The following is a 113,294-nucleotide window of genomic DNA, read 5'->3' on the forward strand; positions in this document are numbered from 1 at the left end:
GCAGACTATTCAGGAGTGAAGGACGTGCGCAACCCCGTTCTCGCGGCAATACCGACCGGCATCATGGAAGGCCGGTGCCGGCAAAGCGCTCAAGGCAAACACGCGATCCTGCATGCTGTGATCTGCGCGGTCCTCGCCAGCTCTCCTTTCCTGCAGATCGAAGCCGCCCATGCCGCCGGCTTCGACTGCAAGGCCGCGAAAACCCATGTCGAACATCTAATCTGCGCCGAACCTTCGCTGTCCAAGCTGGACGATCAGGTGAAGGAGCTTTACGAAAAGATTCAGGCTGAAACCGCTGGCCGTGACGGTGAAACCGGTGAATGGCGCGATCCTGTAGCGAAAGAGCAGACGCAATGGCGCACCACCGTGCGCGACCGTTGCCCCGACGCCGCCTGCCTGAAATCCGCCTACGTGGACCGCATCGCTGCCATGAAAAAGAACTGGGCAGAGGCGCTGGGCCCCGCAGGCAAGTAATACGCGAAGCCCTCCGGGGTGGTCGAATTTTGCTATTTAAAAGCATCCTGTCGGCGCTGAAGTAAAAGTGAGCCACCATGTGTCCGATCGCCGGTTCGATGGCGCTGCAGTGATCTCACCAGGCCGAGAGCGAAGCTGCAGCGCGGCTTGCCGATATCGCAAATTCCCAATTCAGATGACGCTTTTCTCCCAGAATCCCAACTTGAGTGACGCAACGGGACCCACGTCAAGCGCCTGACGGGTACTCAACGCCCGTCTGCGCGCCCTGGCGGGCTTCCTGCTAGTGCCGCGGCGGCCGCCTGCGTCGCCTCGCAAATTCACGCATCTTCTTTCGACAAGAATTGGGTCGAGCAATTGGCGACGACCGCGGCCGCCGAATCCGGCGAAGAGTTCCGCACCGTGGCCACATCCGCGGAGGCCGTCACCTCGAGCGCCCGCATTTGGCTATATACCCCAGCCCAAATGGGCGCGAGATGGATGATGGTGTTGACTGCGTGCCTCTGCTGCGGGTCCTCCAGCCGGTCCTTCAAGTGCACCAGGTCCTCCTTGTCGAACACCATGAATTCCTGAAAGGGGTGCCAGGTCAGAACCAGTTCATCAGACGGTCGACGGTACTGAAAAATTCGGCGCACGTCCAAGTTCGAGGCAATTCTGTTCGCCGAGGCAAAGTCCAAGCCCGCGTCTGTTGGCTTGCTGTCGTCACCGGCGTCATCACGCACAAGAAAATCTTCAGCGACTTCTTCACGTTTCGGCCAGGCAAGGGGCAGCGTTCATGGCTAGACGCGCATAACGTCGTCAGCGTCTTGTCCTTGCCGTTTTTCTTGATGATCATCTACACCGGGCTGGTCTTCTTCGCCGTGACCTACCTGCCTGCGGCGCGCGACGCGCTGTATGGCACGTCGGCCGCTCAGCGTCAGGAATTCGCGAAAGAACTGCGGGGGCCGGCGCGCAGCGATCAACCGGTCACAGCACCTAACGTGTCGCTGCCTGCGCTTGCGCAGAGGCTGGAATCCGAATGGGGCGCGGGACATGTCGCGTCGATGCAGATCATTCACCCTGCGGGTGAATCCCCATACATTGATGTGCGCAGGGCCAGCACGTCCACGCTAAGCGTGCATGAACTGGCTGCGCGCTTCAGCGCCATCGACGGCGAGCGATTGCCGCTGCCCGAGGCCGCTCCGGCGACGATGCGCGTGCGCAGTACGTTATTCGCGTTGCACGAAGGGCTTTTCGCCGATTGGTGGCTCCGCTGGCTGTATGTGATTTCGGGGCTGCTCGGCTGTGCCGTGATCGGGACTGGTCTGGTGCTGTGGACCGTCAAGCGGGGGCAGCAGCATCAACGCCTGCAACCATTTGCTGTCCAGACCGTGTACAGGCACTCCTCGCATGTTTCATAGATTTGCACCTACGCCGCCACATTCTGGCTTGAATCGCAAAACTTGCTTGCACTTACGCGGCACGGCTCAGAACGAAAAACGGATAATCCCCGCCTCTCACACAGAGGATATTGTTTTGAAGTTGAAAGCTGCACTCCTGATTTCCGCCCTCAGCGCCCTGGCCTTCGCACCTGCCCACGCGGCATCGCAACGCTCGGTTGACGCGCGCGCCTTCGACATTGCTGGCGTCAAGCCCGGCATGGACTACGACGAAGCCCTGGCCGCGGCGGCCAAGAACTTCAACGTTGCCAAGAACCAGATCCGCACCGGCTACGCGACCAACAACGTAGTCACCGGCACCAAGATGCCGATGAACTTCAGCTACAGCAAAGACGGTGTCGAGCTGTCCGTGCACTTCGAGCCGCGCCTGCCGGTCGACAAGAATCGCCCGCTGGTGGTGTCGCAGATCAACTATGAACTGCCCTGGAGCCCTGCCAACCGCGACGCCATGGCCGAGGCCGCGCTGCAGAAGTACGGCAAGCAGTCCAACTTCCCCAGCACGCTGCCCATGCAGTGGTGCGAAAAGCCCAGCTCCAATCCAGGCATGGGCTGCTCGAGCGACATGTCGCAGGCCGTGCTGAACTACTCGGGCGTCAGCCTCAAGCTGTACGACCCCGCGCCGACCAATGCACGCATCCAGTTCATGGATAACTCACAGACGCGCAAACCCAGCTTCTGATCTCACCCCAGGTTCTGAAACCGGGAAGAAGTGATCGTGCCTGGTGTTGGTTTGCACTGAAAACTGATGTCGAAGTTCAGGGGCCTCAGGATTGTTCGCCGCGCGCGGTCCCTTCCCAGAACACCACTCGGCGATGCAGCCGGCGCATGAACAGCGAGCCGGTGAGCCCGATGGCGGCAAGCAGCGCCACGCCGGCGAACATGGTGGCCAGGCTCATGCTGACCGACGCCGAGGCGATGAGATAGCCCAGGCCGCGCTGCGCCGAGAGGAATTCGCCGACCACGGCGCCGATCAGGGCGAGAGAGACGCCGATCTGCAGCCCGGAAAAGATGTCGCCAGCGGCGGCGGGAAGCTTCACGTGCAGGAGGAGGTAGCGGCGGCTGGCGCAGAAGGCGCGGCAGGCGTCCAGCAATTCCGGATCGGTACGCTTGATGCCATTGACCGTGTTCACGAACAGCGGAAAGAAGCAGACGAGCGCGACCAGCACGACCTTCGACGCCATGCCGAAACCGAACCACACGAGGATGATAGGACCCAACGCCACCTTCGGCATTGCCTGCAAGCCCAGGAATACCGGATAGCAGAAGCGCTCGAAGGTGCGCGATTCGGCCAGCAACGCGCCGAACACGATCGCCAGGCCGCATCCGAGGGCATAGCCGCTGACGGCCTCGGCAAGGGTGGCGCCGATGTGCGGCCAGAGGGAGCCGGTGGCAAACCCTTGCGCCAGGGCGTCGAACACGGCGCCAGGCCGGGGCAGCAGATAGTCCGGGATGGCGAAGATCTCGATCGCTGCGTGCCAGAGGCCGATCAGGACCGCGAGGCTGATGAGGGGGTAGATCGGGGCGGGCAGGCGCGGGGCCCGCGCCGGCCGGGAGGCGGAAGCGGAGGTATCAGGCATGGCTCGTGAAGTGGCGGCGCAGGTGATGGCAGGCGGTGTTGAAGTCGGCGTGACCTAGGGTGTCGGGCGTCCGGGGACGGGTGAGACCGGGCCGGTAGTCTTCCACGATGCGTCCGGGGCGGGGCGACAACACCAGGATGCGGTCGGCCAGGAAGACGGCTTCGGGGATGCTGTGGGTGATGAAAAGCACCGATTTGCGCTGCTGGCTCCAGATCCGCTGCAGCTCGAGCGTCAATGCCTCGCGCGTGAGCGCGTCCAGTGCGGCGAAGGGCTCGTCCATCAGGAGCAGGGCCGGGTCGGCCAGCAGCATGCGGGCGATACCCACGCGCTGCTGCATGCCGCCGGACAACTCGTGCGGATAGTTCGCGGCGTAGCGTTCCAGGCCAACGAGCGTCAGCAGTTCCTGGGCGCGCACGCGCGCCGCTTGTGCCGGCAGCCCAAGCGTGGCCGCGGGCAGCAGCACGTTCTGCGCCACCGTGCGCCAGGGCAGCAGGTTGGGCTTCTGGAACACCACCCCGGTGCGGCGGCTGGGGCCGGCGATCTCTTCGCCCGCCAGCGTGAGCTGGCCGGCGGTGGGCCGGATCAGCCCCGCCGCGAGCTTGGCCAGCGTCGACTTGCCGCATCCGGACGGTCCCAGCACCGCCACGAACTCGCCCTCGGCAAGCGTCAGGTCGATGGGACCCAGCGCGTCGAGGGTGCCACGGCGGGTGCGGTAGGAGAGGCTCACACCCTCCAGCTTGAGGTCCTGCGTCATGCGGCGGCCTCGCGCAGAAAGCGTTGCACGGCGGCCCAGGCGGCACGGCTGGCCTGGGCATTGGCCAGCGCCGTTCCGCCGCCGTCGAGGACGATGCCGGCCACCGGGTGCGGTTTCGCGATGAGCGTGGCGGGCACGTGCGGCACGCCCAGCGCGTGGCCCGCGCCCACACACCGGACGTGCTCGACCGGCCAGCGGTGTTCATGGCGGTAGAGGGTCTGGGCGATCTCCTCGGCATAGGCGGACGAGGGCCAGAAGCCGTCGTCCGTGCCCGACACCAGCATCACGGGGCCGGCGATGCGCTCGACGGGGATGCGCGCGGCCGCGACGCTAGTCGCATCGCGGTGAGCGCTCACGAACGCGGGCGCCTGCCGCACGGGCGCGGTGCCGGCGTCGCGGGCTTCGAACGCTGCCCAGTCCGCTTGGGGATTGCTGTCCCACACACTGCGCAGCGGTTCGCCGCGCCAGGTCCAGGCGGGCTCGCCCGGGAGCTGGCCGGGACGGCCGGCCCGCAGCGTGCCGTGCACCACCGAGCTCGGCACGTAGGCGATGACCGCGGAGACAAGATCTGGGAACCGCGCGCCGAGCAGCAACGACAGCTCCCCGCCGCGCGACTGGCCGGTCAGCGCCAAGAAACCCCTGGCGGGTTTCAGGTGGGCATGGACCCAGCGCAGCGCCGTTTCGAAGTACTCCAGCGGGGTGTCGGAGATGTGATCCGGACGGCCTGGGGATTTGAAGTAGCCGAGCGCAATGGCCTCGTAGCCGTGCGCGGCGTACAGGGCCGCACGTTGACGGGCCACGCCGCCGCCTGATCCGTTGAACACGACGATCACCGGGTGCGGTCCGGGGCTGGCGGGCACGTAGCGGGTGCCGGACAGGCCGCCGCCCAGCTCGATCTGTGTGACGCCATCCGCCTCGAAGCGCTGTACCAATTGCGCCTGCAAGGATATCGGGCCGGCGCGCAGCGTCAACGCGAGCGTGACCGCCGTTGTCGCGTCGCTGTGCTGCGGCGCCGTGGGCGCCTCCACCCGCCGCAGCGCCCACGCCACGGCCATGGCGTCCGGCACCGTCCAGTCACCGGCGCGCGGCGCCTGGGCATCCAGGTCCAGCACGCCGTTGGCGCCGACCTCGAATTCGGCGGCCGCTTGCCACAGGCTGCCGTCCGGATGCCTCATGCGGGCCTCCAGGCGCGCCGGGCCGGCCGGCAGGCCACGGGCCACGATGGTCCGCGGCACGTCGATCAGGGCGTCCTCGGGAGTGACGCGCAGGGTGGGCGCCGCGGGGGCGCCGCTCGCCAGCTCGCGGCTCATGGCTGGGCCTTTGCCTTGGCGCGCACGGCATCGGCGTCGAACGCGTTGATGCGGGGCAGCAGATCGTTGGTGAAGAGTTTGTCGATAGGCACGTCCGCGCTCGGATATTCGCCCGCGTCGGCCATCGCCTTGATGCCGGCTCGGATCGCGGCGAGATCGTACTGACCTGGCACGCGGGGAGCGCCCGCGGGCGTGTACAGCACGCGCCGCAGGCGGCGGGAGAGGAGCGTGGTCGCGTCCTTGAGCGCGCGGGCTTCGTCGCCCTCCGGCTTGGCCTGCGGATTGGCTTTCCAGAACGCGCGCACGCAGAACGTCGGATTGGCCTCGCAGGCGATCTGGCCTTTTGTGTAGGCGCGCGCGAAGCGTTCCAGTAGTTGCGGGTTGTCCCGTAGCGTGTCCAGGTGCGCGATGAAGCCGTTGCCCGCCGTTTCCCCGAACACGGCCGGGTACGCGACGCGGCGGATCGGCGTGCCCGACATCTCCAGCATGTCGTTCCAGCTGCTGTTGAAGTTCAGTGCGTCGACCTGATGGTTGCGCAGCGCGTGGAAGCCGGCAGCCAGGGCACCCACGGCCACGAACTCGACGTCCTTGCCGGGAGTCAGGCCGGCCGTGCGCAGCGCGGCGCGTCCTCCGGGGATCGTGCCCCAGGTGAGCGCGCCCACGCCGATCTTCTTGTTGCGCAGGTCGGCGAGTGTCTTGATGGGACCGTCCGCGAGCACGGCGAACTCCATGGTCGTGGCCGGCACGCCGTTATAGAAGTACTTGAGCGGCAGGGGATCCTTGCCGCCGAAGGTGCTGGATATGACCGGCTCCGAGGTCGGGTAACCGACCGTCACCCGCTTGTTCGCGACCTGCGGAAGCAGGGCGCCGGCGCCCTGGAACACGATGGTCTTGACCTCCAGGTTCTCTTCCTTGAAGAAGCCCAGCGCTTCGGCGGCCGCGTAGGGCGCGCCATCGTGCACCGCGGGCGGGATGGCCAGCGCCACCGTGAATTCGTCGGCCGCCTGCGCGGACAGGCCCGCGCACGACAGGGCCAGCGCCGCGGCCAGACGGGCGTGGCGGGGAACCGCGTGGAGGCGGTGTTGCGTGGAATGAGGCATGGGGAGAATCCTGTGTGTGTCTTGTTCGGGGGGGCGCGTCAGTGCGCGGCGGGGGCAGCGACGCGCGCCGCGGCGTCGCGCAGCAATGCGGCCCGATCGATCTTGTTCGTGCCGGCCAGGGGCAATGTCGGCAGGAACCAGATATGGCGGGGATGCTGATACGCCGGGGCGTGTGTCAGTGCGTATTGCTTCAGGGCGCCGGCATCGGCACGGGCGCCTTCGCGCAGGACGACATAGGCAACCGGCTTGGCGCCCTTGATGTCGTCCTCGACCGGCACGACGCAGGCCTGCTGCACGTCGGGGTGGCCCTCGAGCATGCGTTCGACCTCGCCGGGGAAGATGTTCTCGCCGCCGCAGACGAACATGTCGTCGCGCCGGCCCACGAAAGTGTAGAAACCCTGCGCGTCGCGGCTGAAGACGTCGCCCGTGCGGTAGTAGCCATCGGAGGTGATCGGCGAGGGCAGGTCGGGCCGCGCGTGATAGCCCAGCATCAGGCCCGGACTGCGCAGTTCGAGCATGCCGGTGTTCTCGGCCTCTTCCGGCCCGCGCGTGAGCCGCACATCCACGGCCGGATGCGGATAGCCGACCGACAGCGGCGGGGTGGGGATCCCCTCGGGGTGCGGCCCGAACACGACCGGGCCGCCCTCCGTGGTGCCATAGGCGTTGATGACGCGGGCATTCGGGAACAACGCGCGAATCAGGGCGAGCAGGCTCGCGCTCACCGGGGCGGAGCCCATACGGATCGCGCGTACCGATGAGAGATCCGTGGCCGCCAGCAGCGCATGCTCGCGCAGCATCATCGCGATCATGGGCGGCACCGCGGTGAGCCAGGTGGCGCGCCAGCGGGAGATCGCCTCGATGTACAGGCGAGCGTCGAACTGCGGCAGGAGGACCGCGGTGGCGCGGCAGGCGAGCGCCAGGAATGCGAGCGCGAGCGCATTCATGTGATAGAGCGGCGCGGCGATCAGGGTGCGCTCGCGATCGAGCGGCGTGGCCGCCTGGCGCGTGCGCACGGTCCAGCGCTGGCCGGCGTGCGACAGCCGCACACCCTTGGGCTTGCCCGTGGAGCCGGAGGTGTACAGCATCAGGGCGACGTCATCCGCCTGGGGTTGCCACGCCGGCTGGCCGCCGGGCGCGAGAAACGCCTCCCAGTCGTCGCCGTCGAGCGCGACGCCGGCCACGCCCTCGGGCAGGACCGGGGCGCGCGCGGCATCGTGAAACACGAGGCGCGCGCCGCTGTCGGCGAGCACGTAGGCGATCATCGCCGGGGGAAACTTGAAGTTCACCGGCACCGCGACGAGGCCGGCGCGCATGATGCCGCACAGGACAGCGAGATAGCGGGGGGAATTGGCGGCCAGCACGGCGATCCGCTCTCCCGGCGCATAGCCGCGTCCGCGCAGGCCCTGGGCCACGCCCTCGGCCATGGCCGCGAACTCGTTGCGACTGACGGCCAGCGCGCCGCCCGTGTCGTCCAGGCCGATCAGCGCGATGTCGCTGCCGTCCGCCTGCCCGATCGGGCCGGAGAGCTCGCCGAGGTTGCGCAGGTCAACGCGGGCGATGTCCAGTGCGGTCATGCCGGCTCCTGTTTACGCACGCGGCGTGGCGTAGACGCCGCGGCCGCTGGCCACGAGCTTGCCGTCGGCATCGAACACCTGGGCTTCCGCCACCGAGATCTGGCCACCGAACTTGATCACCTTGCCATGGGCGCGCAGGTCGCCAGGGCCGGCGGGACGGTGATAGTCCACGCGCAGGTCAATGGTGGGCACGCCCCGGCCTGTCTGCGACACGAGCGCCCAGTCGGCCGTGAGGTCGACCAGCGCGGCGAGGATGCCGCCATGCGTGTAGCGCTTTTCGGCGTTCACGACCCATTCTTCGCGCCAGCGCGCGGTGAGTTCGACCTCACCTTCGCGCACGGCCTGGACTTCAAGGCCGAGCCATTGATGGTAAGGGCCGCGCAGCAGGCGTGCCTGAATGTCGGCGGCGGTGGGCAGGGTTGGGGTTTCGCTCATGATGGAACTCCTTGGATTCACGGATTGACGATGACTTTGCCCAGGACCTCGCGGTCGCGGATCAGCGCGAGGCCGTCGGCGGCCTGCTCGAGCGGCAGGCGCCGGTCGATGAGCGGGGAAATGCGGCCTTCGGCCACCAGGTCCAGCAGGGCCTTGAGGTTGTCGTCGTAGAAGCTGTTGGAGCCCTTGATGTTGAGCTCGAAGCTCCATACGTAGCGCAAGTCTTCCTTGGGATCGTGGCCCGCCGTCGCGCCGCATACGAGCAAGGTGCCGCCGCGCTTGAGGCACTTGAGCGACGGCACCCAGGTGTCGCCGCCGGTGAAGTTCACCACCACGTCCACGCCGCCTTCGTTGGTGCGGCGCTGCGGCTTGCCGTACTGCGCGATGGCCCACTTGGAGAAGTCCGTCTCGCGATAGTTGATGACGTGATCGGCGCCAAGCGCCTTCAGGGCCTCGGCCTTGGCGTCGGTGCCGGCGCAGGCGATGACCTCGGCGCCAAGCAGCTTGGCGAGGATCACACTGGCGGTGCCCACGCCGCCGCTGGCTCCCAGGATCAGCACGCGGTCGCCGGCGCGCACGGTCTGATGCGTGATCAGCATGCGGTGTGCCGTGCCGTAGGCAACCGGCAGCGCGGCCGCGTCGTCGAAGCTCACCGCATCGGGCAATGCGATCAGCTGTTCCTGCGACACCAGGCAGTACTCCGCCATGCCGCCGTCGAGCATTTCGCCCATCAGGCCGCGCGCGCGGTTCAGCGGGTTGACGAGCACGCGGTCGCCGGCCTTCCAGCCGCTCACGCCGGGGCCGACTTCACTGACTTCGCCGGCGAGGTCCAGGCCGATCACCACGGGCAGCGGCACCTTGATGCCCGGCATGCCCTGCACGGTGAACACATCGTGGTAATTGAAGGAAGAGGCGCGCACGCGGATGACGACGTGACCTTCGGTGGGGGCGGGTATGGCCTTGTCGGTCACGACGCGGAGTTGGTCGAGGCCGCCGTGTTCGGTCAGCAGTAGGGCTTTCATGGTCTTGCTCATCGGGATTCCTGTCGTTCTTGAGGTTCGGGAAGGCGGGGGCTCGCCCCCGCGGGTTACTTGAGTTTCTTGGCGGCTTCGTAGGGGCCGGTCACGAAGAGGTCGGCGGGCAGGCTGCCCTTGATGAGGCCGCCGGCGGCGAACACCTCGTGCTGACGCTTGAGCGTCTGGAGATCGGCCGGCTCGAAGGCCACGCGGTTCATGTCGTTCCACTGGGCCGCGTAGATGCGCGCGTCTTCTTCCGGGAGGTTCGCGGACTTCCGCAGGATGGCCACGACCTCATCGCGATGCGTGTCGCCCCAGGCCAGGGTGTTGCGCAGTCCGGCGATCACGCGGGCCACGGCCTCGGGGTGTTCAGCCACGAACTCGGCGCGCACCGCGCCGATGCCGATGTAAGGCACCGAGCTCGCGCCGGTCAGGCGCTGCCATTCCTGGGCGAACGATCCCAACTTGGTGACCTTGAGTTCCTTGAGCTGGGCCACCGTGACCGAGCGCAGCGCGGCGCCGTCCACCTGCTTCTGCGCGAGGAACTGCGCGAGCCGCGATTCGTTGCCGCCTACGAGCGAGAAGTCGTTCGCGCCAATGCCATGGTTGCCGGCCAGCACCGCCCCCGCGATGACGGCCACCGAGCTACCGGCGGGCGACATGCCGATCTTCTTGCCGCGGAACTGGTCCAGGCTCTTGATCGGCGAGCCTTCGGGCACGACGAACTGCACGTCGGCCGGCTGGGTGGCGGCGAACACCTTGATCGGCACGCCTTCGGCGGCGCTGCTGAACACGCCGGCGGCGGGGGCGCCGAAGGCCAGGTCGATGGAGTTCGAGGCCAGCGCACGCAGCGGCGCATTCACGTCGGGGAAGCGCACGAACTGCACGTCCAGACCTTGCTGCTTGAGGAAGTCCGTGGCCTCGAGCACCGAGCCGTAACCGAGGCTCACGCCGCTGCTCCAGTAGCCGATTCGGACCTTGTCGGCGGCGTGGGACACGGCCGGTCCGAGGGTGGCGGCGAAGGCGAGCGCGGCCGCGGCAGCGCGCAGGAAGGGTTTCACTTGCATGGGAGACTCCGTTGCTTCAGAGAGGTTTCCAGCGGAACAAATGGCGTTCCAGCGGTTTGAGGATGCCGCCCTCAAGCGCCAGCATCAGCGCGACGAGGAGCAGGGTCCAGGCGAAGACCTGGTCGGTCTGCACTAGATCGGCCGCCTGGCGCAGCCGGTAGCCGATGCCGTCCGAAGAGCCCAGGGTTTCGGCAACCAGCGAGACGCGCCAGCCAAAGCCGAACGCGAGGCGCGCGCCCGAGAAGAAGTAGGGCAGGATGGAAGGAAGGTGGATGCGAAACAGGATGCGCGCGCGGGAAAAACGCAGGCTGCGTGCGAGGTCTATCCACTGCTTGTCGACATTGCGCGCGCCCTGCCAGACGTTGGTCAGGATGAGCGGCATCGCGGTCATGAAGACCACGAAGATCGTCGTGGCGTTCGAGATACCGAACCATATGATCGCGAACACCGCCCAGATCGCGGACGAGACCGTGTTCATGACGGCGAGCAGCGGCTCGAAGACCTGGGCGAGCGCCCGGCTCGAGCCCAGGGCCAGGCCGAGCGGCGTGCCGACCAGCGTGGCGAGCAGGAATCCCGCGGCCACGCGGTATGTCGTCATGCCGACATCGTGCAAAAAGTTGGGCGTCTGGGTGAGCGCGACGAGGGCGTTCCAGACCTTTGCCGGCCCCGGTAGAACGAAGGTCGGCATGCGCGAGGCGGCAAACACCCACAGCGCCAGGAAAGCGAGGGCGAGCAGCACGCGCGTCAGTACGAGGCCGGTCCACGCGGGCGGACCCGCGCGGGGTACGGGGGCGGGGTTCGTGAGGGTGGTTCGAGTCATTGCTGGACTTTCAGGCGCAGGCGCCGCGTGGTTTCGCTGACGTCGGGATCGGTGGGGGCGCGCGGACGCGGCAGTTCGATCGGCACGATTTCGCGGATCCTTCCGGGCCGCGGCTTGAGCAGCACGACGCGGTCCGCCAGTACGACGGCCTCTTCGACGTCGTGCGTGACGAAGAGAATGGTGTTGCCGCTGCCGCTCTGGATGCGCATCAGTTCCTCGTGCATCTGGGTGCGGGTCTGGGGGTCAAGCTTGGAGAAGGGCTCGTCCATCAAGAGCAGGTCCGGACCGATCACCAGCGTGCGCGCGAGCGCGGCGCGGCTGCGCATGCCGCCGGACAATGCGTGGGGCCAGGCGTCGCCAAAGTCCGACAGGCCCACGGCCTTGAGCGCTGCGTTGGCGCGGCGGCGCCGCTCCTGGCGTGGAAGCGCATCGGGTTCCAGGCCGAGTGCGACGTTGTCGCGCACCGTGCGCCAGGGCAGCAGCCGGTCTTCCTGGAAAAGATAGCCGAGCCGGCTGTGGCGGTGAAAGTCGGCAGCGGGCTCGCCGGCCAGCGTGATCTCACCCTTGCCGGGAGATTGCAGGCCCGCGATCAGATCGAGCAGCGTGCTTTTCCCGCAGCCCGACGCACCGAGCAGCGCCACGATCTCGCCCGGGGCCACGTCGAAGGCGATGTCGCGCAGCACTTCCAGCGTGCCGAAGTGCTTGGACAGGCCCGCGACGCGCAGGGCGGGCATGAGGCAGGCTTGCGTCATCGCCAACTCCCCGGACCGGTCACCGGGATGGCCGCGCCGGTTTCGGCCAGGCTGGCGTAGAGCTTCTCCAGCGTCATGGCCTGGAAGGTCTCGATGTGACGGCGGGCGATGAGCTCCACGCGCCGCGCGTCGCCTTCCTCGAACGCAGCGATCATGGCGTTGTGGTCGTGCTTGATCTCCGGCTTGGTCTTCTGCACGCCAAAGCCGAGGGCGACCAGGCGCGACATCTCGTCCATCAGGCCGGCCAGCGTGTGATGCAGGCGCGCGTTGCCGCAGGCGGCGGCAATGGCCAGATGGAACGCCTTGTTGGCGTCCATGAACACATCGATCTGATCGTTCAGCTGCAATACCGGATGCTGAACACGGCAGGCCGCCTCGAGGTCGCGCAGCCGGTCCAGGTCCACCCGGCCCACGGCCAGGCGCGCGGCCAGCGGCTCGAGCTGAGCGCGTAGCGTGAAGACTTCTTCGACGTCGCGCAGCGTGATCGGCGCGATCTGATAGCCCTTGCGCGGGCGCGACCGCACGAAGCCCTCTTGCGTCAGCCGGGTCAGCGCGATGCGCAGACTGGTCTTGCGGATGTCATAGGCCGCCATCAGCGCAGGTTCGGTCACGATGGCGCCCGGCGAAAGACGGCAGGAGATGACGTCGCGCCGGATCCGCTGATAGGCTTCGTCGCCGCTGCTGAGCGCGGCGTCTTCGTTCACGGTGAGTCGGGAGGTGTCCATCGCGGCCTGTTTGGGTGAGTCTGGGCGGCTCACCGATGCATGCACATCGGCTTACCAAGGATTCTAGGGAGGCACAGTGCGACGACAAACGAAGAAAATCTCCTATCAATATGCGCTGGGGTGACCGGCCCACGTAGGCTGCTCACTGGGATGCTGACACCTGGGCAGGCATGGCGCTTGCGCAGCCCTCATGCGCATTTGATTGTTCGCGCAACCGTGAGGCCTCCCTACCATGCAGCCTGATTTGTCTGGTCAGGAGCAAGCCTCATGGGGGCAGTAGTGCAGCAAGGGTTGGAAAAAGGGCAGGCGCCGGCATTGCGCCGTCGCCGCACGCGCGGCGTGGCCGTGGGAATGCTGGTGGCAGCGTTGGCGACCGCGGGCCTGGCCCTCGGCGCGGCCGCGCGGGCGCAGGAAAGGCCGGCCGCCAAGGCCGGTGGAACGCTGATCGTCGGGCAATACCAGGAGGGCAGGTGCCCATGCCTCAAAACAGGTCGTCGCCTTGCGGCGGCGTCGTCGCCGGCGCCACCATAGCCATCGCCTGTAGCGCGGCCAGCGCGCGCCGCTTCATGTCGGCCACCTGGGGCCCGAACTCGTAGAGCGGCGCACCGAGCGCCGGCGCGTTAAGACGGGAAAGGGCTCTTGGGAATAAGCCCGGGCGCTTACCATCAACCGCCATAGCATTGCGCGTAAGTAAAGTCGACCAAGCGCTTGTCTGAGGCATCCTGCGGCGTGGACGGCTCTACTTGGAAATGCCCGAACATATCGTCGTTGCAGATCCTCACGTTCTTGCGCTGCGTACCTTCCTGCAATACGCAGGAGCCGCCAAAACTGTGATTACTCCCAGCGACGCCAACCGGTAGATCAATCAGCCGGCTACAACCGATGATTCGGCCGTTTTGCTTCTGATGCGCCAACGATTGGTTGAACGATTCAACACGGGAGTTGGGATCACGAATCGGCACAACATTAACGCATTCGCCACTGACGGTTCGGTTGCCCGGCAGCTTGCAGTCTGAGTACACCTCGCCATTGGCAATATGTTCCTCATTACGCGCCAGCATGGCGATGCGGGTTGTGTATGCTTGCTGCAGGCAGGCGCTGTCTTGACAAATGCCACGAGCGTATTTAATCCAGTTGCGCTGTTCTTTAGCCAACTCTTTCTTGCCATAGGCATCAGTTGCGGCTAGTGCTGTTTCATAGGCGCCTTGCAATTTTCCATCCAGCGCGGATGTCTCGGCATCGCTACAGATCAACCTTTCCGTAGTGCCCACGGCCTTGTTGCAATCAAAACTAGCGGCTTGGGCGCCAGTCCATAGCGTTGCAAGGCCCAACGCAAAGAGAAGCTTCATCGCAGGTGTATACCGTATCTTCAGTGCGTAAGCGGGTGGGCGTGTTGAATGCGGCAGGGTCATGATCCTATCTTCTCAAGTTGTATGTCGATGATGTCTTGCATACAGCACAACACATCTCCCTCGTGACACGTAAAATCAGCTTAACCGAGCTAATGCACGTCTCTGGTCTTGTGATCTTGTCGCAGGAGCATCAGAGGTATTCTTATTCCAATACCCGGCTCAGTTTTTACCAGATCTAAGCTGACGCCTGTGCCTTTATCAACTAAAGCGGCGGCTCCATCACAATCTTCTCGGATGATCGTTCATTAACGTCGCTGATGAAATTCATTCAACCTGAGAATTGGTTCATTGAAGTTGGCGTGGCCTGGAGCGTTCGTAGCCCCGCGTCAAACGCCTGAAGCGATTGTCTAACCGAAACTGCGCTCGACCACCCAACGGCGCGGTAGCAGCACAATACCTTTCTTGCAATCAACAACATGGGTATCAGTTTCGCCCCGCTAGCATCGGCTCAACTGCATTCCCGTTCTGCCCCCCGCATCCAAGATGGAAGCCGCCGTGACCGAACCGACCGCCATTGAAGTTTCAGCCGAAGCCGCGTCTCATAAGGGCGAATTTTTCCTGATCGACGCCAGCTTCTTGGAAAACGGCAGGGTCCCCGGCATAGAAATCGCCAACGAAGAGAAGCTGATCCATCCGGGGATGAATGTCGTCTCGCGTCCTAACGGAATGCCAAATCAGTATCCGGAGCGTCCCCACCTGGTTCATGTGCCGGAGAAGGGCGGAATGCCACGCGATCTGGAAGAGCTCGCTGGCATATGGATTGTGTCGGAGCCGTTGAAGCAATTGTTTGAGCAGTTGGACGCCGAGGCGTTTGCGTTTGTGGCATGCGACTTCAGCCTTGCTGACGGCAGCCCCGGTCCTCAGTACTACCTAGGCAATGTGCTGCGCAGACTCGATGCCCTGGATGAAGCCTCCTCTCGCGTGAGGATCAAGCTCGACCGCAATTATCAGACCGGCGAGGACGAGAAGCTTTATAGCCTCGTCGGCGGGGCCAGCTTGGTGTTCAAACAGGATGTTGTGGGAGATGCCCATATCTTCCGCCAGGATCGCATGGGAGCACCTCCCATCTGCGACCGCGCGATGTTTGATGCATTGTGTGCGGCCAACTTCTCCGGCGTACGGCTGCGCGATGTCGCCGATATTTAGAGAGTGTTATGAACGTTGGAGTAGGTTGGCAGCATTTCCCAGCCTCAGCATGCTGAAGACCACCTGGTGCGCGGCCGTCGGATTACCGTAGACAGAACGCTCGTGCCCGTCCGTTGGTTAGCGTGCGCGTCGTGGCGTACTCAGTGGCTGGCTACCTCAGCCATGGACCACCAGGTCCCGAATGTAAGCCTCCAGGGTGGTCGATCCGCGCAGCGGGGTGTCCGACAAGTCAAAGCCGCTGTCGACGCTCACCTCGGTCATACGGGCATAGGATTCAGCGGCGGCTTCAGAAAACCCCTGGCTGACGAACGTCTGCTGCCATTCCGCTCGCGGTACGACGTGGACCTCGACAGGCCGGCCCAAGGTCTCCGCGAACGCTCGCGCTACGTCGCCGGGTGTATACCGCCTCGGGCCTTCTACGTAGCGGACGCCGCGGTCGTCGAGAGACGTCATTAAACGGGCAGCTGCGACTTCGCCCAGATCTTTCGGCGCGACCATCGGAATGGCGAGATTCGCCGGGAAAAGACTGGGCAACACGCCGGTGTTGCGCACCGTTTCGAGTAACCCGTCCCAGTTGCTCATGTAGTAAGCAGCACGGTTCACGGCCGCCGGCAACGCCTGGGCCCGTAGCCCTTCTTCCAGTTCCCACAGCACGTTCAAATCGCCAATGCGGCTACCCGGCTGGGCGCCGCCTGTCGATTCGGCAACGACCTTTTCAAGCCCGGATCCCTCGAGCGCGGCGAGTATGTTCGCAACGGTATGTCTTTCGACGACGTCGGTGTCGGTGGTGGTGTCCGCCGGAGGATTCAGTAGAAAAGCGCGTCGGCCACGCCGGAACGCGGCGCGTAATGACGCCACGTCTTCCACATTGGCTTGGACAATGTCGGCGCCCCAAGCGCGCCAGTGCGCGGCGCGAGCCGCCGAGCGGGTAACTATGGTTACCTCCGCGCCAAGCGCGAGCAAAGCGCGCGCGGTAGCCGCTCCGACGTGGCCGGTGCCCCCCATGATGATGTACATGTGTATGTCCTCCGGTTGATGCGGGTTGCGAGCGTCCCGGCATCCGGGCCGCGCCTCATCGAGTCAAACTGAGTTCCCAGCTATCGCTGGCCACATTGTGTAACGGCGGAGCCCCTCGGAGTAAGGGGCGCCCGGACACTACCAGCCGGCGGGGCAAATGTAGGTACTCGCTAATATCGTAGATTATGGTATGTCCGTTCAGGAGGCCATCGAGCATCCGCGCATGTTGGCTCGTGGGAATTCGTTTGAGATGGGAAGTACGGTGCCGGAATCGATCTGGGCTGCGCTACGCGAGAAGGGACATTTTCCCACCGTCTCGCCCAATCCGCTGGGTACGTGCCACGCGATATGGGTTGACCATCGCCGTGGCGTCTACGTCGGCGGCTCCGAGTGGCGCGACCTGCATCCGGATTGCACCTCTGGAGGTTCGATTTCCTGTGTCAAGTCAGGGTGACGCGCCGTTCTCCCCCGAATGGAGCCGTTGCTTGCTTCTAGCGACGCAAGGCGCCCGACCGGCATACGACGCCGTCCTGGTTCGGCATTGGCCATGCCGGCCTAACGCTGCGGCTGCATCACCTGTAGCGCCACACCATCCCGCTGGGGATCGGCGCCGCCTTGAAACGCGTCGCCTGCCCGCAGCACCAGATGCGGTGCGGCGAAGGCATAGCTCAGATGCGATCGAGTCACGGTCTGGCCCTGGGCGGTGAGCGGGTCGGTCACATAACGCGGAATACGGTTGGAGACTTCAACCGCGTTGCTGGTCACCGAAATGCGCGGGCTGGCCACGGCTTCGAGCGCGGTCATGCCAAAGTCGACAAGATTGACCACGGTCTGGGTCAGGGCCGAGGGAATCGCTGTGCCGCCGGGTGCGCCCAAGGCGGCGTGTACCTGGCCATCTCGAAACAGCAGCACCGGGCACTGCGAGCTGGTGCGGCGCTTGCCCGGACCGATCGAGGCCGGCCGGCCCGGACGCGGATCGAAACCGCTGAGCAACCCGTTGTAGAGGAAACCCAACCCGTCGGTGATGATGCCCGAGCTGGTGCCCAGGCTATGGGTAAGCGTGGCGGCGTTGCCCTGGGCGTCGATGACGCAGACTTGGGTGGTGTCGCGAGGCTCGGGCGGCAGGCCGGGCGAAAGCCGCGTGACGTCGGCGCGGACCTGTGCGCGGATACGCCCGGCAAGGGCCGCCGCATGTTCTTGCGACAGCAGGTGGTCGAGCGGCACGGGCACGAAATCGGGATCGCCCACATGGGTGTCTTTGTCGATCGTGACCCATTTCAACGTTTCGGCCAGCAGCTGCAGATACTGCGCGCTGTTGTGGCCAAGGGCCGCCACGTCGAAGTTCGCCAGCACATGCAGCGCCTGGATCAATGTCACGCCGCCGGCCGGAGGCGGAAAGCCCGCGACGCGCCAGCCGCGGTAGTCGCCCCATATGGGCGCAACCTCGGTGACCTGATAGTTGTTCAGGTCTTCCGCCGATAGCAGGCCGCCGTGCGCACGCATGTCGGCGACGATGCGGTCGGCGATTTCGCCATGGTAGAAGTCGCCCGCGCCCGCCCGAGCCAGATGTTCGAGCGTCGCGGTCAGGTCCGGGTTGCGCAGCCGCTCGCCGGGTCGCTTGAATACGCCATCCTGCCCCAGGTAGACGGCGCGGCCGGTCGCCGTCAGCGCCAGCCTGCGGTTCGTTTCGAGCATGCCGCCCCGGGCGCGGTCCAGCGCTCCGTATTGGTACATGTGGGGCCGCACCACTACGCCGTCGCGGGCATGCGCCAGCGCAGGCTCCAGCGCGTCGGTGAATGACCAGGTGCCGTAGCGTGACAGGGCGTGCGCCAGTCCGGCCAGGGTTCCGGGCGTGCCGATGGACTGATAGCCCGCTTCGTTCACGTTGCCTGCGACTACGAAGGCATAGCCATCGGGTGTTTCGTTGACTTGCAGGCCGGCCCAGATGTCCGGCCGTGCGGCGGCTGGTGCGCGGGCGCAGAAATCAACGCAGGTATGGACGCCGCGGTCGGGCATGGCAATCTGCAACGTGCCGTAGCCGGCGATGCCCGCCATCAGCGGGTCGACCACGCATTGCGTGAACGCCGCGGCCACGGCCGCGTCCACGGCATTGCCGCCCTCCATCAGCACACGGGCGCCGGCTTCCGCGGCCTCGGGCTGTGCCGCGGAGATCATGGCGGCGCGCTTAGTCATGGCGGGTTCCCGTCGCCTGGCGCAGCGCGGCGAAGAAGGCGTTCAGCTCGGCGTCGCGGTCGGGCTCGTTGACGCTGGCATAGCGCGGCTCGGGGTAGGCCGCCAGCTGCACCACGGCAAGCTCTGCCGCGGCGTCGATGAAGATGCGCTGGCCGGAGTGTCCCATGGCCATCATGGCGCCATCGTTACGCAGCCACCAGCTGTATCCATAGGCCGACAGCCCCAACGCGCGCCGATGGGCCGCATGCTGATCGGACGGTATGGCGAACGCCGGCGCCGACGATTGCGCAACCCAGCCTTCCGGCAGGATGCGCCGGCCGTCGGCCATGCCGTCGTCCAGCACGAACTGGGCGAATCGGCCGATGTCCCGCAGCGCCATGCCCGCGCGGCTGCCGCCGATTTCCTGGCCATCGTCGGATTCCAGCGTGTAGTAGGCATCGAACTCCATGCCGCAGGGTTGCCAGATGCGTGCGGACATGTAGTCGGCCAGCGTACCGCCCGTCGCCGCGCTCAGCACGGCGCCCAGCAGATAGGTGTCTCCGGTGTTGTAGTGCCAGGCCGAACCGGCAGGATGGGCGCGGGGGCAGGCGCGCAACAGCGCCAGCACGCCGCCGGGCACCTTGTCGGCAAGCGACTTGCTGTAGCGGTTCACATCCGATAGCTTGTCGGTGTAGTTCTCTTCCCAGGCGATGCCGGACGACATCGTGAGTAGATGGCGGATCGTCACGGCATCGTAGGCGCATTGCGCCAGCGCCGGCACGTAACGCGTTACGGGATCGTCCAGGCTGGCGATCGCGCCGTCGTGCAGGGCGGCGCCGGCCAGCATTGCCGTCATCGACTTTACGGTGGACATGGTCGACCAGCGCTCGTGCGGCTGAAAGCCCAGCCCGTAGCGTTCCAGCACGATATGGCCGCGGTGGAGCACCAACAGGCCTGCCACGTTGTTTCGGTCCATCAGGTCGCTGACGCCTCGCGTCTCGCGGTCCAGGGTGTAGCGCACGTCGAGTTCAGGCGCGCGGGGCAGCGGTCGCGGATGCTCACCGCGGCGGATGGTACGGGTCGCGAACAGGCGGTCGACGATGCGGTAGCCATAAGACTGCAGGCAGGGCGGCCAGAGCAGAAAATCCTCGCCGCGCGGCAAGTGTTCGACGGCCTGCGCCAGTGGCGGAGTATGGATGTCGTTCATGGGTGTCTCGGAGAGGGCGCCGGGCATGCCGCCCGGCACGGATCAGTCGTTGCGTATGCCCAGTCGCTTGACGATCGGGCCCCAGACATCGGCTTCCGTCTTCATGGATTGCGCGACCGACTCGGGGCCCAGGGCCTTGGGCGGGGTCATGTAGATCTCGTCCATCTGCTTGCGCGCCGCTTCATCCGCCCAGAACTTGCGCGTGGCGTCGGTCAAGCGGGCGACAATTTCGGGCGGCGTGCCCTTGGGCGCCATCAGGCCATACCATGCGTCGCCCGGAAAGCCCGACACACCGACCTCGGCGATGGTGGGGACGTCCGGAAACTGCGCGACGCGGTCGGAGCCGAAGATCACCAGCGGCACGGCCTTGCCGGTCTTGACCTGCGGCACCGCGCCGGTGAGCGCATCGGAGGTCAGGTCGATCTGCCCGCCAATAAGATCCATCATGGCCGGCGCGGCACCCTTGTACGGCACGTGCGACATCTCGATCTTGAAATGTTCGGCCAGGAAGGCCACGTTCAGGTGGGTGGAATTGCCAATCCCCGCGGAGCCATAATTCAGGCGCCCGGGATTCGCTTTGGCCTGCTTGACCAGATCATTCACCGAACGTATGCCCGAAGCGGGGTTCGCCACCAGTACCTGGGAGGTTCCCGCGATCTTCGTGACGGGGTCGAAATCGCGAGTGGGGTTGTAGGTCAGGTGCGAATAGGTGAATGGGTTGACCGACATATTCGACGTGCTGCCGAACAGCAGCGCATAGCCGTCCGCAGGCTGCTTGGCCACATAGGCGGCCGCGATGCTGCCGTTGGCGCCCGGTTTGTTCTCCACGACTACCGTGCCGCCAATGGCCTTGGAGGCATAGGCGGCCCAAGCGCGCGCCAGCGCATCGGCTGCGCCGCCGGCTGCGACGGGAACGTACACCGACACGGGGCGGACCGGCCAGTCGGCGGCGGTGGCGGGCATGGCAAAGGTCAGCGCGATGGCGCTGGCGGCTGCCAGCCCCGGCAAGCGTCGTAGAAGGGTAAAAGCCAACTGCGGGAAAGGTGAAACAGAGGCCATGACGTAACGCTCCAGGAGAAGTCGGTCGGTTAAGTTCCCGAATTCTAGGTAGGCAGTTCCATGACGTCCAATGCATAATCTGTCATCTAGTCATAATCGCCGCGTCATAATGTTGAGATCGCGATGAACCTGCAACAGCTTGAGCATTTTCTCGTTTTGGTGGAAACGCGGTCTTTCAGCCGTGCAGCGGCCAAATTGCACCTGACGCAACCAGCGCTGAGTCGCAGCATCCATGCGCTGGAAGAAGCCGTGGGCGGGCGCTTGCTGGAGCGCGACAAAGGGAAAACACTGACGGCGCTGGGCGAACTGGCCCTTGTGCGGGCGCGCCGCATCCGGGTCGAGCTGGCGGAATTGTGCCGCAGCGCCACGCTGCTGGCCGACTATGCCGGCGGCTCGGTGCGGCTGGGCCTGGGCCCCACGCCGACCGCCATCCTGTCTTTGCCACTGCTGCGCGAAATGATGCAGCGTTATCCCGCGGTCAAGTTGTTGCTCAGCGGGGGCACGCCCGAGATGCAACTGCAGGAACTGCGGGATGGCGCCGTGGATGCCCTGGTGGTGCACCGTAATCACATTCCGGCGGATCCCGATCTGCACTTGCGCTTCTTTCCCCGCACGCCGCTCGGTTTCGTTGTTCGCGCCGGCCATCCCCTGGCCTCGGAAAGCGCGCTGCAATTCGAGGCCTTGCGCCGCTACGCGGTGGCGGCCAGTGGCCGCGCCATGAGCGACGAGGTGATGCATCGCCTGAACGCCTACTTCGGGCCTCCAGTGCATTTTGTCGAGGCTATCCAATATCAGTCGAACGATATCCGGGCGCTGGTCGATTTGGTCCGCACGAGCGATACGGTATTTTTTGGCGTGCTGCAGGTCGCGCAGCCCATGATCCAGCGTGGCGAGCTGGTGCATATCGACATGCGGCCGGCGCTGGAGCTGTCATCGCAATTCGTATTCGTGACACTGGAAGGCAAGACGCTGCCGCCGGCCTTGCTGGTGTTGCGCGAGCTGTGCACGGAATACATGTCCGGCCCAGCGGATTGACCTGCGCGGCGATCGCCTGTCGTCAATGCGCCGTCGGCGCAGGCGAGACGAGCCTGCCTTACGCCGTCGGCAAGAATGCCAACGCGGCAAGCACCGCCAGACCGGTACAGAGCGGTATATGCGAGGCCTTGAAGTAATTCGCCGCTGGGGACCGTGGCGCGCCGCTGTTGGCAAGGGCCATGGACGCGTCGGGCTGATAAGCAGAATCTTTCATTTCGTGGGGCATTTTTGATTACTGGCGGCTGCGAGCCACATGCTACTTTTTCCCGGCATTTCAAAGACTAATCGATAAATCAAGGGAACAAGGCATCATGAATGCGATACACGGAAAGCGCGCACCCGCGCGGCAGCCGCGCGCTACGCGCCGGGGCGTCCTGGCGGCGGCAATGGCGCTTTGCGCCAGCCTGCTGGCGGGCGGCCAGGCTTGGGCGGCGTCCGATTACCCGGCGGGCAAGCCGATCAACCTGGTCGTGCCGTTTCCGGCCGGCGGCGGCACCGACTTCATCGGCCGCCTGCTGGCGGCGGAATTGGGCAAGATCCTGCAGACCACCGTCGTGGTCGAGAACAAGGGCGGCGCCAACAGCAATATCGGCACGGCCTACGTAACGCAGGCCAAGCCGGACGGCTACACGCTCCTGCTGTCCGGGGTCGGCATGGCCACCAATCAGTCGCTGTACAGCCGGTTGCCGTATCGGCTAGAGCAGCTCGACCAGATCGCCATCCTGGCGTACGGGGTGGACGTGCTGGTGACGTCGCCCACTTTCCCCGCCAAGAGCTACGCGGAATTCGTGGAGATGGTGCGCAAGGAACCCGGAAAATATTCCTATGCCTCGTCGGGCAACGGCACCTCGGGCCATCTGGGCATGGAAATGTTGAAGATGCGGGCCAAGCTGGACATGATGCACGTGCCTTATAACGGCGGTTCGGCGGCCATCAACGACGTACTGGCCGGCCGCGTCGATACCCTGTTCTTGAACCAGGACACGGTGCTGCCGCATGTACGGGCAGGCAAGCTGCGGGCGTTGGCTATCGGCAGCGCCGAGCGCAATCCGGTGTATCCGGACACGCCCACGCTGGCCGAAAGCGGGCAGCCTGGCTTCTCATCGGAATACTGGTTCGGACTGAGCGCGCCGGCGGGCTTGCCCGACGAGGTGTTCCAGAAGCTGTTCGAGGCGACGGGCAAGGCCATGCAGTCGCCGCAGATCCGCGAGAAACTCGGTGCGGTGGGGCTGGTGATCCCGACCCTGACCGATAAGGACCAGTACGCCACGCTGGTCAAGCGCGAGGTCGAGAAATGGGGCGAGGTCGTGCGCGCCTCCGGCGCCAGGATCGATTGATCAGCATGATCCGGGGGCCGCGCGCGGCCCCTTCGCATTACGCCGGGCTTTGTGCCGGCACCAGGAAATTCAGCCGCGTCAGCGTGTCGCGGGTGATATCCACGATGGAATCGATGTGCGCGCCGTGGGCGGCCGTCAGATAGGAAATATAGAAGCCGGCGGGCGGAATCGGCGGATCGCTGGGTAATGCCTGCAGCACGCCCATGGCCAGCATGTCATGCAGCAGCGGCACCGGCAGGATGCCGATCGCGTGGCCCGCGCCAATCAGCCGCGAGATCAGCGCCAGCGAATTGGTGGTGCTGAGTCCGGTCATGTCTACCCCGCCGGTCGCCAGCCAGTCCTCCACCACGGTGTACAGCGTCGAGGGCGGCGAATGCGTGGCGATGTGATGGCCGCGGGCATGTTCCGGCTGGAACGGGTCGGCGTTGATGCGCAGAGAAGGCGAGGCGACCCAGTGAAAGGGCATCCAGCCGATGAACACATCGCTCACCGCCTCGCTGGTAGCGGGATTGGTCAGCAGCGCCATGTCCAGTTCGCCGGCATTGAGCATGCGGTTGAGCACGGAGCCCACATCCACCGTCATCTCCAGCGCCAGCGAAGGATAGTGTTCCTTGAGCTGCGCGATGACCGCCGTCAGGCCGACGTTGGCGGAACATTCGTCTGCCCCCAGCCTTAATTTCCCGCCAAGCTTTCTATCCTTGCCGAAGTGTTCGAGCTGCCGGCTGCTGTGCAACGCGGCTTCGGCGTGGCGCAGCGCCGCCTGGCCGGTATCGGTCAGCGAGATGCGTTGGCGCGAGCGGTCGAACAACTGCACGTCCAGCGTGTTTTCCAGTTCGCGGATGCGCGACGAAACGGCGGGTTGGGTGACGTGCAGATGGCGCGCGGCGGCGTGGATGCTGCCGAGCTTGGCAGCCCAGTAGTAGGCCTCAAGCTGGCTAAGGGTTATCCGCATGATAAGGAATGTCTTTCAAAGTGCCCGAAATTTTGATTATTTAGGCCGAATAGGTGCGTGCTACCTTTTTATTCACCGGGCCTTAGCCCTTTTCATTGTAGTGAAACCAGACGATGTATCAGATCAGTTCTTTGCCTCCGCAGGTGCCGCCTGATGATCTGGCGCTGTTGCAGCGGGCCGAGCCCGCGACAATCGGCCACTTCCAGGCCACCGGGTTCCTGCACGCGGATATCCTTGCCCACAGCCGTGACGTGCGCGTGGCCGGGACGGCCGTGACGGTGCGCATGCCGGGCGTGGATGGCGGCATCCTGCACTATGCGATGGGCTGCGTGCGTCCGGGCGACGTGTTGGTGATCGACCGTTGCGGCGAAGCCGTGACCGCGGCGCTGGGTGGCGCCATGGCGTATGCCGCGCGGCAGGCGGGCGTCGCGGCGATTATCGTCGATGGGCGGGTGACGGACCTGGGAGAGCTGCGCCAGCATGGCGTGCCGGTGTGGTCCAAAGGGCCTTCCCCGGTGACGACGCGGGTGCTGGGCCTGGAAGGCGAGTTTTGCGGCGACATCGTATGCGGCGGCGTGGCCGTGCGGGCAGGCGATGCCGTGCTGGCCGACGAGAACGGCGTGCTGATACTGCCTCGGCAGCACGTGCGCGCTGCGGCGCAACGCGCCATCGACTTCCAGACCCGGGAACAGACCACGCTGGCGCGCCTGCAAGGGGGCGAGAAGTTTCCGGACATCGTGGGTTCGCGCGCGATCATCGACCGGGCGATTGCCGCGGCGCGCGCGGCCGGTGCCGTGCAAGGAGTGGCGCAATGAGCATCGACCTGGATCTGGCCGCGCTGGCCGGCCAGCTTCGCCGCGGCGATGTTTCCGTGGAGACGGTGGTGGGCGATTACCTGGCGCGCATCGAGGCGCTGGACGGCTGGCTGCACGCGTACGTGGACGTATACGCCGAAGAGGCACTGGCGGCGGCGCGCGCCGCCGACTTGCAGTTGCGCGCCGGCATCGACCTGGGGCCGCTGCATGGCGTGCCCATTGCGCTCAAGGACATCATCGACATTGCCGGCCGTCCCACCACGATCGGTTCGCCCATCCACGCCCAACGCATGGCGGCGACGACGGCGCGACTGGTTAGGCAATTGCAGCAGGCGGGGGCCATCGTGCTGGGCAAGACGCACATGGTGCAGTTCGCCATGGGGGCCTGGGGCACCAACGAACATATGGGCACGCCGCGCAATCCGTGGGACGACGCCGTGCATCGCATTCCCGGCGGGTCCAGCAGCGGCTCGGCGGTGGCGGTGGCGGGCCGCCTGGCGCCGGTGTCCATCGGTACCGATACCGGCGGGTCGGTCCGGGTGCCGGCCAGCTATTGCGGCATTACCGGCTTCAAGCCCACCGTGGGCCGTATCGCGACCCACGGCGTGGCCACGCTGAGCCAGACGCTGGATAGCGTCGGTGTGTTCGCACACAGCGCCGCTGATGCGCGCGCGGTGTTCGATGCCCTGGCTCCGGTCCAGCCGGGCGAGTGGGCCGAGGCATCCGATGCGCCTCGATTCGACGTGCGCGGCATGACGCTGGGCCGTCTGCCCGATTCATTCCTGCGGGATGTGCAGCCCGCCGTACATGCGGCCTACGAGGAAGCGCTGGTCGAGTTCCGTGCGCTGGGCGCGAGCATCGTCACGGTCAAGCTCCCCGCCAGCCTGGCGCATTTCAAGGCGGTGACAGGCGACATCATGATGACGGAGGGCGCTTTTTCGTTCGAGCGCGAGATCACGGACCTGGCCTTGCCCGTGGATGATTCGGTGCGGCCGCGACTGCGCGTCGGCCTGGACGTGCCTGCCGTGCGCTATCTGGCGGCGCTGCGCGAGCGCGATCGCCTGCAAGCCGACATGCAGCACCGCATGCGGGGCATTGCGGCGCTGCTGACACCGACCACGCTGACGACGGCCCTGCCGCTGGCGCAGGTGGACCATGGCAACGCGCCGGTGCATTACACGCGCATCGGCAATCTGCTGCAGATGTGCGGCGTGTCGGTGCCCAATGGCCAGGATGCCGACGGCCTGCCGACCGGGTTGCAGATTCTGAGTCCTGGCGGGGAGGATCGCCTGGCACTGTTCCTGGCTGAGGTCTACCAGCGCCATACCGATTGGCATCGGGCACGCGCCGAACCGCGCGGGGAGGGTATCCGCGGGGCCGCGTGAGTTAGCCCGGGCAGGCCAGGCCGGGCCCAATAGCAAGGGGAAAAAATGAAACACAGGACCATGGCGACGCTGCTGGCGGCCGTCACGATGGCGGCCGTCCCGATGGCGGCGATGTCGCAGGAGATGCCGGACGTGCATTTCAAGGTGATTGGCGGCGGCAGCCACAACTACACGTTTTCGGCAGTGGAAAAGCCCTTCTGGGAAAAGACATTGCCCGAGGCCTCGGGCGGCCACGTCACGGCCGAACTGGCCGGCTTGTCCGAAGTCGGCTTGAAAGGCCCGGAAATCCTGCGCCTGATGCGTCGCAACGCGCTGGACGTGGGGATGGGCGTGTTCGCTTTTGTCAGCGGCGACGACGCGATGCTGGAGGGCGTGGACCTGCCCGGCATGGCGCCGGACATCGCGACGGCGCGCAGGATGGTGCGGTCGTACCGTCCCGCGCTGGCGGCCCGCATGCGCGACCACCACGGCGTTCACCTGCTGGCCACGGTGCCGTATACCGCCCAGGTGTTCTTTTGCCGGGAGCCCGTCAATCACCTTGAAGACCTGAAAGGCCGCAAGATCCGCACGCGCGGCCGCAACATGGCGGACTTCGTCAGTGCCCTGGGCGGTTCTCCCGTGACCATCGCCTTTGCCGAGGTGATCCCGGCCTTGCAGACGGGCGTGGTGGATTGCGCGGTATCCGGCATCGGTTCGGGCAACGCGGCCAAGTGGTACGACGTGGCCAAGCATCTGTACAACCTGCCCATCGACTGGTCCATCGGCTTTTACGCCATGGGCGAGCAACGCTGGCAACGGCTGGATCCTGAAGTGCAACGGCTGCTGCAGCAGCAGGCCGACGTGCTGGAGGCACGGTTGTGGGACGAAACGGCTCGCGAGAACGCCTATGCGCTGGCTTGCAACAGCGGGCAGGGCGAATGCCGTATCCATACGCCGGCGGACATGCGGGCCACGCAGCCCAATGATGCCGAGCGCGAACAACTGCGCGCCGTGGCGTCGCAAGTGGCGGGCCAGTGGGGCAAGCGCTGCGGTGCCGCGTGCGCCGGCGCGTGGAGCGAATCGGTGGGACAGGCCTTGAAGGTGACGCTGCCATGACCCCCCGCAAACAAGGAGATTCCATGGTATCGACTTCCCCCACCGCCGTGCGCGCGCTGGAACGCGTCGCCCGCGTCGGCGCCTGGATTGGCGGGCTGGGCCTGTTGGCCGCATCCTGGTTGATCGTCATCGACCTGGCCGCGCGCAAGCTGGCCGGCACGTCATTGGGCGGCGCCGACGAGATCGCCGGCTATGTGCTGGCCGTGGCCAGCGCCTGGGCGTTCCCGCTGACGCTGCTGCGCCGCTCGCATATCCGCGTGGACGTGTTGTACACGCGGTTGTCGCCGCGCGCCCGCGTGGCGCTGGACTGCTTTGCGCTGGCCTGCCTGGGCGTCTTCGTCGGCCTGTTGACGTTCCATGCGTGGGGCGTGCTGGCCGACTCCATCCATTTCGGGTCTGTGTCGAACACGCCTTTGCAGGTGCCGCAATGGATACCGCAATCGCTGTGGTTCGCCGGCTATGCGTTCTTCCTGCTTACGGTGGTGGTGTTGGGCGCCTGCGCACTGGGGCCGGTCGCGGCGGGACGCTGGCAGGCCGTGAGCGGGCTGATCGGCATTCATACGCTGGATGAAGAAATCCAGGCAGAAACGCAATCGGCCGATCCGTCGGCCCGCCCGAAAACCGGAAGCTAGGACGCCATATGCTTACCTTGACGATTTCCATGCTGCTCGGCCTCCTGGCGCTGAGCGTGACCGCCGCCGCCACCGTCGGCCTGCTTGGCGTGACTTTGGCCGAAGGCTATTCCCCGCTGTCGCTGGTCAACGCCATGGGCGAACTGGCTTGGGGTTCCAGTTCCGAGTTCCTGCTGGTCGCCATTCCCCTCTACGTGCTGATGGGCGAGTTGCTGGTCAGTTCGGGCGTGGCCGGCCAGATGTACGGCGCGGTGTCCAAGTGGGTCTCGTGGCTGCCGGGGGGGCTGATGAACGCCAACATCGGCGCATCGGCCTTGTTCTCGGCCACCAGCGGCTCCAGCGTCGCCACGGCGGCGACGATCTCCACGCTGGCCCTTCCCGAGCAGCGCAAGGCGGGTTACAACGCGCCGCTGTTCCTGGGGTCCATCGCCGCGGGCGGCACGCTGGGCATCCTGATTCCGCCCTCGATCAACATGATCGTCTATGCGCTCATCGCCAATGTGTCAGTGCCCAAGCTCTACCTGGCCGCGACCTTGCCCGGGCTGCTGCTGTTGGTGCTGTTCATCACCGTGATCGGGGGCCTGTGCCTGTGGCGGCCGGCCCTGGCGGGCGGCCGGCAGTCCGTGAGCTGGGCCGAACGCCTCGCTGTCTTGCCGCACCTGCTACCGCCGCTGGCGATCTTCGCGCTGGTCATCGGCGTCATCTATGGCGGAATCGCCACCGCCAGCGAATCCGCGGCGCTGGGCGTGGTCGCGGCCATGCTGCTGTGCCTGGCGAAGGGCGCGCTCAGCTGGGCCATGCTGGGGCGCGCATTTGAGGCGACGCTGCGCACGACGGGCATGATCATCCTGATCACGCTGTCGGCGTTCTTCCTGAACTTCGTGCTGTCGTCCATCGGCATGACCACGATGCTGGTGGACGCGGTGCAGGGGCTGGATCTGCCGCCGCTGGGCATGATGCTGGCGATCATCGCGTTCTACATCCTGCTCGGTTGCTTCATGGACACCTTGGCGATGCTGGTGACCACGGCGCCGCTGACCGTGCCGATCGTGGTGGCGCTGGGTTATGACCCGGTATGGTTCGGCATCATGCTCATCGTGCTGTGCGAAATGGGCCAGTTGACGCCACCCTTTGGCATGAACCTGTTCGTGGTGCACAGCGTGCGGGGCGAAGGCAGGTTCATGGACGTGGTGGTGGGAGTGCTGCCATTCCTGGTGGCGTTGTTGGCGATGATCGCGTTGCTGCTGGCCGTGCCCGGACTGGCGATGTGGTTGCCGGGCGCGATGTCGGGGAAGTGAGGCAGGGCGCTGCTTGCCTAGGCCGGGTCGGCTGAAAGCCGCTTGGGCAGTCCCCACGCGATCAATGCGAAGGCGATCACGCAGGCCGCCGATATTGCGTACAGCCCGAGCGTCGCGCTTCCCGTGGCGTCGCGGACTTTGCCGACCATGTACGGGCTGATGATGCCGCCCAATTGTCCGATCGAATTGATCAGCGCGATGCCTGCCGCCGCGGCCATGCCGGCCAGAAAGCGCTGCGGAAACACCCAGAAGAGCCCGATCGCGGAAATGATTCCGGTTGCGGCGACGGTCAGGCCGATCAGCAGCGCGACGGTGTTGTCGCTGTACAGGCCGCAGATGGCGTAGCCGGCGGCGCCGGCCAGCGTGGTCAGCGCAAGATGCCAGCGCCGTTCCCCCGTGCGGTCCGAGTTCTTGCCCAGCAGGATCATGACCACGCCCGCCACCATATAAGGCAGCGCGGAGATCAGGCCGATGGTGAAGGTGTCCTGGGTGCCCGCCGTCTTGATCAATTGCGGCATCCAGAAGACCAGACCATAGATGCCGGCGGCTAGGCACATGTAGATAAGCGACAGGGTGTAGGTGGCGGGTTCGCGCAAGGCGGCGCCGAAATGGTGGGTCTCGGCCGCCTTGGCGTCCTGGTCCACTTTGCGCGACCAGTACTGCTTTTCGGCCGGCGAAAGCCACTTGGCGTGGTCGATTTCGTCGTCCAGGTGGCGCCAAACGATCAGGCCCAGCACCACGGCCGGCAGGCCTTCGAGGATAAACAGCCATTGCCATCCGGGCAGACCGTGGGCGCCGTCCATGAATTTCATGATGCCGCCGGAGATGGGCCCGCCGATGATTCCGCAGAACGCGATGCCGGACATGAATATGGTGTTGATCCGGGCCCGGCGGTCCGCGGGAAACCATTTGGTGAAGAAGTACAGCGCCCCGGGGACGAAGCCGGCCTCCAGCGCGCCCACCAGGAAGCGAATCACGTAGAAGCCCATCTCGTTGGTCACGAAGACGGTGCAGGCCGACGCGATGCCCCACGTCACCATGATCCGCATGATCCAGAGGCGCGCGCCCACGCGGTGCAGGATCATGTTGCTGGGGACTTCGAACAACAGATAGCCGATGAAAAAGACGCTGGCACCCAGGCCGTAGACGGCGTCGCTGAAGCCCAGGTCGCTTTGCATCTGCAGCTTGGCGAAGCTGATGTTGACGCGGTCCAGGTAAGCGATGACCCAGCAGATCACCAGCAGCGGGATGAACCGCCAAAAGACCTTCGAGTAGATGGCGACGTCTTGCGCGGCGTTGGCCGCGCCGTCGCCAGGCGCCTTGTCGATCGACGCTGTATAGCTCATGCTTGTCTCCGTTATTTATGTTTATGCTGACGCTGCGAAACCAGCCGCCACCGGCTGCGGCTGGTTCGGTCCATCGGTGTCTAGTAGGTGGCGCGGCCTCCGGAAAGATCGAAGACCGCGCCAGTGGTGAACGAGTTCTCTTCCGATACCAGCCAGGCGACCATCGATGCGATTTCGGCGACATCGACGAAACGGCCGCGTGGAATCTTCGACAGCATGTAATCGATATGCTGTTGCGACATCTGGTCGAAGATCCGGGTCTTGGCGGCGGCCGGCGTGATCGCATTGACGGCGATGTTCTTGCCCGCCGTCTCTTTTCCCAGGCTCTTGGTGAAGGCGATGACCGCGGCTTTCGAGGCGCTGTAGGCGGCGGCATTGGGATTGCCTTCCTTGCCCGCAATGGACGCCACGTTGACGATGCGGCCATAGTTGCGCGCGATCATGCCTGCCACGATGACCTTGTTCACGTTGAACGTGCCATTCAGGTTGATGTCGATGACCTTGTTCCACTCGTCGGCGCCATAGTCCGTCACCGGCGCGTTGACGCCGGCGATGCCGGCGCTGTTGACCAGCACGGACACCGGGCCGGCCCGCTCCGCCGTTTGCGTCGCCGCGGCTTCGACCGATCGCAGGTCCGTGATGTCCGCCTGCACGCCGAAGACCGCTTTGCCGTTCAGTGCCTGCACCGCTTCCGCGAGCGCGGCGGGATCCTTGTCCCAGATCGCGACCTTCGCGCCGCCGGCCAAGAGCCGCTCGACGACGGCATAACCTATGCCTTGCGCGCCGCCCGTCACCACGGCCGACTGGCCGCTGAAGTCATAGTGGTTCATTCCGGTTTCCTTAGCCGCATCAAGCGGAAACGACGCGTTGTTGCTGCACGCCCAGGCCCTCGACGCCCAGGCGCATGGTCTGGCCGGCGCGCAGGTAGACCGGATGCGGTTTCTGGCCCATTCCCACCCCCGGCGGCGTGCCGGTCGAGATGACGTCGCCGGGGTGTAGCGTCATGAATCGGCTCAGGTAGGCGATGATGCTGGGGACGGAGAAAATCATGGTTTCCGTGCTGCCGTCCTGGTAGCGCTTGCCGTCCACTTCGAGCCAGAGGCGCAGTTTGTGGGGATCGGGCACCTCGTCCCGCGTCACCAGCCAGGGGCCGGTGGGGCCGAAGGTGTCGCATCCCTTGCCTTTGTCCCAGGTGCCGCCGCGCTCGATCTGGTAGGCCCTTTCAGAAACGTCGTTGATGACGCAATAGCCGGCGACATGCTCTAGCGCCTGTTCTTCGTCGATGTACGACGCGGTCTTCCCGATGACCACGCCCAGCTCCACTTCCCAATCGGTTTTTTCGGCGCCGCGCGGAATCCGCACGTCGTCATTCGGGCCGACAACGGCCGACAGCCATTTGCTGAAAACCACGGGCTCTTCCGGAATCGGCATGTTCGATTCCGCCGCATGGTCCGCGTAATTCAGCCCGATGCAGACGAACTTGCCTATGTTCGCGACGCAAGCGCCCAGCCGGACGCCGGCGTCAACGGCGGGCAGGCGCGTGATGTCGGCCGCTTTCAATTGTGCGAGGCCGTCGCCCGCGAGAAAGCGGCCATCGATATCGGACGTAATGCCGGAGAGGTCGCGGATAATGCCGTCGGCGTCCAGGACGCCGGGTTTCTCAAAGCCGATCGGACCGTAGCGAAGCAACTTCATAATGCAGATTCCAATAGAAGAATTTAGGCAGGACTCTCGTCAGGAGTGGCCCAGTCTACGTCCGCGAACGCTGCTATTCTCATGAGAGTTAAGACGAGGTCATCGACGCAATGTCATCTCCGGATTTACCCTCGATATCCACCCTGCACGCGTTCAGCTCGCGGCTCAAGTTCCGGCAACTTCGCCTATTGATCGCCATTGACGACCTGGGGTCCGTGCATCGGGCGGCGGAGATGCTGCACATGACCCAGCCCGGGGTCAGCAAGTCGCTGCGCGAGATCGAAGACATTTTCGGCACCAGCCTGTTCGTGCGCTCCACCCAGGGACTGGCCCCCAATGAGCTGGGGCGCAGCGCCATTCGCCATGCCCGGCTCATGCACGCCAGCCTTAGCCACATGCGTGACGAGCTGGACGCGATCAGCCGGGGCCAGGGCCGCCGGATCGCCGTCGGCACCATCGCGGGAGGCCTGGCGGCCGTGCTCGCCGATGCCCTGCTGGATTTCCGGCAAGCCATGCCCGAGGTCAATATCGATCTGTTCGAGGACACTAGCGCCAACCTGCTCGAACGCTTGCAGAGTGGCAGCATTGATCTGGCGGTGTGCCGCACGTCGGTCGCCGTCCAGCCTGAGCTGTTCGACTTTGAATGGTTGTGGGACGAGACGGTGGGCGTGGCCGTGGGCATACGCCATCCCCTGCTGCGGGAACGTGATATCACGTTGGAGCGGGCGGCGCGCTATCCGTGGGTTCTATTTCCCGGCCATATGCCGCTGCGCACCTTGCTCGAACGCGAACTCGACGCCAAGGGCGTGCAGCTGACCGAAGGCACGATCGAGACGTCCTCGACGTTCGCGACGGCGTTGCTGCTTGCGAAGAGCCAGCAGCTTGTTGCGCTGTTCTCTTCCGAAACCATCGATTATTTTGCCGGGCATGCGGCCCTGCGTCTGCTGCCGTTCAACGTGGAGTCGACCGCGGAGCCCTACGGCATCGTGACGCGCAAAGGCGCGCAGCTATCCCGTTCGCTGCAGGCGTTCAAGGAACACCTGCAGCGGTCCTCCCGGGAAAAGAATGCGCGGCGCGTGGACGCCCATCCGGCCGGATAGGCCGCGGGTGGCGTTTCCGTTCGAATGCCGCCACCTGCGTACTGGAGGCTACCGGATCAATAGTTGATCGAGGCCGAGAGCATATACGTCCTTCCCGCCGCGTTCGTCACGAACGATCCGGAAGCCAGCCAGTACTTCTTGTCGGCGACGTTCTCGACGTTGGCGCGGAAGACCACCTCCTTGCCGGCGATCGTGGTGACGTAACGGGCGCCGAGGTCGAAGCGGGTGTAGCCCGGCAGGCGCAGCGTATTGGTGTTGTTGAGGTAGACGGACGACGTGCGGATGGCGCGGCCGTTCAGGCTCAGCCCCTGCACCCACGGCGTGTCCCAATCCAGGCCCAGGTTATAGGTGCTGGCCGGCACGCCGGCGGGCCGGTTGCCCTGGCTTACGCCGCCCGGGGTCTTGGTGAGTTCGCTGTTGATGAAGGCCGCGCTTGCCATCAGGCGCAGGCCGGGAACGAGTTCGCCGTAGCCCGTCAGTTCCAGGCCGCGGTTGCGCTGTTCACCAAAGTAGCCGTAGACGTTGTTGTCGTCGGCCTGGCCGGCCGGGCGCGCAATCTGGAACAGCGCAAGCGTGGTGGTGATGTTGCCGTCCCAATCCACCTTGACGCCGGCTTCGTATTGCTTGGACTTGTACGGCGCCAGCACGGCGCCCCGGTTTTCGTAGGTGTCGCCCACGATCGTGCCGCGCGTCAGGCCTTGGGCCAGGTTGGCGTAGACCGACACATTTTGCAGCGGCTTGACGACGATGCCGCCGACGGGCGAGTTGGCGCTGGAACGGTAGCCGCTGGTGCGCGCGCCCGTGGTGGTGTTGAAGCTATCGACTTCAACCCGTTGGTGGCGGACGCCCGCCGTCAGCAGAATGCGATCGTCGATGAAAGACAGCGTGTCGACAATGGCGAAGCTGGTCAGCGTGGTGTCCGACGCCTTTTGCGGGGTGAGGCGCACGGCGGGGCCGTCGGGGATGTCGACCGGATCATAGATATTGGAAGCCACAATGGCCGACCCCGTCGAATAGGCGTTGCCCGCTTCTTGCTTCAGGTAGGTGGCGCCCAGTGCCAGGCGGTGCTTGATGCCGCCGGTGCTGAAGCGGGCCGTCAAGCCGGCGTCGCCGCTGCTCGTCTTCGAATACGAGTCGTAGTACGTCGTCATGACGTTGAAGTTGCCGTCCTGGTCCACCGACTGGCGCACGCCGGACGGGCTGACGGTAACCGGGAAGATCTGCCGCACCTTGCCGTCGCGATACCCCGCCGCGATGTGGCCGGTGAGGTTGTCGGTGAAGTCATATTCCAGGCGCGACATGATGGTGCTGTCGCGTTGCGACAGACGGGTGCCAGGGTAGAAGTTGATGTCGCCATCCGGCGGCGAGGGCAGTTCCGTCACGTTGGCCTGCCAGCCGATCTGCGAGCGGAAGTTCTCGATCACGTCTTCCTGGTGGATGGCGTCGGCCGACCAGCGCAGGCGCGCGCCGCGATAGTCGATACCCAAGGCGCCCATGTCCAGGCCTTGCTTACCGTCCTTCAACGTGGCTTCACCGCCGCGCTTGACGCCATTGAAGCGCAGGCCCCAGGCATTGTCTTCGCCAAAGCGGCGGCCCAGGTCAAGCTGGCCGGTGAAGTTGGCCTTGCTGGCATAGCCCAGCGTGGCGCGCGCCAGCGGTTCGTCGTCGGCGCGCTTGGTCACCACGTTGATGGCGCCGCCGATGCTGCCGTTGGGCGGAATGCCGCGCATGAAGGCGCCGGGGCCCTTCAGCACTTCCACCCGCTCCAGGATCTGCACCGGCACGCGGCTGGACGACACCAGGCCATACAGGCCGTTGACGCTGACGTCGCCGCTGCCCACGGCAAAGCCGCGGATCTGGAAGTCTTCACCAAAGCCACCGGCCGACGTCAGCGTGCGGACCGAGGCGTCGTTGACGACCACGTCCGCCAACGTGCGGGCCTGTTGGTCGTACAGCAATTCAGAGGTGTAGTTGACCGTGCTGAACGGCGAGTCCATCACGTCTTCAGAACCCAGCAGACCCAGGCTGCCGCCCGTGGCAAGCTGCCCGCCCGCGTAGGGCGGGGCAAGTTCGCCCAGAATGCCGGCGGTGACCGTCACGGCTTCCAGTTGCACCGTGCCGCCCGTGGGCTCGGCGCGCGACAAGGTCACGTTGTTGCCATTGCGCGAGTACTGGATGCCGGTGCCCTGCAGCAGTTGGCGCAGGGCTTCTTCGGGCGACAGGCTGCCGGAGATCGCACGCGCGTTTTGGCCGGCAAGCACGTCCTGGGAGTAGAAGATCTGCAAAGACGTCTGCGAGCCCAGCTGCAACAGCGCGTCGCCCAGCGGCTGCGCCGGGATGTTGACGCTGACTGGCGCCTCCTGGGCGTGGGCGGCGGGCGCCATGCCGAAGGTGAGCGACACCGAGAAGGCAAGCGCGCTGAGAACGGCGCGCGGCGGAACGCGCGAAGCAGGTCGGGCAGATGCGGTAGTCAAGATCGGTCGCTCAGTGGGCGGCGCATGCGAGGCGCACAGGTTTCGAAAGGAGGTGGGCGGGAATGCCCGGGGCGAGGCCGCCCCTTCCTTTCTAGACGCACGAGCAGGGTGATTCCCGGAATGGGAATCACTATTATTGTGTAACAGAATTGTTACGGTCCGCGTAACCCGCATCGGCGGGACGAGGGCACAAGCCGCTTAGCGCGCGACGACGCGTATCCGGCCGTCCTGCAGGCGATCCAGCGACACGGGCGCGATGGCGGGCAGGGCGTCGATCATGGCCTGCGGGTCGTCCACACTGAAAATGCCGGAAACGCGGTGCTGGCCGAGTTCGGGCGCGTCCAGGCTCGCGGGCCGCATCAGGTAGCGGTTCATCTCGCTGATGACCGTGGCCAAAGACACATTGTTGAAGATGATCTTGCCGCGCTGCCAGGCGGTCAGGTTCTCGATGTTGACCTGCGCGATCTCGCTCAATGTGCTGTCCGCGTAGGCAATGGCTTGTTGGCCCGCGGCCAGGTGGCGTGCGCTCTGATGCCACCAGGGGCCGGATTCCAGCCGCACGGAGCCCGATTCGACGCTAACCTGCAAGGCCTCGCTGTCGCGTCGCACGTTGAAGCGGGTGCCCGTCACGGTGACCTGTCCCAAGCCGCCCACCACCACGAAGGGCCGTGACGCATCGTGCCGGACTTCGAAGAAGGCCTCGCCGTGCGCCAGCTCCACTCGGCGTTCGCCGGCGCCGAAGTGGGTGGCCAGGCGGGTGTCGCCGTTCAGGTGCAGCGTGGATCCGTCCGGCAGGGCGACCTGCCGCCGTTCGCCCTTACGGGTGGAATAAGTGACCAGGTTTTCGTTGCCGTCGAAGACGTATGGCGCGGCCAGGATGGCCGCCATGACCGGCAGCGAACAGGCTGCCGCCATTCCGAGCCCGAAGCGCCGCCGCGACATCGGCGGCGGCCTGGACGCCGCCAGCGACTCATGCATCAGGTCGCGCAGGCGCGCCTGGGGTACGGACAGCACGGCCTCCCATTGGGAGGCCAGCCTGCGATACTCGTGCTCGTGGGCGGGATTGGCGCGGCACCAGGCTGCAAATGCCTGTTGGTCCGATTCCGTGGCTTCGCCGGAATGCAGGCGGGCGAACCAATGGGCCGCGTCGCGCGGAGGATCGAGCTCATCGGCGTCGCGGCTATGCGGGCGCTTGTCGGCAGGGCCGGAATTAGAGAGGGGCATGGTGATGCAGCCGATCGTTGATGTGACGCACGGAGCGAGTCATGTATTTTTCCACCATGCTGCGCGAGAGACCCATTTCCTGCGCGATCTCGGTGTGCGTCCAGCCTTCCAGCCGGCACCGGAGGTAGACGTGCCGGCACTTGGGCGGCAGGTCTTCAAGCGCGCGGACCAGTTCGTCGGCCAGTTGCTGGAATCGGATGCCATTATCGGCCGGGGGCGTCGCGGGATGGTCGCCGCTAGGCACGTCGTCCAGTGAAGTGATGTCCAGCGTGTTGACGTGCCGATGCCAGCTGACCAGGCGGTTGGAGGTGCCGCGGGACATATACGCGCGCGGGTCATAGATGGCGGTGACGTCGCCTTCCAGCATGCCGAGCACCGTGTCGTGCATGGCGTCTTGGCCATTCTCGTGCCCCCGCCCGCGCCATTTGCCTATCATCTCCACGTAATGGGCGAGCCAGTCTTTCCTGGCCTTGGGACGGTGGGGCATGAGAAAACGCTTGGTTAAGATAGAATAGTTATTGATTCTAATATGTATTCTCATAGCTGTGCGACAGCGGCAGTCTGAAGCGGTCATTTGCGCCGTTACGTTCAAGGTTCGCATCCGTGGCCGGAACCTGGCGTTCGCTATAACGCAGTCTGCCTGACAATGCACCGACCGCGCGTCGAATAAGCCTGCCCCGCCCGTCAGCGCCGCTCGAACTTCGGCGCGCGCTTTTCTTCGAACGCCTTCCGGCCTTCCTTGGCGTCGGCGGTGGCAAAGCAGATCGCCTGCAGATCGCGTTCGTATTCCACGGCCTTTTCCAGCGGCATCGACAGCGCGGCGCGCAGATTGACGCGTGCCGTTTCGGCCGCGATCGGCGCGCGCGAGGCGATGGTGGCGGCAAGCGCTTGCGCGCGTTCGCGCAACTGCTCCTGCGGCACCACCTCGCTTACCAGGCCCCAGGCCAGTGCCTGCTCGGCGCGGATGGGGTCGCCGGTCAGCACCATCAGTGCGGCGTTGCTCGGGCCGACCGCATGGACGAGCTGCGCCGTCATGCCGCCGCCGCCAATCCAGCCCAGCTTGATCTCGGGCGCGCCCAGGCGCGCGTTGTCGGAGGCGATGCGGATATCGCAGGCCAACGCCATTTCCAGGCCGCCGCCGAAGGTATAGCCGTTGATCGCCGCCACCGTGGGCTTCTTCAACATGCGCACGCAGTCGCAGTAGTCAAGCCGATTGCGAAAATCCCAGGGGGTGGCGTAGCGGTCAAGCTCGGTAATGTCCGAGCCAGCGCAGAAGGCCTTGGAGCCGGCGCCGGTCAGGATCACCGCGCGCACCTGCGAGTCGGTGTTGCATTGCTGCACCGCCGCGATCAGCAGGTCGGCCATCTCGGGCGTCATCGCGTTCAGCTTCTCGGGACGATTGAGTTCGATGATGGCGACATGGCCATCGATACTGAGATTGACGAGTGCGCTCACGTCGAAATCCTTATGTTGCGGTGTGCTTGGGGGCGCCGGTCAGGCTGGCCTGGAAACGCTGGGTCAGGCCGCGCGCCATGGAGTGGGAAGATGCGCGGGCGGCGACGCCGTCACGCAGGAATTGCGAGGCCTCGGCCTGGAAGGCGATGTAGCCATCGTGCCGGGGCCGGATCGAGGCAGCTTCAAGCGTGCGGGCCGTGTTGGCATAGAAGTTGCCGCTGGCCGCATTCACGGTCGCATCGGCCCAGCTGCCGCGATGGCTTGGCTGCCCTTCGTGCTGCGGGATGAAGCGGCTTTGGGTATCGGCCGCGAGCAACCACAGTAGATGCGCGCGCAGCTCCGGCCCCACGATGCAGCGCCGTGATATCGCAATGCCGGTGCCACCGAGGATCGAGCCGGGCCGGCCCGCTTCAGCCTCGGGCGCGTCGCGGAACGTAAGCGGTTTCGCCACCGCAGAGGTGGCGTAGTTCACATAGCCATAGACCAGCGGGCACAGCGCGATGTCGTCGCGCGCGCTCATGTGGCCAAGCAGCGCGATCGGGTTGTAGGCCAGGGCGTGCGCGGGCGTGAGCCGCGCCAATTCGCCAAGCACGTCGCACGCGTCGGCAAGCGTCGCCTCGTCGTGCCAGGCGCCATGTGGGCGCAGGTCGGTATCGGGCGCGATGGCCGCCGCGATTGACAGCAGCGACAGGAACGGGTGCGGACCGCCCCAACTGAGCGCGACCGCGCCGCTGCGTTGCGACAGCGTCAGCACCTCGCGCCAGGTGCGCGGCACGGGGCCGTCGAGCCGATCGGCGCGCGTGGCCATGACCTGCGTGGCGGCGTCCAGCGGCAGCGCCCATTGGCGGTCGGCCATGCGATAGCTGTCGTACGACAGCCCGATGCTATCCTGCGCGATCCGCGCCAGTTCGTCGGGCGCGAACACGGTATCGAGCGGCTGTAGGCAATCGTGCGCCAGGGCCTCCCCCAGATGGGGGTGATCCAGCACCACCAGGTCATAGCGGGCGCAGAGTTCGGCGATGGGCGCCGATTCGAAGCCTTCGAGCGACTGCTTGTCCCAGTGCACAAGCGGCGTGTGCGCGGTGGCGGCGTGCAAGGCGTTAAAGCCGCGCGGGTGGTCCCAGGTAAGGCCGCGGTAGGGCAGGGCGGGCTCGCTCATTCCGAGACGCCACGCAGCACTGCGCCCGAGGCCGCATGCGCGGCGATTTCGTCGGCGCTGAAGCCAAAATCACGCAGCACTTCGTCGGTGTGTTGGCCGGTGAGCGGTGCGCCGCGCACCACCTGGCTTGGTGTCTTGGAAAAGCGGATCGGAAAACCCGGTGTCTTGATCCGGCCTTCGGTCGGATGCTCGTATTCGACGAAGGTGCCGTTGTGGGCGATCTGTGGATCTTCGACCAGATCGGCGTATCCATAGACGGGGCTGCACCAGATGCCGGCGGCATCGAGCTTGGCGAACCAATCGGCCGTCGAGGCCTTGGCAAGCGTGTCGCGCACCAGCGCATAGATCTCGTCGCGCTTCTCCCAACCGTCGCGCTCGTCGGTGTACTCCGCCAGGCGCGGCTCTTCAGTCACGCGCGCCAGCACGTTCATGTCGGGCATGGCAAGCGCCAGATAGCCGTCGCTTGTCGCGAAGGTGCCATAGGGCGCGCGGATGTACACGTGGGCATGCGGCTCGGCACTGCGCACCTGCGGCTTGTGCCCCACGGTGTAGACCGAGAGCTCCTGCATCTGGATCGTGGTGATCGCATCCAGCATGTTGACCTCGACCTTCTGGCCTTCGCCGGTACGCTCGCGGTGCAGCAGGGCGGCCAGCACGCCTTCGAAGGCGCAGTACGCGGTGACGGCGTCGACCACATACTGGCCTGCCGCGCGTGGCGCTTCGCCCGCACGGCCCGACGACAGCATGGCGCCCGACATCGCCTGCAACAGCAGGTCCTGACCCGGGCGTGTGGCATAGGGGCCGTCTTCGCCGAAGCCCGACATCGATACATAGATCAGGCGCGGGTTCAGCGCCGACAGGGTCTCGTAGTCAACACCCAGACGGCCGGCGACACCTGGACGGTAGTTCTGGATAAACACGTCGGCCTGCGCCGCGAGCTTCTGGATGATCTCCTTGCCGCCGGCGCTCTTCAGATCGATCGCCAGCGAACGCTTGTTGCGGTTCAGCGAGAGAAAGGACACGTTGATCTTGTTGCCGGTGATGCCGCCGGCTGGCGCGTGCCGCTGCCATTCGCCGGTGGGCGGTTCGATCTTGATCACGTCGGCGCCCAGGTCGCCCAGGCGCTGCGCCGCGAAAGGCCCCGCCATGGCGATGGAGCAGTCCAGAACCTTGTAGCCAGAAAGAATACTCATGCTTCTACCCTTTGCGTGCGCCGATGCGCCTCAATGCATGACCCAGCCGCCGTCAACTGCCAGCGTCTGTCCGGAAATGAAACCCGCCTCGTCCGAGGCAAGGAAAACGATGGCCGCGGCGATGTCGCCTGCGTGCCCGCGGCGCTTCACCGACTGGCGTTCGAGCACCATGCGGTTGTAGCCCTCGGGATCGGGATGGATCTTCTCGGCGTCGGTGGGAAACGCGCCCGGCGAAATGGCGTTGACCGTGATGCCCCACTTGCCGAACTCGCGGGCGAATGCGCGCGTGGCGCCCACCATCGCGCCCTTGGATTGCACGTAGGGCAGCAGGTTTTCCCAGCCGCCGGACAGCGTGATCGACGAGATGTTGATCACCCGGCCCCATTGCTGTTCGCGCATGCCGGGCAGCGCCGCGCGGACGATCTGAATCGCCGCCTCGACGTTCACGCGGTGCACGCGCGCCAGCTCTGCGTCGCTGTATTCCTCGAACGGGCGCGAGGGGTAGATCGCCGCGTTGTTGATGACCACATCGATCGGGCCCTGGGCGGTTAGCTGCTCAAGGTGCGATTGCAGCGCGCTGGCGTCGGCCAGATCGACCTGCAAGATGTGAAGCTGGTCGGAAAACCGCGCGGGCACGGTGCTGCGCAAGCGATCGATATGCCCGGCGTGGTTGTCCAGCGCGATCACGCTTGCGCCCGCTTCCAGCAGCGCAAGCGTGGTGTCCACACCGAAGCCGCCCGCCGCGCCCGTGTACAAAACGCGGCGGCCTTGCAATGAGAAGCGCGCGTTCATGTGCGCCCCGCGATGGGCGCGAAGCGCCCCGACAACGGCGGATAATCGGCGTCGGGCTGCACCGCGATTGCGCGGATGCGTGCTTCGCATGCCGCGATATCGGCGGGCGAGCCCAGCACGCTGAACGTGGTGTCGTAGCGGCGCTCTTCCCCATGTTCCAGCCAGATGAGCTCGTTGCGCTCACGCGCCGCGCCCTGGCCCAGCACATGGTTGGTCGACGGCTCGATGCCCATCGCATACTGGCCCGATTGCAGGTTCTGCCATTGATACTGGCAAGGGAATTGATGCTTGAAGGTGCTGACTTGCATGCCCAGCCCCAGCTTATCGTTTACCAGGGCCACCGGGACGCTGCCGTCGGCGGCGGCGGCCATCTCGTGCTGCCACACCTGCTCATGAAAGCCCAACTGCGGGGCCGGCATGCGGCGGTAGCCCACGCCCTGCTTGCGGTAGTCTTGCTCGTGCGCGGCCCACACCACATCGCGGATCGGCGCCAGATAGCGCGAGTCGGCGTCCAGCACCGGATAGCCCAGGTTGATGTGATAGCAAAGCATGTGCGGCGTGCGGTAGAAGCCGCGATTCACCACGCGATCCGACAGTTTGATGTCGTTGGTGCCCACCTCGATCTCGATGCGGCGGTGCAGCTCCAGGTGTTCGCCGAACACGGTGCCCTGGCTTACGATTCCCTCTGCCCACAGCACGCAGCGATCGCCGTCCCAGCGTTCGCCGTAGCCGGTCAGGCGCGCCGGAATGGTGCCCACGCGGCCATGGATGGACTGCTTGGCGGTCTTGCGCGGGCCGTACACGTAGTTGTCGGCCGGTGCGTCGTACATGAACAGAATGTGGTCCAGTCCGCAGGTGATCATGAGGCCCGAGAACGAGCGCATCCAGCCCAGTCCGCCTTCACCTTCGTAGTCATGCAGGCCGGGATGGCGAAAGCCCGACGGCGACTGCCATCCCATGGCAAAACCGCGGTATTCGCAATCGGCGATGTCCATCGCGCGATCCACCAGCACCGTGAAACGCAGGCCCGTGCCGCTGCGGAACTCCAGCATGCGGATACCGCGCTCCAGCCCGTCGTCCAGCGTCATCAGGCGTACGCCGGCAAACTGCGCAAGCTGCCCGGTGCGCGCTTCCACGTCGCGGCGCGTCATCCAGGTTCCGTAAATGTCAGGCATGAATTCTCCCTGGCAAAGGCGCGGATGCGCGTTTGCCGGTGTCGGTGTTCAGAATCGTGTTCGCAGGCGCGCCGCAGGCCTTGTGCAATGTGCCTCGCGGTGCGCCTCTGTTGCGCCAGGCGGCCTACAGGCCGTTCGCGCGCAGCCGCTCGTCCAGGAATGTCTTGGCGCGCGGCACGTCGTCTTCGGTCAGGTGTTCGATGATGATGGGAATGTTGGGGTGCTTCTTCGCCAGGCGCTGCAGGTAAAGGTCGTAGTTCAGCGCGCCCAGGCCCGGTGCCGGCAGCTCGATCTCGCCCACGCCACGGAAGGTATGGCTCTCGGCCGCGCCATCGTCACCAATGTCGCTGTGCTTTTCCGACTTGTCATCGCCCGAACGCTTCACGTCCTTGGCATGCGCGATGCAGATCTTGTCGGAAAGCGCGTCGAACACCTGATTCAGCGTGCGGTCCATCTGGTCGATGTTGTGCGCTTCGAAGTAGTTCGTCGGGTCCATCAAGAGGCCCAGGCCAGGGTGATCCACCTCGGCGAACATGCGCAGCGTTTCCTCGACCGATCCCACCACGTTGTTCACGTAGGTCTCAAGCAGGAACACCGCGCCATGGTCATAGGCATGTTGCGACAGCTCGGCGATCACCGCGCGGCACTGGTCCCAGCCTTCCTCGGTCTTGTTCCTGGGGTGATGCACCCAGTCGCTGTCGGTGGCGAACGTGCCGGTTTCCGAGATGACGTAAGGCGAACCCAATTGGCGCGCGTGCGTGAGGATCTCTTTGAGATAGCCGTTGCGGCGTTGGCGCTCGGCGGGGTCGGGATGAACGATATTGGTATAGGCCGAGATGCAGGACACCGGCAGGTTGTAGTGGCGGAAGGTGTCGCGGATCTGTGTGCATTTCTGCGCGGTCAGCTGCCCCGGGCCGAGCTCCATGTCCTTGAAATGCAGGTCCAGCTGCACGGTGTTGAAGCCGTGTGAGCGGATCACCTTGGCGGTGCGCTCCAGCTCATAGGGAAAGTAGCCCGAGAAGATTCCGGTCTGGATCATGATGGTTGTCTCCGTCTGTTTTTCTGTCTGGTTATTCAACAGCCGGCAGCCGTACTGTGCGGCCTTCGGCGATGGACGTATACGCGGCCTCGACCAGCGCCATCGTGCGTACGTTGTCGGTCACGCTCAACGCAGGCTCGGTACCGCTGGCCAGCGCGTACTGCAACTGCTCCATTACGCCGATGAAGGCATGCGGAAACCACATCGTGTCCCACGTGGGAGTGACCCAGCGCCCGTCGGTATGGCCCTGGGCCGCGCGCGAGGCATAGCTCAGGGTCGACGGCTCGCCGGTGGGCCAGCCGATGGTGCCGCGCGCGACGCCATCGGTGCCTTCCACGCGCCAGCGGATGTGCTGGTCGTCGGGGTATCCCTCGGCCCGCGGGCCCGACCACACATCTTCGAGCGACAGCGCAAGCAGGCCGTTGCCAAAGCGCAGCGTGGTGCTGACCAGTCCATCCTGATGCGCGAACTCGGTGCGTGGATCGGGGCGGGTGATGCTGGTGATCTCGGTGGGCTCGCCAAACAGATAACGCAGGGCATCAAGGTGATGCACGCTCATGTTCGAGAGCGTCAGCCGGTCATAGCCGCGCAAAAAGTCCTGCCAGTGCGGGATCGCGTGCATGTCGATCTGCGCGAACACCGGTGTGCCCAGCACGCCCTGGTCCAGCAGCTGTTTGAGCGTGCGCATCGATTGGTCGTAGCGCATGTTCTGGTTTACCGACAGGATCTTGCCGGCGGCCCGCGCCTCGTCGCGCAAGGCGCGGGCTTCGTCCAGCGAGAGGGCAAGCGGCTTCTGCGCCAGCACGCCACGCACGTGCGGGGCGCGCAATGCGGCGCGTATCAGCTCGGGCTGCTGGTCGGGCGGATACGCGATGTCCACGATTTCGATCTGCGGATCGGCGATCAGGGCCAGGGGATCCTCATGCACCTGCGGGATGCCGTAGCGTTCGGCGATGGCGGCCGCTTTGCTGCGGGTACGCGACGCGATCGCCGCCACCGTGAAGCCGGCCTGCTGGTAAGCCGCCAGATGGCATTCGGCCATGATCATGCCGGCGCCGATGCAGCCGATGCGAAAGCGCCGTTCCCGAACGGGCGGGTCGGGCACCAGGGTAGGGTGCGACATGTGCTCCTCCTGCCGGCTGGGTATGCACTGTCGACTGCCTGGCATCCTGCCGTGCGGTGTTTGATGTTATTGAGCCGCGATAATCACATCAAAACAATCAGGGGTAAAGACGGATGGCGTTTCCAGGGCGGAAACGTTACTTTTTTGATCCTGAATGATTGCAAATGATGGGTTATGATGGTCTCGCTACCATCGTCCTGATGGTGTCTTGAGAGCCTTGTCCCGCATGCGCCCCACCATTTCCCTCATTGCCCGTGAAGCCGGCATGTCGACCGCCACCGTGGACCGGGTGCTGAACGACCGCGACGGCGTGCGCGGCAAGACACGCGACCGCGTGCTGGCAATCGCCAATCGCCTTGGCTACTTCGTCCATGGCGCCGATGCCGCAAGCCGGGACGTGCGGGTCGATTTCGTTTTACCCGCCGGCACCAACAGCTTCATGACCGCATTGGGCCAGCACCTGCTTGAAGAAGCCGCCACCCGCCCCGATGTGCGGGCACGCCTGCATCTGATCGAGGGATTCGACGCCAATAAGCTCGCGCAAAAGCTCTACGAGCTGCGCGACCAGACGCAGGCCGTTGGCCTGGTCGGGCTGGACCATCCACAAGTGCGCGACGCCATCATGGCGCTGCGCGACAGCGGCGTGCATGTGAGCACCCTGGTGTCGGACATCCCGATCTCGGCGCGCCTGGGTTACGTGGGTATCGACAACCGCGCCGCGGGCCGCCTGGCCGCGCTGTTGCTGGGCCGGTTTCTGCCACAGCACACGGAACGAAAGGTCGCGGTGTTCGTAGGGTCGCTGGCGTATCGGGGCCACGAAGAGCGCGAGATGGGCTTTCGCTCGCTGCTGAGCGAAGAGTTTCCGCACCTGCGCATCGCACACATTCTGGAAATCGGCGACGACCGCGACCGCGCCTTTGCCGTCACGCAGGATCTGCTGCGCAAAGAGCCGCCGCACGCGATTTACAACATCGGCGCCGGCAATCAAGGCATCGCGCGGGCGCTGAAAGAGGCGCGGCCGGCTGAGGCCTGGGCAAACGAGGCTCGGTCAAGCAAGGCCGCGTCCGCCCATCGCATTGTCTTCGTGGGCCACGACCTCACCGAAGCCACGCGCCGCCTGTTGCTCGATCGCACCATGGACGCCGTGATCGACCAGAACCCGCGCGTCGAGGCGCGCGAGATCGTCAAGCTGCTGGTGGCGGCCGTGAAGGGCGCGCCCGAACCCAGCTATCTGCCGCGGCTTCAGGTCATCTTTCGGGAAAATATTCCGGAGCCGTGATGGCATGGCGACGGCGCCCAAGCCAAGCACTTTGCGGCGCGCACCTTGGCCCAGAGGGCCGCGGCAACCTCCCAACCTCTAGCAGCGGCTCAAGCTTTGTCATTCAATGGCGCCTCTTGGCCGCTGGCAGTGGTTCGTCAACCGGTTTTAGCGCCGCCTTGCGCGGGATCGACTCACTACACTTCTTCTAGCGGGTCCATCTCGTGGGGGAAAAGCGATCCGCCATCAAAAGGCGGCCTCGGTCCAATGCCATGTCGGCAAGGGTCTCGCCCACTGCCGGCGCGATCTGGAAGCCTCCCCCAGAGAAGCCGAAGGCGTGTAGAAGGCGCGGCACCCTGGCGCTGAAACCGATGACGGGATTCTTGTCGGGAAAGTAGCCTTCGATGCCGGACCAGCAGCGGATGATGCTGGCGCGGGCAAGGACCGGCAGGATAGCGGGGGCGGTGCGGCCAAGCTCGGCCAGGGCTGCAGGGCCAGGGCGGCTGCGGTCGCCCGGCAGGGCGTGCCCGTAGCCGCCGCCCATGACGAAATTGCCGCGCGCCACTTGCCTTGCGTAAAAGCCCCCGCCCTCGACGCCCAGCGAAACGCCGATCTGTCGCGTTAGGGGTTCGGTGACGAGCATGGTGGGATATTTGACCTGCAACGGTAAGACGTCGCCGAACCAGCCGGCGACGACGGCGCCCCATGCGCCGGCGGCATTGATCACCGTGCCCGCCCGGATCTGGCGGCCATCCGCGGCAGTCAGCAGGAAGTCGCCGGCCTGGGTGTCGGCGTGGGCGATGGCGCAGTCCTCGAGCAGCAGGGCGCCAGCACGCGCGGCGGCGTGGGCGAAAGCCGGCGCGATCAGGCGGGGGTTGGCCTGGCCGTCCTCTGGGCAGAGCGAGCCGCCGACGATGTCGGGCGCAAGGGCCGGAAAACGCCGGCGCAGCGCCGCGCGATCCAGGATATCGAGGCCCAGGTCGAAGTCGCGGACCTTATCGCGATAGGCGACGAGCTTGTCCAGGTCCGCCTGCGAGCGGGCAAGCTTGAGGTGTCCGGTGCGCACATATTCCGCGTCGGTGCCGATCAATTCGGGAAGCCTTGCCCAGATGCCGTGCGCGCGCTGGGCAAGGTAGAGCTGTTCGATGTTGCGGCCCTGGCGGCGCACGCCGCCGAAGTTGACGCCACTGGCGCGCGCGCCGCACAGGCCGCGTTCGATCAGGACGGTGGCGATGCCGGCGCGCCGCAAGGCAAGTGCCGCGCTGGCCCCGACCAGGCCGGCGCCGATGACGGCGACGTCGGTGTGCAACAGGGTCATGACGGATCCTTGCCCAGGACGGCGAATGGCAGCGGTTTGACGGGCGCCTGTCCTCGCATCCGGCCAACGGCCGACAGTGGAATCCGCCGGCAGTCCGCCAGCAGTTCGGCGGCGCCACTCTGGCACATGCGGCCCTGGCACAAGCCCATGCCGATGCGGGTCAGAGCCTTGAGGCGGTTGAGGTCATCAACGGCGTATTGCCCTGCGGCGGCGCGCAGTTCGCCGGCGCGCACTTCCTCGCAGCGGCAGACCATGACGCTGTCATCGCAGCCGGCGTCCGTGCCCGGTAACGGGAAGGCGCGGTCCAGCCCTTGCCGGAAGCGTGCCAACGCGGCCTGCCTGCGCGCAAGCCAGCGCAGTCTGGCGGCATCGACGCGGATGCCGCTGTCGGCCAACATGGCAAGCGCGCCACGCTCGCCCGAAAGCTCGGCCAGCATGGCGCCGCCGATGCCCGCGCCGTCGCCGGCCAGGTAGACGCCGGCGACCGTGCTGCGGCCGTCGGCGTCGCGCCGAGGCAGCCAGGCGCGCTGGGCCGCGTCGAAGTCGAAGGCGCAGTCAAGCAGGTCCGCCAGCTGGGTTTCGGCGCGCAGGCCGTGGCCGACCGCCAGCGCGTCGCACGCGAAGTCGCGCTCGGCGCCGCCGATGCGCGCGCGCACGCCTTCGACGCGGGATGTGCCGTGCGTGGCGAGCAGGTTGGCCGAGTGATGCACGGGTACGCCGTGAGCGCGCAACCATCCCAGGTAGTACAGGCCCTTGGCCAGCGTGCCGGGCTGGTTCAGCAGCGCGGGCAACGCGCTTGCCTGCGCGGCCAGGGGCGCGCTGTCCAGCACGGCCTGCACCTGGCCGCCGGCGCGCGCGTACTGATAGGCAACGAGGTACAGCAGCGGGCCGGTGCCCGCGAACACAATGCGCGGCCCTAGCAGGCAATGCTGACCTTTAAGCGCGATCTGGGCGCCGCCCAGCGAGAAGACGCCGGGCAGGGTCCAGCCGGGAAAGGGCAGGACGCGGTCGGTGGCGCCGGTGGCGATCAGAAGGTGCGAGTAGCGCAGCCCATCAAGGTCGCCGTCACGCACCAGATCCAGATGCCCGGGCGTGGCGTTCCAGACGGCCGTCAGGGCGCGGTAATCGGCCTGCCCGCGCAGTTGGGCACCCGCCGCGTGGAGGGCGGCGGCGCGCTTGTGTTCAAAGCCATAGCGTTGGCGCGCGCTGCCGCGCGGCACCAGGCTCTGGCGATAGATCTGACCGCCCGGCAAGGGCGCCTCGTCGATGATGACGGGCCGCACGCCATGACGCAGAAGCGTTTGCGCGGCGCGCACGCCGGCCGGCCCGGCGCCCACCACCACCATCTGCGGCTGGGCGCTGGCCGAAGAGAGCACGTTCATGGGCATTCTCCGGGCAGGGTGTCGACCAGGGCCATACCATCCTCGGCCAAGGTGGAACAGGCGCGCACGCGCTGGCCGCCGGCGAGCTGTACCCAGCAGTCCTGGCAGGCGCCCATCAGGCAGAAGCCCGCGCGCGGCGCGCCCGCGCCCAAGGTGGTGCGCAGCCGGTCGCCGGCCAGCAGCAGCGCGGTCAGCACGGTGTCGCCGGGCTGTGCGGCAATCGGCTGGCCGTTCCAGGTCAGGCGCAGGGCGGGCCCCGCCAGCGGGGCGACGCGGCGCAGCAGGGCAGTCATGCGCGCGGCTCCGTGGCGCCGGCCTTCTCGGCCTGCATCTGCGACAGGGTGCGGTCGGGCAGGATGATGTCGGCGTCGTACACAAGATCCAGGATGGCGGGCAGCCGGCGCTCGCGGGTGTAGGCCAGCGCGGCGTCGTAGGCCGGTGCAAAATCCTCGGTGGACGCGACCCGGCGGCCGAAGGCGCCATAGCTTTGCGCCAGCAGGGCGAAGTCGGGATTGACCAGGGTCGTGGCCAATGCGCGGCCAGGGTAGGCCCGTTCCTGGTGCAACCGGATGGTGCCGTAGAGCCCGTTGTTGAACACCAGGATGACGATGCCCAGCTGATGCTGCACGGCAGTGGCCACTTCCTGCATGGTCATCTGGAAGCAGCCGTCGCCGGCAAAGCAGATGACCGCGGCGTCGCGGTCTTGCAGCTTGGCGGCAATGGCCGCTGGCAGGCCGTAGCCCATGGCGCCCACGGCTGGCGCCAACTGGCTGCCCAGCCCCTTGAAGGCGATGTGTCGATGGGCATAAAGCGCGTAGTTGCCCGCGCCCACGGTGACGCAGGCGCGGGCGGGCAGCGAGGCCGCCACATGGCGGGCGGCCGCGTTCAGGTCGAGCGGGCCGGGGGTGGGCGGCAGCGCCGGCGCCGGCGCCGCGGCATGCAAGCCGCTACGACGCGCCTGCCAGCCGGGCGTGGGCGCGAGTTCCGCAGCGGCCTGGGCAAAGCCGTCGATGCTGGAGGCAATGCCCAGCGCCGGCGTGCTAAGCCGCCCGATCTCGTTGGCGTCGGGGTGGATGTGCACCAGGGTCTGGCGCGGCGTGGGCGAGGCGATCCATTCGTAGTTCAGGGTGGTCGGTTCGCACAAGCGCGTACCCAGCGCGATGACAAGGTCGCTGTCCATGACCACCCGTTTCTGGTGTGCGGGCATGCTGGCGCTGACCTGTCCGACAAAGTTCGGATGGTCATTGTCGAAGAGTTCCAGCCGTCTCCAGGCGGTGGTGACCGGCAGGTCAAAGCGCAGGGCGAAGTCGCGTATCGCCGTGCGTGCGGCGTCCGACCAGCGCGAGCCGCCCAGCAGCAGCAACGGCTTGGCGGCGGTTTCGATCATCTGCCGCAGCCGCTGCATGTCGGTCGGCGTGGGGCAGGCCTGCGGCGTCGCGGGGTGCGCGGCCAGCGGCGCGCTGGTCAGGCAGGCCAGCATGTCCTCGGGCAGCGCCAGCACCACGGGGCCAGGGCGCCCACTGGTGGCAACGGTCCAGGCGCGCGCCACGTATTCCGGGATCCGGTCGGCGCGCTCGATCTGCGCCACCCATTTCGCCAGCGGCGCATACATGGCGCGATAGTCCACTTCCTGGAAGCACTGGCGGTCGGCGGTATCGCCGCCGACCTGGCCGATGAACAGGATCATGGGCGTGGAGTCTTCACGGGCGGTGTGCACGCCGATGGCTGCGTTGGTGGCGCCGGGCCCGCGCGAGACGAAGCAGATGCCGGGCTGGCCCGTCAGCTTGCCGTGCGCCTCGGCCATATAGGCCGCACCGCCCTCCTGGCGGCAGACAATGGATTCCATCGTGTCGCGCCGCGCGTACAGGGCGTCGATGCAGGGCAGGAAGCTCTCGCCGGGCACCATGAAGACCCGGCGCACGCCAAAGGCCTGCAACTGCGCAATCAAGGCTTCGCCGCCGCTGCGTGGCGCGGGCTGTGCGGCGCCGGTCATGCGTTTTCCTGTTGAAGGGCGCGGGCCACGCGCTCGGGCCCGTAGTCGCGCTCGGCGGCCGTGCGGCTTACCTTGCCACCCACGATATCGCGGCGAATATCCGCCAGGCTTCGCTCGGCTGGCACGCCATAACCGCCGCCGCCGGGCGTTTCCAGACGCACCGAGACCCCCGCCGGCAGGCCGTGGCCCGAGATCTTGTTTGGCAGGCGTTTTTCGTCGGCGCGGCCCGGGTTCTGGATCAGGCGCGATGTGCCGCCGGTCAGGCCGCCATCCAGCCCGGCGGCGCCGAACAGCGCCGCGTCGCAACGGATGGTGCAGGCCAGTTGGTCGTGCAGCGAGCGGATCTGGCGCGCGATGCCCATGCCGCCGCGGTACTTGCCCGCGCCGCCCGTGTCGTTGACCAGTGCGTATTCGTCGACCAGCAGGGGGTACTCGATCTCCAGGGCCTCGGCGGGCAGATTGGATGTATTGGTGACGTTGACCTGGATGCCGTCCATGCCGTCGCCACGGGCGCGCCCGCCCGCGCCGCCGCCCAGCGTTTCAAGATAGACGAAGGTGCCCTTGCCGTCGCGCATGGGGCCCGAAAACAGCATCGATGGCATGACGTCGTTGGACGAGGCCATGCCGCGGCCCGGCGGCAGCAACTGGCCAAGGGCGCCGATCACGGTGCCGGCCACGCGCTGCGCGGTGGTCACGCGCGCGCCCACCGCGGCGGGAAACACCGGATTGGTGATCGTGCCCTCGGGCGCGCTGATGGTGATGGGCTGGAACAGGCCGTTGTTGGGCATCAGCTCGGGGTCGAGCATGGCCTTGACGGCAAAGTACACGCTGGCGTTAAGCGCGCTGGCCGGCAGGTTGAAGGCGCCGCGCGCCTGCTTGCCGGTGCCGGTAAAGTCCACGTGCAACTGGCCGTCGCGCGCCTGTACGTTGGCCTGGATCACCACCGGGTCGCCGCCCATGCCGTCGTCGTCCATGCGTTCGGTGAAGGACGCGCTGCCTTCGGGCAACTGGGCGATGCGGTTGCGCAGCCGTCGCTCGGTGTAGCGCAGGATGCCATCGATGGCGGACAACACCGTCTCCAGTCCGGACTGCCGTACCAGTTCCAGCATCAGCCGGGCGCCCTTGTCATTGGTGGCGATCTGCGCCCGGATGTCGTGCATGCGGTTGTCCGGCTCGCGCGTGTTGTGCGCGATCATTTCCAGCAGATCCAGGTCCAGTTCGCCTTGCCGCACGATACGCATGGCCGGCAGGCGGATGCCTTCCTCCCACACGGTCTTCAGGTGATGCGAGGTCGAGCCGGGCACGGCCCCGCCCACGTCCGTGTGATGGCCGATGTTGGCGGCAAAGAAACGCAGCACGCCGTCGCAGAAGATGGGCGATACGACGGTGATGTCCGGCGCGTGGGTGCCTCCGGCCAGATAGGCGTCATTGCACAGGAAAGCGTCGCCGGGGCGGATGCCGGCGACGCCGTAGCGGCGCAGCACGGCGTCGATGCCGCCCGACAAAGAGCCCAGGTGCACCGGCACGTGGGCGGCCTGGGCCACCAGTCGGCCGGCGGCGTCGAACAGCGCCACGGAGCAGTCTTTGCGCTCTTTGATGTTGCTGGAAAAGGACGAGCGGATCAGCGTGTTGCCCATCTCTTCCGTGATGGACAGCAGGCGGTTGCTGAAGACCTCCATCTCGATGGGGTCGAAGGCGTCGGTATCGGCGGCAGTCGGTGCGGTGGTCATGTCGGTTTGCCTTAGGGGTTGAGAGTGACGACAAGGTTGCCGTAGTCGTCGGCGCGCGCTTGCTGGCCGGGCAGGATCACGGTGGTCGAACTCATTTCCTCGATGACGGCGGGGCCGTCGACTGGGGCGCCCGTCGGAAGCAGGGCGCGGCGATAGACGGGCGTGTCGGCCCAGCCGGCGTTTTCGAAGTAGACGGCGCGGCGCTCCTTGACCGCGCCTGCCAGGCTGGCGCCGCCCGCCACGTGGGCGATGGGCGCGCGCGGCACCAGGCCCACCGCGCGCACGCGGCAGTTGACGATTTCGACCGATCGGCCGGTGGCGTCGTAGCCATACTCGCGGATGTGGGCCGCGCTGAAGGCGGCCACGAAATCGGCCAGCGGCAACAGCCGCATGCCCTCCAGCGGTACCGGGATCTCAAAATTCTGGCCCTGGTAGCGCGCATCGATGACGGCCGTCAGGCGCTGGGCGGAATCGCCCACGCCTTCGTCCGCCAGCCACGCGCGCGCCTTGCCGGCCAAGGTGTCCAGCGCCTGCTGCACCGCCTGCCAGCCCGCGTCGTTGGCGCTGGCCATCAGCGTCTGGACGAAGTCCATGGAGATGTCCGACAGAAGAATGCCGCGCGCGCACATCGTGCCGGGCTCCTGCGGAATCAACAGGGTGCCGATGCCGCAGTCGCGCGCCAGCTCGGCCGCGTGCAGGCCGCCGGCGCCGCCGAAAGCGCACAGCGCGAACTTGCGGATGTCGTGGCCACGCTCGGTCGACACCGCGCGCACCGCCCGGGCCATGTTCGAGTTGGCGATCCGCAGGATGCCGTAGGCCGCTTCTTCGAGGCTGATGCCCAGCGGCCCGGCCACTTGTTCCTGAAGCGCGGCGCGCGCGCGTTCGGCATGCACGGCCATCCGGCCTTCAAGCAGCGCCACGGGATTCAGGCGCCCCAGCACGACGTGCGCATCCGTCAGCGTGACGGCCGTGCCCCCCCGGTTGTAGGCGATCGGCCCGGGCACGGCGCCTGCGCTTTGCGGGCCCACCTTCAGCGCGCCCGCATCGTCGATGCGCGCGATGCTGCCGCCGCCCGCGCCGATGACGTGCACGTCGACCATCAAGGTCTTCACCGGATAGTCCGCCACCAGGCGGCTGGAGGTGAACAGCGGCTGCAATTCGGCCACCAGCGACACGTCGGTGCTGGTGCCGCCTACGTCGAACGTGATCAGGTTGTGAAAACCGGCCGCCCGTCCAAGCTCGGCCGCGCCGATCACCCCGGCGGCGGGTCCGGACACGCAGGTCCGCACCGGCGCGGTCAGCACCGATTCCACCGACATCAAACCGCCGTTGGAATGCACCGTCGTGGGAGGCACCCGCACGCCCATGCCTTGCACCGAGTCAACCAGGTTGCGCATGTAGGCGGCCATGCGCGGGCCAACGTAGGCGTTCAGCGCCGTGGTCGACATGCGCTCATATTCCCGGAATTCCGGCAGGATTTCGCTGGATACGCTCAGGTACACGCCCGGCAGGTGTTCGGCCAGGATTTCACGCGTGCGGCGCTCGTGGGCATCGTTGCGGTAGCTGTGCATGAAACAGATGGCGACCGCTTCCACCTGCGCGGCGGCGAGCTGGCGCGCAACCGAGACGACCTCGTCCTCGTCCAGCGCCTGCAGCACGCTGCCGTCGGCGGCCATGCGCTCGCCGATCTCGAAGCGCCACTCGCGCGGCGCCAGCGGCTCGGGCTTGATGACGTTGTAGTCGTACAGGTGCGGACGGGTCTGCCGGCCGATCTCCAGCACGTCGCGAAAGCCGCGCGTGGTCACCAGCGCGCAGCGCGAGCCGCGGCGTTCGATCACCATATTGGTGGCCACGGTCGTGCCGTGGCCCACGTGCGCCAGCTCGTCGCCCGAGATCCCATGTTCGCGCATCAGGTGCGCCAGGCCGCTCTGGATGGCCTCGGATGGGTCATGCGGCGTCGAGGGCACCTTGAAGTACGAGAGTTCGCCGCTATGCTCGGCCAACAGGGTGAAATCAGTGAAGGTTCCGCCCACGTCGAAGCCGACGCGGAAACGGCGCTCGCCGGGGAGGGATGCAGTCTGGGTCAACGCTGGTCTCCAGGAAGCCGGCGCGGACGCGCGCCGATGCTAGGGTGACCCGCATCTTATCGACGCTGCATCATTCCTTCTAATCAAAGATTTGCATTGATAATCATCACATTCGTGAATGAGGCCGGCTCAATAAGCGTGCGACTCGGCCCCCTGCGCGGGATCGAACAACATGCCTTGCGCCTTGCATACCTTCAGGATTTCTTCACGCAGCCAGCGGTGCGAGGGCAGGTTGTCGGAACGCTCGTGCCAGATCAGGTTGACGGTGCGCGGAATGAACGGGAAGGGCGCTTCGATGGCTTCAAGCTGGTGGCTGTGCGGGCTGTTGCGCACCGCGTTGACCGGCACCACGCAAATCAGGTCGGTCTCGGCGAGCAGGCGCGGGGCCAGCGCGAATTGATTGATCGTCAGCACCGCATTGCGCTTGTAGCCGTGGGCGGCCAGTTCGTGGTCGACCAGCGCCGAGGTGCCCAGCAAGCTGACGACCAGGTGGCGAGCGCGCAGGAAGTCATCCAGCGTGAAACGCGGCAAGGACAACAGCGGGTGTCCCTTGCGCATCGCGCACACATAAGTCAGCGTCTCAAGGGGCAGGGTACGCAGCGACGAGCCGAAGTTCGAGTACACGCCCGCAGCCATATCGACCTCGCCCTTGTCCAGCAGCGTGGCGGTGTTGTCCAGCGAATAGGGGTGCAGGTGAATGCGGATGTTTGGCGCCACCATCTGTTGTTCTACGAACAGCGGCCGGATGACCTGGTCGGCCACGTAATCGGACATGGCCAGCCGAAACACGGCCTCGGAACTTGCAGGGTCGAATTCGTTGCGCTCCAGGGTCTCGGCGATGCGGGCGAGGGCGTCCCGTATGGGGGGCCAGAGCAATTCGGCGCGCTGCGTGGGCAGCACGCCGCCCTGCACCTTGATGAACAACGGGTCTTTCAATGTCAGGCGCAGCCGATTGATGGCGTTGCTTACCGCCGGCTGCGTCATGTGCAAGCTGAACGCCGCCCGCGTGACGTTGCGCTCGGTCATGACGGCGTCAAAAATGCGCAGCAGGTTCAGGTCGATGGCGTCGAGCACGATATCCCCACATCGTTATCAGTAATGTTGATGACGTTTTATTTTAATTGTTGATTGGTCATATAACATCGTACCGCTTAACCTTGCCCGAGTTCCTGCGCAGTTCACATGCAACTTGGGTAATCAATCGATGATAAAGAACCTGAAGTTTCTGGCCGCCGCCTGTGTCGCAGCCCTGGCTGCCTCGCCCGCGGCCGCTGCGGACAACTATCCCAGCAAGCCCATCACCATCATCCTGCCGTATGCCACGGGCGGATCCGCCGACATGCTGGCGCGTTTTGCCGCCCAGGCGGTGCAAAGCGAGCTGGGGCAGCCCGTCATCGTCGAAGCCAAGCCCGGTGCTGGCGGCGTGCTGGGCACCGAGCATGTGGCAAGGGCAGAGCCCGACGGCTACACATTGGCCCTGACCGCCAGCGGCACGATGGCAGTCAACCCCTACGTTTACAAGCTGCGCTACAAGCCCCTGGAGGATTTCAAGCAGATCACGGTGCTGGTGGACCTGCCTTTCGTCGTGGTGACGAACAACGCGTTTCCCGCGAAAACGCTGCAGGAATTCATCGATTACGGCCGCCGCAATCCCAACAAGATCACGTTCGGAAACGCCGGCCTGGGAACCCAGCAGCATCTGACGCAGCTGATGTTCGCCCGCGCGGCGGGCATCCAGATCAACATCGTGCCCTACAAGGGAAGCAGCCCGGCGATGAACGACCTGCTGGGCGGCCATATTGACGCCGTGCTGGACAACACCGGCGTGCAGACCCCGTTCATCAAGGCAGGCAAGGTGCGGCCGCTGTTCGTCACGAATCCCGAGCGCGTGGCGGCGCTGCCGGACGTGCCTACCGCGCCGGAAGCCGGGATGCCGGGATTTTCCGCCGTGGCCTGGTTCGGCCTGGCGGCGCCCAAGGGCACCCCGGACGCCATTGTTGAAAAGATCCAGGCGGCGATCGCTCGGGAGTTCGCCAAGCCCGAGATGAAGCAGCGCCTTTTGGACCTGGCCATGATCCCTCGCGCTTCCACGCCCGCCGATACGAGCCAACGCGTCAGGGCGGACCTTGAGGCATTCGGCAAGATTGCCAAGGAAGTGGATTTAAAGCCGATGTGAGTCCCGCGCAATCCGCGCTCGGGTTCGCGCTGGGGGGCGGGGATAGCCACTGTGCGTGGCAGGAACCGCTGTCCCGCTGCTATGCTTGCCTCGCTGGCCGCCACGCTGCAGCGCCGGGCCATGGCGGCACCCCAACCGCAACCCAGGAGCATCGACATGAAGCTATCCAAACGCGTGTTATTGGCAGGGCTGGCGCTATCCGCGCTGTCGGCAGTGCCTCCCGCGGCCATGGCGCATCACGGCTGGTCATGGGCGGAATCCGAACAGATGACCTTGCAAGGCACGGTCGAGCAGGTGCAGGTCGCGCCGCCTCATCCCACGTTGCGGGTGCGAGCCAATGACGGTGTCTGGGTGGTCGAACTGGGCAATCCCACCCAGACGAAGGAAGCGGGATTCGTCGAGGGTTCCGCCAAGCCGGGCGACACCATCACCGCCATTGGCAACCGCGACCAGGACGCCGGCGCCAAGCGCATGAAGGCCGTCCAGATCATGGTGGGCGGCAAGACGTACGACATCTACCCCAGCCGCATTAAGAAACCCTGACCCGCACGGCCTTCAGCCATGCCCGAACTGCTTCGGCTGGCCCTGGAACAGCTTACGGCGTTGCCGCCGGCGCTGTGGCTACGACGATCCGGAACGCTCTATCTTCTGGTCAACGCTGCCCATATCGGCGCCATCGGCCTGTTGATCGGTTCGATCGTTCCGCTGGACCTGCGGCTGCTCGGTGTCATTAAGCCCAATTCCTTGGCGGTCCTGGCGCCTGTGCTGGCGCGCACGGCCGCGGTTGGCCTTGCGCTGGCCGTACTGACCGGCGCCACGTTGTTCACCGTGCGTCCGCAGGAATATCTGGAGAATCCGGCATTCATAGTGAAGATGGGCTTGTTGGGCGCGGGCGCCATCAACGCCTGGCTCGTGCGCCGGGGCGGGGCATGGGGACAGGTATTGCAGGAGGGGGGGCGCCCATCCGGCGCGTTGCGCTGCCAGGCCGCGGTCTCGCTGCTGCTATGGACTGGCTGCCTGGTAGCGGGCAGATGGATCGGGTTCCTGTAGCCCGCCGCTCGCCTGATCTGGGCGGGCGGACAGCGTGCGGACGTTCAAATCGCGCAGGATGCTACCCAAAGGCGAAACTGCGAGAGCTCGGGCGATGGCTGCCTATAGTCCTCCGGCGGCAGGACGAAGTAATAGGTCTGCGCGTCCAGATCCACGCTTAGATCGAACGGTGCGACCAGACGCCCTTCGTCCAGTTCTTTCTGCACGAGGGTCTTTTGCGCGATGGCAACGCCAAACCCCTCCAGCGCGGCTTCATAGGCCAATGCCGACGATTCGTAGCGCAGGCCGCGCGAGACATCGATCTCTGCCAGGCCGGCCGCCCGTAGCCAGATCTCCCAATAGTCGGGGCGTGCCAGCGTATGCAGCAGGATTTCGCGCTTCAGATCGGCGGGCCTGCGCAGGCGAGCGCCCTTGTCGGGGATACATACCGGAAGCAACTCATTGACCATCAGCTTGTAGCTGAGCAGGCCGCGCCAGTGGCCGTCTCCCATGCAGATGCCGGCATCCACTTCCTCGCGCTCGAAGTCCGGTGGATCTACTGACGTATGGAGCTTGACATCGATGTCGGGATATTGGCGATGGAACCCCGAGAGGCGCGGCAGTAACCAGCGCATGGCGACGCTATGCGGCGCCTTGATGACGAACTGGCGTCGGCGCGAGCGCTCGCCCAGCGCCGACGTCGCGCGTTGCAACCCGCCAAAACAGCGCGCGATATCTGCGTGATACGCCGCGCCAATCGGCGTGAGCACGATGCGGCGGTGCTGGCGAAAGAACAGCCGCAGCCCCAGGTGTTCTTCAAGCAGGCGGATTTGGCGGCTTACGGCGGCGGGCGTCACGCTGAGTTCCGTCGCCGCGCCAGTGATGCTGCCCAGGCGGCCCACGACCTCAAAACAGCGCAGCGCGTTCAGCGGGGGCAGGGCAGTCATTTCAGAGTTTCGATTAACAATAAGTTAAGTGTGCCATAGATAAAGTCGTTTGAACCATGGCCCGCGAAAGCCCAAGATGGCACGGCCGCTTGTCTTCGCGGCCAAGAACAACCACAAGGGGAAATCCATGTCCAAAACGCTGGTTCGATTGATCGGAATCGCTGCCTTTTGCGGCGCCGCGGTGTTGGGCTGGCCTGCTTCCGCCGCCGACTATCCGCAGCGCCCCGTCAGCATCGTGGTGCCGACCACGCCAGGAGGCACTGCCGACATCCTGGCTCGACTGATCGGCCCCAGGCTCGCGCAACGCTGGGGCCAGGCCGTCGTGGTCGAAAACAAGCCCGGCGCGGGCACGCTCATCGGCTCCGACTATGTTGTCCGAGCGAAACCGGACGGCTACACCTTGATGCTGACTTTCAATGAACTGGCCACGCTGCCTGCCTTGAATCCCAACGCCAAGCTGGATGTAGAGAATGGGTTGGCGCGGATCGGCAAGATCGGCAGCCTGCCGGTGCTGATCCTGACCCGCCCTGGCATCGACGATCCCGATCTGCGCACGCTGATCGAACGTTTTCGCGCCAGTCCGGGTCGATACACCTATGCCTCCAATGGCTCAGGATCTTCGCTGCAGCTGTTCTCCGAGATATTCAAGCGCGAGGCCGGCGTAGACGTAATGCACGTGCCTTATCGGGGCGCGCTTGAGGCTTCGATGGCAGCCATCGGCGGCGAAGTCGACCTGTTGGTGCAATTCGCCTCGGGCAACGTCATCAACCATGTGAAGGGCGGCAAGCTCAGGGCCTATGCCGTGGCGTCTGCGCAGAGGCTGGATGCCTTGCCCGACGTCCCCACCGCCGCCGAGGCCGGTCTGCCCGAGCTTCGCTTGGAGGCCTGGTACGGCTTGTTCGCGCCCGCCGGCCTGCCGGACGATCTCAAGCAAAAAATCAACCGTGACTTGAACGACGTCCTGGCCGAACCGGGCATTCAGGAACGTTTGAAGGGCGTGAATCTGCTGGTGCAACCCAGTTCGCCTTCACAATTTGATGCGTTTTTCCGCGCTGAATACGCTCGATGGGGCGCATTGATCCGTACGCTCGGCATCAAGAGCAGTGAATAAGCCTATCCGGAGACACAACGTGACCTACGATCCCAACACCCATGCCGCGCTGACCTTTCATGATTCCCGCGCCAACTTTGTTGATCGCCGCGACAGTCCGCGGGAATATCTCGAACGCTGCCTGAACGTGATTGCCGAGCGCGAAGGCCAGCTCAAGGGCTGGGTGGTAATGAACCCGGCAGGCGCGCGCGCCGCGGCCGACGCCAGCGCCCGGCGGTACCGCGACGGCCGTCCGCTCTCGGCTATCGACGGCATGCCTGTCGGCATCAAGGATCTGATTGAAACTCGCGACATGCCCACGCAGATGGGCTGCGCTGCCTTTGACGGCAACTTTCCGAAGAATGACAGCGCCGTTGTGCGTGCGCTGCGCGATGCGGGCGCGATCATCCTGGGAAAGACCGTCACCACAGCGCTGGGCTTTCTCGATCCCGGTCCAACCACCAACGCGTTCGATCCGTTGCGCACGCCGGGCGGTTCGTCGAGCGGCTCGGCCGCCGTTGTGGGCGCCAACATGGTGCCCATGGCCATCGGCTCGCAACTCGTGGGTTCCGTCCTGCGACCTGCCAGCTTCAATGGCAATTGGGCATTGAAGCCGACGTTCGGAGCGCTCAATCGGGGCGAGCGACTCGGGCTGAGCCAGGCCCACCTCGGCGTCCATGCCAACTCCGTCGAGGATATGTGGGCAGCGGCTGCGGAAATTGCGCAGCGCTCGGGTGGGGATCCTGGCCACCCCGGCCTATACGGGCCGCTGCACCCTCCCGCCGCCCAGAAGCCCGGATGCTTGGTCGCGTTGGAAACCGAGGGTTGGGAGCGTGCGGAACCGGAAGCCCGCCAAGCATTCGAGGCCTGCCTGCAGACGCTGTCCGCGCAAGGCGTGACCATCATTCGGCGCGGCGACTCGGCGCTGGTCGAGGCGCTGGAGCGCGCTATCTCGCAAGCGGCGCCGCTATCGCTCAAGCTCATCGCCTGGGAGCAACGCTGGTCATTGGCCAACCTTGTTGAAAACCATCCCAATACGCTGGGTCCCAGCTTGTTGCGACAACTCGAAAGCGGCCGCGGCATGAGCTTGGCGGAGTACCGCGAATGCTTGCTGCTGCGGGAGCACGCTCGCCAGTGCCTGGCGGCTCTGGCCACACAATGCGACGCGTTGTTGAGCCTGAACGCCTGCGGGGCGGCGCCCTTGGCGGCAGACATCCGGGACAGCAAGTATCCGACCGGCGACGTCTCGTTTGCCTGCGCCTCATCGCTGCTCGGCGCGCCTGCGATCAACGTACCTGCCATGGCCGTGGATAGCCTGCCGCTCGGACTACAAGTGTTGGGAATGCCGCATGGGGATGCCAAGATCACCGCCATCGCGACTTGGCTATTTCGGTCCTTGCAACATCGTTTGTGATCCGCCGTCCGCCGGCAGAGCGGCGCGTGCAAGTCGAATCGGAGGAAGCGGCCGAATTTGCAACTCGGCCTGCTTTACTCTGCGCGACTGCCCCTGCGGTCTGCGGCAGCCCTGGCAGCGAAATTGAGCGAAGCCCGGTCGAGCCGTATGTTCACAGTCGCATGACAATTGAGATGTGAGGACGCTGAGCCTTTACCCGCACACCCTTCCTCGATGCCTGCTCCCGACCCGAAGCAGTCCTTCGACTCTCCCGAAAGCAGTCATTCGATTAGAGGCTCATCGAAAGGAAGAGACGCTTCCCTTGGCTCGTCGCTTCCCGAGCAAACTTAGTCAAAGCTTCAACAAGCGGCTCGATGGCCGGCCCATCGGCGCCCATGTGCACCATTTCGTCATGTTTGGCCCAGACAGCCGATATGCCTGGAATGGCTTCTGACTGCGCGGCTGAAAGCCTGCGCACAAAGTCCTCTGGGAACTCGAAGACCCATCGCTCTTGCGTGTGCGCACGAAGGTGCTTTTCGCCTTCAAATTCTGTCGCGGTCGTTCCGCCGAGCGCGGACCATAGTCCGGCCAGCACCATGTTGTCCAAAGCTTTGAACTTCAAGATTGGCCAGTTGGCCGACTCGCCAGAGAGAATCGCGGGGATGTCTTCAGTAGAGGCAACCAGGATATCTGTAAGCATGTTCAGTGAACCCTAATTTGTTTGGATGGTAGTGCCGTCGCATTTGACCCGAAGTGGGATGTGCTCGCACGCTGACTGTGTCTGAATGGCTTCTGCGTTTAGAGGGCAAGATAGCATCCGGCAAGCGACGGGCGTTATTCGCGCGACACGAGGGGTGTCAGATGCCCACAACGCAAGCCGGCATTGCGATCTTGGCGAATAGCAATGCCCTGCGCGCACCTAAATTCCGGTACTACCCCTCTGGCACAAATAGCTCTTGAATGCGTTTTACACACCATACGGACCCCGATCTCCTGCGACCGTGCCTGGCCGAAGGAGGCCATCGTGAACGTCCGCTCCGACCCGAAGCGGTCTCGCCCATCGGGGCAGATTCGCGGTTCTCCCGGCACTGCACCGGTGGTGCATGTTTGTGGTTCTGTGGTGATTATGTCAGCAGTAAGTCCGTGATCGGCACCGCAAACATGAGTGGACTAATCGAGCATTCCTTGGCTGCCAAGCTCAATCAGCTCGTCAACGACATAACGGATCTTGGGGCGAAGGTGAGAGGCAGCTGGCCATACGGCATAGACTTCGATCAGATCCTGGGTACAGTCATCAAGCACCGTCACCAACGAGCCAGCATCAAGGTGTTCCTGCAATAGCGACAATGGCATCTGGCATAAGCCCAGACCTGCAATGGCAGCATCAATGATCGCGATCCCGTCGTCAATCTGGTGTGTGGGCGGAGGCACGAAACGCGATGGAACGCCATGAATATTGACCCGCCAGGACAGCGGCTGTCCGGAGCGGTACCCGACGATGCCATGATGGTTCTGCACTTCATCAAGATGTTGGGGAGGTGGATTCTGTCGCAGGTAGGTCGGAGAAGCGCAGATCGCCCATCTTTGCGCCGTCAACCGTCGCGCTACCAATCCCGTGGAATCTTTGGGATCCCCGAAGCGGATGGCTAGATCGATACCCTCTTCGATAGGGTCGACAAGCCGGTCGGTGAAGGTGAGCGTGAACTCTAGCGCTGGGTACTTACGTCCGATCTTTAGCAGAATCGGCAACATGACCTTTCGGCCAAACGCCACCGGCATGTCGATTCGCAGTCGCCCCGAGGGGTTTTTACCCCCCGATGTGAGCGCAGCCTCGGCCGCAGTGATTTCGTTTAGAGCGGCGGAGCAGGCGGCGAAGTAAGCCTGCCCATCGGCTGACAAGGTGAGCTTGCGCGTGGTGCGATGGAAGAGCTTTACGCCCAGCCGCTCTTCCAGCCTGGCAATTGATTTACCCACTGCGGACTTGGAAATCCCGAGCCGCTCTGCGGCCTCAGTAAAGCTCACCGATTGAGCAGAAACCACGAATGTCGCGATGCCACTGAGTGGCTCCAGAGGAAGCATAAAAAAGCCCATATTGTTGACAAAAACTCTACAGACATACTCCATAGAAGGAGTTTATCAATCTATATGTCAACTTTAACATTCGCCCTGAGTTGCATAACAACTGCATCAGAGTGCCAGATTTTTGACGACCGACGTCACTGTTAAGTACTGGCTCGCTTCCGTTTCCTAGCTGGAGAACTTCATGCCCCTCGCTATTTGGGCCCTTGCCATTGGTGCCTTCGGCATCGGCACCACCGAGTTTGTGATCGCCGGGCTGCTGCCCTCGATCGCTGCTGAATTCGGCGTCTCTATTCCTCAAGCCGGACAACTGGCCACAGCCTACGCGCTGGGCGTGTTTTTCGGTGCTCCGCTGTTGATTGTCTTGGGCGGCAAGTTGCCGCGTAAAGCCATGATGATCAGCCTGATGGTGTTGTTCGTCGTAGGCAACCTGATCACCGCTGCGGCACCAAGCCTGGGTCTGGCGATGATTGGTCGGATCGTGACGTCCTTGACCCACGGTGCGTTCATCGGGGTGGGGTCGATCCTGGCAGCTGATCTCGTGGCTCCGAACAAGCGTGTGAGCGCCATTGCCTTCATGTTTTCGGGCATGGCTCTGGCGACCTTGATCGGCGTGCCTGCTGGCACGTGGTTGAGCCAATTCGTCTCGTGGCGGGCTACCTTCTATGCCATCACCGCCATCGGTATCGTCGCGCTACTGGCAGTGTGCTTCCTGGTTCCGAAAACCAAGGCTGTCAAGGCGCCGCCGGTCAAGAAGGAACTCGCAGCGTTCAAGAACAGCCGTGTGCTGCTCGCCATGGGCATCACAGTGTTCGGGCCTGCGGCATTCTTTACGTCCATCACTTACATCGCTCCGATGATGACCGGTGTCGCTGGCTTCTCGGAAAGTGCAGTGGTGTGGCTCATGGCCGCCTTCGGCGTGGGCTTGTTCCTGGGCAACTCGCTGGGCGGCAAGTTCGCGGACAAGGCGTTGATGCCACTTCTGTACATAACTCTCCTGGGCCAGTCCGTGGTGCTCTTCTTCTTCAGCTTCGCTGCGGTCAACCAGTGGCTCTCGGTCATCTGCATCACGCTGATGGCAGGGTTCGGCTTCGCGACGGTCTCGCCGATACAGAAGCTGGTCTTGGATAAAGCCAAAGCCGCCGGTGCGCCAACGCTGGCCGCCGCCGTCAACATCGGCCTTTTCAACCTTGGCAACGCCATTGGCGCTTGGGTTGGAGGATGGGTCATCAGTGCTGGCCTTGGCCTAGTCGCCCCGAACTGGGCAGGTGGTGTGCTGTCATTGATCGCACTGGGGTTCGCCGTAATCTCCGGAGCTCTGGATCGGCGCGACAGCAAGCGTGAATCCCGGGGGGCACTGGCGGCTGCGCGATGAGCTCTGCAGGTCATAGGTTGCTAGGAATCAAATTCACCACATGAGGAACGAAGGAAATGACAGCAATATCGGTACTTGACCTGATGATGATCGGCGAAGGTCGAACGTTCTCGGACACTATGGATGGCGCACTCGCACTGGCCCGCCACGTTGAGAAGCACGGCTTCAAACGTTACTGGGTCGCCGAGCATCACAACATGCCGGGTAGACTCACCGCTCTTCCATTCTGATATGTGGCCACTATGTTCTCCCAAATGAACGTCCGACCCGCCTCTCGTGAAGACATCGATTCGATCATTGAGCAGGATCCGATTGCCAAGCACGAACTGGGTAGGAGGGTGTTTATCGCCGATGCGGTGGCCGCTGGCCAATGCTGGGTCGCAGTAGAAGCGATGGGTGCTTCGGCGCTGATCGGTTACGGGGTACTAAACAAGTCCTTTTTCGAAAACAACTTCGTCCCGCTGATCGTCGTCAAGGTCTCGGCACGTCGCCGTGGGGTGGCTACAGCAATCATGACCGCGCTGGAGTCGCAATGCGCAGGAAAATTGTTCACGTCGACAAATACGTCGAACATCGCGATGCGCCAATTGCTCAAGCGGCTTGGCTTTGTCGAAAGCGGTTGGATTGAAAATCTGGATGACAACGACCCCGAACTTGTGTTTGTGAAGCGCAAGCCCGCTCCCGCCCCGAAGCGGTAATTTCGTCGAGGCGCAGAGAGGGCGTCCGGTTTTCGCCGAAAAAGCACTGACCCTATTTAGTCAGAAGCATTTAGGGGGACATCGTGCGACTGACGACGCTGAGCAACGTAAAATATCAGGCTTCCAGCCTCAACATGCTTCCCTTATGAACCTTGAACGACTGCGTCGCGAGTTTCCCGACTTCGACATAACAACCCTGCCCACCCTACCCGAAGGGTATTTCGACGCGTCGAGCTACATCGACGCAGCTCCCTCATTCGAGAACGAGGAGGGCACTTTGAAAGTGTATGTCGACTACGCCAACTATGCCGACCGCGCATCCGGCAGGAGCCAGCGCTACTGCGTTTCTCGCTACGACGAGGAAGCTGGCGACTTCGAGGACGTCGCCCTGTCGACGAACGATTGGGCCGAAGTCATTCGCTTCCTGAGCGCCTGAACGCCTTCGCCAGGGGCGATCGGTTTCCGCTCCGATCGTCGGATGATCGCCCCCAGCGCACGTCATTCAATACGGTACAGGCTACCGAAGCCTCCGCCTTGCGCTGGCGTGCTGTCGCTGCAGCCTGGCATTGGCAGACCCTGCCCCCATCCGGCGGTCAAGACCTGCACGTCACGCACGGGATCGGACGCCTTGGCCCGCTCGTTGCGCATGCGGCAGATTTCAGGATCGGTGGCGAATAGCCCGCGAGCGAAGACCCGACCTTGCTCCGCCAGCTTTGCAGTTTTGGGGCTGCGGATCTTCGTGAACGCCCGAAAGGCCTCATCCAGGTTGCCGCTTGCGCCATCCAGGCACCGGACCAAATGCCACGCATCCTCCAACGCCTGGCAGGCCCCTTGCCCCGACGTCGGCAACGGCGCGTGTGCGGCGTCCCCAACCAGAAGTACATTCGCCCGACTCCACGTATGCAGCGGCTCCAGGTCATGCACCGCAATCAGCCGGATGGCATTTGCGGGCGTGGCACGGATAATATGCGCGACCGGTTCGGGCCATCCCGCGAACAGATCTTCGACCTCCTTGCGTATATCTGCAGTCGGTATGGCTTCCGATAGGGGCCGAACCTGGGCTGCAGCCCAATACACCAGTTGGGGGCGAATCGCGACGCAACCAAAGCGCTCGCCAGCCCCCCAGAAATCCCGAATCGAAATGTCGTCCACCAGCGCATGCTGCCCCTGCGCTACGCCAATCCAGTTCACGAAGCCCTGATAGACAGGGGTGTTGTCACCCGCGACAAACTTGCGAGCCACGGAATCCATGCGGCCGTCGGCGCCAATGAGCAGATCCGGGCGGATGCTCGCACCATTCTCGAAATGGGCCACAGCCTTGCCATTGGCATCCAGCTCAATACCCGCCGCCCGGTGTCCGAACTCCACCGGTATCCCGGCCCGGGCTACATGATCTAGTAACACCTCCTGCAAGTGCCGGCGTAGCACCGTGTAGGTCGGGTATCCCATCGTCCGGTCCAGCAAGGCAATATCGAGGCCTCCCAGTGCATTGCCCGCAGCATCCTGGCGGCGCATTGTCAGCGGTCGACCGCCAATGGCGTCGATGTCTTGCAACAGCCCCAGTTCTTCCAGCACAAAGCTGGCATTCGGCCAAAGCGTCACGCCGGCCCCCATGGTTGCCGGCTCCGTCCGGCGCTCATAGACCCGAGGGCTGTAACCTCGCTTGCGCAAAGCCAATGCCACGCTCAGGCCCGCGATGCCGCCGCCAAGTATTCCAATTTCCACGCTGATTCTCTCCTGTCCATACGGTGCTCGATGGCGGGCTAATCACCTCGCATCGAACAAAATGGCATCTTAGATTTCGTCAAAACAGAGAACTAGCATGCAAAAATGGGACGATTTCATACCTTAATCGGGATAATCAATGCGCGATGCGCTCGATCTGAATACCGTCCGCGTCTATACAGCAGTTGTTGATGAGCAGAGCTTTGCCGGCGCATCGCGTCTTTTGGCTATCCCTTCATCCAACGTCAGCCGCCACGTTGCCAACCTGGAACGTAAACTCGGCACACGCTTGCTGGAACGAAGTACCCGCCATCTGCGTATGACGGAAGCCGGTCGGCTGCTCTACGAACGCGCCAAGCCCTTGCTCGACACTCTGCTCTCCACGCAGGAAGAGCTTGGTGCGGTACAGCGCGAACTGCGGGGTCCTTTGAAAATGTGCATGCCCGGCGAAGCGCCAAGGCTGCTGGCCCCCATCCTCGCCGAATTCTGTAGCCTCCATCCAGGCATCGAACTGGAATGCGATACCCGGATGACCGGACTGGATGTGCTTCGAGAGGACGTTGACCTTTCCATCGTCTTTCACCGGGGCCATCAAGAGGACAGTGCCTTCATCACCCGCGAACTCGCCACACTGCCCAGCATCGTGGTTGCCGCCCCCTCCTTGCTGGCCAGGACCGGCATGCCACGCCATGTTCGCGAGCTGAAGTCTCTACCCTGTATCACTACCCTCAGTGCGCTGAAGGGCCAGCCCTGGCAGTTTCAGGACGCCGCCGGCGAAATCGTCAAGGTGCCGGTACGCAGCCGGTACCGCGTCAACAGCGGAGAGTTGGCCGTGGCAGGCGCACGCCAAGGTATCGGCTTCGCGATTGTGGCGGCCTATCCCTGCCAGGAAGACCTTGCTACGGGTCGATTGCTCGAGGTACCACTGGACCTGTGTCCCGCCCCCCTGCAATTGCTAGGGGCATACAGCCATCGCCATTCCGTGACTGCGCGTGTTCGGGCGCTGCTGGAATTGATACAGGTACGGTTGGCGGGATCGGCATGACTTTTGCAGTCCTTCGTAGCTGCCGGTCGATAACAGGCAATGAATGGCCGACCAGAAGCTGTCGACCACATAGCCGGAGCCTTGAGGTGGATCGAAACGGCCGTCCAGTACGATCTTCAACTCAGCTTCTTCCGCCAGGCCGGCATAACGTCCCAGCAATTCATCTTCCGCCGCGCGAACGGCATCGGGCGCCGACTGCCCTTCCAGAATGCCCATGGCCGTCAGGCAACACAGCGCGCAGCACAATTGCGCGCGTAGGTGTCCGTGCGTGATCAAGCTCTGCTTCATGGACAGGCGAATCGCATTCTCCCGCGACGACGCCACCATCACCACTGACAAGCATCGCATCAACGACCCATTGCCATTGTCACGTTCATCCGCGGGACCGGCGACGGCAGGTGCGGTGCCCGAACCCAACGCTTGAAATGCCCGCTGGGTTTGCAATCCGATATCAAAGACGTTGCCGTCCGGGGTGAATTTCCCGTGCCGGGCCCAGTCAAGCAGATTGATTGCGAATGCGTCGAGATCGAGATCCCCATCCTGCAATAGCGCATCCAACAGAGCGAGCGCTTGCGCGCCGTCATCGCTCCATGTGCCCGCAGGGACGCCGCCATGGGCTCGATCGAAGCCAGCGGGCGGCACCATCTCGATGTCGGGGGGCGAAGGGATGGACTCCGGCCCGTGGAATTCGTACGGAACGCCTAGGGCGTCGCCCACCAACAGGCCAAAAAGGCATCCGCGCAGGCGGCCCTGGTTCGTGTTGATTGTCATTGGGAGATGCTGCTCATATCACTGCTATTGGCACGGGTGGTGTCAACGCTTTTACGCTTAATCAGTCGGCTGCGCCGGACCTTCTTCCAACATGCTTAGCAGGCCGATGATCAGCGCCTGCATGCCCTGGTCAAGCTCCACTTCCATCTCTGACTCTTCCGCGGCGCGCGCCTCGTCCACGACCGGCTCTTTCCCCGCGACCGTGTACACCGTATCGGCTACCGCCAGGCCGTGGAAGGCCACGGTTGCCAGCAGGATTCGGGACTGTTCCTTTGAAATGCCGTACGCGCTGGCGATATGGCGCTGGTGCCCGTCTATTTTCGCAAGCATGGCCGGCGTTGCCGCCAATCTGCGGATCACGTAGGGCGTCACGCCCGGGTGGGCTTTCACGAACTCTCTTGCCGACGTGGCGAACAGGGTCAGGTATTGCTTCAACCCGCCGGCGCCGTTGCTACAGGCCTGGGGGATCTCCCAGCGGCTGAAGATCTCATCGGCGACCAGGCGCTTGAGCTCCTGGAGGCTGGGCACGTGCTTGTAGAGCGCCATGTGGCTGACGCCCAGCGCCGCCGCAACGCCCACAAAGGTGATATTGGGCAGGCCCAACGCGATGCCGGCATCGGCGATCCGCTCGCGAGTGATGGTGGGAGGCCGTCCCCGCGTGGTGCGGCGCTCTGGCGGCTGCATGTCTGTTCCCTCTTCTTGATGACGTCTACCCAGCACTTTAACTTGCCCCATGAATATTTAGTTTATTGGCATGCAACTAAAGCGTGATTTAGTTTATAGTAATGCAAATAATTATCACCAACATCCCGGTATTTGTTCATGAAGACTTCTGGCGCCGAGCCGGCCAACCCCCGCCATGCCGGCCCGCTCGATCTGGTGTTGACCCCTATCCGGGGGCAACTCATCGTTGCATCCGTGCTGGCCGCGGTGGGCGCCATGCTGACGCTGGCGCCGCTGGCATCCATCGCGCATATTGCGCGACTGCTCCTTACCGGCGCCGGCAGCGAAGGCGCTCACCTGGCCGACGCCTGGCCCGAAATCTGGTGGACCGTCATCGGCGCGGTGGCGTGCATGTTCGCCGGCATGCTGATGGTCTCCGCGGGCGAATTGACCGCCCACCTGGCTGACAATCGCATCACCCATCGCCTTCGCCTCGCCGGTGCACGGCGGCTGGCACAGGTGCCGCTGGGCTGGTTCACAGGCAGGGCGTCGGGCGAGGTCAAGCAGGCGTTGCAGGACGACATGGCGACCCTGCACAGCCTGACCGCGCATTTCTTCACGGCGGTGGCGCGCGCGGCTGGCGTCATCGTGATCTCCGTCATCTACCTCTTCGCGCTGGACTGGCGCCTCGCCCTGGTGGCGCTGTTGCCGTTCTGCGGCTTCTTCCTGTTCCTGCGCCGGGCGATGAAGGCCAGCGGAAAGAACATGCAGGCGTTCGTCGCCCGGCTTGGGCGCATCAATGGCGCGACGGTCGAGTTCGTGAGCGGGATATCCGTGGCCAAGGCGTTCGGCGACGCCGGCAAGGCGCATCGCGGCTACCGGGACGCCGTGGACGGATTTGCCGACGCCTTCGTCGAATTCACGCGTCCGCTGGTCGCGGCGATGGCCCGTGCCCACGCACTGATCGCGCCGGTCGCGGTGCTGAGCGTGGTGCTGGGTTTTGGCGCGCTTTTTGTGGGGCTGGACTGGATGGCGCCGGTGGATGTGCTGGCATTCGCCTTGGTGGCGCCATGCATTTGCAGCCCGCTACTGTTGCTGCACACGCTGCTGCACGACCTAGGCAGCGCCACGGGTGCCGCGCAGCGCGTGCTGGCGTTGCTGAAGACCCCGGTGCTGGAAGCGCCCGCGCCGGGCCGCGAGCAGACTCCCGAGGGGCATGAAGTCCGATTCGAGGGCGTGGGCTATGCCTACGACGCCGGGGGCGCGGCGCTATCGAACATCAGCTTCACCCTGGAACCCGGGACGGTCACGGCCATCGTTGGCCCGTCGGGCGCGGGGAAGTCCACGCTGGCGCGACTGCTGCTGAGGTTCTTTGATCCCGCCGAAGGCCGCATTACGCTCGGCGGCGCCGACTTGCGGCAGATCGAAAGCACGCAGCTCTACCGGCGCGTGGGTTTCGTATTGCAGGAAGTGCGCCTGATTCATGCCAGCGTGCGCGACAACATCGCGCTAGGCAGGCCCGCCGCCAGCCAGCAGGAGATAGAAGCCGCCGCGCGTACTGCCAACATCCATGAGCGCATCCTGGCCCTGCCACGCGGCTACGACTCCATGGTCGGCGAAGACGCGCAGCTTTCCGGCGGTGAGCGTCAGCGCGTGAGCATCGCCCGCGCGGTGCTTCTCGATCCTCCCGTGCTGGTGCTCGACGAAGCCACGGCGGCGGCCGACGCCGGCAGCGAGGCGGCGATCCAGGCGGCGCTGTCGTGCTTCGCCCAGGGACGCACGCTGATGGTCATTGCGCACCGGCTGGACACGGTGAAGCACGCCGACCGCATCATCGTTTTGGAAGGCGGCGTCATTACAGAGCAAGGCCGGCATGACCAGTTGCTGGCCCAAGGTGGCAGCTACGCGCGGCTTTGGAAGCTGGGCGGTTACGAAACGGCCACGGCCCAAGAGGAACCGTCATGCTGAAGTCCTTGATGCAATTGCTGGGCAGGGACGCGCCCGTCCTGCGCCGCTACCTCTGGCTGGCCCTTGTCTACGGCGTTTTCTGCGGACTCACCATTGCGTCCATCGTGCCGATGCTTACCCACCTGCTGGGCGCAGAAGCCAGGCGGGCCGCGCCCTGGCTGATCGCGCTGCTCGGCGGGGCAGGGATCTGCTGGGCGCTGCGTGGCTACGTCGAGCGTGCCGGCGTGCGCGTGGGCGTCGCCATCTTGCAGGGCGGCCGCCACCGGCTTGGCGACCATGTGGCACGCCTGCCTGTCGGCTGGTTCACGCCGCAGAACACGGCGCGTCTTGGGCATGTCGTCACGCAGGGCATGATGTCCGTGGCCCAGCTTCCGGCGCACGTGTTTACGCCGGTCATCGCGGGCGTGGCGACGCCCGTGGTGCTCGTGTTCGCGTTGTTCGCACAGCATTGGCTGCTGGGCGTGATTGCCTTGACGGCGCTGCCATTGCTGGCGGGCGTGCTCTTTCTTACGGCGCGGCTTGCGCGGCGTGCCGACAATGCCTTTCACCAGCGTTTCGCCGACGCCAGCCAGCGCGTGGTGGAATTCGCCCAAGCCCAATCGGTGCTGCGCGCCTTCAGCGCGCAGGGAGGGGGCATGCGCCATTTCGAAGAGGCCGTGGAGCAGCAGCGCGCGTCGGGGGCGCGGTTGATCTGGCTGTCGGCCGGAGCCGCCGTGCTGAATGCATGGGCCGTCCAGGCCACGTTCGCCGCCTTGTTGATCGCGGGAGCCTGGTGGATCAACGCGTTGCTGGGCAGCCAGGCAGGGGCCGCGGAGCTCGTGGCGGCCATGGTCTCGATGTTGCTGGCCGCCCGCTACATCGATGCGCTGCTGGAGGTGGCCGGCTATGGCGAGATCCTGCGCGGCGCGCGCGCCCAGCTCGACGCCATCGAAGCACTGCTTGCGGTCGAATTCCTGCCGGAGCCCGACGCGCCGCAGGCGCCGCTGGACGCGTCGATCGAACTGCGCAATGTTCATTTTCGCTACGCCCAGGACGAACCCTATGTACTGCACGGCGTGAATTTGCGCGTCGAGCCTGGCAGCATGATCGCCTTGATCGGCGAATCAGGCTCCGGCAAGACCACGCTGGCGCGGCTGATCGCACGCTTCTTCGATGTGGATGAAGGCAGCGTGCTGCTCGGCGGCGCGGACGTGCGGAAGATCTCCAGCGGGCGGCTGGCGGGTCAGATCAGCCAGATCTTCCAGGACAACTATCTGTTCACGGGATCCATCGCCGACAACATCCGCGTTGGAAAGCCCGATTGCAGCGATGCCGAACTCCTGGACGCCGTGCGGCAGGCAGGCGTGACGGAAATCGTCTCGCGCCTGCCGCAGGGCCTGGAAACGCCCGTGGGCGAGGGGGGCACAAGCCTGTCCGGCGGCGAGCGGCAGCGCATCGCCATCGCACGGGCGCTGCTCAGCGACGCGCCTATCCTGTTGGTGGACGAGGCCACCGCGGCCCTGGACGCGGAGAACCAGGCCGTCATCGCCGAGACGCTGGCGCGGCTACGCGGCAAGCGCACGCTGGTGGTGATCGCGCATCAGCTTTCCACGGTGGCGATGGCCGACCGGATCGCGGTGCTGGAGGGCGGCCGGATCGTGGAAGAGGGGGCGCCCGCGGCGTTGCGCGAAAACCAGGGGCGGTATGCGCGGTTTCTCAGCCAGCGTCAGGCCGCCAAGGGATGGCGCATTGGCGGAGGAGACGCCTGATGCGTGCAGGGCTGTCAGCGCTGTTCGTCGTGCTCTGCGGCATATCGCTATTGATAGGCGCCCGGCAGATGGCGTGGTCGCAGCTGTTCTCGCTGTCCGGCGACGCGTGGCTGACGCTGACCGCGAGTCGGCTACCGAGGCTGGCGGCGCTGACGCTGACGGGAATCGGGCTGTCGGTCTGCGGCGTGATCCTGCAGCACATCGTCCGCAACAAGTTCGTCGAGCCGGCCACGTCGGGCGGGCTTGACGCCGCCAAGCTTGGCATCCTGGTGGCGATGACGCTGGCGCCGTCCATTGGGACGGTGGGGCGGATGCTGTTTGCGCTGGGCTTTTGTTTCGCGGCCAGCCTGGTCTTCGTGGCCATCGTGCGCCGCGTGAAGTTCAAGAACACGATCCTCGTCCCGGTTATCGGCCTGATGTACGGCGGCGTGCTGAGCGCGCTGGCGGAATTCCATGCTTATCGCAATAACATCCTGCAAAGCATGCAGGGCTGGCTGCTGGGCGACTTCTCCAAGATCGTGCAGGGCAACTACGAACTCGTCTATCTGATCCTGCCGATCGTCGCGCTGACCTATCTGTATGCGCACCGCTTCACGGTGGTGGGCATGGGCGAGGGCATGGCGTCCAGCCTGGGGCTGAACTATTCGGCCACCGTAACGTTGGGATTGATGCTGGTGGCGGTGACCGTGTCGGCCACCGTCATCACCGTCGGGGCGATTCCGTTTGTCGGGCTGGTCATCCCCAACCTGGTCGCGCTCCATTATGGCGACAACCTCAGCCGCACCTTGCCTGTCGTGGCCCTGGGCGGGGCGTCGCTGCTGCTGTTTTGCGACATCGTCGGCCGCCTGCTGATTTATCCGTTCGAAGTCCCCATCGGCCTGACCGCCGGGGGCATGGGCGGCGTCTTGTTCCTTGCGCTTATCCTGTGGAAGCATCGGTGATGCGCGCCGCTTCCCAAAGAATGATCTGGTTGACGGTCATCGCACTGGCCGTGGTCTTCCTGTTCTTCCGATCGGGGCTGGACTTCGATTACGTGATTCCGAAGCGGCTGGCCCGGCTGGCGGCCATGATCCTCGGCGGCATCTGCATTGCCTGGTCGTCGATCGCGTTCCAGACCCTTACCGGGAACCGGATCCTCACGCCGGCGATCATGGGCTATGAGGCGGTCTACCTCTTGCTGCAATCCCTGCTGGTGCTGGCCATGGGCACGCAGAGCCTGGTGGTGCTGGGCGCGAACGGCAACTTCTTCCTGTCGGTCCTGCTGATGCTGGGCTACTCGTGGATCCTTCATCGCTGGCTGTTCCGCAACGGCGGCCAGAACGTGTATTTCGTGCTGCTGGTGGGGCTGGTGCTGACGATGGTGATGGGTACCTTCACGCAGTTCGTGCAGCTGAAAACCAGTCCCGGCGAGTTCTCGATTCTGCTCGGATTCACCCAGGCGTCATTCGGCCGGGCGGAGCCGGGGCAGTTGCTTGTTTCCGCCGCCCTTGTCGCCGCGGTGTGCCTGGCAGGCTTCAGAAGCCTGCCGACGCTGGACGTGATCTTGCTGGGGCGCGATCAGGCCATTTCCCTCGGCGTGGACCATCGGCGCACCGTCCGGCTGCATCTTGCTTTGATCGCGGTGCTGGTCGCGGTGTCGACCAGCCTGCTCGGGCCCACGGCGTTCATGGGGATCTTCATCGCCAATACCGCCTATGCGCAGGCGCGCTCGCGCAGGCACCGAATCACTTTGCCCACCGGCTGCGCCATCGCCGTGGGCATCTTCATCCTGGCCCAGCTCGCGGTCGAGCACGTCTTCAACTACAAGACCACCGTTGGCATCCTGGTCAACCTGGTGTGCGGCGGGTGGTTTCTTGCGATGATGGCGCGCACGCGGGGCACTGCATGATCACCACCCGGAATCTCTTCAAAACGTACGGATCGAAGTCCGTCCTGCGCGATGTGAGCGTGCAATTTCCCACCGGAGCGCTGACCTCGCTCATTGGTCCGAACGGTGCGGGCAAGACCACGCTCCTGATGATGATCGCGCGGCTGCTGGACCCGACCCGCGGCGACATCCTGCTCGACGGTTCCAGCGTGGCCCACATGCGCAGCGCCGACTACGCGAAGCGTGTCGCCACCTTGCGCCAATCCCCGGAATTCAACCTGCGCCTGACGGTTGAAGAACTTGTCTCCTTTGGCCGGTTTCCGTACAGCCGCGGCGCATTGACGCCGCGCGACCTGCGGGCGATCGACGAGGCCATCGCGTTTCTCTCGCTGGACCGACTGCGCCGCGCCTATGTCGACGAGCTGAGCGGCGGCCAGCGCCAGATGGCGTTCCTGGCCATGACCATTGCCCAGCAGACGGATTGCCTGTTGCTGGACGAACCGCTGAACAACCTCGACATCAAGCACGCCGTTCAGATCATGCGAGCGCTACGCCGGCTGTGCGATGAACAAGGCCGAACCGTGATCCTGGTGGTGCACGACATTAATTTCGCGGCCTGCTACTCCGACCACATCGTTGCGATGAAGGACGGCGCGGTGCGTTGCGCCGGCGCCGTGTCCGAGGTGGTCACCGAAGACTGCCTGCGGGAGTTGTACGGATTGGATTTCGAGATCACGCACGGAGAACGGGGACGCCTGTGCAACTACTTCAACCCCCCGGGAGAATTGAAATGATTTTTACGCACAGGCCGCGGGCACTGGCCTTGTCGTTGGCGGTATCGCTGGGTGCGATGGCCGCGCTGCACGGATGCGGCCAGGAAGCCGCGGAATCACCCAAGACAGAGATGCCTGCGGCGGGCGCCAGCCCGGCTGCGTCACAGGCCTACGCCAGCATCACGGTTCAGCACAAATTGGGCACGACCGTCATTGAGAAGCTGCCGCAGCGTGTCGTGGCCCTGGATATGAACGAAGTCGACTTCCTGGACGAACTTGGCGTGCCGGTCGTCGGCATGCCCAAAGACTTCGTGCCGCACTTTCTTGCCCGCTACAAGGATGCGGCGCAGGTGCAGGACATGGGCGCTATCGTCCAGCCGAACCTGGAACGCGTGCATGCCGCCCGGCCCGACCTGATCCTGATCACGTCGCTGCAGGCGAACCACTACAAAGAGCTGAGCGAGATCGCGCCGACGATTCACTTCGACGTGGACTATCGCGACAGCCAGGCCAATCACGTCGAAATCGTCAAGGATCACCTCATGACGCTGGGGCGGATCTTCCAGAAGGAAGGCCTTGCCCGCCAGAAGGCGGCGGAACTTGACGCCAAGGTGAAAGAGGCACGGACCCTTATCCAGGACCGGCCCGAGACGGCGCTCATCGTGCTGCACAACAACGGCGCGTTCAGCTCGTTCGGGACGCAGTCGCGCTATGGCTTCATCTTCAAGGCGCTGGGCGTCAAGCCCGCTAGCCCGTCGGCCGAGGCCGGCCTGCACGGCCAGCCGATATCCAGCGAGTTCATCCAGCAGGCAAATCCCGACATCGTCTACGTGGTCGATCGCACCGCCGTGATGGAGCGCCGGCCGAGCCTGAACGCCGAGACGCTAAGCAATCCCCTTTTGCGCCAGACGTCCGCGTGGCGCCACGGCCGCGTGGTGTTTGCGGACGCCGAGGCCTGGTACGTCACCGCCGCCAGCGTGAAGTCGCTTGAACTCATGATCGACGACGTGACCAAGCCCTACCGGAACTGATTTGATCGACGCCAAGCGCGTCCTTGTCGATTCAAACGTAAATGATTCCCAGTCGCCTGAATTTCCGGGCGAACCAAAGCTCAACCCAACGGAGCCATTCCATGAGCAAACGCCGCCAGAGCGGACACGCCGCACGTCCCGCGCTACAAGCACGGCGGGCAAACGCCGTTTTCGCCCCCAACCACCTCGTCGCCGCCTTGTTCGGCCTGACCTTCGGCGCCGCCGCGCCGGCGACGTCGGCCCAGGAAGTCGCCGAGGCCGGGGTCAAGACGCTTCCGACGGTGACGGTCACGGGGCAGGCCGAGGTCCCCGCCACCCCCTACGCAGGTGAGCAGGTCACGTATGGTGGCCGCGTAGGCTTTCTTGGCGACAAGGATTTCATGGACACGCCGTTCTCCGTCATCAGCTATACGGACAAGTACATCCAGGACCTGCAGGCCAGGGACATCACCGACGTGATCGCCAGGACTGATCCATCGGTTTTCAGCAACGGCGTGACGGGCGCCTGGAGCGAGACCTATTCGATACGCGGTTTCGGTACCAGCACGACGGATACGGCGTTCAACGGGCTGTTCGGCATGGCGCCGTATTACCGGACGATGCCCGACATGTTCGAGCGCATCGAAGTGCTCAAGGGACCGTCCGCCTTGTTGAATGGCATGCCTCCCGGTGGGTCGGTGGGCGGGAGCATCAACCTGGTTCCCAAGCGTGCCGGCGCGGAGCCATTGACGCGCCTGACCACTACCTACATGTCGGATGCGCAGTTCGGAGGGCATGTGGACATGGGGCGACGCTTCGGCGAGAACCAGCAGTTCGGCCTGCGGTTCAATGGTGTGTATCGGGATGGAGACGGCCCCGTCGACCATCAGAAGCGGCGGGCGCAATTGGCGGCGGTAGGCCTGGACTGGCGTGGCGAGCGCGTGCGCATTTCCGCCGACCTGTACGACAGCGATGAGCGCATTGACGGCGTGACGCGCGGCATCAACCTGGCGCCCGGCATCGGCGTGCCCAGGCCGCCCAAGCCCGAAACCCTGCTGAACCCGGACTGGGCCTATGCGAAAAACCAGGACAGGGCGGCCATGATCCGTGGTGAATTCGACGTCAGCGACAGCCTGATGGCCTACGCGGCGATCGGGACCAGCAGAACCGAGTACACCTACAACGGCGCCATGTCGGCGCAGGTATTCAACGATGCTGGCGACTTTCGGACCTCGATGGGCCAGCTGAACATGAACTTGAAGAAGACGTCGGGCGAAGCCGGCTTCCGGGGCAAACTGCAAACGGGCGCCGTCAAGCACCAGTGGGTGCTCAATGCCACGTACTACTCGGACGATCAGCGGGACTACGGCCGTCGTTCGGTGCCCGGGGCGGATTGGGTCACCAACCTCTACAACCCGGCCTGGGGGCCGGCCCCTGCCGGTTTCTGGCCGCCGATATTGCGCTCCAAGACGCGCCTGGTCAGCTACGGCCTGGCGGACACCCTGTCCTTCGCCGAAGACCGCGTGCAACTGACCCTGGGCGCGCGCCGGCAGGAAGTCCGCACCGATACCCTGAACGCGACGACCGGGGCGCTGACCAGCCGCTATGACGCAAGCGCCACGTCGCCCGCCGCCGCGTTGCTGATCAAGGCGACGGACAATATTTCCGTCTATGCCAACTACATCGAGGGCCTGAGCAAAGGCCAGACCGCGCCGGTAACCGCCGCCAATGCCGGGCAGCTGTTTCCGCCGTTCAAGACCAAGCAGAAGGAAATCGGACTCAAGGTTGATCTGGGCGATTTCACCCATACGCTGGCGCTGTTCGAGATAAACAGGCCCAGCAGTTATACGGATCCCGTCACCAACGTCTTCTCGTTTGGCGGCGAACAGCGCAATCAAGGCGTGGAATGGGGCTTCTTCGGCGAGCCGATGCCCGGCGTGCGGCTCATGGGCGGCGTCGCGTATATCGACCCCAAGGTGACGAAAGCCGCCATTTCGGCCAACGAGGGCAAGCAGGCTACCGGCATCCCCAGGCTCCAGGGCAAGCTGGGCGTGGAATGGGATGTGCCGGCGCTGCAGGGCTTGACGTTGACCGCCAATGCGACCGCGGTATCCAAGCAATACATCAGCGCCGACAACTCGTTGTCAGTGGCGGGGCACACGACCTACGACGTGGGCGCGCGTTACGCGACCCGAGTGGCCGACCATGCCGTCACGCTGCGAGGCGGCATCACCAATCTGACAAACAAGGCTTACTGGGGAATGCCTCAGCTGTCTAGCCTGGCCCTCGGCGCGCCGCGAACTTTCATGCTCTCTGCTTCAATGGACTTTTGAAGCTGAGAGAGGGCCGTGCGCCGGCCCCCTAGAACCGATAAGCCGCCTTCAGCGATCCCGAATGGCTGTTGCCTCGGGACGCGAACTCGCCGTCGTACTGCAGCCTGAAGTCCAGCCTATTGGCGTGCGTAACCTGGATGCCCGCGCCGATGCGTCCCACCACATTGTCGGTGGGCATCGTGGTGGTGAAGCTTCCCACGCCATTAGAGGCGCCCGCGATCCTGGACTTGGTTTTCCAGCCATCCTCCGAAAGCAGCGACACGCCTGCGTAGGCGAAGGGCCGCAACATGGCGCCGCGCGGCAGTTCGCTGCGTCCGCCGATTTCCAACGTGGGGGCAAGGCCGAAGACCATCTGATCGCTGCTGGCGACCTTCAGATGCAGGGCGTCACCCGACTCTTCATAGCTGGACATTCGTGAGTAAGTCGCGTCCAGATCCACATAGGGTTTCATGTAGACGTTGCCGTCGGTAAAGGTCCTGGCCACGCGTATGCGCACGCCGAAGCTGTACACATCGGGCTTGCTCGTGGCTTGCGACTTGAAATTCGGGATCGCCAGATTGCGATTCAGGTCATACGACCCATAGCCTGCGCCCAGCGCGCCCGAAATCGTCCAGGGCCCGGCTTCACGCTTGAGCACCAGGCCGGCATACCCCGTGTCGCCGGAACCGGTGACACGATGGTCGTCGCCACTAAGATGCGAGTTCTGGTAGGCGAATGAGCCGCCCAGATACCAGTCCGGCGCAATCCGCCGCTGACCGCCCAGCTGGTACGTGACGCTGTCCAGCGAGAATCCCGATGAGCCGTTGCCGCCGTCCTGGTTCGTATTGCGCCCCGTGATCTGCCCCCAGACGCAATCTTGCTCCTTGGTCATGGGACCGTCCGCCACGAACGTCGGGCAGGACATCATCGCGCCGGTGAAGCGCGCCATGCCCAGCTGCATTTGCGCGGCGGGCGCCAGCGCGACGCCGGGCGACAGGTCCGACAGGCGGTTCTGGTACGAGCCGGCCCCTTGGCGCGAGGCCGCGTCCAGCACCGCGTACAGCTTGGCAAGCTCGGCGGATCCGCCTTGATCCCAGTCACGTTGCAAGTGGCTCGCCACGTTCGTCGCGTTGTGCTTCAACTGCATCGAATTCGCGTTGAAGTTGGCGCCGACAGCGCGCACGTGGGTGGTGGCGCCATCCTGGCGCGTTTCGTAGTCGACCACGGGGGAATCCGATGCGGCCAAGACGCCGGTGCGGACACCCTTGACGTTCATTACCGCCAGCTCCCGATTCGGCAACAGCGCGAGCGGCGCCACGAGCAACTTGCCATCCAGGGTGGCAGGCCCGTTGATGGTGAGGAAGTCGGATGCCATCTTGTCGAAGTCCGCCCCCACCTTGAGGGTGCCCTGCGCGGATTGCGTGTAAGTCGTGTCGAAGGTCGTCGCGACGAAACGGGTACGGTCATAACCCCAGTTGGTGCCTTCACGTCCGCCCAGCGCAACCAGGCCGTTGTTCTGCAGCGAGGCCCCGACGTATTCCGGGCCGGACGAAAAGGTGCCGGTATTTATCATCCCGCCGCCGTTCTGGTAGACGTTCCCCATCAACAAGCCGGCGTTGTTGATATTGAGCAGGCCGGTCGTGGCCCGGACCGCGGTGGCACCGGTTACCGAGCCAGTGCTCGCTATGGTCATCATGCTATGGGCCGCGCTGTCCGTCCATATGCCGGTTGCTTGCGCGGTGGCGGATCCGCCGGTGACGCTGCCGCCGATGGTGAGGGTGACACCGTTTCCATTCGCGTTCTGCGCGAAGATGCCGATGCCATTGACCGCCGTTGACGAGACGATCGCATTGGGGCCGACCGTGACATCGACCGTGGCTTCGCTGAGGAATTCCGAAACGCCTGATCCTGCGTAGACGGTATTTCCATCGTCCGCCAGCTTCAGGCCGCCGGCGCCGCTGACGCTTTGCGCCAGGATCCCGACCGCGCCGGCGCCCGTCACGGCGATGATGCCGTTGTTGGTCACCGAGACGTTGCCACCTTGCCCGTCGCCCCCGGATATGGACCCGGCCTGGCTCGCATCGACGCTGAGGGTGGGCGAAGTGCCTGGCAGGCCGATCAGGCCACCGCCTCCGCCCACCGATTGGGCGACCAGGCCATGGGAGCCGGTCCCGGTTGTCTTGATCCAGCTTTGCGTGCCCAGGCTTGCGGTCACCGTGCCGCCGTCAGCCTGCGCGCCGGGCTCCGGCGTGCTGCCGAAAATGCTGGTGTTGATCCCGGCGGTCGCTTGTTGATTTTGCGAGTTGATCACGATCCCGCCGCCGCCGCCCACGCTCTGCGCAAGCAACCCGAAGGCGTTATTGCCTTGCGTCGTGATGCGCAGCGTACCGTTGTCTTGCAGGGTGACGGCGCCACCGTTGCCTTCGCTTGTATTCTGGGTTTGGCCGGTCGACAGTTTGATGGCCGGTATGGGATCGTCGGCGACGGCAACCCGCACACTGGTTCCCGCACCCGCGAAGCCGCCGCCGCCGCCCACCGATTGCAGCACCGTGCCGAACGCCGCTTCGCCTTGGGTGCCGATGGTCGTGATATTGGCCGGGGCGCCGGCAGGGGTAAAGAGGGTGACCGCACCGCCATCGCCGGCGCCACCGCCCGATCCGCCGTAGCCGACGCCGACGGCGAGGGTGCCGAAAAAGCCGTCCGAGCCATCCGCGGCATGGCCGCCGCCACCGCCCACGCTCTGCGCGTAGATGCCGGCCGCGCCATACCCGCTGGTGGCAATCGATCCGCCATTGAGCACCGTCGTCACCCTGCCGCCGGTTGAGCCCTTGCCACCATCGCCGCCCAGGCTGTAGTTGGAGTTCACGTCGACTTTCGTCGGATCCACCCAGCCCGAGCCCGTTGCAAGGGCGCCGCCCCCTTTACCGCCGCCGCCGCCGATGCTCTGGGCAAATATCCCCGCAGACCAATCGCCCGCGGTGGTGATCGTGCCTGTGGGATCCAGATTCACCGTGACCGCGCCACCGGTATTGCCTGCGCCGCCCGCGCCGCCGATCGACACATCATGATTAAGGTTGAGCTGAAAGTTGGGCGGCGTCTCTTTCAAGAGCTTCTGGTACACATCCTGGAGCACGTTCTTGGCGTCGACGCGACCATCAAGAATGGACACGATGGGATTGTCCGCGGAACCATCCGACCCCGCCGATCCACCTTGCCCGCCACCACCGCCGATGGACTGCGCCTGCACGCCCGCGGCGTCACCGCCGTAGGTGGCGATGTTGCCGCCGACCGTCACCCCAACGGCGCCTCCCGCGCCGCCGGCCCCGCCCGTCTTGCCCACTTTGACGTCGAACGACGGTGACACGTGCATTGCCAGGCCAACGAAGTTATAGGAGCCGCCTTGTGACGCACCCCCGCCGCCGCCAATGCTCTGCGCCAGCACGCCCATGGCGCCGGATCCCGCGGTCTGGATCTGCCCCGTGGGCAAGACCTCCACCTGGACCAGGCCCCCATTGCCGCCGCCGGCGCCTGATCCGCCCAAGCCGATGCTGGCCGTCAGGACGGACCCGGTGCCGAAATCCTGCGTGTTTGCACTGCCGAAGCCGGCGTTGCCGCCCCCGCCACCAATCGATTGCGCGGTGATGCCGTTGGCATAATCGCCGTAGGTGGCGATAGTGCTGCTTGCAGTCCCGGCCGCATCGGGCGTGAACGTGGCTTGCCCGCCGGATACGTTGACCAGTCCCCCAAGGGCGGTCCAGACGGAATTGCCGCTGCCGCCGGCGCCGCCGTCCGCACCCACGGCCACGGCCACGTTCAGGGATAAGGAGAGCGCTTTTTCCGGCACCGTACCGCCGTAATCCAGCGCAGCGGCCAGCGACGACGAGTCGCCGCCCGCGCCGCCGCCGCCGCCGATGCTCTGGATCAATACACCGTGCGCGCCCTGGCCCCGGGTTTCGATCTGTGCCCCTTGCGCCGCAGCAAAGGTCACGTAGTTGCCATCACCCGCGATACCGCCCGTGCCGCCCACCGCCACCGAAACAGGAATCGAAACCTGGGTGCCGGCTTCAGTCACCGGGATCCCGATTGCCGCCGCCTTCGCCGTGGCATTACCGCCCAGGCCGCCGCCGCCACCTATGCTCTGAATGACGGCGCCGAACGAATCGATGGGCTGCGCGTTCGCCGTCAGGCACGGGTCGGCGCAGGTGCCGTTGACCAGCCGCGAGGTCTGGCCCGTCTTGATGCTGCCGCCCAACATTTGGGAATTGACAGCGCCGCTGTTGCCGCCGGCTCCGCCTTGCCCGCCCACCGCGACGGCGACTGTCGCCAGGGGGCCGACGCTGTAAGCGAACGCCTGCCCCCCGGTGCCGCCGCCACCCCCGATGGACTGGCCGACCAGGCCTGCCGCCTTGGTGCCCTGGGTGACGATATTGGAATTGTCCAGGTTCAGCTGGACGGATCCGCCCGTGCCACCGTCACCGCCCGATGCGCCAATGGCGACCGAATGGAAAATGCCAAAGCTGCTGGCATTGCCTCCATTGCCGCCACCACCGCCGATGGATTGGGCGACCAGGCCGTGCGCGTTGTCGCCGCCGGTAGTGAGTGTCAGGTTGGTGGGCGTGCCGATCACGTCGCCGCCCGAGCCGCCTTTACCGCCGCTGCTGCCCAGGCTGATCAGCCCCTGCGTCGCACCGCCCGCGCCACCGCCGCCGCCGATGGATTGCGCCAGGACACCTATCGCGGACAGCCCCGTGGTGGTGATGGTCCCGGACGCGTTGATGCTTACCTTGTTGGCGTTGGCCTGGAGCGGATTGGTGTTGGCATCGCCACCCAGCGAAACCCCCAGGCCGCTGGCGCTTCCCGCCGCGCCGCCGCTGCCGCCGATGGACTGTGCCAGGACGCCCATTGCCATGGTGCCGCTGGTGCGAATGGCGCCGGTGTTCGTCACGGCAATGGCGCCGGGCGAACCCGCGGCGCCACCCGTGCCGCCTTTGCTGTAGAAAATGCCGTAGTCGACCGACGCGGCGCCGCCCGCGCCCCCCAGGGACTGCGCGATGATGCCGATTGCGTCCGCGCCGGCGGTCGTTATCGTGCCGGCGTTGGCGACGGTTATCGCGCCTGCCGAGCCGCCGTTGCCACCACTGCCGTCAACGCCGCTCAACTGGCCGTTGCCGTTGCCGCCGTTAGCGCCGGCGCCGCTGGCGGTTTGTGCCAGGATGCCGGGCGAGCTTTGCCCCTGCGTCGATATGGTCGTGTTTGCATCCGTCGATATCGTCAACGTGCCCGTCGAGCCACCATTGCCGCCGTTGCCTCCCTGGACGTCAGTCCCGGTAGCGGACGCGGCGGTACCGCCAACATTGCCCAGGTTCTGCGCAAGGATGCCGAAGGCGTTTGCGCCCTGTGTGGAGATCGATGTTCCGGTCAGGGTCACGTTCATCGATCCGGTGGAGCCGCCGGCGCCGCCATCGCCCCCTGAACCGCCGCCGATCGTTCCGGTGAGCGTACCGCCGTTGCCCCCCACTCCGCCTTGCAACACCGCATAGATGCCATGGGAGTCGCTCGCCGTGGTGGTGATGGCGATGGGCAGGGCCTTGCTGCCCGCCAATTTGACCGTCAAGCTGCCGACATTGCCGCCGTTGCCGCCATTGCCCGCGTTGCTGCTGCCCAACCCCAACGCATCGCCGCTGTAGTAGCCGCCCGCGCCGCCGGCACCGCCCAGTTGCGAGGTCTGGATGCCCGACGCATGGTCGCCTGTGGTGGACAAGGTGATAGGGGCCGCGGCCGTGGTGACCCATACGCCCGCGTCGCCGGCCTGACCCCCAAGGCCACCATTACGGTCGTGATAGCTGCCGCTGTTGAAGTTGCCGCCGCCAGCGCCGCCGAGCGCCGAAACCAGCAACGCCGGCAACTGGCTTCCCGTCGTTGAAACACTGGCGTCCGTCACGTTGATCTGCAAGGGAACCTGCGAGCCGTTGATGGTGCCGGCGTTGCCGCCATTGCCACCCAAGGTGTCATCTTCGTCGGCCATGCCATTGCCGCCATTGCCCGCCAGGATGATGGCTGCGACGCCCGCTCCGGGGGCTGGCGGCGTGCCGGCCTGGGTGACGGTGACGTTGCCACCGCTCAGCAGGGTGACCCGGGCGCTGAGGTCGCTCGCCGCGCCGATGCCGGCCGCACCGCCATTGCCCAGGCCCTTGTCGGTCGAATCGCCGCCCTTGCCCGACGTGGATTGGGCCAGGACGCCATACAGCGCGGACGAGGCGCTCGAGTTGTTGGCCCAAACCCAATTCAAAGCGACGTTGCCGGAATTCGTGACCGAAGCGCTGCCGCCGCCGCCGCCCATGTTGGCGCCGCCGTCGTATTGGTCGGCGCCATTGCCGCCGTTGCTGGATGCCAGGATGCCTGCGTAGCGTCCCGTTCCCGCCAGGTTGACGTTGATGTTTCCGGTATTGACGATGGACGCGCCCGCCGACTGGCCGCCGGCCCCGCTGGGGTTATGGTCGTCCGTGGTGCCGCTACCGGCGCCGCCTTGGCTCAGCGCGGCCACGGCCGCGCCGCCCGCTACCGTGACGTTGGGCAGATTGATGCTGACGTCGCCGTGATTGGTCACCGAAACGATCTCGGTCTGCGACCGGCCGGCTACGCCGCCATTGCCGCCATAGTCGCCGTTGCTGCTGCTGGCGGCATTGCCACCCTGCATTTGGGCGAAAAGCCCGTAGAGGTTGCCGTCGGTGACGATCGAACCTCCTGTGGACTGCAACGTCAGGTTGCCCGTGTTGATCACGGTCAGGCCTTGTGTATCGATACCGGTCAGCGTGCCATCTGGATTGCCGTTGCCGCCAATCGACAAGGCCTGCAGCGCGGCCTTTGTTGAAGCACCCACCGTCACCGTGATGTCCGCGCCGGCATTTGCGTTCATGGGCGGCACGGGGTTGTAGTATCCGGCCTGGAATATGACCGCTTCCTGGGAAGTGCCCGACGTGTTGCAGGACAGCCCGCTGCTGCTGCCGCCGCAGTTGTACGTCTGGCCAGACGCCGACCCTCCCAAAAAGGCGCCGGCAATCGCGGCTGAGAGCGTGGTCACACGAAGGTAAACCCGGCGGTTTGTCATATTTTTCCGGTTATCAAGAGAGCGCTGAGGTAGGCTGACGCAGCATAAAAAACTTGTGCGACACTGTATGTCCCTAGAACTGAGGACATGACGGAACAAGCCGATGAAGGCAGACTCCCCAGTTATGTTCCGAGCGGGGTTCATCCTAGGGATCCGGTGCGCCATGGTCGATATAAATCGAAGCCGTCCGATGGTCATTTGATGCGAAAAAAAGACACTCAACAAAGGTCTGAACCGGCGGCGCAAACTCCCGGCACGAATGAAGCGCTGCCGCGCGCAAGCCGCGCATCGGCAGCCGACGGGGTGCCTATACGTGTCGCGACGGTCGAAGACGATGCGGTTTGCCTGCAGGCATTGGCGCACGCCGTGGAGACCGCGCCGGGATTAAGCATGGTGTGGATGGCGGCCAACCGGCGCGAAGCGTTGTCCCTGCTGCCGCGCCAGCCGCTCGACGTGCTGCTGGTGGACCTGGGCTTGCCCGATGGCTCCGGCCTGGATGTGATCACCGCGGCGCGGCAAACCTGGCCCGATTGCGCCGTGATGGTAAGCACCATTTTTGGGGATGAGACGCACGTCCTGCGCGCCATCGAAGCGGGCGCCATGGGCTATGTGCTGAAGGACTTGAGCGCGCAGGAACTGGTCGCCGAAATCCGCAGCCTGCATGCGGGAGGCAGCCCGATCAACCCGATGGTGGCCAGGAAGCTGCTGTTGCGGCACACCGTGCAGGCGGCGCCCGTCGAGGCCGTCGCCGCCCCGGCAAACGTGCCCCTTGTATCGCCTTCGGCGCGCGAAGCCGAGACGCTGCGCCTGGTCTCGCGTGGCTATACGGTAGACGAGGTTGCCAGCGCCTTGGGTGTCTCACCGCACACCGTGCAGACCTTTGTGCGGCGCATCTATACCAAGCTGCAGGTGAATTCGCGGGCCGAAGCGGTGCGCGAGGGCGCGCGACACGGGTGGCTGAGTGAGGATTGAACGGTCAAGGGGGGCGTGGCCTTGGGCGGCCATTCGTAATTGGGACGCTGTGCTCGCGTCAATGCTCGGCTTTTTTCTGCTGGCTGTTTGCGGATTGGCGCGCGCCGAGTCACCCGTGCTCCATATCACCGAAGCGCAGATGTGGTCATCATCAAGCACGACCTGGATGCAGCCGGCTTCGATGGCTGAACTGGACGCCGGGGACAGCGCCATGAATGCCGCCGACGCCGACTGGCATTCGATACATCTGCCGCATGCCCGGCCGCGAGCGGCGTGGCCGCGACGTGTGCAGGGCGCCGCGGACCGTGCCGAAGTGCAGTGGTACCGCGTGCACATTGCCGCCACGGCCTTCACGACGCCGCGGCTGCGGCTATACGCAGCACGCTGGCAGGCAACCGGCACGCTGGCGGTATACGTGAACGGGCAGCGCGCCTGGCAATCGCGGGGTGACCGCGCCTGGAACAACTTCAATCATCCTTTATGGGTGGATCTGGGCGGCCTGCTGCAGCCGGGCAAGGATGCGTGGGTGTATGTGCGCATGGCCAACCAGCCGAATACGGGCGGCGCGCTGTCGTCGATGTGGGTCGGATCGGCGGCCGACCTGGTGCCGTCCTGGCGCTGGCGCACCTTTCTGCAGACGGCGCTGCCGACCTATTGGCGTGGCTCTTTCCTGCTGCTGGGATTCTTTGCCTTGGGCATCGCCGTGTGGCTGCGCGCTAACCGCCGTCGTGATACCAGCCTGGTGCCGGCCGGCGGGGCGTGGCCGTTCGCGCTTTTCTTCTGCATGGCGGTTGCGCAGGCGCTGGCTGCCTTGCTGTTCCTGGTGGACGACGCGGGCCTGGACATGAGCTTCGCCTGGTTCTCCTGGATGACCTTGGTGGGCATGGTCACCGTGCCGGTCTGCGGGTTTCATTTCCTTGGCATGGTGCAGCATCGTCCGCGCCCGCGCTTGGGCCGCGTCCTGGTGGTGTACTGGGCCATCGTCGTCGTGGCGACGCTGCCCTATTGGTGGACGGAGTATCCCGGGGTTCTGGCAGTGCAACGCCTGGCAATCCTGCCGCCGGCCCTGGCGCAGATCTATGCCGCCATGGCCAATGCCTGGCATGAGCGCAGCCGCGCCAATGTGCTGCTGGCCGCATGGGGGCCTGTGTCGTTGCTGATGGCGTGGCATGACCTGCGCATGCAGAGCTTCAAGGTGGACATGGAAGGCATTTACCTGACGCCTTATGTGAATCTGGGCCTGCTCACCCTGTTCGTGTATGTCGCGTTCACGCGCTACACCCGTGCGCTGTCGGTGGCTGCGCGCGCCCGCGTCGTGCTGGCCGAACAACTGGCCGCGCAGGAGCGCGAACTGGTCCAGGCCCATGAGCGCCTGCGCGTCGCCGAGCGCGAGCAGACACTATTGAACGAGCGTCAACGCCTGATGAGCGAGATGCATGATGGCGTGGGGTCGTCTCTGATGAGCGCGCTGCGCCAGGTGGAGCTGGGGCGCACGCCGCTTGATATCGCCCAGGTTCTGCGGGAATGCATCGACGATCTGAAGATCGCCATCGATTCCCTGGAAAGCACCGATGCCGACCTGTTGGCCTTGTTGGGGGCCTTGCGCTTTCGTTTGGGGCCGAGGTTGACCGGCGCCGGCATCGCGCTGCGTTGGCGGATGAGCGACCTGCCGCCGCTGCAGTGGCTCGACGCGCAAAGCGCCCTGCATGTGCTGCGTATCCTGCAGGAGGTGCTGACCAATATCGTCAAGCACAGCGATGCAACGGATATCACCGTGACCACCGCCGAAGCGAAGGCGGCTGCGAGCGGCGCGGGTGAGGTCGGCGTTTGGGTGTGCGTGCAGGACAATGGCCGGCCGTTCATGCCACCGCCGCCAGAGTTGGCATTGCCGGGGCGGCGGGGCGTGGCCAATATACGCAATCGCGTGGCGGTACTGGGCGCGCGTTGCGTTTGGCAGCCCCTGCCTGGCGGCACCCTGTTCAAGCTGTGGCTGCCCTTGTTCCAGCACGACGGTGATGACCAGAAAAAGCTGCCCGAGCCTCATGGCGTAGAAGCCGCCGAAGCCGGTCGAGCAGTACTTCTTGTCCAGCAGGTTGTTGACGTTCAGCGTCGCTGACAGGTGCCGGTTGACGTCGTAGCGCGCCATCAGGCCGACCAGCGCGCAGGCGTCGCGGCCGATTACAGGAATGCCGTCGCGGCGATGACCGCCAGGCCCGCGCAGAAGTCGGTGTGGGCGCGCGTGTAGTGGTTCGCGGCGTGCAATAGGTTGATCTGTCCAAGCAGGCGGCCGTGGCCGTACACCGGGACGTTCAGCACGCTCTGGCAATCCAGGGCGAAGATGGCGTCTGCGTCGGGAAAGTTCGCCCTGACTGCATCGGCGTCCGGCGTCAGCAACGGCTTGCCTGTCGACACCATTTTCTGCATTGCGGGCGCCGCGCCTATCGTCTTGGTTCCGCTGGCCGGATAGCGCTCGGGGGCGCTGCTGTACAGGCGATGCGCGATACCGGCCTTCAGGTCATAGCGCAGCGCGGTAAACAGGCGGTGGCCCACCGCCCGCTGCGCAATGTCGTCCAGCGCCGCAAGCAAGCGGTCGGGCGCGTCCGCGCGTGGCGCGCAAGAGAGCGCGGCGCTTAGAAGATCGATTTCGCGTTGGGACAGGGAGAAGGGCGCCGTCATTGAGCGGCCCCCTTCCCGGTGGTTGTCCCTGGAACCGCGCTCAGCGGCAGCGTGACGCAGGAAGCATGCGCGCCGCCGGTGCCGATCTTCAACAACGGCGGGCGGCCGTGGGGCACCTGCCCGCAGTGGTCCTTGTCCGCCCCGGCTATCGATACACGAATGCGGCTGCCCGATTGGAATTGCCAGGCGGTGGGCAGCAGGGGGACCTGGACGCGCTCGAACTGCCCGGGCGTCAGCGGTTGGGCGTCCTGCCTGCTGAATGTGCGAAAGGGCCACGTCGTCTGGTACTGCGGCGGGCACGGTGAAACCTTGCGATGCAACAGGCGCAACAGGCCTTCGGTCACATAACGCTCGGCGCCGCTGGCCTCGATCTCGGTCACGTAGATAAACAAGGCGGCATCGGGTTCGCTGCTGCTGACCCAAAGGTCCGCCACGACATGGCCCGCCAGTTCGGCCGGTGCGTCCAGCGGCGCCGATGTGAAATTGCACATGCGGTCGCCGCGCCCCTGCCAATCGGGGTAGTACTCGGTGCTATTGATGGCGGCGATGCGCTCGTAGCGCGTGCCCGCGCCGGTGCCGATGGCAAAGTCCACTTGATAGTCGTGATCCGTACTGTCGGGAAGCGGGGCGGTCTCGAGCGCCAGGGCCGGGGTCAGGTACAGCTTGCTGTCGGCGTCCGGGTCATAAGGTGGCCATTGCGTGGCGCTGCGCCATTGCTCGGCGTGCATCGCGTAGTAATGGACGGGCGCTTCGGCGTTCAAGCCGGTTTGGTGGCCCAGCAGGTAGTGGTCGAAGAATCGCAGCACTTCCGCCAGCCACGGAAAATCCGCCATCTGTGTCGACCGCCAGGGCGACACATCGATGCGTGCGCCGTGATCCCATGGGCCAAGCAGCAGGTAGCCGGGGTTCCTGGACAGCGTCAGATAGCGCGAAATGGCGCCGTTCATGTAGCCGCCGCCGTCCATCCAGCCCGATACCGACAGCACGGCCACGTCAGGGGGGATTTGCGCCGCCAGGCTGTAGGGGCTGAAGGTGGCCGAACTGAACTGCGCATCGTAGGGCAGCGGGTCTTCGCGAAAACTGAACTCGGGCATGAACTCGGTCTGGCGGAAGTTGCCCAGATGTTCGCGGATGGCCGCTTGCAGCAATATCCCTTCCGGATCTTCGTCCACCGGCTGCGGGCCTTCGAAGTGGGGGTTCGCGTAGTAGACGAACCGATGCAGCATGTCGCGGCGGTCATGGTCCAGGGCGACCATCAGGTCGTCGTAGCTTTGCGTCAGCGCCTTCAGTTGAATGCCGCCCGGAAAATAATTATCGGTGTAGGTGTCCCATACCGAAAACAGCGGTGCAATCGCCTTGACGGCCGGGTGCCCCGTGCTGGCCAGAAAATCCGACGCCGCGCCCAGGTACGAAATGCCGGTGGCGCCCACGACCCCGCTGGACCACGGTTGCGTGACGATCCATTGCACCACTTCACGGCTGTCGTCGCGCTCGCGCGGCGAGCGGAAACTGTCGCGGGTGCCGAAGCTTGCGCCGGTGCCGCGAACATCGATCACCACGACGGCGTAGCCGCGCGGAACAAGGAAGTCCCGAAACTTGGCGGTGTTGGGCGCGCGTTCGCCAACACCGTCCGGATGCAGCTTGAAGCGTCGGTAGTAGGGCGTGAAAAGAACGATGGTGGGGAACTGCGCGGGCGGCGACGCATCGGGGCGTGCGGATTTTGTTTCCGGGATATAGACGTCGATCGCCAGGCGGCAGCCATCGCGCATGGTCAGGTAGCGGGAACGGGGGGCCGGGATCGCGTAGATCTCCGGTCGGGTATCTGCGTAGTCCTGGGGAGGGACCACCCACGCCCCATTTTCGTTTTTCCGGTACGACGGCATGGACTTCCTTGAATTCATGGTGGGAAGAGCGGGCTGGACGCGGGGCCGCAGCGACTGACCCACCATGTTATTGACGCGCGCTGGGCCGCACCAATATGCAATGTGGATGTCGGTATAGGAAAAAGTGATACGGTCCGTGGGGCGGTTGTCGCGAATCTTCATAGGGATTACGCGCAGGGGTCACCTTTTCCGACGCATCGTTGAATATGATCCGAGCGTGATATAGGAAATACCGATGGATCTGCGACAACTCAAATACTTCACGCGCATCGTCGAGCTGGAGAGCATCACGGCGGCCGCCGATACCTTGCATATCGCCCAGCCATCCCTGAGCCAGCACGTGGCCAACCTCGAGCGCGAGTTCGACACGCCGCTGTTGCTTCGAGGCCCCGGCGGTGTCCGTGCCACCGACGCGGGCAAGCTGTTGTACCGGCACGCCAAGATGGTGTTGCGGCAGGTTGAAGAGGCCAAATCGGCCTTGAAGCACGGGCGCGACACCCCGGCCGGTCACGTCACGGTCGGGCTGCCGACCAGTACGTCACGCGTGCTGGCGGTGCCGCTCATTGAAGCGGTAGCCAAGCGGTATCCGGAAGTGTTGTTGGAAGTGATCGAGGGAAGCAGCGCCGACCTGGCCGTGGCGGTATCCCTGCATCGCATGGATATCGCGGTGGCGATGGACGTTCAGCCGCAGCCGGCGCGGATGACCACGACGCCGCTGCTGATCGAAAATCTGTACCTGGTCGGCCCGGCGCTGGGCGTAGAGGCCATATCGCTGCAACGCATGGCGGAACTTCCCCTGGTGCTTCCCAGTTTTCCCAATTCGATACGCGTGCTGGCCGCGCGCGCCTTCGCCGAAGACGCGTTGCCGTTGACGCTTGTGGCCGAGACTAGCGCGGTGTCCGTTCTGCTTGGCTTGGTGCGGGCGGGCATGGGCTGGACCGTGCTGCCCTCGTCCGCTCTGGTGGGGCCCGAGGCCGACTCGGATCACGTGGTGTCCACGCCCATCGCGGACAAGGCGTTCAGCCGCCGGGTGTCGGTCTGCATGTCCTTGTCCACGGAAAAAAGCGTGGTGTGCACGCACATCCATCAGACTCTGATCGAGGTGGCCCGCGACCTGGTCGAGACGGGGCGATGGGGCGGCGTGGTCTGGAAACACTGACCGCCCCTTGCGCTATTCCGGCTTGATGTTCGCCAGCTTCGCCACCTTGCCCCAGTGTGCGCGGTCGGCCGCCACGATGTCGTCGAACGCCTTGAGCGTGACGCCGCTGGCGGTCGCGCCTTGCACTTTGAAGTACGCGGTCATCTCGGGCTCGGTCACAACCTGGTGCACCAGGGCCGCGATCTTCTCGGCGACGTCCTCGGGAATTTGTGCGGGGGCGAACAGACCGAACCATCCCAACGCTTCAAAGTCCGGAAAGCCCTGTTCGGCAACCGTGGGCACGCCGGGAAGCACGTCCAGGCGCTGCCTGGACGTGACGGCGACGGCATTGAGATCGCCACGCTGGATGTAGGGCAAGGACGTCATGGCTACGTCCAGCATGAAGTCCACGTGTCCCGCCATGGTGTCGGTCAGGGCGGGGCCGGAACCGCGATACGGAACGTGCGTCACCGGGATGTCCAGACTGGCGCGCAGGGCCTCGGTGGCCAGGTGATTGGACGAACCCAGGCCGCTGGACCCATAGGTCAGGCCGCCCGGCTTGTTGTTGGCCTCGGCGATCAAGGCCTTCAGGTCGTGCGTCTTCAGTGCCTTGTTGACGACGACTACGTTCGGTACGGAAGCGATCATCGCCAGGCCCCGAAAGTCCTTCAATGGGTCATAAGGAAGGGCTTTGTACAGGAACGGCGCAACCGATTGCGTGCTGACCGTCCCCAGGAACAAGGAGTAGCCATCGGCGGGTTGTCCCCGCGCATAGGTGGCGCCCAGCGTTCCGCCCGCGCCGGGCTTGTTTTCGACGACGAACGGTTGCTGCGTCAGTTGGCCCAATCGCTGCGCCACTTTGCGCGCCACGATATCGGTCGAGCCACCCGCCGCGAACGGCACGATGATCCGAACGGGCTTGTCCGGCCAGGCCGCGGCCTGTTGCGCGTGGGCAGACGGCTGCATGATCAGGGCGCTGGCGACGGCGGCCAGCAGGGATAGCGTTTTCATAGGGACACTCCGGGGATCGTGGATGGAGGCCGGTCGAGGTCAATCGACCTGGACGCCGGTGCGCGCAATGAAGTCGCCCCATACCTTGGCGTCGTCCTCCGCCCGGGTGCGCATGGCCTGGGCGCTGCCCTTCAGTGGAACGAAGTACAAGTCCTTCAATTTCTTGTTGATGGCCGGGTCGGAGATGGCGGCCTGGATCGCGGCGTTCAGCTTGCTGATGATGGCGCCGTCGGTTCCCGCCGGGCCGACCACGGCAAACCAGCCGGGCATCGCGGGCGCCTGTATGCCCGCCTCTTTCAAGGTGGGCACGTTGGGCAGGTCACCGGCCCGTTGGTCGGCCAGGATCGCCAGCGGCACCACATTGCCGCCTTCGATCTGCGGCAACGCGGAGCCCAGCACGCTGGTCATGACGTCGACCTGTCCGCCGATCACGGCATTCAACGCGGGGCCAGAGCCCTTGTAGGGAACGTGTTTGAGCTTGATGCCGGCGCCCGCCGCGATCATTTCGGTCGATAGGTGTGTGGAATTGCCGGCCCCCGCGCTGGCGAACGTGATGCCGTCCGGCGAGGCCTTGGCAGCTGCCAGCAGTTGCGGCAAGGTCTTGTACGGGCTGTTCTTTCCGGCGACCAGCACGAACGGGGTGTCGACCACAGGCGCGATGTAGGCGAAGTCCTTGTTGGCGTCATAGGGCAGGCTCTTGTACAGCTTCGGGTTGAAACTCATCTGGGATACGCCCGCCAACAGCAGGGTGTAGCCGTCGGCGGGGGCTTTGGCCACATAGGACGTGGCCACGATGCCGTTCGCGCCCGGCTTGTTCTCGACGACGACAGAGGCGCCCAAAGCGCTTGCCATCTTCTCGCTCAACAGGCGGGCGACTACGTCCGCCCCGGACCCCGCGGACTGCGGGACGATCAGCCGGACTGCATGATCGGGATAGGCGGACTGGGCTTGGGCCGTTACGCCAATAACGGCCAGTGCGCAGACAAGCGCCGCGCGCAAGCAATGGGCCCGACGGGCTTTACTAAGGTCGTACATCGATTTCCCCTGGTTCGACGCGCTGGGCGCGGTCTTCTTTTGTGTGTGTGTGAAGCGTGCGGACTCATGCTAGGCAGGCGGTCAAATCAATTCAAATACTGCTTTCCTATGCGCCTATAGGTTTTTCCTTTGGCGCCGGCGGCCGGGCACCCGCGATGGCATCTTTTCGGCCGTCGCACGCTGGCTCAGGCAGTTGAGCGCTATCCCAAGAAGCGATAAATTCACTTGGCATGTCTGGTTCGTTGGGCATAACCCCACGCGAAATCCGCTTTTGGCTAACGGAGATCTCATGGACATACTCACGACTATCCGCACCCACATTGCCGCGCTTGGCCTGCCGCTATACGCGGTCAGCGCCAGCGCTGTGCAAAAGGCCGACACTCCCATTTTGTTGACGCTGCACTGGCACGGCTTTACGCCCGACAGGACGGTGATTACAAAACCGCTGCGCTCGGTTGCCGCATCAGCCATGCAGCTGAACCAGCGCTGGAACGATGTGGCCGACATCGACCAGGCCGTGCTCGAAGCGGGATGGCGCTTGGGCGCCTGGGACGTGGAACGCGTGGCGCGCGCTGGAGGCACCGTTGCGGGCCATTGTCACCAACGCGGGTGACGAGCCCTCGGTGATCGTGGCGAAGGTGCTGGAAGGCGAGGGCAACCATGGCTATGACGCGGCCACCGGCAACTATGGCGACCTGGTGGAACTGGGCGTGATCGACCCCACCAAGGTCACCCGCACCGCGTTGCAGAACGCGGCGTCGATCGCCGGCCTGATCCTGACGACGGACGCCACCGTGGCGCAGGCGCCGGAGGAATCCAAGGCCCCCGCCGCACCTGCTCCTGAAATGTCGTTCTAACCAGGGCGCCGGGCGGCAAGGTCAACCTTGCCGTCTGGCGCCTTCGCGTGTCAGCACGTCCAGCACGTTGTTCGCCGCGGCCACGCCCATGTTGACGTAGGCGGCGCTGGTGACGCCCCCGATGTGGGGGCTCAGGATAATGCGCGGCTCTTGCTGGAACGGATGGCCGGCAGGCATGGGCTCGACGGCGAAACTGTCCAGGCCTGCCGCTTGCACATGGCCCGAGCGCACGGCCTGCAACAGTGCGTCCTCGTCGACGAGGCCGCCGCGCGCAGTGTTCACCAGGATCACGCCCTGCTTGCACTGCGCCAGCGTCGTCGCGTTGATCATGCCGCGGTTCTCATCGGTGAGCGGACAGTGCATCGACACCACATCGGCCTGGCGCCAGATCGTGTCCAACGACACATTCTCGATATGGCCTGGCAAGTGCTTTGCATAGGGATCGAAGCCGATCACGCGCATGTTCAGGCCGTGAACCATGGCCGCCAGGCGCTGGCCGATGGCGCCCAGACCGATCAGGCCGATGGTCTTGCCGCCCAGCTCCAGGCTCTTGTGCGTGGACTTGTCCCAGTGGCCCGCTCGCATGCGCTCGTCCAACCCGACGACCGATTTGGCGCAGGCCAGAAGCAGCGCCAGCGCCTGTTCCGCCACGGCGGAGGCGTTCACGCCGACTGCGGCGACGACCTGGATGCCGCGTTCGGCGGCCGCCGTCTTATCGATGGTGTCGGTGCCGCTGCCATGTTTGGAGATCACACGCAGGGCGGGGGCGGCGTCCATCGCCGCGGCGCCGACCTTGCTGTACCGCACGATGATGGCCACCGGGTCATGCTTGCGGCACAGCGCCACGATGTCGCTCTCCGTCGGTGTTTTTCCAGCGAAGACCAGCTCAAAATTCTGGAGCAGCGCCAGCGCCTCCGGTGCCAGGTCCGCCGCGGTCACGACGATGGCGGGCTTGCCCGTCGCGGCGGAGTTCACAGCGATTCCCCTTCTTTCAGGACGCCAGCGGCGCGCAGGGCCGCGCCGAGCCATTTGGCTTCGGTGTCGCCGGCTTGGATGGCGGCAATGCGCGCGGCTTCATCGCGCACTTTCTTTTCGGCGGCGGGCAACAGTCCTTCTATCTTTTCGCGCTCGACCACGACTACGCCGTCGGCGTCACCGATGATGAAGTCGCCTGCATTGACGGTCACGCCGCCCACCGACACGGGATGTCCGATGCGGCCGGGGACGTTCTTGGTCGGACCATTAGGATTGGTGCCGGCAGCGAAAACCGGATAGTCCATCTCGATGATCTCGACCGTGTCGCGCGCGGCGCCGTCCATCACCACGCCGACGATGCCGAGCTTGCGGCAGGCGTTCATCATGATGGTCCCCATCAGCGCCGAGCTGAGGTCGCCCTTGCCGTCGATCACCAGAACGTCGCCGGGCTTGGCCAGGGAAATCGCGGCGTGGATCATGAGGTTGTCGCCGGGGCGCACTTCAACGGTAAGCGCCGTGCCGGCAAGCTTCATGCCGGGATGCAACGGACGGATGCGGCCGTTAAGGGCGCCGCGTCGGCCGGCTACGTCGGCCAGGATGGCGGGTTGCAGATCCGCGGCGCGACGCACAACGTCGGCGCTGACGCGGGGAAAATCCTTGATGATGTCTTGATTGGCCATGAGCATTCCTGTGTGGAGAAGAGGGTGATGCGGGGAGTGATCAGGCCGGCTTGATACCGGCTTCGCGAATGACCTTGCAGGGTTGGGAATAGCGGGCCTGCATGACGAATCACTCGACCTTCGCGCCCGATTCTTCGACGATCTTGCCCCAGCGGATGCGGTCGTCGTGGATCAGCTTGGCGAATTCCCCTGGCGTGCTGGTCAGCACGCGCGCGCCTTGTTCCTGGTACTTCACGCTCAGGTCCTTGGCCTGCAGAGCCTTGTTGAACTCCGCATTCAGGCGCTGCACGATGTCTTCGGGCGTGCCGGCCGGCGCGGCCAGGCCGAACCAGGTCACGGCTTCAAATCCCGGAAAGCCGCGCTCGGCAACGGTGGGCACGTCGGGCATATCGGGCACGCGCTGTGCCGAGGTCACCGCCAACGCGCGCATCTTGCCGTTGCGCACGTGGCCAATCAGCGTGGGCACTGATGACAGGTACATGTCGATCTGCCCGCCAATCAGGTCATTGGACGCTTGCGCCGCGCCCTTGTAAGGGATGTGCGTGAGCTTGATGCCCGCGGCATTCTGCAATTGCACCGCGGCCAGGTGAGCCACGGTGCCGTTGCCCGAGCTGGCGAAGTTCAAGGACTCCGGCTTGGCTTTGGCTGCGGCAAGCATGTCCTCGAAGGTCTTCAGCGGCGAATTGGCGGGAACCACGATCACCAGCGGGGCGTCCGCGACCAAGCCGATAGCGGTCAAGTCTTTTTCGGGGTCGTAGGGCAGCTTGGCGTAGAGCGTGGGATTGATCGCCAAGTTGCTGGTTTGGCCCAGTACCAGCGAATAGCCGTCCGGCGCCGACTTCGCTGCGGTATCCACGCCGATGTTGCCGCCCGATCCGGGTCTGTTTTCCGTGACGATGTTCCAGCCCGTATTGCTGGCCACCTTGAGCGCAGCCTCTCTGGCCAGCACATCGGTGCCGCCGCCAGGCGGGAAAGGAACGATCAGACGAATGGGTTTGTTGGGGTAGCCCTGCGCCGCGGCTAGGCCACTCACGCACACCAGGGCCAGGCCCGAAAGCACACGCGCGATCTGCTTCATGATTTGTCTCCGATCGTTGTTTTTGGTGGGAGGCATTGTGAATCCGTGTTCCGGCTAATACAATGCAAGTCCGTCAGATGAAACATGTTCCATACAATGAACGCAGATAAACCTAGCGATGCTGATGAGTCCTCGGCAGAAGAAGGCGTAGTGGCCGTGCGTCGAGCGATGAGCATCCTTGCGGCGTTCGGCGTGGAAGACACCCATCTCTCCCTGGCGGAACTGAGCCGACGCACCGGCTTTCACCGGTCCACCGTATTGCGCTTGGCGCGCACGCTCGCCATGGACGACTATCTGGCACAGCGACCGGACGGCACGTGGCGCCTGGCGCGCGCAGCCGGTTGGCTTGGCGCCTGCTACCAGGCCACGTTCAACATTGCGGAAATCGTGCAGCCGGTCCTGAGGGATGTATCGGCCACAACGGGAGAAAGCGCCACGTTCTATGTGCGCGAGGGCAAACAACGCATTTGCATGGCGCGGGTCGAAGGACCCAAATCAATCCGCCATCATGTGCGGATTGGCGCGGCGCTGCCGCTTGAACTGGGCTCGCCGGGACGTGTGCTGCTCGCGTTTTCCGGAGAGCCGGGCGAGCCTTACGAATCGGTGCGTCGCGCGGGCTACATGATTTCCCTGGGCGAGCGCGATGCGGAAGTCTCCAGCATTTCCGCGCCGGTCTACGGCATCAACTGGACGTTGCAGGGCGCGATCTGCATCTCGGGGCCGATTTCGCGCCTGACGGAAAGCGTGCTGCTCGAGCTCAAGGAACCCATTCTTACTGCAGCCAGTCGACTTTCGCGGTCGATGATGGGCGTTCGACAAGCGTAGGCAGGGCGAGGGCGATGGTGGAAGTGCGCGTGTTCCGTTGATCAGTTTTTGCGTCGAATCGCCCGCTAGAAATCGGGTACGCTTTGACGCTGGCAAATTCCAGGCAGCATGATATGTGGCGCACGTTCTGCAAAATGTCGCTGGCGGTGATTTGGGTACTTTGGCTGGGCGCCATGGCATGGTTTGCGGAGGGCATACTGCGGTACGTACTGTCCGCGGATGCGACGTTGGCGCCGATCATCCTTACGCCGGGACAGAGCGCGCACGCCGAGGTATACCGCATCCGCGAAGCGCCGCTGTGGATGGAAGCGCGTTTCGGCGGCCCGATGGGCAGGAAGCGGCCCGAATTGGGCGACCACACGGCCCGTGTGGGCACGCCGGGCTTTATCAACCCCGGAGAGCCGGTGCGGATTCGTGTGCGTGATGGCAAGGGACTGGACGTCATGGTGGCCGCTGCTCCCAGCAGCGGCGCCAGCGCCGCGCATTTCTACCGCAAACTCTGGCCTGAAAGTCATACCGATGGTGCGCTGCCCGAGACCGCGCCGCCCTTTCCGAAGCTGGCGAAGGGGACTTCGCATCTCACCTTCACGGTCGAAGAGGTCGGGCCGGCGCTTCAGGGCGAGCAGATCGAACTGGAAATCAGCGCACCCATCGGCCTCAAGCGTACCGCGCCCGGTTGGGACGATGTCTCCACCTTCATCTTCTGGCCCTTCATCGCTACGATCCTGAGCGTTTGGGCGCTGGTGTTGGCCGGGCTGACGTGGTGGTATCGTCGCCGGGTGCGGCGGGTAGCTCTAAAAGCACTCGCCTGAGTTCAAGCGTAGAAGTCCCATACGATGGTGCAAGCCGGCCGCAAGCGCGGCGGGCTCCGTATGACGTCATGACGTCATGACCTCAACACACCATGGCTTTACTTCGTGGAAGGCCAGCGTCCGCCCAGGGCGCGGGTGGCATCCGCCGCGGCTTCCTGCACCAGCTTGGCCATCTTCTTGACGGCGGCCGGCGAGTAGCGTTCTTTGGGGCCCGACAACGATATGGCGCCGCAGATGTCGCCATCCGGGCCGAACACCGGGCTGGCCACGGCCGCGCAGTTGGGGTCGCGTTCGCCCATCGACGTCAGCATCAGGCCGATCTCGGCCGGCGACTTGCCATCGACCAGGTAGGCGGTCAGCAGCCTGCCGGCGGCGCCCTTGTCAAGCGGCAGCAGGTCGCCGACGCGGATACGGTCCAGCGTGGAATGGTGTGAGTCCACGCGCAGCACGCAGGCGCGAGAGGTCGCGTCATGGTAGACGTGGAACGACGCGCTTTCCGTGCCTTTGTCGACCAGGCCTTGCAGCAGCGGCAGGATGGTTTCGGTCAGGCGGTAGGTGGCTTCGTACGCGCGCCCCAGGTGATGCGCGTAGGGCCCCAGGGAATAGCGGCCATCGGCGCGGCGCACCACCAGCGCCACTTTTTCAAGCGAAGCAATAAGCCGCAAGAGCGTGCTCTTGTAGAACCCCGTGGCCCGGGAAAGGTCCGCAAGCGTGATGGGCTCGGTGCGTTCTGCAACGGCCCCGACGATGGTCAGGGCGCGTTCGACGGCGGCGACGCCGTCAGTGGAATTGTCCTGAGTAGGGGTGCGACTCATTGGAATGGTAGGGGTGATTAGGCGGTGGTTCCCGACTCCGGATCGATCACCCGGCTGATGACCGGGAAATAGCGGTTGCCATGGCCCTGGGCCAACGCGGCGCTGAACCAGTGGTCAACGTTGCGGGCGCCCAGCGCTTGTACGCCGGTTTGTTCCGCCAACGCCAGCGCGTAGCGCAGGTCTTTGCGGGCATAGTCCACGGGGAAGGCTTTTTCGGGAAATTCACCGGGCAGAATAGCCTTTAAGCCGTGGTTGCGCAACGCGAAGCTATCCGCCGAACCACGCGTGAAAGTCTCCAGCAATACCTGCGGATCCACCCCCGAACGCCGTGCAATGGCGCGCGCTTCCGACAACGCCACCACGGTTTCGAACAGCACCATATTGTTCAGGATCTTCACGACCTGGCCGCTGCCGACAGGGCCGCAGTAGGTGATCTCGTTGGCGAAGGTGGATACCAGCGGCTTGACGCGCTCAAACGTCGATGCCTCGCCGCCGATCATGACGGACAGCGTGCCGGCCTCGGCGGCGGCGCGGGTGCGGGCAACGGGCGCGTCGATGAAGGTGGCGCCCTTGGCGGCGAATTCGCCGGCCAGTTCGCGCGTCACGTCAACGGGCGACGTGCTCAGGTCCACGATCAATTGACCACTGCGCGTATTGGCCAGCAGGCCGTCGGCGGCGCGCGCCAACTGCGCCACGACTTCGCCGGACGGCAGGGACAGGAACACCACGTCGCAGTCGCGCATGATCTGCTGGGCCGTCGCAGTCTGGACGCCATGCGGGGCCAGGCGCTGCAAGGGCGCCGCGTCGGTGTCGCAGCCCAGCACGGGCAGGCCGCCCTTGGTGGCCAGGTTGCGGCAGATGGGTTCGCCCATGACGCCCAGGCCGATGAAGCCGGCTCGTTGAAATTCAGACATAGGGATAGTCTCCGAAGAAAGGGGGCCGTCGTTGCGGCCCTGGAAAGAATGCGAACGGAACGCCTTCGGCTTACATGCCGAAGTAGATGCCCTTGGATTGTTGATACAGGCGCAGCCCGCTGACACCTTTTTCGCGGCCGATGCCGCTTTGCTTGAAGCCGCCGAACGGGGTGGATATCGACAATTGCTTATAGGTGTTGATCCATACGCTGCCGGCTTCCAGGCGCTTGGCCACGCGCCACGCGCGCCGGTAGTCCGCCGTCCAGACGCCGGATGCCAGGCCGTAGACGCTGTCGTTGGCCTGGTCGATCAAATCGTCTTCGTCGTCGAAGGTCAGCGCGCACAGGACCGGGCCGAAGATTTCTTCGCGCACCACGTGCGCATCGCGTGCCAATCCGCCCAGGATGGTGGGCCGGTAGAACGCGCCTGCTTGCAGCGCGTCGTCGTCAGGCCGCTGCGCGCCTAGTAGGACTTGCGCGCCGTCGCGCTTGGCGGATTCGACCATGCCTTCGATCTTGTCGCGGTGGCCGAACGATGCGATCGGGCCCATCTGGGCGCCGGCCGCATCGGGCAGGTTCACATTGAGCCGTGCGGCGCGCGCCACCAGTTTTTCGATGAACGAGGCCGCGATGCCGCGCTGCACGTAAAGCCGAGAACCCGCCACGCACGACTGCCCGCTGCCTTCGAAAATGCCGCCGATCACGCCCTCTATCGCCGCGTCCTGGTCTGCGTCATCGAACACGATATGCGGCGACTTGCCGCCCAGTTCCAGCGCGACGGGCATCAGCTTTTCGGCAGCGGCGTGGGCGATGGCGCGGCCGCTGGCGGTGCCGCCGGTGAACGACACCATGCGTACACCCGGATGTTCCACCAGGCGGCGGCCCACGGTGGCGCCCAGGCCGGTGACCACGTTCAGGATGCCAGGCGGCAAGCCGGCTTCCAGCGCGATGCGGCCCAGCACCAGCGCGGGTGACGAGGTCACCTCGGAAGGCTTCAAGATCACGGCGTTGCCAGCGGCCAGCGCGGGGGCGACCTTCTGCGCTTCCATCGTCAGCGGCGAGTTCCACGGCGTGATCGCCACGACGACGCCATAGGGTTCGTAGTGCGTCATCGACAGGTAGTTGCCGCGCGCCGGCGTAACCTCGGCGCCCAGCGTTTCGCAAACGCCCGCGTAGTACCGGAAAGTCGCCGCCGCACTGGCGACCTGCGTCTTGCATTCGGCCCAGACCTTGCCGTTTTCGATCATCTGCAAACGTGCCAGCAGATCCGCATGTTGCTCGATGCCGTCGGCCATTCGACGCAGGATCGCGGCGCGCTGGTGCGGCAGCATGTCGCGCCAGGCGGGCTGGCGTTGCGCCTGCCAGGCGGCGTCGACGGCTTGATCCACCTGGGCATCGGATGCCGCACTGACCAAATAATTTCGCGCGCCGGTGGCGGGGTTGATGGACGCAAACGCGGCGTCTTGCTGGGCGACCCATTCACCGCCGATCAGCATGGATTTAAGGGTTTCCGATGATTCGGACATGACGTGATGTTCCTCTCTTGATGGGATCTTTGGCGCGGCCGCCGGCAGCCTGCATGCATTTACTCGTTGACAGTCTGCGGCCGAAAAAATATAAAATAGAATAAGCGTTCTGTCTACAGGAACGGTAAGAATAAACAAACCGTCATTCGAAGACAAGAGGAGACAACTCGATGCACCGCAATTTCTTGTGCGCGCTGGCATGTGCCACGGCGCTGTTTGCGGGAACGGCGCACGCCGATTCCTATCCATCCAAACCCGTGTCGATGATCGTGCCGTATCCGGCCGGCGGCGCCACCGACGTGGTGGCGCGCGCCGTCGCCGAAAAGCTGACGCAGTCGTGGGGCCAGTCGGTCATTGTTGAAAACCGCGCGGGGGCGGGCACCACCATCGGCGCCAGTTCGGTGGCGCGAGCACCGGGCGATGGCTACACGCTGTTCATGACCACGTCCGCCCACACGATCAGCGGCCATCTGTACAGCAAGCTGAACTACGACCCGGTCAAGGACTTTGCGCCCATCACGCTGGTCACCAAGGTGCCGCTGGTGCTGGTGGTCAACCCCGCAATCCCCGCCAAGACGTTGCAGGAATTCCTGGCCTACCTGAAACAAAACAGCGGGTCGGTGAACTTTGCGTCCCCGGGCAACGGCACCGCGCAGCACCTTAGCGGTGAGCTGTTCAAGATCGCCACGCAGTCGGGCATCACCCATGTGCCTTACCGGGGCGATGCGCCGGCCTTTACGGACCTGGCGGGCGGACAGGTGCAAATGATGCTGGCCACGATTACGTCGGCGCTGCCGTTGATCGAGTCCGGCAAGTTGCGCGCGCTGGCCGTGGCCAACGGCACGCGCGTGCAGGCGCTGCGCAACGTGCCGACCTTTGCGGAAGCAGGCATGCCCGGCTTCGAGGCCGCGACGTGGTTTGGCTTGCTTGCACCGGCGTCACTGCCGCCGGCGCAAGCGCAACGCATCTATGAAGACGTGTCGAAGATCGTGGCCACGCCCGCGATGCAGGCGCGTATCGAAAGCTTGGGCGGGGAAGTCGTCAACAGCACCCCGCAGGCCTTCGCCGCCTTCATGTCGAGCGAACAGGAGAAGTGGGGGCGGGCCGTCAAGGCGTCCGGCGCCGTCGCTGCGCAGTAATCACAACGCCAGGCATGGAGCCAGGCACAGAAACAGCCCGGAGCCGCGCGCCGATGCAGCGCAAGGCACGGGTTCAGGCAATCACGGAGGAGACACATCATGACAGTTTCAAAATGGCTGGCAGCAAGCGTGTTCGTGTTGTCGACGGCGGCGCCCCTCGTGGCAAGCGCCGCTGATTATCCCAATGCGCCGGTGAAGTTCGTCGTGGGCTTCAGCCCCGGCAGCACCATCGATACGGTGGCGCGCATCGTCGGCGAAGCCTTATCCGCGCGAATGAAGCAAACGTTCGTCGTGGACAATAAGACCGGCGCCAACGGCATGATCGCGGCGCGCGCCGTCGCGCAGGCCAAGCCGGACGGCTACACCATCCTGGTCAGCAATTCCAGTTCGATCACCGTCAATCCCTTGCTCTACAAGGACCTGCAATACGACCCCTTGAAGGATTTTGCCCCGGTGACGACGGTGATGTCGGTGCCGTTCATCCTGACCATCAATGCCGAGAACCCCCGCGTGGCGGGCGTAACCGACGTCAAGTCGCTGGTGGCGTTGGCCAAGCGCAATCCGAACACAATCAGCTATGGCTCGGCCGGCAACGGCAACCTGATGCACCTGGCGGGCGCGCAGCTTGCCGCCATGTCCGACGTGCAGATGTTGCATGTGCCGTACCGGGGTGCCGCGCCGATGGAGGCCGGCCTGCTGTCCAAAGAAGTGGACTTCGGCTTTGACACGTTATCCGGCGTGCCGCTTATCAAAGCCGGCAAGCTGCGCGCGCTGGCCGTGTCGTCCGCCGACCGGTGGCATGACCTGCCGGACGTGCCCGCGGTATCCGAGCTGGGGTATCCCGGCTTCGACATCTCGTTCTGGGTCGGCATCTTCGCGCCGGCGGGCACGCCGCAGGCCGTGGTGGACCGGCTGAACCGCGAGATCGCAGCCGTAACCCAGGACCCCGACGTGCGCGCACGGCTGGCGGCGCAGGGAAATCCGCTGACGCAATCGCCGCAGGCTTTCCGCCAGAAGATCGCGGAAGAGCTCAAGCAAAACGAAGCGCTGATCAAGCGCGCCAATATCAAGATCGATTGATCGGGCGGCGACCGCCGCATCGGCAATGGGCAGGGAGGAGCACACGTGTCCTGGGATAAAGAACTGCAAGAACTGGCGCTGCGCAAAGCACTGGCGCAGCGCATGGGGGGCGAGGCCAAGGTGCGCCGGCATCGAGAGGGCGGCAAGCTGCCGGTGCGCGAACGTATTGTGCGCATGGTCGATGCGGACTCGTTTCGCGAGGTGGGCGCGCTGACGGGCAGCGGGGAATACGATGCCGAAGGCCGCTTGACGGACCTGACGCCGTCGAACCTGCTGATCGGCCGCGCCAAGGTCGAAGGGCGTCCGGTGGTAGTGGCCGCCGACGACTTCACGGTGCGTGGCGGCGCTAACGACGGCGCGGTGGGTGACAAGCTGGTCGAGGCTGAACGCATGGCGCATGACCTGCGGCTGCCGTTATTGCGGCTGGTGGACGGCACGGGCGGCGGCGGGTCGGTGCGCAATATCGAGATAAAGGGCCATAGCTTGCTGCCCAAGCTGCGCATGTGGCCCCTGATGGCGCAGAACCTGGCCACGGTGCCGGTAGTGTCGCTGGCCTTGGGGTCGGTGGCGGGCCTGGGCGCGGCGCGCGTCGCTGCCAGCCACTACGCCGTCATGGTGCGCGAGACCTCGCAGCTGTTCATCGCCGGCCCGCCGGTGGTGGCGCGCATCGGCCAGACGCTGGACAAGAATGAACTGGGCGGCAGCGACATCCATACTCGCAATGGCGTGGTGGACGACGAAGCCGATTCGGAAGCGGACGCCTTCGCCATGGCGCGGCGCTTCCTGTCTTATCTGCCGCGCTCGGTGCATGAATTGCCGCCGCGCGCGACCGGCGCCGTCGCCGCGGCCGACCAGGATTGGCTGCGCGGCGCGATCCCCGCCGACCCGCGCGCGGTCTACAAGATGCGGCCCATCGTGTCGGCCTTGATGGACGAGGGATCGTTCATGGAAATCGGCAAGCGCTGGGGCAGGGCGGTGATCACGGGCCTGGCCCGGATCGACGGCTGGCCGGTGGCGGTGTTCGCCAGCGACCCCTATCACTACGGCGGCGGCTGGGACGGCCCGGCGGCCGAAAAATTCACGCGCCTGCTCGACCTGGCCGAGACCTTCCACCTGCCGGTCGTGAATCTGGTGGACGTGCCCGGTTTCCAGATCGGCCTGAACGCCGAGAAGGCCGGCGCCATGCGCTACGGCGTGCGCGCCTTGACGGCGGTGGCGCAATCCACCGTGCCCTGGTGCTCGATCATCGTGCGCAAGGCCTTCGGCGTGGCGGGCGGCGGCCACCAGAGCGCGGGCCGCTTCAATTTCCGCTACGCCTGGCCGTCGGCCCAGTGGGGATCGTTGCCGGTGGAAGGCGGTCTGGAAGTGGCCTACAAGGCCGAGATCGAAGCCGCCGCCGACCCCGAGGCCAAGATGCGTGAAATTGAAGCGCGCGTGCGCGGCCTGACCTCGCCGTTTCGCAGCGCCGAAGCTTTCGTGGTGGAAGACATTATCGATCCGGCCAGCACGCGGCAGGTGCTGGAAGAGTTCGTGGAAGTGGTCGCGCCCTTGCGTGAACCCGGTCCGCGCGCATTTGGGTACCGGCCATGACGCCGGTTCTGGAGCGCAACATGAAGCGAGTCATCGTCACCAACCGGGGGGCCGTCGCCTGGCGCGTCATCCGCGCGCTGCGCGCGCTGGGCCTGGAATCGGTCGCCGTCTATTCCGAGGCGGACCGCGATCTTCCTTATCTGCGTGAAGCCGATGTGGCGGTTCCGATTGGTCCGGCGCCCGCCGTGCAAAGTTACTTGAACCGCGACACGCTGCTGCGCGTGGCGCGCGAGACGGGCGCCGATGCACTGCATCCCGGTTATGGGTTTCTATCCGAAAACGCGGACTTTGCCGAGGCCGTGGAATCGGCCGGCATGATCTTCGTGGGCCCGTCGCCGCGCTGGATCCGAATGCTGGGGCACAAGACGCGGGCGCGAGATGCGATGCGGGCGTTGGGCATGCCGATGGCCGCCAGCAGTGCCGTATTGGGCGCCGACCTTGACGCGGTGCGCCATGCGGCCGGGGACCTGGGCTACCCGGTGCTGATCAAACCGGCGTCGGGTGGTGGCGGCATCGGCATGATTCCCCTGCACGGCCCGCAGGATGTGGAACCCGAATGGGCGCGGGCACGGCAGATCGCGGAACGCAGCTTTGGCGGATCGGACCTGTATCTGGAAAAGCTGCTGGGCAACCCGCGACATGTTGAATTCCAGTTCCTGGCGGACCGCCATGGGCAAGTGCGCTGCCTGTACGAGCGCGACTGCTCTACGCAGCGTCGGCACCAGAAAGTACTGGAAGAAGCGCCCGCGCCGGGGCTGAACCGGGGCGCGGTGGCCGACATGGCCGCGAAGCTGGAAGGCATGCTGTCGACGTTGGGATACGACGTGATCGGCACCGTCGAAATGCTGTATACGCCCGAGTCCGGCTTTTCGTTCCTGGAAATCAATACCCGCCTGCAAGTCGAACACGCCGTGACGGAAGCGGTTACGGGCGTCGACATCGTGGCCGCGCAACTGAAGCTGGCGGCGGGCGAGCGCATGGACAGCGTGTTGGCGCGGGTGCCGCCCTTGCAGGGGCATGCGCTGGAGGCGCGCGTCTACGCGGAAGACCCTGTGCGCTTCCTGCCATCGCCGGGCGTGCTGCGAGGCTTTAACCCGCCCGAGTTGCCCGGCGTGCGCGTGGAGACGGGCTACGCACAGGGCTGCCGCGTGTCTAGCCATTACGACCCGATGTTGGCCAAGGTGATCGCGCATGCCGCCACGCGCGATAAGGCCTTGCTGTTGTTGAGGCAAGCGCTGGCGCAGTTTCACGTGGATGGCGTCAAGACCAACATTCCCTTCATTTTGCAGGTACTGGACGACCCGGGCTTTGGCGCGGGCCAGGTGTCCACCGGCATGGTGAGCCGCATTCTGGATGCGCCGCGCGCGGCACAGGCGGCGTGAAGCAGACAAGCGAGCCAGGCGGGTCTGGCAGCCATCGCAGCACGTCCGAACCGAAACAGACAAGGAGACAACAATGTTCAAAGTAGAAACGCCCGTGGTGGGCCGAGTGGTTGCCGTCAGCGTGCGCCCAGGGCAGCGCGTGGACGCCGGCGATAGCGTGATCAAGGTGGAGTCGATGAAGATGGAAATCCCCGTCGAAGCCGAACGCGCGGGGATCGTGGCTCGCGTGCTGGTGGGTGAAGGGGACGAGGTGGACGAAGGCCAGGTCGTGGTTGAACTGGAGTAACGCCGCCATGCTGATCCATACGGAACGGACGGAAGCCGGCCAGGTTGCGTTGTTGCGATTGCGCAATCCGCCCGTCAACAGCCTGAGCGCGGCGTCGCGGGCGGAGCTGCACGCCGCGATCAGCGACGCACTGGCGGACCCGCATGTACGCGCGCTGGTCTTGGCAGGTGACGGGGACTTCTTTTGCTGCGGCGCAGAAATCCGCGAATTCAATACTCCGATGTCGACGCGCGAACCGACATTGCGGTCTTTGATTGCGTTGATTGAAGGCGCGTCCAAGCCCGTGGTCGCCGCGATCCATGGCGCGGCACTGGGTGGTGGGCTGGAACTGGCGCTGGGTTGTCACTTTCGCGTGGCGCGGGAGGGCGCGTCGTTGGGTCTGCCCGAAGTGAAGCTGGGCGTGCTGCCCGGCGCGGGTGGGACGCAGCGGCTGCCCAGGATTGTCGGGGTCGAGCGCGCGCTGACGATGATCGCGCAGGGCGACCCGATCGATACCGCAACCGCCCTGGACTGGGGCCTGCTTGATGCAGTAGTGGCCGACACTCTGCCCGAACGCGCCGCCGCCTATGCGTCGACGGCGGCCGACGCGCCGCTGGCCGGTCGCAATGTCGGCGCGCGCCAGGTACCGGCGGTGTCCGATCCAGGCGTGTACGAGCGCGCCCGCGAACAGGCCGCTCGCCGTTATCGGGGCTGCGTGGCGCCGTTGGCCTGCATCGCCTGCGTGGAAGCCGCCACTCACGGCACGCTTGAAGACGGCTTGGCGGTTGAGCGCGAGCGCTTTCTGGAATTGGTCAACGGCAGCCAGTCCAAGGCGCAGCGTCACGTGTTCTTTGCCGAACGCGCCGCCGTCAAATTGCCGAAGGACTGGACGGCGACGGCCGCCATCAACACGGTAGGCGTGGTCGGCGCGGGCACGATGGGCGGCGGAATCGCGATGAGCCTGGCGAACGCCGGGCTTGACGTCGTGCTGGTCGAGCGCGATGCGCAGGCACTGGAACGCGGCTGGTCGGCGATCCGCAAGAACTACGCCGCGACGGCGGCCAAGGGCAAGCTGACGGCGGCGCAGGTGGACGAACGCCAGGCGCGCATACGCCCGTCGCTGGTGATGGACGACCTGCGCAACGCCGATCTGGTGATCGAGGCCGCGTTCGAGGACATGGACGTCAAGCGTCAGATCTTCACCGCGCTGGACGCGGTCTGCAAGCCGCAGGCCATCCTGGCGTCGAATACGTCGCGCCTGGATATCGACGCGATAGCCGGTTTCACCCGCCGGCCGGTGCAGGTGCTGGGCATGCACTTCTTCAGCCCGGCCAACGTCATGCGATTGCTGGAAGTGGTCAAGGGCCGCCAGACCGACGGAAACGTGGTCGCCACGGTGTTCCGGCTGGCGCGGCGCATGGGCAAGCTGCCGGTGCTGGTGGGGGTATGCGACGGGTTTGTCGGCAATCGCATGGTCAGCCCGTACACGCGCGAGGCGCATTTCCTGTTGGAAGAAGGCGCGTCGCCGTCGCAGGTGGACGGCGCCTTGCAGCGCTTCGGGCTGGCCATGGGGCCGCTGCGCATGGCGGACATGGCGGGCCTGGACATCAGCTGGGCGTTTCGCAAGCGCACGGCGTCGACGCGGCCCGCGCACCTGCGCTATTCGCGCGTGGCCGACAGCCTGTGCGAACAAGGGCGCTTTGGACAGAAGACGGGCAGCGGCTTTTATCGCTACGCACCAGGCAGCCGTGAACCGCTGGAAGACCCGCAGGTGCTGGCGTTGATCGAGGCATGCGCGCGCCAGGACGGCATCGTGCGACGCGACATCACGGATGAGGAAATCGTGCAGCGCACGATGTACGCGCTGGTCAACGAAGGCGCCCGCATCCTGGAAGAGGGCATCGCCCGCCGCGCGTCCGACATCGACGTCATCTACGTCAACGGCTACGGCTTTCCGGCGCATCGGGGTGGGCCGCTGTTCTATGCAGACCAGCAAGGGCTGCCGAATGTGCTGGCCACGATTCGGGGCTTTCACGACCAACACGGCGAACTCTGGCAGCCGGCACCGTTGTTGGAACGGCTGGTGGCGCAGGGCAAGCGCTTTGCGGACTTGTAAATCAGCGGCCGGCGCATCGGGCGCGGCGACGCAGAATAAATAGAAGGAGACAGCAATGCACACGGAACAAGCCGAAGCCCCGTCGCGGGGGCCGCAGGAACAGTACTTTGCCGCGTTGGCCGAAGGGCGCTTCCGGATTCAACGTTGCGCGGCATGCGAGCGGCATCAGTTCTTTCCCCGCACGCTATGCGTGCATTGCGGTGCGACGGACCTGGCGTGGATGGACCCCGCTGGCACCGGCACGGTCTATTCGTTCAGCATCGTGCGGCGCAAACCGGAAGCGGGCGGCGACTACAACGTGGCGCTGATCGATCTGGACGAGGGCGCGCGCATGATGAGCCGGGTGGACGGTGTGCCGCTGGAGCGGCTGCGGATCGGCATGCCGGTCAAGGCGCGGGTGTTGCTGGATGTGGCCCAGCCGCTGGTGGTGTTCGAGCCGGTGGAGGCCGCATGATGACGCTGGATTCACTGCGCGGGCGGGTCGCCATTGTCGGGGTAGGGCATGCCGGGCTGGGAGAGGCGCACGGCTACACCGAGATGGAAGTGCTGGCACAGGCTGCGTCACGGGCAGTCGCCGATGCGGGGCTGACGATGCGGGATATCGATGGGCTGGCCACGTGCAGTTCGTCGGCCACGATGTGGAGCATGCCCGTTGCCGAATACCTGGGCGTGCGGCCGCGCTATATCGAAGCCACGATGCTGGGAGGGTCCAGTTTTGTCTCGCATCTGCTGCCCTCGGTGATGGCGCTGGCGTCGGGGCAATGCAATGCGGTCCTGGTCTGCTATGGCAGCACGCAGAAGACCGCCACGTTCGGCCGCAAGGAAGGCGTCAAGGCGCGGACACTGCTGGACCCGCAGCCTTTCGAACATCCGTATTCGCCGCTACAGCCGGTTACGTCCTACGCATTGGCCGCCGCCCGCCATATGCATCAATACGGCACGACCCGGGGGCAGTTGGCCGAAGTGGCCGTCGCGGCCCGCGCGTGGGCCGCGCTGAACCCCGAGGCCGCGATGCGCGACCCCCTGTCCATCGATGACGTGCTTCGGTCACGCCCCGTCTCGGATCCATTGACGGTGCGCGATTGCTGCCTGGTGAGCGACGGCGGTGGTGCCTACGTGATGGTGCGCGCCGACCGAGCCCGCCAGCTGCGGCAGCCCCCCGTGTACGTGTTGGGCAGCGCCACGGCGGTGTGGAACCGCCAGATCTCGTCCATGGAAGACCTGACCGTGACGGCGGCGGCCGAATCGGGCAAGCGCGCGCTGGTCATGGCCGGCCTGAACGTGGCGGACGTCGACGTGGCCGAGCTTTATGACGCCTTCACGATCAACACGCTGCTGTTCCTGGAAGACCTGGGCTTTTGCAAGAAGGGCGAAGGCGGCGCCTTTGTGCAGGGCGGCGGTATTGCGCCCGGAGGTCGTCTGCCGGTGAACACGAACGGCGGTGGGCTGTCGTGCGTGCATCCTGGCATGTACGGCATCTTCCTGGTCATTGAAGCCGTACGTCAATTGCGGGCGCAGGCGGGCGAACGCCAGGTGCCGGGCGCCGAGATCGCCCTGGTGCATGGCAACGGCGGCACCTTGTCCAGCCAGTCCACCGCGATCCT

General features: G+C 65.2%; 101 protein-coding genes and 2 pseudogenes (1 of these 103 running past the window's edge). 47 read left to right on the forward strand and 56 right to left on the reverse strand.

All coding sequences use genetic code 11. From position 1 onward, the window contains the following. Positions 1–474: lysozyme inhibitor LprI family protein (locus CQ050_RS06450; RefSeq protein ID WP_369868258.1), on the forward strand; the 474-nt coding region annotated here is incomplete at its 5' end. Between the two features lie 317 nt (positions 475–791). On the opposite strand, the gene CQ050_RS31050 is transcribed toward CQ050_RS06450, so the two are convergent. Further along, the gene (locus CQ050_RS31050; RefSeq protein WP_233213892.1) at positions 792–1,193 is read right to left on the reverse strand and encodes a hypothetical protein; all 402 of its coding nucleotides are present in this window, start codon (positions 1,191–1,193) and stop codon (positions 792–794) included. Positions 1,194–1,199: 6 nt separating this feature from the next. On the opposite strand from CQ050_RS31050, the gene CQ050_RS06455 reads away from it, so the two are divergent. Further along, entirely contained in the window at positions 1,200–1,871 is a 672-nt protein-coding gene (locus CQ050_RS06455) for a PepSY domain-containing protein (RefSeq protein ID WP_233213867.1), read from the forward strand. A gap of 121 nt (positions 1,872–1,992) precedes the next feature. Further along, on the forward strand, positions 1,993–2,589 hold the full coding sequence (locus tag CQ050_RS06460) for a hypothetical protein (protein WP_233213822.1): 597 nt from the start codon (positions 1,993–1,995) through the stop codon (positions 2,587–2,589). An 85-nt stretch (positions 2,590–2,674) separates the two neighbouring features. Here CQ050_RS06460 and CQ050_RS06465 read toward each other — a convergent pair whose 3' ends face one another. The 13 genes and pseudogenes from CQ050_RS06465 to CQ050_RS30660 all read right to left on the reverse strand — a co-directional run. Next, the gene (locus CQ050_RS06465) at positions 2,675–3,487 is read right to left on the reverse strand and encodes an ABC transporter permease (protein ID WP_105555992.1); all 813 of its coding nucleotides are present in this window, start codon (positions 3,485–3,487) and stop codon (positions 2,675–2,677) included. Beyond that, positions 3,480–4,241: an ABC transporter ATP-binding protein gene (locus CQ050_RS06470; RefSeq protein ID WP_105555993.1), complete on the reverse strand. Its 762-nt coding sequence runs from the start codon at positions 4,239–4,241 to the stop codon at positions 3,480–3,482. Before CQ050_RS06470 ends, CQ050_RS06465 begins: the two co-directional genes overlap by 8 nt. Further along, positions 4,238–5,551 carry an acyl-CoA thioester hydrolase/BAAT C-terminal domain-containing protein gene (locus CQ050_RS06475; protein ID WP_105555994.1) on the reverse strand — a complete coding sequence of 438 codons (1,314 nt, stop codon included), beginning with the start codon at positions 5,549–5,551 and terminating at the stop codon, positions 4,238–4,240. Before CQ050_RS06475 ends, CQ050_RS06470 begins: the two co-directional genes overlap by 4 nt. Next, a complete protein-coding gene (locus CQ050_RS06480; protein ID WP_105555995.1) occupies positions 5,548–6,651 on the reverse strand; it encodes an ABC transporter substrate-binding protein in 1,104 nt (367 codons plus the stop codon). The genes CQ050_RS06475 and CQ050_RS06480 overlap by 4 nt, the downstream gene beginning before the upstream one ends. Before the next feature lie 38 nt (positions 6,652–6,689). Further along, entirely contained in the window at positions 6,690–8,225 is a 1,536-nt protein-coding gene (locus tag CQ050_RS06485; RefSeq protein ID WP_105555996.1) for a class I adenylate-forming enzyme family protein, read from the reverse strand. 12 nt (positions 8,226–8,237) lie between these two features. Then, positions 8,238–8,660: a PaaI family thioesterase gene (locus tag CQ050_RS06490; RefSeq protein ID WP_105555997.1), complete on the reverse strand. Its 423-nt coding sequence runs from the start codon at positions 8,658–8,660 to the stop codon at positions 8,238–8,240. A gap of 17 nt (positions 8,661–8,677) precedes the next feature. Next, positions 8,678–9,682 (reverse strand): zinc-binding dehydrogenase, encoded by a 1,005-nt coding sequence (locus CQ050_RS06495; RefSeq protein ID WP_199196743.1) that lies wholly within the window; start codon positions 9,680–9,682, stop codon positions 8,678–8,680. Between the two features lie 65 nt (positions 9,683–9,747). Then, positions 9,748–10,743, reverse strand: coding sequence for an ABC transporter substrate-binding protein (locus CQ050_RS06500; protein ID WP_105555999.1), 996 nt, complete (start codon positions 10,741–10,743; stop codon positions 9,748–9,750). A gap of 16 nt (positions 10,744–10,759) precedes the next feature. Continuing rightward, positions 10,760–11,563: an ABC transporter permease gene (locus tag CQ050_RS06505; RefSeq protein ID WP_105556000.1), complete on the reverse strand. Its 804-nt coding sequence runs from the start codon at positions 11,561–11,563 to the stop codon at positions 10,760–10,762. Continuing rightward, positions 11,560–12,315 (reverse strand): ABC transporter ATP-binding protein, encoded by a 756-nt coding sequence (locus tag CQ050_RS06510; RefSeq protein ID WP_199196744.1) that lies wholly within the window; start codon positions 12,313–12,315, stop codon positions 11,560–11,562. Before CQ050_RS06510 ends, CQ050_RS06505 begins: the two co-directional genes overlap by 4 nt. Beyond that, on the reverse strand, positions 12,312–13,040 hold the full coding sequence (locus tag CQ050_RS06515) for a GntR family transcriptional regulator (RefSeq protein ID WP_105556001.1): 729 nt from the start codon (positions 13,038–13,040) through the stop codon (positions 12,312–12,314). Before CQ050_RS06515 ends, CQ050_RS06510 begins: the two co-directional genes overlap by 4 nt. A gap of 665 nt (positions 13,041–13,705) precedes the next feature. Further along, positions 13,706–14,452: a lysozyme inhibitor LprI family protein gene (locus tag CQ050_RS06525; protein WP_233213831.1), complete on the reverse strand. Its 747-nt coding sequence runs from the start codon at positions 14,450–14,452 to the stop codon at positions 13,706–13,708. A 309-nt stretch (positions 14,453–14,761) separates the two neighbouring features. After that, positions 14,762–14,862, reverse strand: a pseudogene (locus CQ050_RS30660) (IS5/IS1182 family transposase); the annotation flags it as partial. Between the two features lie 73 nt (positions 14,863–14,935). Here CQ050_RS30660 and CQ050_RS06530 point away from each other — a divergent pair. After that, entirely contained in the window at positions 14,936–15,598 is a 663-nt protein-coding gene (locus CQ050_RS06530; RefSeq protein ID WP_105556004.1) for an imm11 family protein, read from the forward strand. Positions 15,599–15,754: 156 nt separating this feature from the next. Here CQ050_RS06530 and CQ050_RS06535 read toward each other — a convergent pair whose 3' ends face one another. Further along, the gene (locus CQ050_RS06535; RefSeq protein WP_105556005.1) at positions 15,755–16,615 is read right to left on the reverse strand and encodes an NmrA family NAD(P)-binding protein; all 861 of its coding nucleotides are present in this window, start codon (positions 16,613–16,615) and stop codon (positions 15,755–15,757) included. Between the two features lie 175 nt (positions 16,616–16,790). Here CQ050_RS06535 and CQ050_RS06540 point away from each other — a divergent pair, with 175 nt between their 5' ends. After that, positions 16,791–17,069 carry a gamma-glutamyltransferase gene (locus CQ050_RS06540; RefSeq protein ID WP_255410163.1) on the forward strand — a complete coding sequence of 93 codons (279 nt, stop codon included), beginning with the start codon at positions 16,791–16,793 and terminating at the stop codon, positions 17,067–17,069. A 101-nt stretch (positions 17,070–17,170) separates the two neighbouring features. Here CQ050_RS06540 and ggt read toward each other — a convergent pair whose 3' ends face one another. The 3 genes from ggt to CQ050_RS06555 are packed head-to-tail and all read right to left on the reverse strand — an operon-like array spanning position 17,171 to position 21,053. Continuing rightward, positions 17,171–18,808 carry a gamma-glutamyltransferase gene (gene ggt / locus CQ050_RS06545; RefSeq protein ID WP_233213834.1) on the reverse strand — a complete coding sequence of 546 codons (1,638 nt, stop codon included), beginning with the start codon at positions 18,806–18,808 and terminating at the stop codon, positions 17,171–17,173. Beyond that, positions 18,801–19,994, reverse strand: coding sequence for a serine hydrolase (locus tag CQ050_RS06550; RefSeq protein ID WP_105556006.1), 1,194 nt, complete (start codon positions 19,992–19,994; stop codon positions 18,801–18,803). Before CQ050_RS06550 ends, ggt begins: the two co-directional genes overlap by 8 nt. A gap of 42 nt (positions 19,995–20,036) precedes the next feature. Continuing rightward, complete coding sequence (locus tag CQ050_RS06555; protein WP_233213835.1) at positions 20,037–21,053, reverse strand: tripartite tricarboxylate transporter substrate binding protein; 1,017 nt, start codon at positions 21,051–21,053, stop codon at positions 20,037–20,039. A gap of 123 nt (positions 21,054–21,176) precedes the next feature. On the opposite strand from CQ050_RS06555, the gene CQ050_RS06560 reads away from it, so the two are divergent. Both CQ050_RS06560 and CQ050_RS06565 read left to right on the forward strand, forming a co-directional pair. Then, positions 21,177–22,088 (forward strand): LysR family transcriptional regulator, encoded by a 912-nt coding sequence (locus CQ050_RS06560; RefSeq protein ID WP_105556007.1) that lies wholly within the window; start codon positions 21,177–21,179, stop codon positions 22,086–22,088. A gap of 311 nt (positions 22,089–22,399) precedes the next feature. Beyond that, positions 22,400–23,425 (forward strand): tripartite tricarboxylate transporter substrate binding protein, encoded by a 1,026-nt coding sequence (locus tag CQ050_RS06565; protein ID WP_105556008.1) that lies wholly within the window; start codon positions 22,400–22,402, stop codon positions 23,423–23,425. 37 nt (positions 23,426–23,462) lie between these two features. On the opposite strand, the gene CQ050_RS06570 is transcribed toward CQ050_RS06565, so the two are convergent. Next, the gene (locus CQ050_RS06570) at positions 23,463–24,377 is read right to left on the reverse strand and encodes a LysR family transcriptional regulator (protein ID WP_105556009.1); all 915 of its coding nucleotides are present in this window, start codon (positions 24,375–24,377) and stop codon (positions 23,463–23,465) included. Between the two features lie 113 nt (positions 24,378–24,490). Here CQ050_RS06570 and CQ050_RS06575 point away from each other — a divergent pair, with 113 nt between their 5' ends. From CQ050_RS06575 to CQ050_RS06595, 5 genes are read left to right on the forward strand one after another with little or no spacing between them, the layout of a single operon-like run. Further along, on the forward strand, positions 24,491–25,192 hold the full coding sequence (locus CQ050_RS06575; RefSeq protein WP_105556010.1) for an RraA family protein: 702 nt from the start codon (positions 24,491–24,493) through the stop codon (positions 25,190–25,192). After that, positions 25,189–26,577: an amidase gene (locus tag CQ050_RS06580; RefSeq protein ID WP_105556011.1), complete on the forward strand. Its 1,389-nt coding sequence runs from the start codon at positions 25,189–25,191 to the stop codon at positions 26,575–26,577. Before CQ050_RS06575 ends, CQ050_RS06580 begins: the two co-directional genes overlap by 4 nt. A gap of 45 nt (positions 26,578–26,622) precedes the next feature. Next, a complete protein-coding gene (locus CQ050_RS06585) occupies positions 26,623–27,672 on the forward strand; it encodes a TRAP transporter substrate-binding protein (RefSeq protein WP_105556012.1) in 1,050 nt (349 codons plus the stop codon). A gap of 23 nt (positions 27,673–27,695) precedes the next feature. Next, on the forward strand, positions 27,696–28,304 hold the full coding sequence (locus tag CQ050_RS06590; RefSeq protein ID WP_105556013.1) for a TRAP transporter small permease subunit: 609 nt from the start codon (positions 27,696–27,698) through the stop codon (positions 28,302–28,304). A gap of 8 nt (positions 28,305–28,312) precedes the next feature. Beyond that, the gene (locus tag CQ050_RS06595; protein WP_105556014.1) at positions 28,313–29,602 is read left to right on the forward strand and encodes a TRAP transporter large permease; all 1,290 of its coding nucleotides are present in this window, start codon (positions 28,313–28,315) and stop codon (positions 29,600–29,602) included. Positions 29,603–29,619: 17 nt separating this feature from the next. Here CQ050_RS06595 and CQ050_RS06600 read toward each other — a convergent pair whose 3' ends face one another. From CQ050_RS06600 to CQ050_RS06610, 3 genes are all read right to left on the reverse strand, one after another. Then, positions 29,620–30,948 (reverse strand): MFS transporter, encoded by a 1,329-nt coding sequence (locus CQ050_RS06600; protein ID WP_105556015.1) that lies wholly within the window; start codon positions 30,946–30,948, stop codon positions 29,620–29,622. An 80-nt stretch (positions 30,949–31,028) separates the two neighbouring features. Then, positions 31,029–31,778: an SDR family NAD(P)-dependent oxidoreductase gene (locus tag CQ050_RS06605; protein WP_105556016.1), complete on the reverse strand. Its 750-nt coding sequence runs from the start codon at positions 31,776–31,778 to the stop codon at positions 31,029–31,031. A gap of 19 nt (positions 31,779–31,797) precedes the next feature. Next, entirely contained in the window at positions 31,798–32,643 is an 846-nt protein-coding gene (locus CQ050_RS06610; RefSeq protein ID WP_105556017.1) for a fumarylacetoacetate hydrolase family protein, read from the reverse strand. Between the two features lie 110 nt (positions 32,644–32,753). Between CQ050_RS06610 and CQ050_RS06615 the strand changes: the two genes are divergently transcribed. After that, entirely contained in the window at positions 32,754–33,743 is a 990-nt protein-coding gene (locus CQ050_RS06615) for a LysR substrate-binding domain-containing protein (RefSeq protein WP_105556018.1), read from the forward strand. 56 nt (positions 33,744–33,799) lie between these two features. Here the strand turns inward: CQ050_RS06615 and CQ050_RS06620 are convergent, their stop codons facing one another. The 10 genes from CQ050_RS06620 to CQ050_RS06665 all read right to left on the reverse strand — a co-directional run bounded on the left by CQ050_RS06620 (position 33,800) and on the right by CQ050_RS06665 (position 45,377). Then, positions 33,800–36,217, reverse strand: a complete 2,418-nt coding sequence (locus CQ050_RS06620; RefSeq protein WP_233213836.1) for a TonB-dependent receptor — start codon at positions 36,215–36,217, stop codon at positions 33,800–33,802. 198 nt (positions 36,218–36,415) lie between these two features. Then, positions 36,416–37,441, reverse strand: a complete 1,026-nt coding sequence (locus CQ050_RS06625) for a FecR family protein (RefSeq protein WP_105556019.1) — start codon at positions 37,439–37,441, stop codon at positions 36,416–36,418. After that, on the reverse strand, positions 37,428–37,928 hold the full coding sequence (locus CQ050_RS06630; protein ID WP_158266036.1) for an RNA polymerase sigma factor: 501 nt from the start codon (positions 37,926–37,928) through the stop codon (positions 37,428–37,430). The genes CQ050_RS06625 and CQ050_RS06630 overlap by 14 nt, the downstream gene beginning before the upstream one ends. Before the next feature lie 197 nt (positions 37,929–38,125). Continuing rightward, on the reverse strand, positions 38,126–38,896 hold the full coding sequence (locus tag CQ050_RS06635) for an enoyl-CoA hydratase/isomerase family protein (protein WP_105556021.1): 771 nt from the start codon (positions 38,894–38,896) through the stop codon (positions 38,126–38,128). 10 nt (positions 38,897–38,906) lie between these two features. Beyond that, positions 38,907–40,055, reverse strand: coding sequence for a hypothetical protein (locus CQ050_RS06640; RefSeq protein WP_105556022.1), 1,149 nt, complete (start codon positions 40,053–40,055; stop codon positions 38,907–38,909). Continuing rightward, positions 40,052–41,248, reverse strand: coding sequence for a CaiB/BaiF CoA-transferase family protein (locus CQ050_RS06645; RefSeq protein ID WP_105556023.1), 1,197 nt, complete (start codon positions 41,246–41,248; stop codon positions 40,052–40,054). The genes CQ050_RS06640 and CQ050_RS06645 overlap by 4 nt, the downstream gene beginning before the upstream one ends. Positions 41,249–41,278: 30 nt before the next feature. Continuing rightward, positions 41,279–42,040, reverse strand: a complete 762-nt coding sequence (locus tag CQ050_RS06650) for an SDR family NAD(P)-dependent oxidoreductase (protein ID WP_105556024.1) — start codon at positions 42,038–42,040, stop codon at positions 41,279–41,281. Then, positions 42,037–43,215, reverse strand: a complete 1,179-nt coding sequence (locus CQ050_RS06655) for an aldose 1-epimerase family protein (protein ID WP_105556025.1) — start codon at positions 43,213–43,215, stop codon at positions 42,037–42,039. Before CQ050_RS06655 ends, CQ050_RS06650 begins: the two co-directional genes overlap by 4 nt. A 124-nt stretch (positions 43,216–43,339) precedes the next feature. Next, positions 43,340–44,254: a sugar phosphate isomerase/epimerase gene (locus CQ050_RS06660; protein ID WP_105556026.1), complete on the reverse strand. Its 915-nt coding sequence runs from the start codon at positions 44,252–44,254 to the stop codon at positions 43,340–43,342. A gap of 31 nt (positions 44,255–44,285) precedes the next feature. After that, positions 44,286–45,377, reverse strand: a complete 1,092-nt coding sequence (locus CQ050_RS06665) for a Gfo/Idh/MocA family protein (RefSeq protein WP_105556027.1) — start codon at positions 45,375–45,377, stop codon at positions 44,286–44,288. A 226-nt stretch (positions 45,378–45,603) separates the two neighbouring features. On the opposite strand from CQ050_RS06665, the gene CQ050_RS06670 reads away from it, so the two are divergent. Then, positions 45,604–46,656, forward strand: coding sequence for a LacI family DNA-binding transcriptional regulator (locus CQ050_RS06670; RefSeq protein ID WP_105556028.1), 1,053 nt, complete (start codon positions 45,604–45,606; stop codon positions 46,654–46,656). 187 nt (positions 46,657–46,843) lie between these two features. Here CQ050_RS06670 and CQ050_RS06675 read toward each other — a convergent pair whose 3' ends face one another. The 7 genes from CQ050_RS06675 to CQ050_RS06705 form a co-directional block, all read right to left on the reverse strand. After that, a complete protein-coding gene (locus tag CQ050_RS06675; protein ID WP_105556029.1) occupies positions 46,844–47,953 on the reverse strand; it encodes an FAD-binding oxidoreductase in 1,110 nt (369 codons plus the stop codon). Beyond that, positions 47,950–49,335: an NAD(P)/FAD-dependent oxidoreductase gene (locus tag CQ050_RS06680; protein ID WP_105556030.1), complete on the reverse strand. Its 1,386-nt coding sequence runs from the start codon at positions 49,333–49,335 to the stop codon at positions 47,950–47,952. The genes CQ050_RS06675 and CQ050_RS06680 overlap by 4 nt, the downstream gene beginning before the upstream one ends. After that, a complete protein-coding gene (locus tag CQ050_RS06685; RefSeq protein ID WP_105556031.1) occupies positions 49,332–49,628 on the reverse strand; it encodes a (2Fe-2S)-binding protein in 297 nt (98 codons plus the stop codon). Before CQ050_RS06685 ends, CQ050_RS06680 begins: the two co-directional genes overlap by 4 nt. After that, positions 49,625–51,328, reverse strand: coding sequence for a thiamine pyrophosphate-dependent enzyme (locus CQ050_RS06690; protein WP_105556032.1), 1,704 nt, complete (start codon positions 51,326–51,328; stop codon positions 49,625–49,627). The genes CQ050_RS06685 and CQ050_RS06690 overlap by 4 nt, the downstream gene beginning before the upstream one ends. Further along, positions 51,325–53,058, reverse strand: coding sequence for a hydantoinase B/oxoprolinase family protein (locus CQ050_RS06695; protein ID WP_105556033.1), 1,734 nt, complete (start codon positions 53,056–53,058; stop codon positions 51,325–51,327). The genes CQ050_RS06690 and CQ050_RS06695 overlap by 4 nt, the downstream gene beginning before the upstream one ends. An 11-nt stretch (positions 53,059–53,069) precedes the next feature. Beyond that, a complete protein-coding gene (locus CQ050_RS06700) occupies positions 53,070–55,145 on the reverse strand; it encodes a hydantoinase/oxoprolinase family protein (RefSeq protein ID WP_105556034.1) in 2,076 nt (691 codons plus the stop codon). Between the two features lie 129 nt (positions 55,146–55,274). Further along, a complete protein-coding gene (locus CQ050_RS06705; protein WP_105556035.1) occupies positions 55,275–56,219 on the reverse strand; it encodes a LysR family transcriptional regulator in 945 nt (314 codons plus the stop codon). A 130-nt stretch (positions 56,220–56,349) separates the two neighbouring features. Between CQ050_RS06705 and CQ050_RS06710 the strand changes: the two genes are divergently transcribed. From CQ050_RS06710 to CQ050_RS06720, 3 genes are all read left to right on the forward strand, one after another. Continuing rightward, positions 56,350–57,321, forward strand: coding sequence for a tripartite tricarboxylate transporter substrate binding protein (locus CQ050_RS06710; protein WP_105556036.1), 972 nt, complete (start codon positions 56,350–56,352; stop codon positions 57,319–57,321). A 156-nt stretch (positions 57,322–57,477) separates the two neighbouring features. Next, positions 57,478–57,864, forward strand: a complete 387-nt coding sequence (locus tag CQ050_RS06715; protein WP_105556295.1) for a DUF6152 family protein — start codon at positions 57,478–57,480, stop codon at positions 57,862–57,864. 18 nt (positions 57,865–57,882) lie between these two features. Next, on the forward strand, positions 57,883–58,371 hold the full coding sequence (locus tag CQ050_RS06720) for a DUF6644 family protein (RefSeq protein ID WP_105556037.1): 489 nt from the start codon (positions 57,883–57,885) through the stop codon (positions 58,369–58,371). 44 nt (positions 58,372–58,415) lie between these two features. On the opposite strand, the gene gcvA is transcribed toward CQ050_RS06720, so the two are convergent. Next, positions 58,416–59,297 (reverse strand): transcriptional regulator GcvA, encoded by an 882-nt coding sequence (gene gcvA, locus CQ050_RS06725; protein ID WP_105556038.1) that lies wholly within the window; start codon positions 59,295–59,297, stop codon positions 58,416–58,418. A 127-nt stretch (positions 59,298–59,424) separates the two neighbouring features. Here gcvA and CQ050_RS06730 point away from each other — a divergent pair, with 127 nt between their 5' ends. After that, positions 59,425–60,408, forward strand: coding sequence for a tripartite tricarboxylate transporter substrate binding protein (locus CQ050_RS06730; RefSeq protein ID WP_105556296.1), 984 nt, complete (start codon positions 59,425–59,427; stop codon positions 60,406–60,408). 19 nt (positions 60,409–60,427) lie between these two features. Next, positions 60,428–61,801, forward strand: a complete 1,374-nt coding sequence (locus CQ050_RS06735) for an amidase (protein ID WP_105556039.1) — start codon at positions 60,428–60,430, stop codon at positions 61,799–61,801. 268 nt (positions 61,802–62,069) lie between these two features. On the opposite strand, the gene CQ050_RS06740 is transcribed toward CQ050_RS06735, so the two are convergent. Continuing rightward, complete coding sequence (locus tag CQ050_RS06740) at positions 62,070–62,480, reverse strand: hypothetical protein (protein WP_105556040.1); 411 nt, start codon at positions 62,478–62,480, stop codon at positions 62,070–62,072. Positions 62,481–62,950: 470 nt separating this feature from the next. Then, on the reverse strand, positions 62,951–63,859 hold the full coding sequence (locus tag CQ050_RS06745; RefSeq protein ID WP_105556297.1) for a LysR substrate-binding domain-containing protein: 909 nt from the start codon (positions 63,857–63,859) through the stop codon (positions 62,951–62,953). Positions 63,860–64,043: 184 nt separating this feature from the next. Here CQ050_RS06745 and CQ050_RS06750 point away from each other — a divergent pair, with 184 nt between their 5' ends. From CQ050_RS06750 to CQ050_RS06765, 4 genes are all read left to right on the forward strand, one after another. After that, a complete protein-coding gene (locus tag CQ050_RS06750; RefSeq protein WP_105556041.1) occupies positions 64,044–65,234 on the forward strand; it encodes an MFS transporter in 1,191 nt (396 codons plus the stop codon). Positions 65,235–65,290: 56 nt separating this feature from the next. Then, entirely contained in the window at positions 65,291–65,464 is a 174-nt protein-coding gene (locus CQ050_RS06755; RefSeq protein WP_146121004.1) for an LLM class flavin-dependent oxidoreductase, read from the forward strand. Positions 65,465–65,488: 24 nt separating this feature from the next. Then, complete coding sequence (locus CQ050_RS06760; RefSeq protein ID WP_233213837.1) at positions 65,489–65,932, forward strand: GNAT family N-acetyltransferase; 444 nt, start codon at positions 65,489–65,491, stop codon at positions 65,930–65,932. 145 nt (positions 65,933–66,077) lie between these two features. Further along, complete coding sequence (locus CQ050_RS06765; RefSeq protein ID WP_105556043.1) at positions 66,078–66,368, forward strand: hypothetical protein; 291 nt, start codon at positions 66,078–66,080, stop codon at positions 66,366–66,368. Positions 66,369–66,430: 62 nt separating this feature from the next. Here CQ050_RS06765 and CQ050_RS06770 read toward each other — a convergent pair whose 3' ends face one another. Then, the gene (locus CQ050_RS06770) at positions 66,431–67,657 is read right to left on the reverse strand and encodes an FAD-dependent monooxygenase (RefSeq protein WP_105556044.1); all 1,227 of its coding nucleotides are present in this window, start codon (positions 67,655–67,657) and stop codon (positions 66,431–66,433) included. A gap of 139 nt (positions 67,658–67,796) precedes the next feature. Between CQ050_RS06770 and CQ050_RS06775 the strand changes: the two genes are divergently transcribed. Further along, entirely contained in the window at positions 67,797–68,702 is a 906-nt protein-coding gene (locus CQ050_RS06775; protein ID WP_105556045.1) for a LysR family transcriptional regulator, read from the forward strand. Here CQ050_RS06775 and CQ050_RS06780 read toward each other — a convergent pair. Continuing rightward, positions 68,613–69,473 (reverse strand): ADP-ribosylglycohydrolase family protein, encoded by an 861-nt coding sequence (locus CQ050_RS06780; protein ID WP_105556046.1) that lies wholly within the window; start codon positions 69,471–69,473, stop codon positions 68,613–68,615. The two genes, CQ050_RS06775 and CQ050_RS06780, sit on opposite strands and share 90 nt — an antisense overlap. A gap of 57 nt (positions 69,474–69,530) precedes the next feature. Continuing rightward, the gene (locus CQ050_RS06785) at positions 69,531–70,157 is read right to left on the reverse strand and encodes a TetR/AcrR family transcriptional regulator (RefSeq protein ID WP_105556047.1); all 627 of its coding nucleotides are present in this window, start codon (positions 70,155–70,157) and stop codon (positions 69,531–69,533) included. A gap of 138 nt (positions 70,158–70,295) precedes the next feature. On the opposite strand from CQ050_RS06785, the gene CQ050_RS06790 reads away from it, so the two are divergent. The 7 genes from CQ050_RS06790 to CQ050_RS06820 all read left to right on the forward strand — a co-directional run bounded on the left by CQ050_RS06790 (position 70,296) and on the right by CQ050_RS06820 (position 79,835). Continuing rightward, positions 70,296–72,104 (forward strand): ABC transporter ATP-binding protein, encoded by a 1,809-nt coding sequence (locus tag CQ050_RS06790; RefSeq protein WP_105556048.1) that lies wholly within the window; start codon positions 70,296–70,298, stop codon positions 72,102–72,104. Continuing rightward, complete coding sequence (locus CQ050_RS06795) at positions 72,098–73,852, forward strand: ABC transporter ATP-binding protein (RefSeq protein ID WP_105556049.1); 1,755 nt, start codon at positions 72,098–72,100, stop codon at positions 73,850–73,852. The genes CQ050_RS06790 and CQ050_RS06795 overlap by 7 nt, the downstream gene beginning before the upstream one ends. Beyond that, positions 73,852–74,793: an ABC transporter permease gene (locus CQ050_RS06800; RefSeq protein ID WP_105556050.1), complete on the forward strand. Its 942-nt coding sequence runs from the start codon at positions 73,852–73,854 to the stop codon at positions 74,791–74,793. Before CQ050_RS06795 ends, CQ050_RS06800 begins: the two co-directional genes overlap by 1 nt. Next, a complete protein-coding gene (locus tag CQ050_RS06805; protein ID WP_105556051.1) occupies positions 74,793–75,740 on the forward strand; it encodes an iron chelate uptake ABC transporter family permease subunit in 948 nt (315 codons plus the stop codon). The genes CQ050_RS06800 and CQ050_RS06805 overlap by 1 nt, the downstream gene beginning before the upstream one ends. Beyond that, complete coding sequence (locus CQ050_RS06810) at positions 75,737–76,513, forward strand: ABC transporter ATP-binding protein (protein WP_105556052.1); 777 nt, start codon at positions 75,737–75,739, stop codon at positions 76,511–76,513. Before CQ050_RS06805 ends, CQ050_RS06810 begins: the two co-directional genes overlap by 4 nt. Next, on the forward strand, positions 76,510–77,523 hold the full coding sequence (locus CQ050_RS06815; protein WP_105556053.1) for a siderophore ABC transporter substrate-binding protein: 1,014 nt from the start codon (positions 76,510–76,512) through the stop codon (positions 77,521–77,523). Before CQ050_RS06810 ends, CQ050_RS06815 begins: the two co-directional genes overlap by 4 nt. 101 nt (positions 77,524–77,624) lie before the next feature. Beyond that, positions 77,625–79,835: a TonB-dependent siderophore receptor gene (locus CQ050_RS06820; protein WP_105556054.1), complete on the forward strand. Its 2,211-nt coding sequence runs from the start codon at positions 77,625–77,627 to the stop codon at positions 79,833–79,835. A gap of 28 nt (positions 79,836–79,863) precedes the next feature. On the opposite strand, the gene CQ050_RS06825 is transcribed toward CQ050_RS06820, so the two are convergent. After that, positions 79,864–86,730 carry an autotransporter outer membrane beta-barrel domain-containing protein gene (locus CQ050_RS06825; protein WP_146121005.1) on the reverse strand — a complete coding sequence of 2,289 codons (6,867 nt, stop codon included), beginning with the start codon at positions 86,728–86,730 and terminating at the stop codon, positions 79,864–79,866. A gap of 34 nt (positions 86,731–86,764) precedes the next feature. Here CQ050_RS06825 and CQ050_RS30805 point away from each other — a divergent pair, with 34 nt between their 5' ends. The 3 genes from CQ050_RS30805 to CQ050_RS06835 all read left to right on the forward strand — a co-directional run bounded on the left by CQ050_RS30805 (position 86,765) and on the right by CQ050_RS06835 (position 90,010). Then, the gene (locus tag CQ050_RS30805) at positions 86,765–86,905 is read left to right on the forward strand and encodes a hypothetical protein (RefSeq protein ID WP_158266037.1); all 141 of its coding nucleotides are present in this window, start codon (positions 86,765–86,767) and stop codon (positions 86,903–86,905) included. 320 nt (positions 86,906–87,225) lie between these two features. After that, positions 87,226–87,894 carry a response regulator gene (locus tag CQ050_RS06830; RefSeq protein ID WP_233213840.1) on the forward strand — a complete coding sequence of 223 codons (669 nt, stop codon included), beginning with the start codon at positions 87,226–87,228 and terminating at the stop codon, positions 87,892–87,894. Positions 87,895–88,009: 115 nt separating this feature from the next. Next, the gene (locus CQ050_RS06835; RefSeq protein ID WP_199196745.1) at positions 88,010–90,010 is read left to right on the forward strand and encodes a sensor histidine kinase; all 2,001 of its coding nucleotides are present in this window, start codon (positions 88,010–88,012) and stop codon (positions 90,008–90,010) included. Positions 90,011–90,072: 62 nt separating this feature from the next. Here CQ050_RS06835 and CQ050_RS06840 read toward each other — a convergent pair whose 3' ends face one another. Both CQ050_RS06840 and CQ050_RS06845 read right to left on the reverse strand, forming a co-directional pair. Then, on the reverse strand, positions 90,073–90,570 hold the full coding sequence (locus CQ050_RS06840; protein ID WP_105556057.1) for a GAF domain-containing protein: 498 nt from the start codon (positions 90,568–90,570) through the stop codon (positions 90,073–90,075). Next, positions 90,567–92,417, reverse strand: coding sequence for a CocE/NonD family hydrolase (locus CQ050_RS06845; protein ID WP_233213844.1), 1,851 nt, complete (start codon positions 92,415–92,417; stop codon positions 90,567–90,569). The genes CQ050_RS06840 and CQ050_RS06845 overlap by 4 nt, the downstream gene beginning before the upstream one ends. 271 nt (positions 92,418–92,688) lie before the next feature. On the opposite strand from CQ050_RS06845, the gene CQ050_RS06850 reads away from it, so the two are divergent. After that, on the forward strand, positions 92,689–93,612 hold the full coding sequence (locus CQ050_RS06850; RefSeq protein WP_105556058.1) for a LysR substrate-binding domain-containing protein: 924 nt from the start codon (positions 92,689–92,691) through the stop codon (positions 93,610–93,612). Between the two features lie 12 nt (positions 93,613–93,624). On the opposite strand, the gene CQ050_RS06855 is transcribed toward CQ050_RS06850, so the two are convergent. Both CQ050_RS06855 and CQ050_RS06860 read right to left on the reverse strand, forming a co-directional pair. After that, entirely contained in the window at positions 93,625–94,602 is a 978-nt protein-coding gene (locus CQ050_RS06855) for a tripartite tricarboxylate transporter substrate binding protein (protein WP_105556059.1), read from the reverse strand. 39 nt (positions 94,603–94,641) lie between these two features. Continuing rightward, entirely contained in the window at positions 94,642–95,637 is a 996-nt protein-coding gene (locus CQ050_RS06860; protein WP_105556060.1) for a tripartite tricarboxylate transporter substrate binding protein, read from the reverse strand. Between the two features lie 289 nt (positions 95,638–95,926). Between CQ050_RS06860 and CQ050_RS30665 the strand changes: the two genes are divergently transcribed. Next, complete coding sequence (locus CQ050_RS30665) at positions 95,927–96,250, forward strand: hypothetical protein (RefSeq protein WP_146121006.1); 324 nt, start codon at positions 95,927–95,929, stop codon at positions 96,248–96,250. Next, positions 96,204–96,494: pseudogene (locus CQ050_RS06865) on the forward strand (TCP-1/cpn60 chaperonin family protein); the annotation flags it as partial. The gene CQ050_RS30665 and the pseudogene CQ050_RS06865, both read left to right, overlap by 47 nt. Positions 96,495–96,515: 21 nt before the next feature. Here CQ050_RS06865 and CQ050_RS06870 read toward each other — a convergent pair. The 3 genes from CQ050_RS06870 to CQ050_RS06880 form a co-directional block, all read right to left on the reverse strand. Then, positions 96,516–97,469 (reverse strand): NAD(P)-dependent oxidoreductase, encoded by a 954-nt coding sequence (locus tag CQ050_RS06870; RefSeq protein ID WP_233213848.1) that lies wholly within the window; start codon positions 97,467–97,469, stop codon positions 96,516–96,518. Next, the gene (locus CQ050_RS06875; RefSeq protein WP_105556062.1) at positions 97,466–98,149 is read right to left on the reverse strand and encodes a methyltransferase; all 684 of its coding nucleotides are present in this window, start codon (positions 98,147–98,149) and stop codon (positions 97,466–97,468) included. The genes CQ050_RS06870 and CQ050_RS06875 overlap by 4 nt, the downstream gene beginning before the upstream one ends. Positions 98,150–98,258: 109 nt before the next feature. Continuing rightward, positions 98,259–99,227, reverse strand: a complete 969-nt coding sequence (locus CQ050_RS06880) for a tripartite tricarboxylate transporter substrate binding protein (RefSeq protein ID WP_105556063.1) — start codon at positions 99,225–99,227, stop codon at positions 98,259–98,261. Positions 99,228–99,323: 96 nt separating this feature from the next. On the opposite strand from CQ050_RS06880, the gene CQ050_RS06885 reads away from it, so the two are divergent. Continuing rightward, entirely contained in the window at positions 99,324–100,052 is a 729-nt protein-coding gene (locus CQ050_RS06885; protein ID WP_105556064.1) for an IclR family transcriptional regulator, read from the forward strand. Between the two features lie 113 nt (positions 100,053–100,165). Continuing rightward, positions 100,166–100,864, forward strand: a complete 699-nt coding sequence (locus CQ050_RS06890) for a hypothetical protein (RefSeq protein WP_105556065.1) — start codon at positions 100,166–100,168, stop codon at positions 100,862–100,864. 98 nt (positions 100,865–100,962) lie between these two features. Here the strand turns inward: CQ050_RS06890 and CQ050_RS06895 are convergent, their stop codons facing one another. The 3 genes from CQ050_RS06895 to CQ050_RS06905 all read right to left on the reverse strand — a co-directional run bounded on the left by CQ050_RS06895 (position 100,963) and on the right by CQ050_RS06905 (position 104,118). Next, entirely contained in the window at positions 100,963–101,679 is a 717-nt protein-coding gene (locus CQ050_RS06895; RefSeq protein WP_105556066.1) for an IclR family transcriptional regulator, read from the reverse strand. 17 nt (positions 101,680–101,696) lie between these two features. Beyond that, complete coding sequence (locus CQ050_RS06900) at positions 101,697–102,593, reverse strand: NAD(P)-dependent oxidoreductase (RefSeq protein WP_105556067.1); 897 nt, start codon at positions 102,591–102,593, stop codon at positions 101,697–101,699. Between the two features lie 70 nt (positions 102,594–102,663). Further along, positions 102,664–104,118: an aldehyde dehydrogenase gene (locus tag CQ050_RS06905; protein WP_105556068.1), complete on the reverse strand. Its 1,455-nt coding sequence runs from the start codon at positions 104,116–104,118 to the stop codon at positions 102,664–102,666. 170 nt (positions 104,119–104,288) lie between these two features. Here CQ050_RS06905 and CQ050_RS06910 point away from each other — a divergent pair, with 170 nt between their 5' ends. From CQ050_RS06910 to CQ050_RS06945, 8 genes are all read left to right on the forward strand, one after another. Beyond that, a complete protein-coding gene (locus CQ050_RS06910) occupies positions 104,289–105,257 on the forward strand; it encodes a tripartite tricarboxylate transporter substrate binding protein (RefSeq protein WP_105556069.1) in 969 nt (322 codons plus the stop codon). Positions 105,258–105,356: 99 nt separating this feature from the next. After that, entirely contained in the window at positions 105,357–106,337 is a 981-nt protein-coding gene (locus CQ050_RS06915; RefSeq protein WP_105556070.1) for a tripartite tricarboxylate transporter substrate binding protein, read from the forward strand. A 45-nt stretch (positions 106,338–106,382) separates the two neighbouring features. Continuing rightward, the gene (locus CQ050_RS06920; protein WP_105556071.1) at positions 106,383–107,927 is read left to right on the forward strand and encodes an acyl-CoA carboxylase subunit beta; all 1,545 of its coding nucleotides are present in this window, start codon (positions 106,383–106,385) and stop codon (positions 107,925–107,927) included. A 20-nt stretch (positions 107,928–107,947) separates the two neighbouring features. Then, positions 107,948–109,309: an acetyl/propionyl/methylcrotonyl-CoA carboxylase subunit alpha gene (locus tag CQ050_RS06925; protein ID WP_105556299.1), complete on the forward strand. Its 1,362-nt coding sequence runs from the start codon at positions 107,948–107,950 to the stop codon at positions 109,307–109,309. Between the two features lie 73 nt (positions 109,310–109,382). Continuing rightward, entirely contained in the window at positions 109,383–109,595 is a 213-nt protein-coding gene (locus tag CQ050_RS06930; protein WP_105556072.1) for a biotin/lipoyl-containing protein, read from the forward strand. 7 nt (positions 109,596–109,602) lie between these two features. Then, the gene (locus tag CQ050_RS06935; protein ID WP_105556073.1) at positions 109,603–111,690 is read left to right on the forward strand and encodes a 3-hydroxyacyl-CoA dehydrogenase NAD-binding domain-containing protein; all 2,088 of its coding nucleotides are present in this window, start codon (positions 109,603–109,605) and stop codon (positions 111,688–111,690) included. A 55-nt stretch (positions 111,691–111,745) separates the two neighbouring features. Next, positions 111,746–112,144 carry a Zn-ribbon domain-containing OB-fold protein gene (locus CQ050_RS06940; protein WP_105556074.1) on the forward strand — a complete coding sequence of 133 codons (399 nt, stop codon included), beginning with the start codon at positions 111,746–111,748 and terminating at the stop codon, positions 112,142–112,144. Continuing rightward, on the forward strand, positions 112,144–113,294 hold the 5' portion of the coding sequence (locus CQ050_RS06945; RefSeq protein WP_105556300.1) for a thiolase. Its footprint extends 22 nt past the window's final position; only the first 1,151 of its 1,173 coding nucleotides appear in the window; it begins with the start codon at positions 112,144–112,146; its stop codon lies beyond the right edge, outside the window. Before CQ050_RS06940 ends, CQ050_RS06945 begins: the two co-directional genes overlap by 1 nt.

It is taken from the genome of Achromobacter sp. MYb9, assembly GCF_002975275.1.
Classification (GTDB): Bacteria; Pseudomonadota; Gammaproteobacteria; order Burkholderiales; family Burkholderiaceae_B; genus Achromobacter.

Excerpts from the sequence above, each read along its gene's own strand:
- CQ050_RS06630 (WP_158266036.1), bottom strand. The coding sequence starts at position 37,928 with ATGCCCCACCGTCCCAAGGCCAGGAAAGACTGGCTCGCCCATTACGTG.
- CQ050_RS06575 (WP_105556010.1), top strand. The coding sequence starts at position 24,491 with ATGTATCAGATCAGTTCTTTGCCTCCGCAGGTGCCGCCTGATGATCTG.
- CQ050_RS06840 (WP_105556057.1), bottom strand. The coding sequence starts at position 90,570 with ATGACGGCGCCCTTCTCCCTGTCCCAACGCGAAATCGATCTTCTAAGC.
- CQ050_RS06605 (WP_105556016.1), bottom strand. The coding sequence starts at position 31,778 with ATGAACCACTATGACTTCAGCGGCCAGTCGGCCGTGGTGACGGGCGGC.
- CQ050_RS06925 (WP_105556299.1), top strand. The coding sequence starts at position 107,948 with ATGAAGCGAGTCATCGTCACCAACCGGGGGGCCGTCGCCTGGCGCGTC.
- CQ050_RS06625 (WP_105556019.1), bottom strand. The coding sequence starts at position 37,441 with ATGCCCCTCTCTAATTCCGGCCCTGCCGACAAGCGCCCGCATAGCCGC.
- CQ050_RS06485 (WP_105555996.1), bottom strand. The coding sequence starts at position 8,225 with ATGACCGCACTGGACATCGCCCGCGTTGACCTGCGCAACCTCGGCGAG.
- CQ050_RS06800 (WP_105556050.1), top strand. The coding sequence starts at position 73,852 with ATGCGTGCAGGGCTGTCAGCGCTGTTCGTCGTGCTCTGCGGCATATCG.
- CQ050_RS06695 (WP_105556033.1), bottom strand. The coding sequence starts at position 53,058 with ATGACCACCGCACCGACTGCCGCCGATACCGACGCCTTCGACCCCATC.
- CQ050_RS06795 (WP_105556049.1), top strand. The coding sequence starts at position 72,098 with ATGCTGAAGTCCTTGATGCAATTGCTGGGCAGGGACGCGCCCGTCCTG.
- CQ050_RS06755 (WP_146121004.1), top strand. The coding sequence starts at position 65,291 with ATGACAGCAATATCGGTACTTGACCTGATGATGATCGGCGAAGGTCGA.
- CQ050_RS06590 (WP_105556013.1), top strand. The coding sequence starts at position 27,696 with ATGGTATCGACTTCCCCCACCGCCGTGCGCGCGCTGGAACGCGTCGCC.
- CQ050_RS06615 (WP_105556018.1), top strand. The coding sequence starts at position 32,754 with ATGTCATCTCCGGATTTACCCTCGATATCCACCCTGCACGCGTTCAGC.
- CQ050_RS06805 (WP_105556051.1), top strand. The coding sequence starts at position 74,793 with ATGCGCGCCGCTTCCCAAAGAATGATCTGGTTGACGGTCATCGCACTG.
- CQ050_RS06490 (WP_105555997.1), bottom strand. The coding sequence starts at position 8,660 with ATGAGCGAAACCCCAACCCTGCCCACCGCCGCCGACATTCAGGCACGC.
- CQ050_RS06600 (WP_105556015.1), bottom strand. The coding sequence starts at position 30,948 with ATGAGCTATACAGCGTCGATCGACAAGGCGCCTGGCGACGGCGCGGCC.
- CQ050_RS06500 (WP_105555999.1), bottom strand. The coding sequence starts at position 10,743 with ATGCAAGTGAAACCCTTCCTGCGCGCTGCCGCGGCCGCGCTCGCCTTC.
- CQ050_RS06880 (WP_105556063.1), bottom strand. The coding sequence starts at position 99,227 with ATGAAGCAGATCGCGCGTGTGCTTTCGGGCCTGGCCCTGGTGTGCGTG.
- CQ050_RS06720 (WP_105556037.1), top strand. The coding sequence starts at position 57,883 with ATGCCCGAACTGCTTCGGCTGGCCCTGGAACAGCTTACGGCGTTGCCG.
- CQ050_RS06745 (WP_105556297.1), bottom strand. The coding sequence starts at position 63,859 with ATGCTTCCTCTGGAGCCACTCAGTGGCATCGCGACATTCGTGGTTTCT.
- ggt (WP_233213834.1), bottom strand. The coding sequence starts at position 18,808 with ATGACTAAGCGCGCCGCCATGATCTCCGCGGCACAGCCCGAGGCCGCG.
- CQ050_RS06785 (WP_105556047.1), bottom strand. The coding sequence starts at position 70,157 with ATGCAGCCGCCAGAGCGCCGCACCACGCGGGGACGGCCTCCCACCATC.
- CQ050_RS06790 (WP_105556048.1), top strand. The coding sequence starts at position 70,296 with ATGAAGACTTCTGGCGCCGAGCCGGCCAACCCCCGCCATGCCGGCCCG.
- CQ050_RS06670 (WP_105556028.1), top strand. The coding sequence starts at position 45,604 with ATGCGCCCCACCATTTCCCTCATTGCCCGTGAAGCCGGCATGTCGACC.
- CQ050_RS06915 (WP_105556070.1), top strand. The coding sequence starts at position 105,357 with ATGACAGTTTCAAAATGGCTGGCAGCAAGCGTGTTCGTGTTGTCGACG.
- CQ050_RS06475 (WP_105555994.1), bottom strand. The coding sequence starts at position 5,551 with ATGAGCCGCGAGCTGGCGAGCGGCGCCCCCGCGGCGCCCACCCTGCGC.
- gcvA (WP_105556038.1), bottom strand. The coding sequence starts at position 59,297 with ATGACTGCCCTGCCCCCGCTGAACGCGCTGCGCTGTTTTGAGGTCGTG.
- CQ050_RS06825 (WP_146121005.1), bottom strand. The coding sequence starts at position 86,730 with ATGAACGCAAATGCCGGCGCGGACATCACGGTGACGGTGGGTGCTTCA.
- CQ050_RS06550 (WP_105556006.1), bottom strand. The coding sequence starts at position 19,994 with ATGAACGACATCCATACTCCGCCACTGGCGCAGGCCGTCGAACACTTG.
- CQ050_RS06905 (WP_105556068.1), bottom strand. The coding sequence starts at position 104,118 with ATGTCCGAATCATCGGAAACCCTTAAATCCATGCTGATCGGCGGTGAA.
- CQ050_RS06850 (WP_105556058.1), top strand. The coding sequence starts at position 92,689 with ATGGATCTGCGACAACTCAAATACTTCACGCGCATCGTCGAGCTGGAG.
- CQ050_RS06480 (WP_105555995.1), bottom strand. The coding sequence starts at position 6,651 with ATGCCTCATTCCACGCAACACCGCCTCCACGCGGTTCCCCGCCACGCC.
- CQ050_RS06935 (WP_105556073.1), top strand. The coding sequence starts at position 109,603 with ATGCTGATCCATACGGAACGGACGGAAGCCGGCCAGGTTGCGTTGTTG.
- CQ050_RS06815 (WP_105556053.1), top strand. The coding sequence starts at position 76,510 with ATGATTTTTACGCACAGGCCGCGGGCACTGGCCTTGTCGTTGGCGGTA.
- CQ050_RS06595 (WP_105556014.1), top strand. The coding sequence starts at position 28,313 with ATGCTTACCTTGACGATTTCCATGCTGCTCGGCCTCCTGGCGCTGAGC.
- CQ050_RS06645 (WP_105556023.1), bottom strand. The coding sequence starts at position 41,248 with ATGAGTATTCTTTCTGGCTACAAGGTTCTGGACTGCTCCATCGCCATG.
- CQ050_RS06505 (WP_105556000.1), bottom strand. The coding sequence starts at position 11,563 with ATGACTCGAACCACCCTCACGAACCCCGCCCCCGTACCCCGCGCGGGT.
- CQ050_RS06750 (WP_105556041.1), top strand. The coding sequence starts at position 64,044 with ATGCCCCTCGCTATTTGGGCCCTTGCCATTGGTGCCTTCGGCATCGGC.
- CQ050_RS06710 (WP_105556036.1), top strand. The coding sequence starts at position 56,350 with ATGATAAAGAACCTGAAGTTTCTGGCCGCCGCCTGTGTCGCAGCCCTG.
- CQ050_RS06885 (WP_105556064.1), top strand. The coding sequence starts at position 99,324 with ATGAACGCAGATAAACCTAGCGATGCTGATGAGTCCTCGGCAGAAGAA.
- CQ050_RS06570 (WP_105556009.1), bottom strand. The coding sequence starts at position 24,377 with ATGCGGATAACCCTTAGCCAGCTTGAGGCCTACTACTGGGCTGCCAAG.
- CQ050_RS06585 (WP_105556012.1), top strand. The coding sequence starts at position 26,623 with ATGAAACACAGGACCATGGCGACGCTGCTGGCGGCCGTCACGATGGCG.
- CQ050_RS06900 (WP_105556067.1), bottom strand. The coding sequence starts at position 102,593 with ATGTCTGAATTTCAACGAGCCGGCTTCATCGGCCTGGGCGTCATGGGC.
- CQ050_RS06810 (WP_105556052.1), top strand. The coding sequence starts at position 75,737 with ATGATCACCACCCGGAATCTCTTCAAAACGTACGGATCGAAGTCCGTC.
- CQ050_RS06510 (WP_199196744.1), bottom strand. The coding sequence starts at position 12,315 with ATGACGCAAGCCTGCCTCATGCCCGCCCTGCGCGTCGCGGGCCTGTCC.
- CQ050_RS06680 (WP_105556030.1), bottom strand. The coding sequence starts at position 49,335 with ATGAACGTGCTCTCTTCGGCCAGCGCCCAGCCGCAGATGGTGGTGGTG.
- CQ050_RS06690 (WP_105556032.1), bottom strand. The coding sequence starts at position 51,328 with ATGACCGGCGCCGCACAGCCCGCGCCACGCAGCGGCGGCGAAGCCTTG.
- CQ050_RS06875 (WP_105556062.1), bottom strand. The coding sequence starts at position 98,149 with ATGGCCAATCAAGACATCATCAAGGATTTTCCCCGCGTCAGCGCCGAC.
- CQ050_RS06685 (WP_105556031.1), bottom strand. The coding sequence starts at position 49,628 with ATGACTGCCCTGCTGCGCCGCGTCGCCCCGCTGGCGGGGCCCGCCCTG.
- CQ050_RS06640 (WP_105556022.1), bottom strand. The coding sequence starts at position 40,055 with ATGAGCGAGCCCGCCCTGCCCTACCGCGGCCTTACCTGGGACCACCCG.
- CQ050_RS06525 (WP_233213831.1), bottom strand. The coding sequence starts at position 14,452 with ATGACCCTGCCGCATTCAACACGCCCACCCGCTTACGCACTGAAGATA.
- CQ050_RS30805 (WP_158266037.1), top strand. The coding sequence starts at position 86,765 with ATGACCGCTTCCTGGGAAGTGCCCGACGTGTTGCAGGACAGCCCGCTG.
- CQ050_RS06910 (WP_105556069.1), top strand. The coding sequence starts at position 104,289 with ATGCACCGCAATTTCTTGTGCGCGCTGGCATGTGCCACGGCGCTGTTT.
- CQ050_RS06560 (WP_105556007.1), top strand. The coding sequence starts at position 21,177 with ATGAACCTGCAACAGCTTGAGCATTTTCTCGTTTTGGTGGAAACGCGG.
- CQ050_RS06715 (WP_105556295.1), top strand. The coding sequence starts at position 57,478 with ATGAAGCTATCCAAACGCGTGTTATTGGCAGGGCTGGCGCTATCCGCG.
- CQ050_RS06730 (WP_105556296.1), top strand. The coding sequence starts at position 59,425 with ATGTCCAAAACGCTGGTTCGATTGATCGGAATCGCTGCCTTTTGCGGC.
- CQ050_RS06565 (WP_105556008.1), top strand. The coding sequence starts at position 22,400 with ATGAATGCGATACACGGAAAGCGCGCACCCGCGCGGCAGCCGCGCGCT.
- CQ050_RS06650 (WP_105556024.1), bottom strand. The coding sequence starts at position 42,040 with ATGAACGCGCGCTTCTCATTGCAAGGCCGCCGCGTTTTGTACACGGGC.
- CQ050_RS06820 (WP_105556054.1), top strand. The coding sequence starts at position 77,625 with ATGAGCAAACGCCGCCAGAGCGGACACGCCGCACGTCCCGCGCTACAA.
- CQ050_RS06890 (WP_105556065.1), top strand. The coding sequence starts at position 100,166 with ATGTGGCGCACGTTCTGCAAAATGTCGCTGGCGGTGATTTGGGTACTT.
- CQ050_RS06580 (WP_105556011.1), top strand. The coding sequence starts at position 25,189 with ATGAGCATCGACCTGGATCTGGCCGCGCTGGCCGGCCAGCTTCGCCGC.
- CQ050_RS06530 (WP_105556004.1), top strand. The coding sequence starts at position 14,936 with ATGGAAGCCGCCGTGACCGAACCGACCGCCATTGAAGTTTCAGCCGAA.
- CQ050_RS06740 (WP_105556040.1), bottom strand. The coding sequence starts at position 62,480 with ATGCTTACAGATATCCTGGTTGCCTCTACTGAAGACATCCCCGCGATT.
- CQ050_RS06775 (WP_105556045.1), top strand. The coding sequence starts at position 67,797 with ATGCGCGATGCGCTCGATCTGAATACCGTCCGCGTCTATACAGCAGTT.
- CQ050_RS06535 (WP_105556005.1), bottom strand. The coding sequence starts at position 16,615 with ATGTACATCATCATGGGGGGCACCGGCCACGTCGGAGCGGCTACCGCG.
- CQ050_RS06655 (WP_105556025.1), bottom strand. The coding sequence starts at position 43,215 with ATGCCTGACATTTACGGAACCTGGATGACGCGCCGCGACGTGGAAGCG.
- CQ050_RS06780 (WP_105556046.1), bottom strand. The coding sequence starts at position 69,473 with ATGACAATCAACACGAACCAGGGCCGCCTGCGCGGATGCCTTTTTGGC.
- CQ050_RS06860 (WP_105556060.1), bottom strand. The coding sequence starts at position 95,637 with ATGTACGACCTTAGTAAAGCCCGTCGGGCCCATTGCTTGCGCGCGGCG.
- CQ050_RS06610 (WP_105556017.1), bottom strand. The coding sequence starts at position 32,643 with ATGAAGTTGCTTCGCTACGGTCCGATCGGCTTTGAGAAACCCGGCGTC.
- CQ050_RS06660 (WP_105556026.1), bottom strand. The coding sequence starts at position 44,254 with ATGATCCAGACCGGAATCTTCTCGGGCTACTTTCCCTATGAGCTGGAG.
- CQ050_RS30665 (WP_146121006.1), top strand. The coding sequence starts at position 95,927 with ATGGACATACTCACGACTATCCGCACCCACATTGCCGCGCTTGGCCTG.
- CQ050_RS06495 (WP_199196743.1), bottom strand. The coding sequence starts at position 9,682 with ATGAAAGCCCTACTGCTGACCGAACACGGCGGCCTCGACCAACTCCGC.
- CQ050_RS06555 (WP_233213835.1), bottom strand. The coding sequence starts at position 21,053 with ATGGCCTCTGTTTCACCTTTCCCGCAGTTGGCTTTTACCCTTCTACGA.
- CQ050_RS06930 (WP_105556072.1), top strand. The coding sequence starts at position 109,383 with ATGTTCAAAGTAGAAACGCCCGTGGTGGGCCGAGTGGTTGCCGTCAGC.
- CQ050_RS06895 (WP_105556066.1), bottom strand. The coding sequence starts at position 101,679 with ATGAGTCGCACCCCTACTCAGGACAATTCCACTGACGGCGTCGCCGCC.
- CQ050_RS06940 (WP_105556074.1), top strand. The coding sequence starts at position 111,746 with ATGCACACGGAACAAGCCGAAGCCCCGTCGCGGGGGCCGCAGGAACAG.
- CQ050_RS06465 (WP_105555992.1), bottom strand. The coding sequence starts at position 3,487 with ATGCCTGATACCTCCGCTTCCGCCTCCCGGCCGGCGCGGGCCCCGCGC.
- CQ050_RS06470 (WP_105555993.1), bottom strand. The coding sequence starts at position 4,241 with ATGACGCAGGACCTCAAGCTGGAGGGTGTGAGCCTCTCCTACCGCACC.
- CQ050_RS06515 (WP_105556001.1), bottom strand. The coding sequence starts at position 13,040 with ATGGACACCTCCCGACTCACCGTGAACGAAGACGCCGCGCTCAGCAGC.
- CQ050_RS06675 (WP_105556029.1), bottom strand. The coding sequence starts at position 47,953 with ATGACCCTGTTGCACACCGACGTCGCCGTCATCGGCGCCGGCCTGGTC.
- CQ050_RS06765 (WP_105556043.1), top strand. The coding sequence starts at position 66,078 with ATGAACCTTGAACGACTGCGTCGCGAGTTTCCCGACTTCGACATAACA.
- CQ050_RS06665 (WP_105556027.1), bottom strand. The coding sequence starts at position 45,377 with ATGTCGCACCCTACCCTGGTGCCCGACCCGCCCGTTCGGGAACGGCGC.
- CQ050_RS06855 (WP_105556059.1), bottom strand. The coding sequence starts at position 94,602 with ATGAAAACGCTATCCCTGCTGGCCGCCGTCGCCAGCGCCCTGATCATG.
- CQ050_RS06760 (WP_233213837.1), top strand. The coding sequence starts at position 65,489 with ATGAACGTCCGACCCGCCTCTCGTGAAGACATCGATTCGATCATTGAG.